Genomic DNA, 84,291 nt, shown 5'->3' with positions numbered 1-84,291 from the left:
GCTGGTGGTGCAGTACGGTGTGGCGGGCACGCTCACGCAGATGGCCTGGTTTTTCACCAAGGCGGCGTTGCTCACCTTTGGCGGCGCGTATGCGGTGCTGCCCTACGTCTACCAGGGTGCGGTGGAGCAACACCAGTGGTTGAGCGGCGCACAGATGATTGACGGTTTGGCGCTCGGCGAAACCACCCCCGGCCCGCTGATCATGGTGGTGGCCTTCGTGGGCTTTGTGGGCGGCTGGCTCAAGCAGGTGTTCGGCCCCGAGGCCTTGTTCGCGGCCGGTGCAGCGGCGGCCACGGTGGTCACCTTCTTCACCTTCTTGCCCTCGTTCCTGTTCATCCTGGCGGGTGGGCCGCTGGTGGAGTCGACCCACGGCAAGCTCAAGTTCACCGCACCGCTCACCGCCATCACGGCAGCGGTGGTGGGCGTGATCGTCAACCTTGCTTTGTTCTTTGCGTACCACGTGCTGTGGCCGCAAGGTTTTGGCGGGCGCTTCGATTGGGTGTCGGCGCTGATCGCGCTGGCGGCGGCGGTCGCGCTGTTCCGCTTCAAGGTCGGTGTGTTGCCCTTGCTCGCAGCCTGCGCGCTGGCAGGCCTAGCCGTCACCTTGCTGCGGCCGTTAATCGTTTGAGAGGTGTTTTGATGAACACGTTACCCCCTCCTATGGCGCTGGCCTTGTGTGCCAGCTTCGGTTCGGTTGAGGCCTGGCAGGCGTCCTTCGTGGCGCTGGCCCAGGCGCACGCGCAGGGCGGGCTTGAACTCGCCTTCAGCCCGCAAGACGGCTTGCTCGTCAATCGGTGGGTGGGCTCAGGTTCCGAGCCGCGCGGTGTGCCGATTCTTTCGCTGCGATTGCCTGCCGACGTGCACGCGTTCGTTGGCGCGATCGTGTGGCCCGAGCCCTACCAGCGCTACCAAGAGGCGGTGCATGCCGCGGGTGAAGCTTTTGGGGTGTCGCAGGGTGATGTCAGCGGCATGCGCTTGATCGACGTGCGCCGCGCGGGGGTGTTCGACACCTCACCCACGCTGCTGCCGGGGGCCGTGTGGCGCGACCCAGCCCGCGTGCGGGAGTGGGCCCACGAGCTGCTGGCCGATCGCGCCGTGTTGGTGTACTGCGTCTACGGCCATGAAGTGGGCCGCGCCACCGCGTTGCGCTTGAGGGCGCTGGGCGTAAACGCCCGGTTTCTCAACGGTGGCATCGACGGCTGGCAACGTGCGGGCCTGCCCACAGTGCACAAGCCAGTCTTGCCATGAAGTGGCCCTGGTTGATGCGCGTTTCATCAACCGCGGAGCCGAGTTTTTTCGGGACCCGCTGAATCGATGCTGGCGGTGCTTGCACCTCATTCGCGCGGCGGTTTGGGGGCCTCGGGTGGGGGCGGGAAAAGTTCGTCGAACAAATCGTCGGGCACGGTGTTCGGGTCGTCGTTGACCTCGACGCCGTTGAGCAAATCAAAAGACGACCTGAGCCAGCGGCCCGAGCTCACTTCGGGCAGGTCAATTTTCGAGGGCTCGACCACCTGGTGGGGATCAACCCACTCGCCCAGCGGCGCGTGATCCGAGATGCGCCAGACGAGGCGTTTCGGCGCTTTTGCGGGTGCCTTGTGCTGTGCCATTCGCATTCCTCCGAAACAACGGGACAGAAGGGAATCGCGCGTGTTGCGCAAGTGCCAAATCTAGTCGTTGCTTCGAGGAAGCACACCCCTATTTACCGAGTAGTGGAGTGTTGGGGAGGGTGAAGCGGCCCCATCCGCGTGTGCGAGCTCAGGCTGGGAAAAAGCGCACCATCACCAGCATGCCGGCCACGCTGAGGCTGAGGAGCAAAAAGCAGGAGACAAGCAGCTTGGCGAAGCCGCTGCTGCGCTCATGCTGGCGGCGACGGGAGACGGGCGTTTCGGCCAGGGCGCCATAACCCGAAAGCATCGAGTGCCCGGTGCTGCGGCCAAAGTCTGTGGGGCGCTCATCGGCGGGCTCGCTCGCCCAGTCGAAGATCTGCGTGCTTTTGAATTCTGGTTGGTGCCGGCTCATGTGTGAATTGTCACGGCGGCACACAACTTGTTTCAACCCCTGGACTCGGGGCCCAGCCCCGCTCGATCAGGGGGCGGATTGGCGAGGGGCTGGTCCCGCCGACAGGAATCGAACCTGTATTTGCCGCTTAGGAGGCGGCCGTTCTATCCATTGAACTACGGCGAGGGCCGCGGATTTTCTCACGAGCTTTTGGGCCCACCTGGTGGCAGGCCGCGCGCGAGCCTCCGCCCCGTCAGGCACCCAGCCCGCGCAGAACGTCGTAGCACGCACCCATGGTGTGGTAGTCGGTCTTGCCGGCCGGGCTCTTTTCGTCGGAGTAGGCGCGGTTGTCAGGGGTGCGGATGCGGTACCACGCGCCGTGCTTGTGGTCGATCATGTGGGCCCAGCTGTAGGCCCAGAGGCGCTGGTACCAAGTCCAGTAGGCCTCGTCACCCGTGCGCAGGGCCAGCAGCGCGGCGGCGGCCAGGCTCTCGGCTTGCACCCAGAAGTATTTGTCGGCATCGCACACCTGGCCATCGGGTGCGAAGCCGTAAACGAGGCCGCCGTTCGTGTTGTCCCAGCCATGCTGCATGGCGGTGTTGAAGAAGCGCTGCGCGGTCGGCAAGAGCCAGTCGGGGCGCTGACCCGGGAGCAGGTGGGCTTCGAGTTGCAGCAGCAGCTTGGCCCACTCGGTGAGGTGGCCGGTCTGGTAGCCCCAGGGGCGAAAGATGTTGGTCTTGTCGTGGCGGTTGTAGTCCCAGTCGACCGACCAGTCGGCGCGGTAGTGTTCCCACACCAGATCACCGAGATTCGAGTGCGCGAGCGCGGCCTGGCGTTGCGTGATGGCTTCGGCCAGCGTGAGCGCGCGCTGCAGGTACTGCGCTTCCTTCGTCGCATCGAAGGCGGCGAGCAGCGCCTCGCAGCTGTGCATGTTGGCGTTCTGGCCGCGGTAGGTGCCGAGCTGCCAATCGGGGCTGGCTTCATCGGCGTAGAGGCCATGCGCGGGTTGCCAGAAGCGCTGCTCCATCAGCGCGAAAGTGTTGGCGACGCCGGCGCACGCTTCTTCAATGCCGGCCATCAGCGCATGCGCGTGGGCGAGCAGCACGAAGGCGAGGCCGTAGCAGTGGTTGGTGTCGTCTTGCACGGTGGCGCGCTGGCCGTCCCAGCCGATCTGCCACGCATAGCCGCCTTGGGGCTGTGCGTGGGCCTGCTGCATGAAGCGCAGGCCGTGCCGTGCGCCTTCCAGGTACTTGGCCTCACCGAAGCGCCTGTAGGCCATCGCATGGTTGAAGACGAAGCGCGTGCTGCTGACGAGGTGGCGCGTGCTGCGGTCATAGACCGCGCCGTCGTCCTTGAAGAAATGGAAGAAGCCGCCGCTCGCATCGAGGCAGCGGCCGTCATAGAACGACAGCGTGTGGCGGATGTGGTCGAGCAGGAAAGCGGGGCTGCGGAAGTCGGGCATGTAAGAAAGGTCGGTGAGATTCAGAACCAGGGGCGCAGGCCCATTTGCATCTGGCCGAGTGCGGTCATCTCGATCAGGTGGGCGCGGCCCTCGAAGCTGAGCTCGTAGTCTTCGGGCGCGAAGTCGGGCGCGCTGCAGCCGGCCACGAAGGCGGCCGCCTGGCGCTCGGCGAAGCGGGCGTTCTTGTCGCACCAGGGCGCGCTGCCGATGTAGATCACGTTGCTGTGGCCGCTGCCGGTGTGTTGGTCTTCCACCGCGTGGATCACGTCGGAATGCCACCACACGGTGTCACCGGGTCCAACCTGTGGGATGGGCACCAGGCCGTCCAGCAACTCGGCATGCCATTGAGGTGATGCACCGAGCGCGCGGCCCGGTTGCGCGCCGCAAAGATCGCCTTCAGGCACGTCGGGTTGCAGTGCGCGCAGCAGCATCCACGGGGAGGTCTTGGCGATGGGCACCAGTTTCAGCGTGCCGTCGCCCGGGCCCTGGCGGGTGAGTGCCGTCCAGCCCTGGAAAGTGCGAAAGGCCGAGCACACCGCGGGTGAGGGGATCTCGCGTGTGGTGGTGCGGCCCTCGGCATCGAACGGGTCGAAAGCGAGTTCGTCGCCTTGAAAGACTTCGCGGTAGACATGGCGGAAGGTGGGCTCGCACCAGCGCTCCACCGAGCCGCCGTCGGAATGGGGCGACAAACCCAGCGTGGTGTCGCCCGGCTCGCGACGGCGGATGCGGTCGGCGTAGTTGAACTGGCGGTCGGGGTCGAAGTAGCGCGTGCCGTTTTTCTCATGGGTCCACAGCCGGTTCAGCCAGGCGCGCGTGGCCGCGAGGTTGGGGTGTTGCCGCGCCTGCACCTGCGGGCGCGACCAGTAAAGGCTGAAGATCTGCGGCTTGCTCGCGCCCAGGGCGCGGAAGTACTTGTCGAGCCCGGCCTTCTGGGGCATGCGCTCCAGGTAGCGCACGGCCTCGATGTACTTCCCGATCGCTTCGTTCCAAAGGTTGACTTGCTCCGCATCGAACACGCCGCGGATGACCGCGCAGCCGCGCCGCTTGATGCGCGCGACCTGGGCGGCCGACACCTTGCCAGTCACCACGTCGGCGTAGGGGATCTCGGGCACCGCACCGCCTTGCGCCTGCTCGGCGCGGATGTCGCTCACTTCGTCGTTCAGTGCTTCGCCGAGGCGTGCAAAGCGGTCTGCCAGGTCGGGCACTTCGGCCCTGAGCATGCGCTGTGAGCGTCGCACGGCGGCGGGCACGTCGTTCATCCAGGCTTCCATGGGTTGAACCTCCTTTGGGTGACGGTGGGGCCGTCAGGCGATTGTTTCGCGACGGCCGCTGTCGAGCCGCTGGCCGCTCTCGGCCGAGAACACATGCAGCGATGCCGGCGGCACGTGCACGCGCACCGCCGCACCGCGCTCCACATTGGGCAGCCCGCTCATGCGCACGGTGATCTCGGTGTGGCCCAGGTCGACCAATGCATACGTTTCCGGGCCGGTCGGTTCGACCAGCGAGATGCGGCCTGCGAGCTGGCCGTCGTCGCGGATTTCCAAATCTTCGGGCCGCACGCCGACGCTCACGTTGCCGGCAGGGCCCGGCGCCATCTCGCCGATCACCACACCATCGGGCAGCTTCAGCGCGCCCGAGGCCTCGCGCGTGGCCTCGAACATGTTGATCGAGGGCGAACCGATGAATTCGGCCACGAAGCGGTTGGCGGGCCGCGTGTAGATCTCAAGCGGCGTGGCCAGCTGTTGGATGCGGCCTTCGCTGAGCACCGCGATGCGCGTGCCCAACGTCATGGCCTCGACCTGGTCGTGCGTCACGTAGATGGTGGTCACGCCGGTGCGCAGGTGCAGGCGCTTGATCTCGGCGCGCATGTCGACCCGCAACTTGGCGTCGAGGTTGGACAGCGGCTCGTCAAACAGAAAGAGCTGCGGCTGGCGCGCGAGTGCCCGCCCGATCGCCACGCGCTGGCGCTGGCCGCCCGACAGCTGGCGCGGCTTGCGCTCCAGCAGGTGGCTGATCTGCAGCGTGGCCGCCACGCTTTGCACGGTCTTGTCGCGTTCGGCCTTGGGCACGCCGCGCATCTCCAGCGGGAAGGCGATGTTGGCCGCCACCGTCATGTTGGGATAGAGCGCATAGCTCTGAAACACCATCGAGATGTTGCGGTCGGCCGGGCCGGTATTGGTGATGTCTTTGCCGCCGAGCACGATGCTGCCGCCGCTCGGTTCTTCGAGCCCGGCGATCAGGTTCATCAGCGTGCTCTTGCCGCAGCCCGAGGGGCCGACCAGCACCAGAAACTCGCCGTCGGGCAGGTGGATGTCGATCTCGTGCAGCACGCGCACGGTGCCGAAGAGTTTGTGGATGCCACTCAGGGCCAGGTCTGCCATTTTTTAAGTCACCGATAGGTCATTGCAGAAGTTCGGCCGGCGCCGAGCCGCCTCAAGGCGGCCGAGCGCCCCCTCGGGGGGGCAGGAGCGAGGCGACGTGGGGGCAGACATGTCTAGCCTTTGACGGAGCCGGCCATCAGGCCACGCACGAAATACTTGCCAGAGAGCAGGTAGACGGCGAGCGTCGGCGCGCCGGCGATGAACGCGGCGGCGAAATGCACGTTGTATTCCTTCACGCCCGTGCTCGAATTCACCAAGTTGTTGAGCGCCACCGTGACGGGGAAGCTGCTGTAGTCGCTGAACGAGGCGCCGAAGAGAAAGTCGTTCCAGATGTTGGTGAACTGCCAGATCACTGACACGACGATGATCGGCCCGCTGTTGGGCAGCAGCAGGCGCCAGAAGAGTCGGAAGAAGCCTGCGCCATCCATGCGCGCCGAACGCACCAGCTCGGGCGGAAAGGCGGCGTAGTAGTTGCGGAAGAAGAGCGTGGTGAAGCCGATGCCGTAGACCACATGCACCAGCACCAGGCCCGGCACCGTGCCGGCCAGGTGCAGCAGGCCCAGCGTGCGCGCCATCGGAATCAGCACGATCTGGAACGGGATGAACACCGAGAACATCAGCAGTGCGAACACCAGGTGCGCACCGCGGAAGCGGAATTGCGTCAGCACGTAGCCGTTGAGCGCACCCATCGCGGTGGAGATGAACACGCCCGGCAGCGCCATCTGGAAGCTGTTGATGAAGTAGGGCTTGAGGCCGGTGGCCTGCACACCGATCTGCGCCAGGCTCCAGGCGTCGTGCCAGGGTTGCAGGGTGAAGGCCTGCGGCCAGGCCATCAGGTCGCCGGCCCGAATCTCGTCGAGGGGCTTGACCGAGTTGACGAGCATCACGTAGAGCGGCATCGCGAACACGAGCGCGAAGAACACCAGCGCCGCGTACAGCAGGGTGCGTGAGGCCGTGCCGGCGACAGTGCGCTCAGCCATGTGCGCCTGCGGGGCGCGTTTCGCGCAGCACGTAGGGCACCACCACGATGACGATGGCGATCAGCATCAGCACCGCGCTTGCGGCACCCACCGCCATCTCGTTGCGGGTGAAGGTGTATTGGTACATGAAGAGCGAGGGCAACCAGCTGGCCCGCCCGGGCCCACCGTTCGTGAGGGCGATCACCAGGTCGTAGGACTTGATGGCCATGTGGGCCAGGATCACGAAGGCTGAGATGAAGCTCGAACTCAGCTGCGGAAAGATCACGCGCTGGTAGATGCGCCAGGCGCGCGCGCCATCGAGGCGGGCGGCGTTGACGACCTCGCTGTCCACGCTGCGCAGGCCGGCGAGGAACAGCACCATCACGAAGCCAGTGGTCTGCCACACCGCAGCGATCACGACACAGTAGATGGCCAGGTCACTGTCTTTCACCCAGCCGAAGGCGAAGCTTTCCCAACCGATGGCGTGCATGGTGCGCTCAATGCCGATGCTCGGGTCCATCAGCCATTTCCAGGCGGTGCCGGTGACGATGAAGGACAAGGCCATGGGGTAAAGGAAGACCGAGCGGAACACGCCTTCGGCTCGGATCTTCTGGTCGATGAGCACTGCAAGCCCGAGGCCCAGCACGGCGCACAGCACGATGTAGAGCGTGGCGAAGATGCCGAGGTTTTTGACCGACAGGATCCAGTTGTTCAGGCCCATCAGGCGCACATAGGCCTCGGGGCCGGCGTAGCCCATCACCGGCACCATGGTGGAGGCGGTGAATGAGAGCCAGGCGGTGAACGCGATGTAGCCGTAGACGCACACGCCCATCAGCAGCATGCTGGGCGAGAGCACCACCTTGGCAATGAGAGGAGCTTTCATCCGTCAGGAAAGAGGCCAAAAAATACGCCATGCGGCGGTCTGGGGGAACCGCCACATGGCGCAGCAGAGGTCAACTCAGTTGCCGACGGCGGCCACCATCTCCTTCACCGCCGTCTTGCTGTCGATCTGGCCATTGAACTGGCGGGTGATCACGTCGTAGAAGGCGTTCTTGATGGCAGCTGGCACGGCGTGGCCGTGCGCCATGGAGCCGACCAGCGTGCCCTTGCTGTTGGCTTCGGCCAGGTCCTTGATGCCCTTCTTGCCGCAATCGTCGAAGGCGGTGTCGGGCACGTCGGTGCGCGCCGGCACCGAGCCCTTCACCACGTTGAACGCCGACTGGAACGACGGGTCCATCACGGCAGCAGCCATCTTCATCTGAGCAGCAGCCTTGTCCCCACCGACCTTGAACATCGCGAACTGATCGGAGTTGAAGCTGACCATGCCTTGCGTGCCAGGGAAGCGCATGCAGATGAAGTCGACGCCCGGCTTCTTCTTGGCCGCGATGAACTCGCCCTTGGCCCAATCGCCCATCATCTGGAAGCCGGCCTTGCCGGTAATGACCATCGCCGAGGCGAGGTTCCAGTCGCGGTTGGAGAAATCTTTGTCGACCAGCTTGCGCAGCTGGCCCATGCGGTCGAAGGCCTTGAGCATGGTGGGCGAGCCCAGCGCCGCCTTGTCTTTTTGTACCAAGGCCTTCTGGTAGAAGTCGATGCCGCCGGTGGCCAGCACCACGCTGTCGAACAGGGTGGCATCCTGCCAGGGCTGGCCGCCGTGGGCCAGGGCAATGAAGCCAGCCTTCTGCACCTTCTCGGCGGCGACCATGAACTCGTCGAAGTTGGTCGGCAGCTTGGTCACGCCGGCCTTGTCGAGCACCGACTTGTTGGCCCAGACCCAGTTGGTCGAGTGCACGTTGACGGGCGCGGCGATCCATTTGCCGTCGTACTTGGAGAAGGCCTGCAGGGCGGTCGGCACGGTCTTGTCCCAACCTTCCTTGGCGGCCACGGCGTTCAGGTCGGCCAGCACACCCTGCTTGGCCCAGTCTTGAATGTCGAAACCGAGCAGCTGCACCGCGGTGGGTGGGTTGCCGGCGGTCACGCGCGCGCGCACCGAGGTCATTGCGGCCTCGCCACCACCGCCGGCCACCGGCATGTCGTTCCATTTGACGCCTTGCTTTTCGAGGTTGCCCTTCAGCACATTCAGTGCAGCGGCTTCGCCGCCCGAGGTCCACCAATGCAAGACCTCGACGCTTTGCTGCGCCGCGGCCAGGCCGCTAAAGGCCAGCCCGCAGGCGGCGACGGTTACTTTCAGGCGCACCACGCGTGCGATTGAATCGGGGCTGTTCATTGTTTTGTCTCCTGGCGTTTTGTGGGCGTGACCATCGAACGCTCGGGTCACCAGTTAAGAATAAATTCAGCCCTTGATAATCTTTGACGGGAGATTCCCGCTCAAGAGTCAGCGCAGTCGGCGAAACAAAGTCGCTATTTAGCCCGCGGGGGTGGTGATGCCGCCGGAGCTCTCGCGCACCACCAACTCGACCGGCTGGACGATGTCTTGCGGCATGTCGTGGCCGTGCATGACCAGCTCGACACCGGTGCGGCCCAGCGCCTCCTTGTCCACCCGCAGCGTGGTGAGGCCGACCGAGCCGTAGCTGGCGGCGGGGATGTCGTCGAAGCCGACGAAGGCGATGTCTTCGGGCACGCGCAGGCCCGCCGCCTCGCAGACGCGGATCGCCATCAGCGCGGCCATGTCGTTGTAGGCCACCACCGCGTCGGGCCGCGGGCGCAGCTTGAGCAGCATGCGCATGGCGGCTTCCGCGCCGGCCTGGGTGTCCATGCCTGGTGGGGCGGTGACTTCGAGGTCGGGGTCGGCGAGCACGCCGGCCTCGAACAGCGCGCGCCTGTACCCACGTTCGCGCTCGCGAATGCTGAAGTGCGCCAGCGAGCCGGCGAGAAAGGCCACGCGCTGGTAGCCGCGCTCCAGCAGGTGGCGGGTGGCCAGGTAGCCGCCGTGCAGGTTGTCGGGGTTGACGCTGCGACAGCCGGGCATCCAGAAATCAACCAGCGCAAGCGGCAGGTCCATTCCGCGCAGAAGGTCGATCACCTCAGTCTCGAAGAAGCCGGCGGCCAGCAGCGCATCGGGCTCGTGCATGCGCAGCAGGTTGCGCACCGGGTCGGCCGGGCCGGCGCTGAGCACGGTGGGCACCACGCCGAAGGCGCGGCTGGCCTCTTCCACGCCCTGCATCACCTGCGAGAAGAAGGGGTTGAGGGAGAAGCTGCTGTGGTGGCGGTGCACCATGAAAACCAACCGGCGCGCCTTGGCCGAGCGCAGCCGTGCCGCGTCGTAGCCGAGTTGGCGGGCGACCTCGCGCACGTGGCGGCGCGTCTCGTCAGACAGGCCGCGCTGGTTTTTGAGCGCCCGCGACACGGTGCCGATGGACACGCCAGCCGCGTCGGCGATGTCGCGTACGGTGACCTCGCGGTGGCCGCTGCTCATGGCGCGGCCATCAGCGCAGGGGCGTGGGCGGTGGTGGAGACAGGCGGTATGACCAAGCGTGGCGCCGGACGGCATGGAGCCAACCGGGCCACGCGAGTGTAGGAAGTGAACCTTGTTTAGTAAACGATGAAATACCGGCCAGGGTATCCCTGGTATGGCCGTTCAGGCGGGCAGCTCGTTGCGGCGGGGTGGGTTGGCACCGCGGCGCGAGCAGGTGATAGACGCCGCGAATGACGCGAACTGCAGCGCTTCGTGCAGCTGGAGTGCTGACATCGCACCCAACGCTGGAATCGTCAGCAGGATGTGCTCTGCCAGCCAGGTGATCAGCGCTGCATGGAAGCTGTCGCCAGCGCCCACGGTGTCGACCACCGTCACGGGCACAGCAGGCACCTGCGCTGAGGCCGTGCCGCTCCAGGCCTGTGCGCCGTCGCCTCCGAGGGTGACGACCAACAGCTGCACACCCGCGGCCAGTGCCTGGTCGGCGAACTGCTGCACGCTCACGTCGGGCAGCAGCAGCGTCAGGTCTTCGAGGCTGATCTTGAGCAGGTGGGTGCGCGGCAACATCCAGCTCAGCATGGCACGCCAGCGCGCGAGGTCAGGCTCGACGTTGAGCCGAATGTTGGGGTCGAAACTGATGGGCGTGCGTGCATGCTCGCGTTCGACCAGGGCGCGCAGCGTCGAGGCAACGGGCTCCACCACGGTGGTGTACGAGCCGATGTGGATGCCGCTCAGCGTGGCGGGCAGGAGCGCGAGTGCATCGGCCCCCAGCTGACGGTCGGCCGCACCATGGCCATAAAACGAATATGCCGGCACGCCCAACGAGTCGGTGCCGATCAGGCTCAAGGTCGTGGGCGCATCCGTGCGCGAAGTGATCGCAGTGGCGACGCCTTCAGCACGCAACCCTTGCATCAGCCTCTCCCCGAGAAAGTCACGCGACACCGCCCCAAAAAACCCCACCGCCTGCCCCAGCCGCGCCAGCCCCACCGCAGCATTGAACGGCGAGCCGCCCACACGCGCATCAAGCGCCATGCCGGCAAGCGTGCCGCCCTCGGCAAACACGTCCATCAAAGCTTCACCGCAGACCACAAACATGCAGATTCTCCAATCGCACCATTTGGTAGCGAGCCGCGATTGTGGGCGAGCGAAGCAAGACCCGCATCAAGCAACGCCCGCGGAGCCGGCTTTGCCGGGCCGCCAGGCGGCGCCCCCTGGGGGCAGGAGCGCCAGCGACTGGGGGGCCAACATCACTCCCAGCGCCAAGTCCCGATCAAGTCGATGGACCGGTCGAGCCCCGACTGCAAACGCATCACAAAGCGCTGCGCAATGCGGTACGTCACCTGCAAGCTGCCGGTGCTGGTGTTGAGGTTCTGCTCGTAGGCCACGTACACGCGCTTGGAAAGCTGCTTGCCCACCGACACCACCGTCTCCTTGGTTTCGCCGGTTTCGCTCTGGCGCAGGCCCACGTCGTCGATGCCTATGGCCTTGGTGATCTGGCCCGGGCCACCGTCACCGTCGCCTGCGAGCAGTGCGAAGGCCGCGCGTTGGAGCAGTGCGGTGTCGGAGCGCCCCAGGCCATCGCTGGCGCGCCCCAGCAGCAGCCATGAGAGTTTCTCGTTGTCGGTCATGCTGGGCTCGGAGAACAAGCGCACGCGCAGCGCGGCCAGCGGGCCGGTGACTTGCACGCCCACGCGCACATCGAGGTTGGGGCGGGTGGCTTCGAAGTCCAGGCGCATGTCGCTGGGCAGGCCTGCGAAGACGATCACGCCCTTGTCGATGACGAGCTTCTGCCCATAGTTGTTGAAGGTGCCGTCGAGCGCATTGACGGTACCGTTGAGTGCCCACTTGCCGTTGGGCAACGTCACCTTCAGCTCACCGGCCAGGCGCGTGTCGATGCCCAGGCCGCGCATGCGCAGCTGCTGGCCCAGGTTCACGGTGAGGTTGAGCGACACCTTGTTGGTGGCCGGGGCACCCGAGCTGGGCGGCGCTTCGTCCTTGGCCGAGCGGCCGACCACCACCACGTCGCTGCTGAGGCTGGGCGAGCTCAGGCGCGTGAAGTCGACCAGGCCTTCGTCGACGGTAAAGGCGCCTTCGGCCTTCACGGTGTCGTTCTCCAGCAGCACCTGGCCTTTGCCGCTGGTGATGATGCGCAAGTCGACCCGGCCGAGGGCCTGGAACTTGTCGGCGTTGATGTCCAGCCGCGCGCGCCAGCCGTCGTCGAGCCGTGCCTCGCCTGCCAGGCTAATGCTGCCGGCGCCGCCGCGCGCGGTGAATGTGTTGATCTTGGCGGTGTTGCCGCGCAGCGAGACGTCGACCACGCCGTCGGTCAGGCTCACGCCTTCGAGCATGTTGCGCACGCTGAGGTCGCTGCCCTTGACCTCGCCGGTGTACTGGAACGCGTCGAAGCGCCCGCCCAGGGTTGCGCTGACATTGAGCTGGCCGCCCAGGCGCCAGCCGGCCGGCACCCACGGGCCCCAGGTGCCGACGTTGGCCACTTTCGCTTCGAGCACGCCCTGCACCGGCGCGTCGGCCGCGGGCCACGCCAGCTGCGGCGAGGTGCGCACCACCGCAGCACCGCCCAGCACGCCCAGCTGCTTGCCGGCCAGGCCGGCAGTGAAGCTCCACACGCCGTCTTGCGCGGTCATGCCTATGCGCAGGTCGGTGAGCCCCAGCGCCTCTGTACCGCCTTCTTCGGTGACCGTCAGGTCGCCGCGCGTGCGCTCAAGCACGATGTCCGCGCTGAACTTGTCGGTTTGCTTGAGGACGACCTTGCCGGTGATCTGCAGGTCACCACCCCAGCCGAAGTTGGGCTGCGCGCGGCGCAGCAGCGGCGCCACAGCCAAAGGCTCGAGCTCGGCTTGCATGTCGAGCTGCTGGGTGACGATGCCCTGGCCGGCCACCCACTCGATGCGGTTCCACTTCAGGCCTGCGCCCAGAATGTCGGCGCGGCCGGCGCTGAGGGCGACGCGTGGCGGGCTGCCCGATTGCCATTCGACTTCGACGTTTTTCGTGGTCAGCAAAGGCGCGGCACCGGCCTCGGTGGTGCGCAGCTCGAGCTGTTGCACCAGGCCTTTCCAGCTGAAAGGCAAGGGCTTGTCGGGGTTGCCGCTGAAGAGGCCGCCGCTTGCGCCGCCACGTGCCGAGAGCAGGGCCAAGGTGCGCGGCGGTGGCGGTGGCGGTGCGACGGCGGTGCTGTGCGCCGCGCCGCTGGCCGCGGTGGCCGGGGCGCTTGCGCTGGCTGCGGGTGCACTTGTGCGGCTAGCCGATGTACTTGTATTTGTACTCGCACTCGCACTCGCGCCTGCACTGGCGGCAACGGGCGCCGAGCGGCCCTGGAAGTCGTCGACCCAGGCCGGCGGTGCGGCCTTCAGCTCGGCACGCACACTCAGCTCGTGCGCGCGCGGCGTGCCCTTGAGTTGCAGGCTGCTGGGGCCGAGCTGCCGCTTGTCCCATGCGGCCTGTCCCACGTCGAGCTGCACATCGAGCGGCGCATCGAGCGCGGTGCCGGCCTGCCAGCGTAGCGCGGCCTGACCCACGCTCCATATGCCGGCGCGCGTGTTGGCCAGACGAGCCTTGCCTTGCGTGCTCATCGCGGGCCAGCGGCCGTTGACCTCGGCCTCGGCGTCGAGCGTGCCACCGAAGCCGTCAAGCAGAGATGCCGCCTGCTCCGGCGAGAGCAGCACGCGCAGCAGCGGTGCCAGCCTGGCCAGCGCGGGGGCGCGCACCTCGGCAGACCAGCGGTCGTTGGCGCCTTGTGGGTCGGGCACCAGTTGGCCATCAACCTTGACGCGGTTGCCGGCCATGTCGAGGTCGGCCTTCACCTGCAAGCTGTCTTTCGTGTTGGCGTGCTGCAGGCTCAGCTTGCCCGACAAGGCGGTGCCGCCGAGCACGGTGTTGTCGATCTTCATGCTCGCGTCGCCCAGCACGGCGGCCACACGCTCTGTCCAGTGGGCCGGCTTGGCTGCTGAGGACGTGGCCGTGGCGGGGTCAGGTGTCGACCACAGACTGTCGGGCAGGCTCAGCGCCGCCTTGCCCTCGAGGTTGATGCGATGTTGCCCCGCCTGCCAGCCGCCACCCGGGCCGACCGGAAACCAGGGCCGGGGGTCAAAGTCGACCAGCGACGCGTTGGCTTTGAGCTGCCACGCAGCACCCTCGTGATCGGCCTCGCCTTTCAGCGTGGCATGGGCCTCGCCGACCGAGGCGCGCAGCTCTTTGAGCTCGACGCGCTGCGCGTCGCCGCTCGCGTCTAGCTTCAGCTGCACCGGGCGATTGGGCTCGTTGAGCCGGCCCTTCAGGTCGGCCTGCGCATTGAATCGAGGCAGCGCGCGTTGGCCCGTGGCCGTGGCCGATGCGCGCTGCGCGGTCAGGGTCACGGGCCCGCTCAGGCTCATGGCGGCAAGCCGCGGGTCGAGCAGGCTGGGCTGCAGCTGCGTCAGCTCGGCGCGCAGCTCGGCGTCCCCCGCCTTCCAGTGGCCGCGCCCCTGCAACTGACCGGCGTCGCGCATGCCGTCGGACAGCACCGCGCTGAAATCGGCCAGCTCCAGCTGGTCGAGGTGATCGGTGTGCGCGCGCAGGTCGATGGTCAGGCTGCGCACGGGCAGCTGGTGCATGTCCCAGCGGCCGGGCTTGCTGTTTTGCAGCTTGGCCACCGCAGCTAGGCCCTTGTTGGCTGACGGTGTGATGCGCGCTTCGCCGCTGAGCGAGGTGGCCGGCGCGTGGGCCAGCAGGGCCGAGAGGTCAAGGTTTTGGGTGGTGGCATCGAGCTTGGGCAGGGCCCAGGCTTCGGCGGGGGCCACCTGTGCGGTGGCGTCTAGCGACTGGCCTTGCGCGCGCACCTTTGCCTGCACATCAAACTTGGCCAGCGGCCCTTTGGCGACGAGCTCGGCGCGCCAATCGGGCTGCAGCGTCTTGGCCCACGAGGGCAGCGCGGGCGCGGCATTGGGCGCGCCGGGGTTGCTTTGCACGGCTTGCAAGGCGGCATCTAGCGTCATCGGCCCATCAGCGCCCAGGCTGGCCCGGCCGGTGATGTGCAGCGGGTCTAGGCGCAGGCTCAGCTGCTCTACGCTGTGCAGGCGTCCCTGCTGGTCGCCCAGGGCCAGCTTGCGGGCCTGCACGTCGAGCAGCGGCTTGTCTTCGAGGCCGGGCACGATCAGCTCGGCCACGCTCAGCTCGTCTATGCGCAGCTCGAGCGGCAGGCGCAGCCGTGCGGGCAGCTTGAAGGGCTTGCCGTCGCCAGTACCCGCGACGGTGACGGTCACGCGTGCGGCGCTCAGCTGGTCGGCATGCAACGCCACCCAGGTGTCGGGGTAGGGCGTGTAGTGGGCCGACAGCTTGCGCCAGCGGGGCTGGTCGATCACGATGCGCGTGCCGCCAGCGGTGACGATGACCTGCTTGGCCTTCAGGTCGCCCATCAGCACGCCTTCGGGCTCGATCACCTGCACGCCGATGCCGGCGCTGGACAGACGGGCCAGCACCCACAAGGTGCCGGCCGGTGTGCCGGTGGCCCAGAACAGGCCGCTCACCAGCGCGCCACCTAGCATGATGAAGAGCACCAGCACGCCCAGGCCGAGCAGCGCGCGGCCGAAGCGGCGGCGGCTTCTCTTGGCCTTGGCGGCTTGCACGGCCGGCGTGGCCTTGGGGTTGGGGGCCTTGTCGTCGTGCATCAGAAGGCAATGCCCACGCTGAAGTGCAAGCGCGCCTTGTGCACATCGCGCCCGTAGGCCCAGTCGATGCGCAGCGGGCCGATCGGGCTGCGCCAGCGCACGCCGACGCCATAGCCATAAGAGGGCTTGAACTCGCTCCACTGGTCGGCAGCGGTGCCCGCGTCGACGAAGGTGGCCCACCAGATTGAAGGCTGGCTTTCGCTGATGGGGTGTGCCACTTCGAGGCTGGCGGTGACGAGCTTGCGGCCGCTGGTCAGTACGCTGACGGTCTCGCCGTTGCTGTTCACTGCGGTGGTGTGTGGGCCGAGTTGGCGGTAGCTGTAGCCGCGCACCGAGTCATCGCCGCCCGCGCGGAAAAGCAAGGTGTCGGGGATGCCCACGTTTCCATTGGCAAACACCTGGCCATATTCGCCGCGCGCCTGCCAGTACCAGTTGGAGCGCGGCAACCGCCAGTACAGGGTGTTTCGGGTGTACAGGCGGGTGAAGGGGCCGTTTTCCTTGTCGCTGGACAGGGAGTAGCCGCCAGCGGCCTGGATCACCGAAGTGAGGCCGCGCGTGGGCAGGATCATGCTGTCGAGGTCGCGCCAGATCCAGTTGTAGTTGGCCGACAGGGCGCGGTTGGTGTGGTCGCCGGTGCCGTTGCGTACGCGGGCGCTCAGGTACTCGCCGTAGATCAGGCGCTCGATGCGCTCGGTGACGAGCGATCGGCCCAGCCGTGTGTGCCAGGCGGTGGTGACGTCATCGGTGGTCTTGAGCCACGACGAGCCGCCCGCCAGCAGCGGCCGGTACTGGCCTTTGCCAGGGTCGCCCAGCAGGTCGCCCTCCCAGGAGCGCAGATAGCGGCCGATCTCGAGCTTGTTGTGGGCCTGCAGGTTGAAGCCGAAGGGGCGGCGGTGGCGGTGCTCCAACGTGAAGCGCTCGCGCGTGTTGTCGCTGTAGCCCACACCGGCCACGGCCTGCTGCTTGAGCTGCTCCTTCACCTTGACGGTGACCGGCGTGGCCTTGGCCGTGGCCGGGTCGGGGTCGATCTCGACGGAGATGCTGTCGAACAGGTTGAGCTTGCCCACGCGCTCTTGAAAGTCGAGCAGGCGCTTTTCGCTGTAGGGCGTGCCGGGGCCGAAGTCGGCCACGTTGCGGATGGCGTCTTCGCTGTAGCGCTCTACGCCTTCGATGCGCAGCTCGCCCAGAACGAAGAGCGGGCCGCTGTCATAGGTGAGCGTCACCGCCACTTCATTGGCGCGCGCGTCGACCCTGGCTTCGGTCTCGCCCCAATTGGCCGTGGGGTAGCCCTCGGCGCGCAGCTGGGCCATGGTGGTGTTCTTGGCGCTGCTCCAAGCCGACTGGCTGAAGAGGTCGTCGCCCTTCAGGTCCCATAGGCGGCGCAGCTTGGCGATGAGCTCCTTGGCATCGGCGTCGCCGGCTTCGGCGCGGTCTTGCAGCTCGCCGCTGGCGCTGAGTTCCCAGCGCGTGATCTTGGCGTGCGGACCGGGTGTGACGCGCAGCGTGATCAGCGGGGTTTCGTCGGCCGGGTCGGCGCGCGACACCGTGACTTGCGCGTTGAAGTAGCCCTCGGTTTCCAGCAGCTGGCGCGCCTGGGCGGGTGACGCGTTGGTCAGACGTATCAGCTCCGCGTTGGTGATGCCCTCGGTTTGCGGGGCAGTCTGGAAGCGCGCGAGGTCGAGGTAGGTCTGCAGCATCTTGCGCAGTTTGTCGGGCGCCTGGATCTCGAAGCGGTACGACACCGCGCCTTCGTTGGGAGACGAGGCCGCACCGGCCGGCGCCACCGCGGCGGCGGGCGCGTCGGTGAAAGGCGGAGGCTGCTCTGGCTTGAAAGCCGCGCAGCCCGTCAGCGCAAGCAGCGTGGCGGGCAGCAACATGACCGACACCAGGCCCGACGCGCGCCGGGCCGCGCGTGCCGATGCGTTCATTTGCTCAGCAGGCGCATGGCCCCTTCGAGGCCTTGGAGGGTGAGCGGGAACATTCTCTGGTTCATCAGCTGCGCAACGATGGAGATGCTCTGGCGGTAGCTCCACACGCCCTGCGGCTCGGGGTTGATCCACGCGAACTTGGGGAAGGCGTTGGTGAGGCGCTGCAGCCATTCGGCACCGGCCTCTTCGTTGTTGTATTCGACGCTGCCCCCGGGCTGCAGGATTTCGTAGGGGCTCATCGTGGCATCGCCTACGAAGATGAGCTTGTAGTCTTTGTTGTACTTGCGCAGGATGTCCCAGGTGGGGAACTTCTCGCTGTAGCGGCGGCGGTTGTTCTTCCACATGAAGTCGTACACGCAGTTGTGGAAGTAATAGAACTCCAGGTGCTTGAACTCGGCCTTGGCGGCGCTGAAGATTTCTTCCACCCGGTGGATGTGCTCGTCCATCGTGCCGCCCACGTCCATCAGCAGCAGCACTTTCACCTTGTTATGGCGCTCGGGCACCATCTTGATGTCGAGGTAACCGGCGTTGGCCGCGGTACAGCGGATGGTGTCGTCGAGATCCAGCTCTTCTTCCGAGCCTTCTCGCGCAAAGCGGCGCAGGCGGCGCAGCGCCACCTTGATGTTGCGCGTGCCCAGCTCGAGGTTGTCGTCGTAGTCTTTGAACTGGCGCTGATCCCAGACCTTCACCGCGCTCTTGTTGCGGCTCTTGTCTTGCCCAATGCGTATGCCTTGCGGGTTGTAGCCGTAGGCCCCGAAGGGCGAAGTGCCGCCAGTGCCGATCATCTTGCTGCCGCCTTCGTGGCGCTCTTTCTGTTCCTCGAAACGTTTTTTAAGCGTTTGCATGAGTTCGTCCCAACCCATCTTTTCGATCGCGGCCTTGTCTTCGGCGCTGAGCTCAAGCTCCATCTTCTTGCGCAGCCAGTCAAGCGGGATGTCTTGGGTGAAGTCGGTGAGCAGCTCCACGCCCTTGAAGTAGGCGGCGAAGGCGCGGTCGAACTTGTCGAAGTTGGCTTCGTCTTTCACCAGGGCGGTGCGAGCGAGGTAATAGAACTTGTCGACCGTGGGCCCAGTCTCGTCGTCGATCACGCCCTCTTTGAGGGCTTCGAGCAAGGTCAGGTATTCCTTGACCGAGACTTTGAGCTTGGCCGCGCGCAAGGTGTAGAAAAAATCGATCAGCATGGCTGGATTTTGAGGCATGGCGTGCGGATGTGCGCAAACCCACCTTACAGACTGGAAAAACCCAATGCTATAAGGATCGTCGCCAATCCCGTGTCGCCGTTGCGCACTGCATGCCCACTCTTTCAGCCACCGAAACCGCCTTCCTCATGGTCGCCTGTCAACAGGCGGTGCTTGCATTGGGCTGGCTGGTCGGTGCGGCGGCTCTGCGTCTGGACCGGCGCTCGGTCTTCCAATGGGCGGGTTACGCGCTGCTGACCGGCGCCTCCATCGTGTGTTTTGTCGTGGCGGTGCAGCAGCGCAGCGAGGCGCTGCGGGTACTGGGCAACGCCTGCGCCGTCTTCGGCGTGATGCTGATGCAGCGTGGTGTGCGGCAGTTCGTCGGCTATCCCACCCACCCCTGGGCCTATGCCTTGCTGGTGGTTGTGGTGGCGGGGGTGTCTTGGCTGGGCATGTCCGGGCAGGGCGCCACGCTGCGGGTCGTGGCCACCTCAGGACTGCTGGGCCTGTTGTGCATCGCAACAGCCTGGGATGTATTTCGCTACGCGCGGCACAAGCTGGAGCTGCGTTGGGGCTTCTGGCTCGCAGTGCCGCTGTTGCTGGGCGCGCTGGTGTTCCTGGAGCGTGCCACTCGCGCACTGCTGGCGCCCCACACCCTGGTGCCCGAGGTCACTGCCGACAGCCCGCTCAACATCGGGGCGGCGGTGGTGTTCCTCGTCACCGCGCTGATGTTTCACCTGGCGCTTGTGGCGCTCGTCGGCGCCCGGCTGATGACCGAGCTGCGACGCATGTCGCGCCATGACAGCCTCACCGAGCTGCTGAACCGCCGAGCCATGGACGAGCTGCTGCGCGAGGAGGCGCGCCGCGCCATTCGCTCCAATCGGCCGTATTCGGTGCTGATGGTCGATGCCGACTACTTCAAAACCATCAACGACCGCTTCGGCCATGCGGCCGGCGACGAGGCCTTGCGCCATCTCGCGCAGATACTGCGATCACAGATGCGCGACGTGGATCGCGTGGGCCGTTTCGGCGGCGAAGAATTCATCATCCTGCTGCCCGGCACCTCGGCCACCGAGGCCTTGCATGCCGCCGAGCGGCTGCGTGACGCCCTGTTGCGCCGGCCGTGGGCCTGGCAGGGCGAGACCCTGAGGCTCACCGTGAGCACTGGCGTGGCCGCTTGGCGAGGCCCGCATGACGAGATCGACATGCTGCTCAAGCGTGCCGATGCGGCGCTGTACCGGGCCAAGGCGCTGGGGCGAGACCGCTTTGAGTCCGATCAGTAGGCGAGGCCGAGAAATAGGTCACCAAATCGGGCCTTGATCGTCATGACAGCGGGAGCATGTGCTCGCATCATGCACATCAGCATGAACCCGAAAATGACACGCACGTGTGGGTTGTTGGCCGTTGTGGCCTTGGGTGGCCTGCTGGCCGCGCCCGCCTGGGCCTTGCCTGAATGCCCTGTGCAGGCTTTCGGCGATGTGTCTGCCGAGCAGCGCGCCACCGCGATGGGCGGCGGCTGCGAGTACGAATCTGCCCGCTGGACGGTTGAGACCCCCCGTGCCCGCCCGGTTGACCCAGGCCCCAGCCTGGTAAAGGCGCAATTCAGCTCCCTGACGTCGCTGCGCTTTTCATCGCTCGTGGGCTCGCTCAAGTTCGACTGGGCCGGCATGCGCCCGGGCGATGCCGATGGGGGCTTGCGCACCGAGCGTACGGCGCTGGCTTTGGGTGCCTTGCTGCGGCTGGTCGACAGCTTTTCGTTGCAAACCAACTTGGGCCTGGAACACACCACTGCCCCGCGCACCCGCGCCACCATCGCCAGCGTGTGGCAGCCCACGAAAGCGGGCGTGCTGTTTGCAGAATGGGCCGGCTCTGACAGCGGCACTGAGGCGCGCCGCGTCGGAGGGCGCTGGTGGCTGGTGCCCCACAAGCTGGCCATAGACCTGGGCGCGCGCCACCTGCCCGACGGGCTGGGCTGGGTCGACCAGCGGATTGGGCTGGCGCTCGACCTCGCGCTTTAGGGTTTCTTTGCGCGGCCCGCGCCGGGGTCGTGTCGCTTCAGCCAGCTGAAGAACTCGCCATACCAGAGCCTGGAGTTGCGCGGCTTCAAGATCCAGTGGTTCTCGTCGGGGAACCACACCAGCCGCGAATCGACACCACGCGCCTTGAGCGTGTTGTAGTAGGCCAGGCCTTGCTGGTCGGGCACGCGGTAGTCGAGCGCGCCGTGCACCACCAGCGTGGGCGTCTTCATGTGCTTGGCGAAGGTATGGGGGCTTTGCGATTGGATCTTGGGCAGGTCGTCCCAGTACCAGCCGCCCAGGTCCTTGGCATGCCAGGTGAAGGCGTCGTCGCTGAACATGGCCGTCCAGTCGAAGCAACCGGCGTGGCACACATAGGCCTGGTAACGGCCGGGCTTCACGTGGCCGTTCATCCACGCGACCATGTAGCCGCCGTAGCTGCCGCCGGTGGCGAACACGCGCTTCTTGTCGACCCACGGCTTCTTGAGCAACCAGTCGGTGGCGGCCTCGATGTCTTGCAGCTCGAGCTCGCCCCAGCGGTGGGTGATGCTGTCGAGGAAGTCGTAGCCGAAGCCACTCGACCCGTGGTAATTCACGCAAGCCACCACATAGCCCTGTGCCGCGAACACATGGTTGTTCCAGCGGTAGTGGAAAGTGTCACCCGAGGCCGCGTGCGGTCCGCCGTGAATGCTGTGCAGCACCGGGTACTTCTTCTTGGGGTCGAAGCCGGGCGGGTAGATGAGCCACACCTGCACCGGCTCGCCTTGCGCGCCGGTGACGTGGATTGACTCGTGCTTGCCCAGGCGGAAGGCCTTCAACGTGTCGTCGTTGAACGATTCGAGCCGCAGCGACGGCGCGCCTGCCGGGTGGGCATGCACGCGCACCGGGTGGCCCATGGCATCGGCGGCGGTCACGATCACGTCGCCGGCCACATCGAACTGCTGCACCCAGCCGCCCATCACGGTTTCACGCGGCGTGCCGTCTTTCAGATCGTAGCGGTAGAGATGGCGCTGCGCCTGGTCTTCGGCTGCGAAGTAGAGCGCGCCCCCGTCGGCCGCCCAGCGCAGTGGCGTGTTGACGTCGTGGTCCCATTTGGCGCTGACCACCTTGTGGCGCCCGCCGCGCTGCAGCAGCGCGAGCTGATGGTGATGGGTGTGGCGCTTGCCTTGGTGGGCGCTGACGAAAGCGAGGTGTTTGCCATCGGGGCTGTAGCGCGGGCCTTCGCAGTTCCAGGCCTTGTCGTGCACCAGCATCTCGACCTTGCCGGTGCGCACGGTGATTTCAGCGAGGGCTTTGCAGTGGTCGATCTGCTTGGTGGTGTTGGGGTCGTGCGTGAAGGCGATGTGGCGGCCGTCGGGTGAGATGTCGAAGGCCTCGCTGTCGGGCTCGCAGCGCGTGAGCTCCAGGTCGCTGCCTTCGAACAAGTCGCGTATGCGGCCACTGGCCACGTCGAGCACGTGTAGGTGGGGCACACAGCCCATGGGCAGGTTGTGGTCCCAGTAGCGGTACTGCGTCTCGCTGGTGACGTAGCCGGTTTCCTTGCGGTTCTTGAACTCGGTGTGGCGCTTGTTCTGCGCGGCCGTTCCCTTCAGCTCGGGTGACACCCAGGCGATGAAGGCGATGCGCTTGCCGTCGGGGAACCACTTGAACGCTTCGATGCCGGGGGCGAACGAGGTGATGCGCTGGGCCTCACCGCCGTCGGGGGCGATGACGTAGAGCTGTGGTGTGTCGTCTTTCTTGCCTTCTTGCTCGCGCCGCGCGATGAAGGCGATGCGCTCGCCGGTCGGCGACCAGGCGGGCTGACCGTCTTTCTCGCCGCTGCTGGTGAGCCGCCGGGGCTCGCCGCCAAAGGTGGAAAGCAGCCACAGGTTGGTGTGGCCCTTGTTCTCGTCCATTGAGTAGTGACTGACGGAGCACACCGCTTGGGCGCCGTCGGGTGACAGGGCCAGGCCGCCGATGCGATCGAACGACCAGATGTCGTCGACGGTGAGTGTCTTGTGTTGTGTCATGAAAGGTCGGAGTGAAAAAAAGCCGCTCAGTGCGGCTTTTGAAGTTGGTACACCAGCTGGGCTTTCACCTCGGGCCATTCGCCCAGGGCCAGGCTGTACATCACGGTATCGCGTACGGTCCCGTCGCGGCGCAAGGCGTGGTGGCGCAGCACGCCGTCTCGCCTGGCCCCCAATCGCTCGATGGCGCGCTGGCTGGCGAAGTTGAAGTTGTCAGTGCGCCAGCCCACGAGCTGGGCGCCCAGGGTCTCGAATGCGTGCGTCATCAGCATCAGCTTGGCCGTGGTGTTGACGTGGCTGCGCTGCACGCTCTTGGCGTACCAGGTATAGCCAATCTCCAGGCGCTCCACGGCGGGAACGATGTCGTGGTAGCTGCTGCTTCCCAGCACCCGGCTACTGGCTTGGTCGATCACCGCAAAGGCCAGGCGGTTGCCCTGCTCGTATTGCTTCAGCGCGGTGGCGATGTACGCCTCGGTGTCTTGCGGCTCGGGCACCGAGGTGATGCGCAGCTTCCACAACTCGCCATCGGCGGCAGCGGCAAGCAAGCCGCGCAGGTGCGCGAGCGTCAGAGGTTCGAGGCGCAGGCGCTCGCTTTCGAGCGTGACGGGCGCGACCGCTTGCATCAACGGTTGTGTTTTTGCATGAACACGAGCTTCTCGAACAGCGACACGTCTTGCTCATTCTTCAGCAGTGCGCCCACCAGCGGTGGCACGGTGACCTTGTCGTCTTTGCTTTGCAGCACGTCGAGCGGAATGTCTTCGCCCACCAGCAGCTTGAGCCAGTCGAGCAGCTCCGAGGTGCTCGGCTTCTTCTTCAAGCCGGGCAGGTTGCGCACGTCGTAGAAGTTTTTCAGCGCCGCGGCCAACAGCTCTTTGCGCAGCTTGGGGAAGTGCACGTCGACGATCTTTTGCATCGTCGTGGCATCAGGGAACTTGATGTAGTGGAAGAAGCAGCGGCGCAAGAAGGCGTCGGGCAGCTCTTTTTCGTTGTTGGAGGTGATGAACACCAGGGGGCGATGCACGGCCTTGATGAGCTCACGTGTCTCGTACACGTAGAACTCCATGCGGTCGATTTCGCGCAGCAGGTCGTTAGGGAACTCGATGTCGGCCTTGTCGATCTCGTCGATCAGCAGCACCACCGGCTTGTCGGCCGTGAAGGCCTGCCACAGCACGCCCTTGAGGATGTAGTTGTGTATGTTCTTGACCCGCTCGCCGCCGTCGATGTCGGACAGCTGGCTGTCGCGCAGCCGGCTCACCGCGTCGTATTCGTAGAGGCCTTGTTGCGCCTTGGTGGTGCTCTTGATGTGCCACTGCATCAGCGGCATGCCCAGCGCCAGCGCCACTTCCTCGGCCAGCATGGTCTTGCCAGTGCCGGGCTCGCCCTTGATGAGCAGGGGGCGCTTCAGTGTGGCCGCTGCATTCACCGCCAGCATCAGGTCATCGGTGGCAACGTAGTTCTCGGAACCTTGGAATTTCATGGGGCTGGGGGGTGTAGAGGGTGTCGGGCCAGTATATAAGGGCGACCTCCCCAGGCGCTGTCCGCCAGATGACACCGCCAAGCCCGACGCGTTGGGCCGCCTCGCCTTCCCTATAATCCGCGGTTACTTTGAAGACCCGCCCTCGCAGCCCCATGAAAAAACTGCTCTCCACGATCGTCGCCCTTGCTGCCCTCGCCAGCGCCACCTTCAGCGCCCAGGCGCAAGACGTCAAGGCCAGCGCGCAAGCCGGTGAAAAGAAGGCCGCCATGTGCATCGGCTGCCACGGCATTGTTGGCTACCAGGCCAGCTTTCCCGAAATTCACAAGGTGCCGATGATCTCGGGCCAGGGTGGCAAGTACATCGTCTCGGCGCTCAACGCCTACAAGAAGGGCGAGCGCAAGCACCCGACGATGAAAGCGATTGCCGCTTCGTTGACCGACCAAGACATGGCCGATCTCGCCGCGTTCTACGAGCAACTGGGCAAAACCGCCCCGGTGCCCGCCGACACCAAGGCCCTGCCGCAGCCCAGCGAGCCAGTGGCCAAGCTGCTGGAGCAAGGCAAGTGCAACTCCTGTCACGGACTCAACTTCAGCACCCCGATCGACGGCACTTACCCCAAGCTGGCCGGCCAGCATGCCGACTACCTGTATGTGGCACTCAAGGCTTACCAGACCACCGACAACCCGCAGGTGGGCCGCTCCAACGCCATCATGATGGGCATGGCTCAGCCCTTCACGCACGCCCAGTTGAAGCTGCTGGCGCAGTACCTTTCGTCGCTGCCGACCGACTTGCACACCGTGCCTCAGTCGCGGTTCCGCTGACCCGCAAGACTTAGTTCACACAAAACGCCGCTCATTCCGAGCGGCGTTTTTGTTTGGGGCGGCGTGAATCAAGTTCACCCGTGGGGTGTCGATAGCTATACAGCGGCTTCTCGACCTTCCCCCACCATGCTGAAGAAGATCCAACTCCAACAGCTACGCCTGGGCATGCACCTGCATGCACTGGAAGGTTCGTGGCTCGACCACCCCTTCTGGAAGACCAAGTTCGTGTTGCAGGACGCGAGCGACCTTGAAAAGTTGCGAGCCAGTGGTGTTGAAGCCTGCTGGATCGACATCAGCAAAGGCCTGGACGTGGCCACTGCGCTGCTACCCGAGAAGGCAGCGCCCGCACCCGCTGCCAGCACCGTGGCGCCCGTTTCGGCGTCGCCGGCCATCCTCACGCAGCAAAGCGGCATGGTCACCGAAGTCAAGCGTGCGGCCATCCTGGTGGCCAAGTCGAAGCAAGCCGTGGTGGCGCTGTTCAATGAAGCCCGCCTGGGCAATGCGGTCGACGCGACCGAATGCCTGCCACTGGTGGAAGAGATCGCCAGCTCGGTGTGGCGCCACCCCAGCGCCATCGTCAGCCTGGCGCGCTTGAAGACGCACGACGACTACTCCTACATGCACTCGGTGGCGGTGTGTGCGCTGATGATTTCCCTCGCCCGCCAGCTGGGCATGGACGAGGCCCGCACCCGCGATGCGGGGGTGGCTGGCCTGTTGCACGACTTGGGCAAAGCCTTGATGCCCTCAGAGGTGCTCAACAAGCCCGGCAAGCTCACCGATGCCGAGTTCAAGATCATGCGTTGCCACCCCTTGCGCGGCCATGAGCTGTTGCGCGAGGGTGGCACGGCCTCGGAAGGTGCGCTCGACGTGTGCCTGCACCACCACGAGAAGATGGACGGCAGCGGCTACCCGCACGGCCTGCGCGGCGACCAGATCTCGCTGCTCGCCAAGATGGGCGCCGTGTGCGATGTGTATGACGCCATCACCTCCAACCGCCCCTACAAGAACGGCTGGGACCCGGCCGAATCGATCCGCAAGATGGCCGAGTGGCGCGGCGGGCATTTCGACGACGTCGTGTTCCAGGCCTTCGTGAAGAGCCTGGGCATCTACCCCATCGGCTCCCTGGTGCGCATGCAGTCGGGCCGGCTCGCCGTGGTGTGCGAGCAAAACCCTGAGTCGCTGGTGTCGCCCAAGGTGAAGGTGTTCTTCTCCACCCGTTCGCAGCTGCACGTTCCGCCTGAGCTGCTGGATCTGTCGAGCTCAAGTTGCAGCGACCGCATTGCGGCGCGTGAATCCAATGTTCAGTGGAAGTTCACCCACCTCGACGAGCTTTGGGCGGGCGCCGATGCATTGAAGCGCACTGGCGTCACGGCTTAGACGGTTGGCACCCAACCGTTCACCAGGTTCCAACAGCCCTGGCCACAGAGGGTTACGCCCGCGCCCATAAACTGCACGTCTTCTTTCGTTGACCGCAGGAGAGCGCATGAACCGCCGCAGCTTGTCCATCCTTTGCCTCACCGCCCTGGTGGCCACCCAGGCGCAGGCCCAGACCTTGCGTTGGGCCTCGCAGGGCGATGCGCAGACCATGGACCCTTATTCGCAGAACGAGTTGCTCACCAATGCGATGAACGGCCAGGTCTACGAGACCCTGGTCAGCCGCGGCAAGACCATGCTGCTGGAGCCCGCGCTGGCCACCGAGTGGCAGCAGCCGGCGCCTACGCAATGGCGTTTCAAGCTGCGGCCCAACGTGACGTTCCATGATGGCAGCCCCTTCAGCGCTGACGACGTGCTGTTCTCGATCCAACGCGCCAAGGAGGCCAGCTCCGACATCAACGTGTACGCCAATGCCGTGGGCACGCCGAGAAAGATCGACAAGCTCACGGTCGAGTTCAACCTGGCGAGCTTCAACCCGATCTTCTTGCAGCACCTGAGCCTGCTGCCCATCATGAGCAAGGCTTGGGCAGAAAAAAACAAGGCCACCAAGCCGATCGATTTCAAGAACAAGGAAGAGGGCTACGCCTCTTTCCACACCAACGGCACAGGCCCCTTCATGCTGGTCTCGCGCCAGCCCGACGTGAAGACCGTCTACAAGCGCAACCCCGCCTGGTGGGGCAAGTTTGAGGGCAATGTGCAAGAGGTGATCTACACGCCCATCAAGGCCGACGCCACCCGTGTGGCGGCACTGATCTCGGGCGAGCTTGACCTGGTGCTCGACCCGGCCCCGCAAGACCTGCCGCGCTTGCGCAACACGGCCAACGTCAAGGTGATCGACGGGCCGGAAAACCGCATCGTGTTCATCGGCATGGACCAGCTGCGCGATGAGCTGCTCTACAGCAGTGTGAAGGGCAAGAACCCTTTCAAGGACCAGCGCGTGCGCCGCGCGCTCTACCAGGCCATCGACATCGAGACCATCAAGACCAAACTGATGCGCGGCCAAGCGGCACCCACCGGCAGCATCACGCCTTCACCGCTGGGCGGCTATAACGACCCCGAGCTGGAAAAGCGCCTGCCCTACGACCTGGAAGGCGCGAAGAAGCTGATGGCCGAAGCTGGCTATCCACAGGGCTTCGAGGTGACACTCGATTGCCCCAACAACCGCTACATCAACGACGAAGAAATCTGCCAGACGCTGGCGGCCATGTGGGCGCGGCTGAACGTGAAGATCCGCGTCAACGCCATGCCGCGCTCGGCCTACTTCCCCAAGGTGCAGAAGTACGACACCTCGATGTACATGTTGGGCTGGGGCGGTGCGATCACCGACGCTGAAACGGTCTTCACGCCGGTGCTGCGCGGGCGCGGCGAAGGCGGCGTGGGCTCATGGAACTTTGGCGGTGCCAAAGACGCACAGTTCGAAGAGCTGGCCATCGCATCCAGCAAGGAAGCCGACCCGAAGAAACGCGAGCAGCTCATCAAGTCGGCCATCAAGCGGCACAACGAGCTGGTGCTGAACATTCCGCTGCACCGCCAGGTCATCCCCTGGGCGGTGCGTTCAAATGTTGATGCGGTGCACAGGCCTGACAACTGGCTGGAATGGCGCTGGGTAAATGTGAAATGACGACACCTGGTGAGGAGACGTGATGCCGAGTGCTGACACCCTTGAGAGATTCATCGCACGCGTGGAGCAAAACGCCCACGTCGAAGCCGTGGAAGAGTTCTACACCGCCGACTCTTCGATGCAAGAGAACTTCGGCTCGCCACGTGTCGGGCGCGAGAAACACGCCGACAACGAGCGCAAGGTGATGGCGCGAGCCAAGTCACTCACCTCGCAGTGTGTGCGGCCGGTGTTCATGAATGGCGACCATGTGGTCATCCGCTGGATCTTCAATTTCGTGTGGCAAGACGACAGCGTCACCCACATGGAAGAGCTGGCCTACCAGCGCTGGGACGGCGAGCGCATCGCCGAAGAGACCTTCTTCTACGACCCGGCGCAAAAGGTGGCTAAGAAGCCCGCCGAAGGGGCCTAAGGCAACGCTGAATAAGTCCTCGCGAACGGCGCATCCTCGCTTTGGGCGTCCTGCGGCGTTGCAAATGCTCGCGATACCTGCGGGTATCGCTGCGCTTTGCGCCTTGCAGTCCATCCCAAACCGAGGCGCGCCGCCTCGCGGGGACTTATTCAGCGTCGCCTTAAGCGATCTCGAACCCCGCGCTGAGCTGCGCGCGCAAATGCAGCACCAGGGCTCGCACGGCCTTGGGCGTGGTGGGGCTCCAAGGGTGCATGGCGTAGATGGCGTCGCCAAACACACCCACCGAGCGCCACGCGGGCAGCAGCACGCGCAAGCGCTTGGCACGCACGGCTTGCGCCGCGCTGAAATCGGGCAGCAAGGCAATGCCCAGGCCCGACAGCGCCGCCTCGCGCAGCACTTCGCTGTTGCCCGCTCGCAGCGGGCCTTGTACCGCCACGCTGATGCGCTCCGGCTCGCCCCGCGCGCTGCGCTCGAACTGCCACAGGGGCGGGCCCGCGCGCAGGTAGGGCAGGCAGGCGTGGCTCGCCAGCTCGCTGGGGTGGGTGGGTGTGCCGTGGCGCTTGAGGTAGGCGCTGCTGGCGACCAGCAGCGAGCGTGAGCCGCACAGCTTCCAGGCCACGTGGTTGTCGGGCGGCGCGCTGGTGTGGCGCACCGCGAGGTCGTAGCCTTCGTGCGTGAGCGTGGCCAGGCGGTCCGACAGGTCGAGCTCCACGCGCACTTCGGGGTTGGCGCGCACGAAGGCCTCGATCAACGGCGCGACGTGCTGACGGCCGAGCGCCACCGGCGCTGTCAGCCGCAGCAGCCCGCGCGGTTGCGTGGCCAGGTCGCGCGCCTCGCCCACGCTGCGCGCGATGTGGGCAAAGCTTTCGGCTGTTTGCTCCACCAGGCGCTGGCCCGCCTCGGTGAGCCGCACCGAGCGCGTCGTGCGCTGCACCAGTGTCTGCCCGACCGCGCGCTCGAGCTCGGTGATGCGCTGGCTCACCGCGGCCTTCGACACGCCCAGCCGCTGCGCCGCCTGCGTGAAGCTGCCCACCTGCGCGAGCAGCGTGAGGGCATGCACCTGTGGCCACAACAGGTCGATGCGCTGGTCTAGCGAGGGTGTCGGCATTGGGCTCAAGGTGTTGGTATCGATTGTTCAGTTTATCGAACAATGAAGTCACGCCGGCGCTGTTGGCAAGCAAGGCGTCGGCGCCTAGACTGAATCACAACAGCAGGAGACATCACCATGGGCGCACCCGCACCGTTTGCCACCACCCACGACGTGGGCCACTTCATCAACGGCGTGGCGGTCGAGAGCCGCAGCGGCCGCAGCCAGCCGGTGTTCAACCCGGCCACCGGTGCCGTGGCGCGCCAGGTGTCGCTGGCCAGCATCGACGAGGTAAACGAGGCGGTGGCCTCAGCGCTTGCCGCCTTCCCGGCCTGGGCCGACACCCCGCCCATACGCCGCGCCCGCGTGATGTTCAAGTTCCTCGCGCTGATGAACCAGCACCGCGACACGCTCGCCGCCATGATCACCGCCGAGCACGGCAAGGTGTTCACCGATGCGCAGGGCGAGGTGAGCCGCGGCATCGACATCATCGAGTTCGCCTGCGGCATCCCGCAGCTCTTGAAGGGCGACTACACCGAGCAGGTGTCCACCGGCATCGACAACTGGACCATGCGCCAGCCGCTGGGCGTGGTGGCTGGCGTCACGCCGTTCAACTTCCCGTGCATGGTGCCGTGCTGGATGTTCCCGGTGGCCATCGCCGCGGGCAACGCCTTCATCTTGAAGCCCAGCGAGCGGGACCCCTCGGCCGCAATCTTCATGGCCGAGCTGTTGACGCAGGCGGGCCTGCCCGATGGCATCTTCAACGTCGTGCAGGGCGACAAGCTCGCCGTCGACACCTTGCTCACCCACCCCGATGTGAAGGCCATCAGCTTCGTCGGCTCTACGCCGATCGCGCAGTACATCTACGAAACCGGTGCCCATCACGGCAAGCGCGTGCAGGCCCTGGGCGGCGCCAAGAACCACATGGTGGTGATGCCCGATGCCGATCTGGAGCAAACGGTCGACGCCTTGATCGGCGCCGGCTACGGCTCAGCCGGCGAGCGCTGCATGGCGATCAGCGTGGCGGTGGCGGTGGGCGACGTGGCCGACCAACTGGTGCCGGCACTCGCCGCGCGCGCCCGCACCCTCAAGATCAAGAACGGCATGGAGCTCGACGCCGAGATGGGCCCCATCGTCACCCGCCAAGCGCTGGACCGCATCAGCGGCTACATCGAGCATGGCGTGCAAGAGGGCGCGCAGCTGGTGGTCGACGGCCGAGGCCACCAGGTGGCGGGCTCTGAGGGTGGCTTCTGGATGGGCGGCACGCTGTTCGATCATGTCACCGCCGACATGAAGATCTACAAGGAAGAGATTTTCGGCCCGGTGCTCGCCGTGGTGCGCGTGCCCGACTTCGCGGCCGCGGTGAAGCTCATCAACGATCACGAGTTTGGCAACGGTGTGTCGTGCTTCACCAGCGACGGCAACGTGGCGCGCGAGTTTGCGCGGCGCATCCAGGTGGGCATGGTGGGCATCAACGTGCCCATTCCTGTGCCCATGGCATGGCACGGTTTCGGGGGTTGGAAGAAGAGCCTCTTCGGCGACATGCACGCCTATGGCGAAGAGGGCGTGCGCTTCTACACCAAGCAAAAGAGCGTGATGCAGCGCTGGCCGGCCAGCATTGCCAAGGGCGCCGAGTTCGTCATGCCAACGGCGAAGTGATGCTTCAACGTCGCGCGTAGCGTGTGGCCGTGTAGCGCTCTGACACGGCGCTGATCTTGTTGTCCATGTAGCCACTGGCGCGCAAGCGGGTGCGGATGGCGCTGTCGCCGAGTGCGGCAGCCTTGCCTTTCACATGCACCAGCCATATCGCCGGGCAGGGCATGTTGGCGTGCTTCGCCAGCGCGCGGTCAAGGTCCGCCTCGCTGAGCACCACAGCGACCAGCATGGCGGCGTCTTGTGCGCGCTTGGTCGTCGCGCCGGCCAGCGCCTCGGTGAGCGCCACGTCGCTTGCGTCGCCCAGCACGAGCGCGGGCGTCTTCTCACTGACACCGAGCTTGGCCGCCAGGGTTGGCGGAGGCGTGCTTATTTTCTTGAACCATTTCCGCGCCTCGTCGGTGCCGAGCACCAGCACCACGGGCTCGCCTTCGGTGGTGAAGCACAGGCTGCTGCCTTCAACCCGCAGCTCAGTCACGCCGGGCAGCGCGATCTGCCGCTTGAGGGTCGGCCCGCGCAGGATGATCAGTGTCGATTCGAGCAAGGCGCGCACCGTCTCGCTGCGAGCCCCCAGCGTGCAGCGGCCGCTGGCTTCGTGGCCCATCAGGGCCCCAGGCCCGCCAGCACGCGCGGGTGTTGCGCCCACGCCGGCATGTCCGCCATGTACCTGAGCGTGCGCTGCTCGGCCTCACCACGCGCGAGGCTCGCGTCCTCCCGCAGGGCCCACTGCACCATGCGCTCGAAGCGGGTGTCGAAGTCTTGCAGCCGGCCCTGCGCGTCCACGCAGTGGTGGCAATAGCTGCCGTTGGCGATCGGCATGCCGCAACTTTCACAGGTGTGTGTCATGGCGGGGAGGCTCCAGGTGAGAAGGCGTTGACCAGGGCTTGCAGCCCCATGACGAGGTGGGCGCGTTGCCCGGCATTCAGGCGCTCTGCAGCGGCGGCCAGGCGCGGGCGGTCGAGCACTTCTAGGGCGTCAGACAAGGCTTGTCGGCCGTTGGCGCTGAGCCAGATCAAGGCGCGCCGCGCATCCTCATCGTCGCGTTGGCGGGCCAGCAGGCCTTGGGCTTCAAGTGCAGCCACCTTGACGCTCAGCGTCGACAGCGCGCGGTCAAAGTGTCGGGCCATGTCCGACAGGCTCATCGGCCCGGTCTGCGCCAGGTGCAGCAGCAAGGCGGTGGTCTCTGGCGACAGCGGCTCGCGCCCGTCGTCGACCTGCCGCACCGCCAGGCGGTACAGCTCGCGGTAGAGCTGGCCGAACTCGTGGGCGAAGGCGTGCGGTTCCATGCGGTGGATTATCTGAAGACCAGGTTGCTTCGAACAGTCCGAAGCAATCGGCTGGCCAGCAATGCAGGGCACCGCCCTAGTCGAGCTGGATCACGGTGTCGTGCTCGCCGGGCACGCAGCCTTCGGCGATGGGCGTCCAGCCGCGGTGCACCACGATGTGCTGCGTGTTGTGGCAAAACTCCATGCGCGTGGCCCCGGGCACCGTGCTGCGAATGAACGACTCGATGGCGGCCGGCATGCTGATGCGGTAGTGCGCGTCGTGCAGGTCTGCGTCGGGGTGGTCGTCGCTGTGCAGCCAGGGCAACAGGTTGGCCACCCACATCAGGATGCGGTCGCCCACGTCGATGAGCGTGGGCAGGTAGCCACGCTCTTGCAGCCAGCGCTGTGCCTGTGCCCGGGAACCCTCCGCGCCGCCCCAGGCTGCGGCCAGCATTTCGGCCACCCATTGGTTGCAGTTTTGGTAGCGCTCGCCGAAAGCGTAAGCGTTGGCGCTGTAGGTTGCGCCCAGCAGAGACAGCGCCTGCCGGTTGTCACGCGCTGCGCGCTCCAGGCGATCGGCTTCGGGTGTGGGCAGGAATACCAGCGACACGTAGCCGATGGCCGGGTCTTCAGTGCCGAGCAGAAAGCCGGCCACACCTTGGTCGTAGATGCGCGGGCGCTGCTCATCGCAGGCGTAGTACAGCTGACGCACTGCCCACGGCGTGTCGGTGCTGTCTTTCAGGCTGAAGCCGGCGTGTGAGTAGCGCTGGCCGAATCGGCTCAGGTCCAGGCCCGAGCGCGACATCAGTGCCACACGCTGCCCGCTCATGTCGAGCTCGGTCTTGATGACGCCGCTCAGGCGAAAGAGCTTGTCTTTTTGCCCGGCGTTCAGCGCGAGCGGGCGGTCACAAAAGCGCGTGCTGCCGGCGTGGGCCCAAGGTGAAAGAAAGAGGCCCAGCAGCAGCGCAGCGCCGGCCAGGGCCTTTCTGCTCAAAGCACCACGGCGTTGGATTGGAGCTCGCGGTACCAAGCGTCGTGCAGCACCAGGAAGAAGGCCTTGCCGGTGTCGGCTTGCGCAAACTCCACGCCATAAGCGCGCTCGCGTGCAGCCACGGTCTGGCCCGCAGTGATGGTTGTCTGCTCGAGTGCTTTCGCCGGCAAGTAAAGGAAGAAAGCGTTGTCGGCGTTGGCCTCGGCCAGAGGCTGCAGCTTCATGCGCAGGGTGCCGGGGCGCTCGGCCATCTCTGCCACCTCGATGACCTTGTAGTCACCGGCCGCCACCTTGTCTTTCTTGGATGAGCTGTCGCTTGATTTCTCGAACGAGTCAGAGACGCTGCCGACCGACGCCGACGCGCCTTCAGACGCCGACGACGCTGCAGTAGAGGCGGCGTGCGCCGGCGCGGCGGCGACGCCGAGTGCGATGGCCAGGGTAGCGAGTCGGGTGTGGATGGGGTTCATCAAGGCTCCAGGCTGAGGCGGTGAGCCGCAGCATAGACCACCCGTCAGTCGCCCTTGAAACCAGTTGCTTTCACTGCAGCACCTGAGCCCGTCAGAGCCGCTCGGTCTCGCCCGTCTTCGGCTGCCACTTCATCAGCCGCTTTTCCAGGCGACCGACCAGCGAGTCGAGCAGCAGCGCAAACACCGTCAGCACCAAAATGCCGGCCATCACGGTGTTGATGTCAAAGGCACCCTCGGCCTGCAAGATCAAGTAACCCACGCCGCGCGATGAGCCCAGGTATTCACCCACCACTGCCCCCACGAAAGCCAGGCCCACGCTGGTGTGCAGCGAGCTGAAGACCCAGCTGGTGGCGCTCGGCAGGTACACGTGGCGCAGCAGCTGCCGCGGGCTTGCGCCCAGCATGCGCGCGTTGGCCAGCACCACCGGGCTCACCTCCTTCACGCCTTGGTAGACGTTGAAAAAGACGATGAAGAAAACGAGCGTCACGCCCAAGGCCACCTTGCTCGCCACGCCCAGCCCGAACCACACCGCAAAGATGGGCGCCAAGATCACGCGCGGCATCGAGTTCAGCGCCTTGATGTAGGGGTCGCAGATGGCTGCGGCCAGCGGGCTCAAGGCGAGCCACAAGCCGCAGGCCAAGCCCAGCGCGGTGCCGATGCCGAAGGCCAGCACGGTCTCGATCAGCGTGATGCCCAGGTGCTGGTAGATGTCGGCGTTGACCACGAACCAAGCCCAGATGCGCGCGAAGATCTTCAGCGGTTCGCCGAAGAAGAAGGCGGCCTGCCGGTCATCGTCAAAAAGAAACGGCGGCAACAGGCCGGGCGCGGTCAGTACATGCCACAACACAAACACCGCGATCAGCAGCGCCGCTTGCCAGGCGCGCAACGCCCACTTGCTCATGCTGCCAGCTGTTGCTGATAGCCTTTGAGCACCTCGTCGCGCAGCACCTGCCAGATGGCCTGGTGCAGCTCGATGAAGCGCGGCGTGGTGCGTACTTCGGCCACGTCGCGCGGGCGGTCCAGGTCGATGCGGAACTCGCCTATGGGGTGCGAGGCCGGGCCTGCGCTGAGCACGATCACACGGTCGCTCATGGCGATGGCTTCGTCGAGGTCGTGGGTGATGAAGAGCACGGCCTTTTTCTTGGCTGCCCACAAGGCCAGCACTTCGTTTTCCATCAGCTGGCGCGTCTGCACGTCGAGTGCCGAGAAGGGTTCGTCCATCAAGATGATGTCGGGGTCTAGCACCAGGGTTTGCGCGAGGCTCACGCGCTTGCGCATGCCGCCTGACAGCTGGTGCGGGTAGCGGTCGCCGAAGCCGCCCAGGCCTACGCGCTTGAGCCAGTCTTCGGCCTGCGCGCGCGCATCGGCCGCGCCTCGAAACTCCAGGCCTGCCATCACATTGCCGAGTGCGGTGCGCCAGGGCATCAGCGATTCAGACTGGAACATGTAGCCCGCGCGGCGGTTGGTGCCGGTGAGTGGCTCGCCGAACACTTGCACCTGACCCGTGCTCGGCGACAACAAGCCCGCCGCCATGTTGAGCAGCGTGCTCTTGCCGCAGCCGGTGGGGCCAACGACCGAGACGAACTCACCGGCGCCGACCGAGAGTGTTACGTCGCTGACTGCGGTGTAGCGCTGCGCCGCGTCGTCGCGCGAGACGAAGGTGCAGCTGACGGCGTCGAGGGAGAGTGCTGCCGGGCTGCTCATCTCAGACCTTGCGCAAACCACAGGCCGCTCAGGCTGAGGTATCGAAGCCCCGCGCGGCCCTTCGATACCTCAGGGTGAGCGGCCAGAGTGTGTTTCACCTCGGACGTCATCCCTTCGGGTACTTCGCGTTCGCCTTCTTCACAAACTCGTTCGTGTACACCGCACTCAGGTCGAACTTCACATCCTTGAGCGATTCGTCCACGCTCTGCAGCGCGCGCAAGGCCGTGGCCGGCCCTGCTTCGGGAATCAACCCGTCAACCGACAGCGCCCCCTTGCTGGACAGAAACGCGTCGATGTACACCGCGCGGTCGCCAAGCAGATAACTCTCGGGCACGGCCTTCACGATCTCGCCGGCGCCCGCAGCCTGTATCCATTTGTCGGCGCGCACCATCGCGTTGGCCAGCGCCTGCACGGTGCGCGGGTGCTTGTCGATGAAGGCCTGCGGTGCATACAGGCAACCCGCTGGCATGGGCCCGCCAAACACCTTGTCGGCCTCGGCCACGATGCGGGTGTCGCTGATGATCAACAGGTCGCCACTGCGCTGCAGCAAGGTGATCACCGGGTCAAGGTTGGAGAGCGCGTCGATCTGGCCCGAGCGCATGGCGGCCACCGCGCCGTTGCCCGCGCCCACGCCGATGATGGACACATCGGTAGGCTTGAGCCCGGCCTTGGCGAGCACGAAATTCGCCATCACGTTGGTGCTCGACCCGGGCGCGGTCACGCCGATCTTCTTGCCCTTCAGGTCGGCCACAGTCTTGTAGCCGGCCATGGTCTTCGGGTTGATGCCCAGCACCACCTGCGGCGCACGGCCCTGCAGCGCAAACGCGCGCAGCTTCTGCCCCTTGGCCTGCATGTTGAGCGTGTGCTCGAATGCGCCCGACACCACGTCGGCGCTGCCGCCGATCACCGCCTGCAGCGCGCGCGAGCCGCCGGCGAAGTCGACGATGGTCACGTCCAGCCCTTCGGCCTTGAAGTAGCCCAGGTGCTCGGCAATGGTGAGCGGCAGGTAATACAACAGGTTCTGCCCACCCACGGCGATGCTGAGCTGGGGCTTCTCCAGGCCTTGTGCGTAGCCGAGGCTGGGCAGGGCCATTGCGGCCAGGGTGAACGTGCGGCGGCGCATGGGTGTCTCCTGTGAATTTTCTGCGGGCACTTTATCAGCGCGGGTTCAGCCTTCGGGCCACCCCGCCACCGCTGAACCCGATACCGGCGGAAAGGCGTACGCTTGCGGCTTGTCGGCAGCAACCGGGATCCTCGCCGATGCCATGGAAACTTACGGCCGGAGCCTGACTTGACTCCAACGCGTGCCTCACCCCTGTCCAGCCGCCTGCGGCAGCAGCGGCGCCTGCTTTGCGGCTCAGTCCGCCGCTGCCGTGGCTGATGCCCAGGCGCCTCGCCTGCGCTGGCTGCCGGCGGCCGTGCTGGCGCTGAGCCTGGCGCTCACGGGCCTGCTCTGCGCAGGTTCGGTGCGCAACAACATGCACGAGGCGAGCGCCGAACTCGACCGCGAGGCCTCGGCCTTCGCCGCGGCCCTCGCCAGCCGCATTCAGTCGTACGTCGACACCCTGCCGGGCTTGCGCATGTTCGGCGTGGTGCAAAGGCCGCTCACTGACGCCGAGTTTCTGCAGTATGTGCAGGAGATCTCGTTGCAGAAGCGCTTTCCCGCCCTGGCGTTCACCTTCATGGCCGACCTGGTGCCCCATGGTCAGCGCTCCGCTTATGTTCAAGCCGTGGTGGGCGACCGCAGCAGCGACGCAGCCGGGCACCCGGGGTTCGAGATCAAGCCGCCGGGCGAGCGGCCGGCCTACATGGTGCTGCGCCACAGCTACCCGCTTCAACCGGTGTCCGTTGGCTACGACCTGTATGACCCTAGCCAAAAATACCGCCCCGCGGTCGAAGCCGCCGTAGTGGGCGGCGGCTACGTGGCGACGGGGCCGGTGCTGCAGTCGAGCGAGCGCTTCATCAAGGGCGAGCCCTTGCTCACCAGCGTGATCATCCGTGCCGGGTTCTATGCGAACGGGTATTTTCCGCCCACGCCGGAGGCGCGCGCGCAGGCCGCGCGAGGCGTGGTGGGCATCCTGCTGCGCACCAACGAACTGGTGCGCAGCGTGCTGCCAGAGAAGCTTGTTCACAGCCACCGCGTTGTCATCACCGACCCGCAGGCGCGCGGCCAGGCCGTGAACGACCTCCTGTTCGACAGCGTCTGGGCCGGACCGGCCAGTCCGCCCGAGGCGACGCGGTCCGACCCCTGGCGCACCCGAATCCAAGTCGCCGACCGAAGCTGGGACATTGAGGTGCGCAACCTCGGGCCGGCCTGGGTCGTTGGCTACAGCACTTGGTGGCTGCTTGCATTGGGGCTGGCACTGTCGGCGGCGCTGGCCGCGATGACGCGCATTCTGGTTCAGGCCAACATCGTGGCCGACAGCCGCATTCGCATCGCCACCGCCGCGCTAGAGGCCGAGAAAGAGAATCTGCGGGGCAGCGAGATGCGCTACCGCATGCTCTTCACCCACAGCCTGGACGGCGTCATGCGCACGGTGCCCGGCGGCGCGATCCTGGCGGCCAACGCCGCGGCCTGCGCGATGTATGGCCGCAGCGAGGCCGAACTGCAGGCGATTGCGCGCGACGAACTGTTCGACATGAGCGACCCGCGTCTCGTGCCCATGGAAGCGCAGCGCCTGGCCACCGGCAGCGCGCGGGGCACCATCCGCATGCGGCGCGCCGACGGCGGCACCTTCGAGGCTGATGTTGCCACGAGCCTCTATGTCGAGCCCGAATCGGGCGAGCGCATGGTCGCCAGCGTGATCGTGCGCGACATCACCGAGCGCCAGCAACTGGCTGAGCAGCATCAGCGGCTGGCCGCGATCCTGGATGCGACACCAGATTTCGTGGGTTCTACAGACCCCGAAGGCCGCAACAACTTCCTCAACCTGGCGGCGCGGCGCATGCTGGGGTACGGCCCGCACGATGATGTCTCGGCCCTCACCATCGCCGAATGCCACCCCGAATGGGCCGGCCGACTGATCCTCGAGCAGGGCGTACCGACGGCGATGCGTGAAGGCTTCTGGACCGGCCGCACCGCTGTGGCTGCCGCCGATGGGCGCGAGATCCCCATGCTGCAGGTCATCCTCTGCCACCGCAACGCACACGGTGATGTCACCCACCTCTCCACCATCGCGCACGACCTGACCGAACTGGAGCGGATCGAGGCGGAGCGGCGCGCGCTGGAGGTGAGCCTGGGCGAGGCGCAGAAGATGGAATCGATAGGCACGCTGGCCGGCGGCGTGGCGCACGACTTCAACAACGTGCTGGCCGCCATCCTGGGCAATGTGGCCATCGCGCGCCATGACATCGAACCCGATCATCCGGCGCAGCGAAGCCTGGCCCTGATCTACCAGACCGCGGCTCGCGCGCGCACGCTGGTGCAGCAGATCATGACCTTCAGCCGTCGCAGCCCGCAGACGCTGACTGTGCAGGCGCTGCGCCCGTTGGTGGAAGAGGCGGTAGCCATGCTGCGCGCTACGCTGCCAGCCAGCGTCAGGCTGGAGACAGTGCTTGCCGAGGAGCCCTTGTACGCACGCGTCGATGGCGCACAGGTGCAGCAGGTGGTGCTCAACCTGTGCACCAACGCCTGGCAGGCGTTGAATGGGCAGCCGGGCCATGTGCGCATCGGCCTGGACCGCGTCGACGGCGCCACGCCCTTGGCGCGCCTGCGAGTAGAGGACGACGGCGTCGGCATGACAGAGGCCACCCGCGCCCGCATCTTCGAGCCCTTCTTCACCACCAAGGCGGTAGGCCAGGGCACGGGGCTGGGGCTGGCGGTTGTGCACGGCATCGTCAACGCCAGCGGCGGCACCATCGAGGTTCAAAGCCGCCTGGGCGTAGACACGCGCTTCGATGTCCTGCTGCCACTGGCGCCGGCCGACGCGGTGGTCGCAGGCGGCGAGGAGGAGATTGCGGGCATCGCCAACGGCAATGGCGAGCAGGTGCTGTATGTGGACGACGACGAGGTCGTCGCGCTGACCTTGAGCGCGCTGTTGCAGCGCGCCGGCTACCGCGTCACGTGCGTGCACCGCGCGCAGCAAGCGCTGGACCTGGTGCGGGCGCAGCCTTGCCACTTCGAGCTCGTCGTCACCGACTACAACATGCCAGAGATGTCGGGCATTGCGCTAGCCGAGGCGCTGGCGCTGGTCGCACCCGGGCTGCCGGTGATCATCTCGTCGGGTTACGTCACCGAAGAGCTGAAGGCCCAGGCGCACTCAGTCGGTGTGCGCGCCGTGCTCTTCAAGCAATATGCCTTCGAGCGCTTGGGCGGTATCGTGCAGGCCGTCCTCAACGGCGGGCCTGAAGCGGCAGGGCCGCTGCACTGAGTTGCACCCTGCGCTGGCCGTGCCGCCGTCAAATGCCGAGCCGCCTTGCAACCGGGCTCAACTCCCGATAATCCTTCAACTCCACCACCGGAAAGGTCAGCCGATGATCGTCGTTCACCACCTCAATGAGTCCCGTTCACAGCGTGTGCTGTGGCTGCTGGAAGAACTGGGGCTGCCTTACGAAATCCGCCACTACGCGCGCGACGCCACCACCCGGCTGGCCCCACCCGAGTTGAAGGCCGTGCACCCGCTGGGCAAGTCGCCCGTGTTGGAAGACGCGGGCCTGAAGCTGATCGAGTCGGGCGCCATCGTCGACTACCTGATCCGCCGCCATGGCGGCGGCCAGCTACAGCCGGCCCTGAACAGCGCTGACTTCGAGGTCTACAACCAGTGGCTGCATTACGCCGAAGGCTCAGCCATGCTGCCGCTGCTGCTCAAGATGTACGTCGGACGGCTGGGCGAGGCGGGTGCGCCGCTGGCACCGCGCATCAGCAGCGAGTTGAAGAACCACCTGGGCTATGTCGATGCATACCTGCAAGGGCGTGAGTGGTTGGTCGGTGACACGCTCAGCGGCGCCGATATTCAAATGAGTTTTGTCGCCGAGGCGGCCCGCGGGCTGCGTGTGGACTACCCGCACATCGACGCCTGGCTGCGGCGCTTCCAGCAGCGGCCGGCGTATCGGCGCGCGCTGGAGCGTGGCGGGCCCTATTCGATGGCGGTCTGAAGCGGCGCTGCGCCACAGCACCGGCCCTTAGAATCAATCGCAATGAAAGCTCACCTTTGGCGCCCCGCTGGGGCGCTCGTTGTTTGGTGCTGCGCGCTGGCCTCTGCGGTGGCTGCGCCGCCGCAAGCAGCGCCGGTGGTGGCTCCCGCTCCTGTTGCCGCTGCAGCCTCAGCGCCTGTGTCGATGTCGGCACGCAAGGTCTACGAGCAGGCCCGTTCGCAGCTGGTGCAGATACGCACCGTGCTCAAGGGCCAGGCCAGCCAGAGCTCGGTCGGCTCAGGCTTTCTGGTGTCGGCGCAAGGCCACCTCATCACCAATTTTCATGTGGTGAGCGAAGCGGCGCTCAAGCCTGACCGCTACGACCTGGTGTCTGTCACCGCTGACGGCCGCGAAGCGCCGGTGCAGTTGCTCATGCTCGACGTGCTGCATGACCTGGCTTTGCTGAAGATGAGCGACGGCAAGCCGCCCGCAACCTACGACGCGCTCACCTTCAGGCCCGAGTCGCACAAGCTCGGTCAGGGCGAGCGCATGTACTCGCTGGGCAACCCGCTCGACGTGGGCTTTGCGGTGATCGAGGGCAACTACAACGGGCTGGTGGAGCGCAGTTTCTACCCGCAGATTTTCTTTGCTGGCTCGCTCAGCGCCGGCATGAGCGGTGGGCCCGCGCTCGATCAAGAGGGCCGCGTGATCGGCGTCAACGTGGCGCGCCGCGTCGATGGTGAGCAAGTGAGTTTTCTGGTGCCGGCCGCCTTTGCCGGCGCCTTGCTGGCGCGGGGCCGCGAGGCTGCGCCGCTCAGGGGCGAGGCCTGGCCCATCGTCACCGCGCAGCTGACGCTGCACCAGCAAGCGCTGACCGAGCGCTTCCTAGCGCAAGGCTGGAAGCCCGCCACCCACCCGCGCTACACCGTGCCGGTGCCGCCGGACCGCTTCATGCGCTGCTGGGGCAGCAGCGAGCAGTCGCGCACCGGTGGGCTCGATTTCGAGCGCTCCGATTGCGCCATGGACACCCGCATCTTCGTGGGCGACTTCAACACCGGCACGCTGGCCACGCGCCACGAGAGCTACGACGGCAGCAAGCTCGGCACGCTGCGCTTCGCGTCGCAGTACTCGGCGAGTTTTCGCAACGAGGGCTTCCAGCGCCTGGGCCCCCAGTACCAGACCAAGCCGCAGTGCCATGAAGACTATGTTGACCGCCAGGGCCTTGCGCTGCGCGCGGTGGTTTGCCTGCGCGCCTACAAGAAGCTGCTTCAGCTCTACGACGTGTCGGTGTTGGTGGCCACGCTCGACCAGCCGCAGGCCGGCGTGCAGGGCCGCTTCGATGCGCAGGGCGTGAGCTATGCCAATGCGATGCTGCTCACGCAGCACTATCTCGACGCGTATGGGTGGGTTAAAAAATGAGTGACACGCGGGCGGTGCTGGCCGTGATCGAGGTGCTAGACCGCGATGACAGCGTGCGCCACAGCGTGAGCGCGAACGAGTGGCCGCTGCGCGTGGGCCGCGCTCTCGACAACGACCTGGTGCTCGACGACCCGCACACCGCCGCCCACCATTTCAGCGTGGCAGCTGACGAGCAGGGCCAGGTGCAACTCACGGTGGGCGACAGCGTCAACGGCGTAGAGACCCTGGCGGGGCGATGCGGCCGGGGCCAGCAGGTGGCGGTGGGTGCGGCGCCCCTGTCGCTCGTCGCGGGCCGCACCCACCTGCGCCTGCGCCTGGCCAGCCATGTGCTGGCGCCCGAGCTGGTGTTGCAACCCACGCATTCGCTGGCGCACGGTCTGCCCACGCTGGCGGTGCTCGCGCTGGTGATGGTGCTGATCCTGGTCTTCAGCAGCTACCTCGAGAACGACCCCGACACCTTCGTCAAGGCGCTGGGCTCGCTCGCCATCTATGCCCTGGGCGTGGCGCTCGGCTGGAGCGGCGTGTGGACGTTGTTGTCCAAGGTGTTCACGCGCCAGGGCCATTTCGGCTGGCACCTGCGCGTGCTGCTGATGGCGGCGCTGGCCTGGCAGGTGTTGTCGACGGGCAGCGCGTTGTTGGCCTTCGCGTTCTCGCTGCCCTGGGTCACCGATTTCATGTTCGTGCCCGGCTACCTGATCCTGGGGGCGATGCTCTACTTTCACCTGCAGGCCGTTGAGCCGCACCACCCTCGCCGTACGCGCGCCTTCGCGCTGTCGGTGGTGCTCATGGGCATCGTGCTGAGCCTGTGGTTCAACGTGCAGGGCAGCGACCGCCTGGGCAGCGAGCTGTACATGAACCACCTCTTCCCGCCTGCGCTGCGCGTGAGCTCGCCAGTCGAGCTTGACCGCTTCATGCAGGACGCGGCGGCGCTGCAGCCCACGCTCGACGCAAAGGCCAAGAAAGATGCCAATGAGTGAGCCCACCGAAGCCACCGCAACCACCCCGTCACGCAGCGTCTTGGTCACCGGAGCCAGCCGTGGCATAGGGGCTGCCACGGCCTTGTTGTGCGCACGCCAGGGCTGGGCGGTGGCCGTCAACTACGCGCGCGACGCGGGAGCGGCCCAGGCGGTGGTGAAAGCCATCGAAGCCGGTGGCGGCAAGGCCCTGGCGCTGCAGGCCGATGTGGCCGATGAAGCCCAGGTGCTCGCCATGTTCAAGCGCCTCGATGCCGAGCTGCCACCCTTGGGCGGGCTGGTCAACAACGCTGGCGTGATCGACGTTGCGGCGCGGGTCGACGAGATGAGCGTGGCGCGCCTGCAGCGCATGTTCGGCGTTAACCTTGTCGGCAGCTTTGTCTGCGCGCGCGAGGCGGTGCTTCGCATGTCCACGCGCCATGGTGGCACGGGCGGTGCCATCGTCAACCTGTCGTCGGCGGCGGCGCGCTTGGGTGGCCCCAACAGCTACGTCGACTACGCCGCGGCCAAGGGTGCCATCGACACCTTCACGCTGGGCCTGGCCAAAGAAGTGGCTGCCGAAGGCGTGCGCGTCAACGCCGTGCGCCCCGGCATCATCGACACCGACATCCACGCCTCAGGCGGCCTGCCCGGGCGTGCGCAGCAGTCGGCCAGCATCATCCCGATGCAGCGGCCTGGCACCGCCGATGAGGTGGCGCAGGCGATTGCCTGGCTGCTGTCAAGCGACGCCAGCTACACCACTGGCAGCATTCTCGACGTGACCGGCGGGCGCTGAGCGCAGCGCCCGCCGGCGTTCTTCTGAGGCGCGTCTTCAAGGCGTGACGAAGCTCTTCAGCCAGTTCTGGTTGGCCTCCATTTGCCATGCGGCCGAGCCGGTCTTGAAGCCTGCGTCCACACCGGAAGGCGAGGTGCACCCGCCCACCAGCATGTAGCAGTGGTCGGCTTGGCCATCGCTGACCTCAGCGGCCTTCACGATGTACCAGCCACTGCCGTTGGTGCGGAAGCACGACAACGCGCTGCTGCCGCACGACAGGCCGGTGATGGCCTGGTTGGCGGTGCGCACATTCGCGGCAGTGGGGCCGACGAAGGTGTCGACTTCGCCGTTGACGATGCGGATCTTGTCAGCGGCCTGCGTGTGCGTGCCGTTGTTCATGCACGAGGTCAGGTCATAGATCGAGTACTTGTTGCCCGTGCCCTGGCCATACGAGGCCTTGATGCGGGTGTCGAAGTTGCCCGACAGCACCGACACGACCGAGCCCTGACTCAGCCCGCCGGTGACCACGCCCTTGGAGCAGTCGGCTTTGGCGCGTGCGCACAGTGTGGCGATGGCGCTGGTGGACTTGGCGCCGTTGAAGATGCACTTGGCCTTGGTGCTGATGGCCGAGCACGAGCCGAAGCTGCCGCTCGAATATTCGACCACTGCAGCCACGAACCCCTTGGCGGCCATGGCTTTCACCTGGGTGGTCGACAGTTCGCTGTTGTAGCTTTCACCGGTGCCCACGGTGTGGATGTAGAGCGGGTACTTGCCCGCGGCAGAGGGCTCGAAGCCCTGGATGTTGTAGGTGGAAGAGCAAAGGCTCGACGTACCACCCTTGTAGGTGCTGGTGAAGGCGGTTTGCGCCAGTGCAGCGACGCTCGCGGTGGTGGCGAGCACGGCGATGCCGGCACGCAGCAGGTGCTTTTTCAGGGTGTTGTTCATGGCTTGTCTCTCTCGTCGTTGTAGGTAAACAGGGGTCACCGAACCGGTTCTTCAACCGGCACGCCGACGGCTGGCCAGGTGGCCATACGTCTCGGTGGAGTGCGTGGGTTTGGGCTGGAGCTAGAGCCCGCTGTGCGGGCGGGCGGCGACCAGTTCGTCGGGCCGGAAGTGTTGGTCGAGCAACTGTTCGAGCCGCCGCCGCTTGTCTTCGACGTCCATCTCGGTTGCGAGCAGCTGATTGCGCTGGCGCACGAAGCTCGGGTGGCGCAGCTCCCAGGCCTGCTTGTGCACTTCGAGCTTTTCGTTTTCGAGTTCGAGCACGGAGCGCTCGCCTTCAACGTCGACGAACTGACGGCGCATGAAGGCCACCTCGGAGTCGTTTTCGCCGTGCGCGCGCATCTCGGCGGCGTGCTTTTCTTGCGCAAACGAAAATTCGGCGCCGCCGAATTCTTGCACTGCCACTTCAGGGAGCAGGCCCATGCGCAAGGCCAAGATGCGCTGCGCCTGTTGGGCTTCGCTCAGGCTCAAGTCGGCCAGGATGCGCGCCACCTCAGAGGCGTAAAGCCCACGTGATTCCTGTACGCCGAAGAGCTCCTGCACCGACACCGAATCGAAATGGCGACGGCGCAGCGCCATGGTCTTGTCGAGCAGCTCGCGCGAGCTGAGCGGGCTTTGCGCCTTGAGCTGCTGCAGCATGTCGCGCTCGGCATGGCGGAAGCTTGCGTAGCTGCGGATCAAACTCCAGGCGCGCTCGGCCGCCAGTGGGGGCAGCGCGGTGCGCAGGCGCGCTTCGAGCGGGGCGAGGGCCGTTGCGTCAAGAGCCAGTGTCGGGCCGGCCGAGGCCAGCCAGCTGTCCATCACGGCCAATGTCTTGGCACTCACGGCTAGCCGGCCTAGCGCGTCGACGGTGAAGGGGCGGGCTACGTTGGGCGGGTGTTGCGGCGCAGCGAGAGAGGCGCTGGCCGTTGGCGTGGCGGTGTCGTCATCGTCGTCGGTCGACGGCCTGTCTGCCAAGCGCGAGGTGGCGGCATCGCTCAGCACAGAGAGAGAGCTGCTCGGGCGATCACCCTCTTGCGGGCGCGCGAGGTAAGACACGCCGGCCGCCAGCGCCGTGGCGCTGGCCACGGCCATCCAGAACGGGGTGGAAAAAGCAGCCATTGCGAGAGGCCCGTCTGTCCTTGTGCGCCTCAAGGCGCGGTCTTCACCGAAGCCAGGCGGGCTTCGAGTGTGACAGCGTCGATGGGTGAGCCCACGCGTGGCTGCATCAGCTTGCGCACTGCAGCTTCTGGGGCGGTTTCAGCCTGCGCGGCCAGCGAGCAGGTGAGCAGGGCGGCGGCCCAGATCGAATGGCGAATGAACGGCGTCACGAGAGGTCTCCAGTGCGTAGGCACGATTCGGTGTGGCCGAACCGTGCCCGTGCTTCTGCGAAGGGCTGTTACGGCGTGGCGAAACCGGCGAGCCAGTTCAGGTTGGTCTTGAGCGACCAGGCGGCCGAGCCGTTGCGCCAGGTGTTGTCTAGCGAGTTTTCGCTGCCCGAGCAATCGCCGGAAGCGCGTTGGTAGCAGTGGTCGGCCGAGCCGTCACCGACTTCGCTGTTCTTGATCATGATCCAGCCGCTGCCGTTGGTGGCCAGGCACGAGTAGGCGCTGGAGCCGCAGCTTTTGCCGGTGACCGATTGCGAGGACGAGCGCACGGAAGTGGCGTTGCCACCGCCGAAGGTGTCGACCTCACCATTGGCGATGCGAATGTTGCTGGACGACAAGGTGTGGTTGCCGTCATTCATGCACGTGTTCAGGTTGTAGATCGAGTACCCGTTGTGGGCACCCATGCCGTAGGCGGCGCGCACGCGCGAGTCGTAGTTCTTGGCGTTGATGGCGATGACCGAGCCTTGGCTGAAACCGGCAGTCACGATGCCTTTGGAGCAGTCGGCGGTAGCGCGCGCGCACAGCTTGGCGACGGCGCTGCTGCTGGTGCTGCCCTTGTAGATCGACTGGGCCTTGGACAAGATTTGCGAACAAGTGCCGAAGGAGCCGCTGCTGTATTGCACGGCGGCTGCGACAAAGCCCTTGGCGGCCATCTCGGCGACGGCCGCCTTGGCCTGGGCGTTGTTCCAGGTTTCGGTGGTGCCCACGGTGTAGATGAACACTGGGTGCTTGGCGCCATCGCTGGGCTCGGTGCCTTCGATGCTGTAGCTGCTGAAGCCGGCGGTGTAGCTGGCCGTGAAGTTGCCGGCCCAGGCGGTGCTGGCAAACAAAGTGGCCACCATGAGGGCGGCGCGCTGGATCAAACGACGTTGCATGAAGATGTCTCCGTTGTGGTTTCAGTGTGTGTGACAGCACTGATTTCCCCGGTGGGTTTTGTGGCTGGCAGCGGGCTGCGTTCTTTCCGAACGTCTGCGCCGCCAACCCCGAGGAGCACGCAATATTGCACATGTGTGCGATTTGTTATTGCGCGTTTTCCCTGGGCGGAGCGTGTGTTGTGTGATTCGGAGGCACGAAGACGAGGGTAAACAAGTACTTCTCGGCTTAAATGCAAGCTGAACAGCGCTGCTTACTGGCGTGTCATCGTGACAATTAACACGCGTGTGCGAACGACGCGCACGCCCTCCCGCGGGCAGCCCTCTGGGTCAGCGCCGCTCGGTCACCATCGGCACGAGCTTGAGTGCCTCGCGCACGCGTGACGCCGCCTCTTGCGCTTCGCCGCGGGTGGGGTAGGGCCCCGCTTGCAGACGGAAGAGTTGTGGCTCACTGAAGATGGCCAGCAGTGGGGCGAGCCACGCGAGATCGTCCGACACCCTGCGCTGGAACTGCTCGGCCCCCTCGCGCTGGCGGAAGGCGCCCAGCTGCACCCAGAAGCCGGGTGACGCGTTGGGCGTTGCGGCGGGTGTGGCGACGGATGCGGGCACTTCATCTTGGGCCGACACCTCGATCAGCGGCGCCGTCGTTTCCGCCGGCTCGGCCTGGCCGTCGCTGCGCCAGGTGCCGCTGCGTATCTGCTCGTGCGTGATGCGTTCAATCTCGACCGGCGCCACGCCGTTGAGCACGCCCAGCTTGAGCGCGGCGGTGTAGCTCAGGTCGATGATGCGGCCGGCGTGAAAGGGCCCGCGGTCGTTTATCCGCACGATGATCTCGCGGCCATTGGCCGGGTTGCGCACCCGCGCATAGCTGGGCAGCGGCAGGGTCTTGTGCGCGGCCGTCATCGCATACATGTTGTAGATCTCGCCGCTGGCCGTGGGTTTGCCTTGGAACTTCTTGCCATACCACGAGGCCAGGCCTTTCTCGCTGAAAGGCTTGTCGCCTTTGATCGGCGTGTAGCTGCGCCCGTTCAGCGAATACGACTTGTTGGGGCCGCCCTCGCGCAGCGGCTCAACCTGCGGTTGCGCGTTGGGCACCCTGTCGAGGTCGGGTGGGGGCTTGGCCTCGGAGCCGTCGTGGCCGGGCGTGGAGCCGCAGGCGGCGAGTGCCGCCACGAGCAGCGCAAGAGCGAGGCGGGTGAACGGGCGATGCAGGGCGCGATTCATGGAAACCCGATCTTCGCCGCAAGCCGGTCGGGCCATCACGTCGAGCACAGCGTCAGAACTCTTCGGTGTCTACGCCGGCCTGTGCCATCGCGTCATAGCGCGCGCCGACCACGTTGCCGCGGTTGATGAGGGCTTCCAGCCTTTGCATCGCTGGCGCATCGAGCTTCGTGTCTGCTGCGCCCAAGTCGTCTTGCAGGTGCGCGATGCTGCGGGTGCCGGGAATGGGAATGATGTGCTCGCCCTTCGCCAGCAGCCAGGCCAGCGCGAGCTGCGAGAGCGTGCAACCGACATCGGCCGCGAGCGCCGACATGCCGTCGAGCAGCTTGAGGTTGGCGGCGTAGGCGTCGGGCTGGAAGCGCGGCATGCCGCGCCGCAGGTCGCGTGGGTCGAGTGCCGCCACGTCCCGCACGGTGCCGGTGAGAAAGCCACGCGCCAGCGGGCTGAAGGCGACGAAGGCGGTGCCCAGCTCGCGGCAGGCGTCGAGCACGGCGATCTCGGGGTTGCGCGTCCACAGCGAGTACTCGGTTTGCAAGGCGGTGATGGGGTGTACCGCGTGCGCCTTGCGCAAGGTGGCAGCCGAAACCTCTGACAGGCCAATGGTCTGCACTTTGCCCTGGCGCACCAGGTCGCTCATGGCGCCCACGCTGTCTTCGATGGGCACGCGCTGGTCCCAGCGGTGCAGGTAGTAAAGGTCAATCACCTCGGTGCGCAGGCGCTTCAGGCTCAGCTCGCAGCTGGCCTTGATCGACGCGGGCCGGCCATCGAGCACGCGCTTGCCTTCGGCATTGCCATGCAAGCCGCCTTTGGTGGCGAGCGTGAACTTGCGGCGGTGAGGGCTCAGCACCTGGCCGACCAGCTCTTCATTCAAGCCGAAGCCGTAGAGCGCGGCGGTGTCAAAGAGGGTGACACCGCTGTCCAGTGCGTTCATCAACAGCGCCTCGGCGGCCTCGCGCGCGGGTGCCGCGCCGTAGGCATGGCTGAGGTTCATGCAGCCCAGGCCTAGGGCGGAAACTTGGAAGGGGCCGAGGGTGCGTTGCTTCATGGTGCGTGCGATCTTCCGTCATTGCCGCGAAAGCGGGAATGACGACCGCGCGGTTCAGCGAAGCTGCTGCTCCAACCGATGCAGCACCCGATAGCAAGGCAGCACACTGGCCACGCTGGCATTCGGCTCACGCCTTTCGCGTATGGCCGCAAAAAACTCTCGGTCTTGCAGCTCAATGCCGTTCATCGACACAGCCACACGGCTCACGTCGAGCTTCTCTTCCTTGCCGTTGAACAAATCGTCGTAGCGCGCGATGTAGGTGGCGCTGTCGCCGATGTAGCGGAAGAAGGTGCCCAGCGGCCCATCGTTGTTGAAGCTCAGGCTCAGCGTGCAGATTGCGCCGGTGCTGCTCTTGAGCTGAATGCTCATGTCCATCGCAATGCCCAGCGTCGGGTGGAGGGGGCCTTGCACTGCATTGGCCTGCACGATCTCGCCGCCCGTCTGGTACGCAAAGAGGTCAACCGTGTGGGCCGCGTGGTGCCACAGCAGGTGGTCGGTCCAGGAGCGCGCCTGGCCCAGCGCATTCATGTTACTGCGACGAAAGAAATAGGTTTGCACATCCATCTGCTGGACACTGAATTCCTTGGCGACGATCTTCTGGTGCACCAGCTGGTGGCTGGGGTTGAAGCGACGCGTGTGGCCGCACATGGCCACGAGCCCGCTCTGCTTCTGCAGTGCCACCACGGCCTCGGCGCCAGCCAAGCTGTCGGCCATGGGAATCTCCACCTGCACATGCTTGCCGGCCTTCATGCAGGCGAGGGCCTGGGCAGCGTGCATCTGCGTTGGCGTGCACAGAATCACCGCGTCGAGTTCTTTCAACGCCAGGCTGTCGGCCAAGTCGGTGGTCACGTGTTGGATGCCGTAGTTGTCGGCCACCTCTTGCGTCTTCGCCAGATCGCGGCTGATGAGCGAGACCACCTCCACGCCATCGATCAGCTTGATGGCATCGAGGTGCTTGATGCCGAAGGCGCCGGCCCCTGCGAGGGCAACCTTGATCGTCATGCCTGGTTCTCCAGAATCAGGTGGCCCACGGCCGTGTTTGATGCGGGCACGTGATAGAAGCGATGCAGCACTTTCGGTGGCTTCGCACTCATTGCGCCACGCGCAATCAGCCACATCACCAGCTCTATGCCTTCGGAGCCGGCTTCACGCACGTAATCAATGTGCGGCACCTTCGCCAGGCCTTCTGGGTCGGCGATCAGCCGGTCTAGAAAGGCGTTGTCGAACGCCTTGTTGATGAGCCCGGCCCGCGGCCCCTGCAATTGGTGGCTCATGCCGCCGGTGCCCCAGATCTGCACCTTGAGCGGTGCGTCGTAGCTTGCGATCGCGCGGGCAATGGCCTTGCCCAGGTTGTAGCAGCGCTGGCCCGAGGGCACCGGGTACTGCACCACGTTGACCGCAAACGGGATCACCGGGCATGGCCACGCCTCTCTTGCAGGATCTCGTTGGCCGCACATCAGCGACAGTGGCACCGTGAGCCCGTGGTCGACCTCCATCTTGTTGACGATGGTGAGGTCGAAGTCGTCTTGGATCACCGAGTGCGCGATGTGCGCCGCCAGCTCGGGGTGGCCGATCACCGTGGGCACCGGGCGAGGCCCCCAGCCTTCGTCAGCCGGCTGGTACGCGGCCGCGCAGCCGATGGCAAAGGTGGGAATCATGTCGAGGCTGAAGGCCGTGGCGTGGTCGTTGTAGACCAAAAAAATCACGTCGGGCGTGTTGTCCTTCATCCACTGCTTTGAAAATTCGTAGCCCTTGAACAGCGGCTGCCAGTAAGGCTCGGCGGTCTTGCCCTGGTCGAGCGCCGCGCCTATGGCGGGCACGTGCGAGGTGTAGACAGATGCAGTGATCTGGGCCATGTCAGGTGCGCCCCCACTTCGGGTCTCGCCCACCGCCAATCATCATGTTGCGGTATGCCTCTTCGGTCATGCCGGTCATGCTGCCGGCCATTTGCTGGAAGCTCTTGCCGTCGGTGGCGCCTATCTTGGCCAGGAAGTAGATGTTGCCGCCCAGCGCGATCATGTGGTTCATGTCGCGTGACAGCACGCTTTGCTTCTGCTCTTCGCTCATGGGCCACTCGTCGAGGTAGGCGCGCTCGCCAGCCTTGAAGCGCTCGCGGTTGGCGGCTTTCATCAACGACATGCAGAACTGGTTGAGATGGTAGCCACGGCGCGACTGCTCGGCGTCGAAGACCGTCGTGCCGGGCACGTCGAGATAGGGTTTGTCAATTGACATGCTCAGCTCCAGTAAAGGCGCATCGGGTTGTCGACCAGCAGCTTGTGCCGCAGCTCGGCAGTGACCGCGATGTGGGGAATGAAATCGACCAGCAGGCCATCGTCGGGCATGTGGTTCTTGAGATTCGGGTGCGGCCAGTCGGTGCCCCACAGCACGCGGTCGGGGAAGGTCTCGACGATGCGGCGCGCAAACGGGATCACGTCGCGATAGGCGCTTCTCTCGCCATTCAACGCCGAGGGGCCGGTCACGGAAAGCCGCTCGGGGCAGCTCACCTTGCTCCACACCTTGGGGTGCTCGCGCATGAACTTCACGAACAGCTCGAACTCAGGGCCCTCAAGGGGCTTGCTCACATCGGGCCGGCCCATGTGGTCGACCACGATGGTGTTCGGCAGGGCGGTGAAGAAGTCCCACAGCTCGGGCAGATCGACGGCCTCGAAATAGATCACCACATGCCAACCCAGGGGCGCGATGCGTGAGGCAATTTCCAGCAGCTCGTCTTTGGGCGTGAAGTCGACCAGGCGCTTGACGAAGTTGAAGCGCACGCCGCGCACGCCCGCTTGGTGCATGGCTTTCAGCTCGCCGTCGGTCACGTTGCGCTTCACGGTGGCGATGCCGCGCGCCATGCCGTTCGAGTGCAAGAGCGCATCGACCATTGCGCGGTTGTCGGCGCCATGGCAGGTGGCTTGCACCACCACGTTGCGCGCGAAGCCCAGGTGGTCGCGCAGCGCGAAGAGCTGCTCCCGCGAGGCGTCGCAGGGCGTGTACTTGCGCTCGGGGGCATAGGGGAACTCATGACCGGGGCCGAACACATGGCAGTGCGCATCGACGCTGCCCGGTGGCAATTTGAACTGCGGCGTGGAAGGGCCGGCGTACCAGTCCAGCCAGCCGGGTGTCTTCTCGAATTGCATGCGTGCCTTGTGTCTAAACAGCGTTCAGTCGATGGGCGTGAACTGCGCCAGGATGCGGTCGGCCTCGGTGCGCCAGTCGGCGCTGCGGGCGAACTCGGGCGTGTCTTTGGGGCCGAACAGGCCCGCGTCGGCGAGGTCGGCCACCCAGGCCTGGCGCTCGGCGGTGCCGCGGGCCGACCACGGCTCAAGGCCTGCTTCGCGCACGGTCTGCGCCACCTCGTGCAACTCTTCGCTGCGGCGGTGGCCGTGCTCGATCACGCGCTGGAAGAAGTAGGCGGCCTGCTTCTCCCAGTCGATGCCGGGGAATGTTGCTTTCAGCGAGGCGAGCACCGCGTCTTCCACGCCGTAGGCGCGGGCGGTGGTGAGGCTCTCGATCACCATCGCCTCCATCCCTTTGATCATCACGCTGCGGCACATCTTGGTGGCCGAGGCCACGCCCAGCTTGTCGCTGGCCACCTTGCTGTCGAAGCCCAGCGCGTTGAGCAGGGGCATCAAGCCTGCGGCATCGGGCCCGCCCAGCAGCAGCGGCACCTTGATGCGGTAGGGCGGGATGGACGCCATCACCGCACCTTCGACGTAGCGGCCCCCGTTGCGACCGACGATGTCAGCCGCGCGCAGCTTGGCACCCGGCGAGGCCGAGTTGAGGTCGAGGAAGTAGGCGCTGGGCCGTATCGAGGGTGCGCAGGCCTGCGCCACCGGCACCGCCTGGCTCGCGGTCACAGCGCTGATGATGAAATCGGCTTCGGCGGCCAGGTCGGCGTGAGTGTCGAAGAGCGCGACGCCATGTTCGGCCGCGTGCTGGCACAGTGGTGCGCCGGCCGCGGTCGAGAGCTTGAGGTCGTGAGCGCTGACCGTCACGCCTCGCTTTCGCAGGTCTTCAGCCAGCGTGCGCCCCGCCTCGCCGTAACCGACGAGGCCGATGTGCCATTGGGTGGGGTTGGTGTTCATGGAATGTCTCCTGCCCCTGTGGCCCTGAGCCCGAACGGAGGGGGTGGGTTGTCGTCAATCGATGTACCTGAGCCCCGCCTTCTCCAGCGGCTCGCGCATCTTGTACATGTCCAGCCCCAGCACGCCCGAGGCCAGCTTGGCGCGTTTCTCGCCCTCGAAGGCCTCGCGCGCGGCAGCGGCCTCCAGCGTCTTGGCGGCAAGGGCGCGCGGCACGCACACCACGCCGTCGTCGTCGGCCACGATCACGTCGCCGGGCGTCACCAGCATGCCAGCGCACACCACCGGTATGTTGACCGAGCCCAGCGTGGCCTTGATCGTGCCTTTGCTGCTGATGGCCTTGCTCCACACCGGGAAGCCCATTTCGCCCAGCGTCTTCACGTCGCGCACGCCGGCGTCGATGATGAGTGCGCGCGCGCCGCGGGCCATGAAGCTGGTGGCCAGCAGGTCGCCGAAATAGCCGTCGCTGCACTCGGCCGTGACGGCTGCCACCACGATGTCGCCGGGGCGAATTTGCTCGGCCGCCACATGCATCATCCAGTTGTCGCCTGGCTGCAGCAGCACCGTGATGGCCGTGCCCGACACCTGCGTGCCGGCATGGATGGGCCGCATGTAGGGCTTGAGCAAACCCACGCGGCCCATGGCTTCGTGGATGGTGGCGCTGCCGAGCGCGGCCATCTTGTCGGCCACGGCCGCGTCGGCGCGCTGGATGTTGCGGTAACAAACGCCCAGTTCGTACATCTCACAGCCCCTTCTTTTTGAGTGCCGCATCGAGGCGCGGAAACACGTGGCGCGCATTCGCTTCATAGACCTTGTGCTTGTCGTCTGCGCTCAAGATGGTCGAGGCCTCGATGTAGCGCTTGGTGTCGTCGTAGCAGTGGCCTGTCTCGGGGTCAATGCCGCGCACGGCGCCTATCATTTCGCTTGCGAACAAGATGTTGTCGACCGGGATCACTTTCGTCAGCAGGTCGATGCCCGGCTGGTGGTACACGCAGGTGTCGAAGTAGATGTTGTTCAACAGGTGATCCTTCAGCAGCGGCTTCTTCAGCTCTTGCGCCAGGCCACGAAAGCGACCCCAGTGGTAAGGCACCGCGCCCCCGCCGTGTGGGATCAAAAACTTGAGCGTGGGGAAGTCTTTGAACAGGTCGCTCGTCAGGCACTGCATGAAGGCGGTGGTGTCGGCGTTGAGGTAGTGCGCGCCGGTGGTGTGAAAGCAGGCGTTGCAGCTGGTGCTCACGTGGATCATGGCCGGAATCTCATGCTCCACCATCTTCTCGTAGATCGGGTACCACGCGCGGTCTGAGAGTGGCGGCGACGTCCAGTGCCCACCCGACGGGTCGGGGTTGAGGTTGATGCCCACGCTGCCGTACGCCTTGACGCATTTTTCCAGCTCGGGAATGCAGGTGGCGGGGTCCACGCCGGGCGACTGCGGCAGCATGGCCGCGGGAATGAAGTGGTCGGGGAAGAGCTGGCTCACGCGGTAGCAAAGCTCGTTGCAAATGGCCGCCCAGGTCGACGACACGTTGAAATCGCCAATGTGATGCGCCATGAAGCTCGCGCGCGGCGAAAAGAGGGTGAGGTCGCTGCCGCGCTCCTGCATCTTCTTCAGCTGGTTGGTGATGATGGATTCGCGCAGCTCGTCGTCGCTGATCTTCAGCTCGCTCACCTTCGGCATCAGGCCTGAGTCTTTGATGCCGGCGATCTGGCGAGTGCGCCAGTCTTCCAGGGCCTTGGGCGCGGTGGTGTAGTGGCCGTGGACGTCGATGATCAGGCTCATGTCTCGCTGCTTTCTTGGAAGCCGCTCAGGCTGAGCGCGTGGCGGCGTGCAAACGATTCTTGCGCAGCGGTGCTCATGCAGCAACGAGATAGCCCACATAGCAGCTATGCCCATCTGGCATATTCAAGCCCATGGACCTCAAACAACTTGAGTACTTCGTACACGTGGCGGAGCTGGGCAGCTTCACTCGCGCCGCCAGCTTCCTGTCGATCGCCCAGCCGGCGCTCAGCCGGCGGGTGCGCTCGCTTGAAGTCGAGCTGCGCCACTCGCTGTTTGAGCGCAACGGCCGCGGCGTCACCTTGACCGAGGCGGGCACACGTCTGTTGGCCCACGGCCGCGGCATCTTGCAGCAGGTGGAGCGCGCCCGGCTCGACCTGGAAGACCACCGTGGCGCTGCCACCGGCCGCCTGGCGATTGCGCTGCCGCCCAGTGTGAGCCGCACGCTCACCAGCCCGCTGGTGGCCGCTTTTCGTGCGCGCTTCCCGAAAGCCACCTTGAGCGTGGTCGAAGGCCTGTCGACCTATGTGCTGGAGTGGCTGACCATCGGCCGCGTCGACTGCGCTGTGGTCTACAACGTGGCGCCTTCGGCCGCCATCGACCTGGTGCCGGTGCTCGACGAGCAGCTCTACCTGGTGTCGGCGCGAGCCGAGCAGCGCAAGCTCATCGGCCCGGCCGTCACCTTGGCCGAAGTGGCCGAGCATGAGTTGGTGATCCCCAGCCTGCCGCATTCCATCCGCATGCTGCTCGAAACGGCGCTTGCCAACGAAGGGCGCAAGGCGCGCGTGGCGCTCGAAGTGGAAAGCGTGCCCGCCATTCTTGACCTGGTGCAGCAGGGGGTGGCGCATGCGGTGCTCGCGCTCAACGCCATCCAGTCCAGCGGCAACGCCGATGCCTTTTTTGTGCGCCCCATCCGCAAGCCCAAGATGACGACCACGCTGTGGATCGCCACCTCGTCGCAGCGCCATCGCGGGCCGCTGATCGACCAATCCACCGAGCTGGTGCGTGAGCTTTTGCTCAAGCTTTGGGCCTGACTGCAGGCTTCTCCCGGTACATCACCAAGCCCATTGACCTGGGCAAGCTGAGTGCGGCCATCGACAGCCCATTGGCGGCGAGCGGCGAGCTCGCGAACCCCGAGGCGTGACTTACTCACTCAAGCCACCCAGGTGAGCGGTCGATAACACAGCGATGACACAGCTTTTCGGTCAACGCGTGGGTGATTTTTTTCTGGGAGCAGACAAGCGCCAGCGTGTGCGCGCCACCCAGGTGCTGCTCGCGCTGTTGCTCGATGTGATCCTGGCGGCCGTGGCTTCGTTTGGGGTTTGGGCCGGGGTGCTGGCGTTGTCGCACGTGGTGTTGTGGGTCGTGCTCACACTGGCCGGTGTGCTGTGTTTCTACGTCGCGGTGCGCAGCGGCTTCAACCTGCGCTTCAAGGACGACCCGGCGCTGACCTTCCAGCAAGGCGTGTTCAGCGTGCTCAGCACGGTGGGTGCCTATGTGATGTGCGGCCCGGTGCGCGGCGCCAGCCTGCTGGCGCTGGCGGTGACGCTGATCTTCGGCATGTTTGCGCTCAAACCCAGCCAGGTGCGCCTGCTGAGCCTGATCGCGGTGCTATTGCTGGGCCTCACCATGGCCTACTGCAACGCGCGCTGGCCTGCGCGTTTTCCGGTGGCCGAAGAAATCTTGCACTTCATGATGGTGGCCGCGGTGTTCCCCTCGATCGCCGTGCTGGCCGGGCAGCTGAGCACCATGCGCCACAAGATGCGCCAGCACCGCGACCAGCTTGCACTGGCCTTGGAAAATAACCGTCAGCTCGCCATCCGCGACGAGCTCACAGGCCTGTACAACCGACGCCACCTGCTCGAAGTGATGAAGCTCGAATCGCAGCGTGCCGAGCGCAGCGGCCTGCCGCTGTGCTTCGCGCTCATCGACATCGACCACTTCAAGCGCATTAACGACAACCACGGCCACTCCGACGGCGACGAGGTGCTGCGCGCCTTTGCCCAGAGCGCCCTGCGGGCCTTGCGCGAGACCGACACGCTGGGTCGCTGGGGTGGCGAAGAGTTCTTGCTGATGCTGCCCGACACACCGGTGGCCGATGCCGAGGGCGTGATCGAGCGCGTGCGCCAGCAGCTGGCCCAGGTGCGGTTTGATGCGATCGACCCGCGGCTGAGCGTCACCTTCTCGGCCGGCATCGCCGCCCACGCGGTGAGTGAAGCCGTCATGACCACCGTCGAGCATGCCGACCAGGCGATGTACGCCGCCAAGCAGGCCGGGCGCAACTGCAGCGTGGTGGCAGGGGCGGGAGCGGAGGCTGAAAGCCATGCGATGATGCCGGCGTGATGCTGCTGCCATGCCCCCGCACCCCCACCGCCCAGGCCTGCGCCCGGGCGGTTTGCGTTGTGCCGGCGGGCTCGTGCCTCACGGCCTTTCCCGAGGCTGCTTCCATTCGAATTCGCCAGGGCCGCTGAGCTGCGGCTGAGGCCGGTGCTCTGCGGTCCCACCGCCTTGCCCTGCACTGCGCGCCCCGCGCAGCCCTCGCACCGAATGGAGAAGCTTTCATGTCCACGCTCGAACGCGCGACACTCGCGCCGGCGGCCTACCCCCGCCTCTTTGAAATCGAACACACCGCCGCTCGCCTCGCCGGCCACATACTGCAGACACCCGTATGGCGCTGGCAGACCGGTGTTGTCACCGAAGCCTTGAGCCCGCAGACCGAGGTCTGGCTCAAGCTGGAGCTGTTCCAGCGCACCGGCAGCTTCAAGCTGCGCGGCGCACTCAACAGCGTGAATGCGCTCGACACGGCCGCCCGGCAGCGCGGCGTGGTGGCGGCCAGCGCCGGCAACCATGCGGTGTCGGTGGCATTTGCCGCGCGGGCCGCTGGCGTGCACGCCAAGCTCGCCATGCCGCGCCACGCAAGCCCTGTGCGCCTGGCCGCCTGCCGCGCCGAAGGCGCCGAGCTGCTGCTCACCGACACCGTGCACCAGGCGTTTGCGCTGGCGCAGCAACTGGTGGCCGACGAGGGCCGCAGCATGATTCACCCCTTCGACGGGCCGCGCACCGCCGAAGGCACTGCGACCATTGGCCTGGAGCTGATGCGCCAGGTGCGCGGGCTTGACGCAGTGGTGGTGCCGGTGGGCGGCGGCGGACTGTGCGGCGGCATTGCGGCGGCGGTGAAGCAGATCAACCCGCGTTGCCAGGTCTTTGGCGTTGAGCCCTTTGGCGCCGATGCCATGTACCGCAGCTTCCAGGCCGGCCACCCGGTGCAGCTGGAGCGCGTAGACACCGTGGCCGACAGCCTCGGCGCGCCCTATGCGCTCGACTACAGCTATGGCTTGTGCAAGCGTTTCGTCGACGAGATCGTGCGGGTGGACGACGACGCGTTGGTCATGGGCATGCACCACCTGTTTCGCGACATGAAGCTGGTGGCCGAGCCCGCGGCGGCCGCCGCCACGGCGGCCTTGCTCGGGCCCCTGCGCGAGCGGCTCGACGGCAAGCGCGTGGCCTTGATCGTGTGCGGCTCCAACATCGATGCCGCCCGCTTTGGCGAGCTGCTGGCGCGCATCACCTGAGGCGAACTTCTGACGCGCCGCACGGGCCTGGTGGCCCGCCGCGAGCGCACTTCAACCCCACTAGTCGGTGCCGAGGGGCTGGTCGGCGCGCGCTGCCAGCCGGCGCCGTATCGCCGAGGGCGGTTCGCCAAACCAGCGCTTGCACGATCGCGTGAGCGCAGACTGCTCGGACAAGCCGAGCCGAGCCGCCACCTCGGACAAGCTAAGCCGCCGGTTGTCCAGAAGCCGCAGTGCCGCCTCCCGCGCGACGGACTCGCGGATGGCCTCGAAGGTCTCGCCCTCTTCGGCCAGATGGCGCTGCAGCGTGCGCGGGTGCATGGCCAACAACGCTGCGACCCTCTCCAACGCGGATTGCGGCGTGCCCAGCGCCCCCTGCAGCGCGAGGCGCACGCGCGGCAGCACACTGTTGTGCGTGCCCGCAAAGTTCAGGTCGAGGTAGCTCGTCGCCAGGCCGCGCAGCGTGGCGTTGGCCTGCGGCAGTGCGGCGTCGAGCACCGCTCGCGAGACGATCAGCGAGGCGGTGGGTTGGGCGAAGTACACCGGTGCGCCGAAGAAGCGCTGATAGACCGAGGGCGGTGCGAGCGGTTCGTGTGGCAGGTGAACCGCTTCGAGCCGATAGTGCGCACCACCGAGCAGGCTCAGGATGCGATGGCCACCGCCGAGCATCAGGTCAAACGACTGGCGCGCGGGCGGCAGGCCCGGGGTCGACATGGCGTAGCGCAACTCGGCCAGACCGGCCTCGAACACCGGTTGGAACGACATGCCCTGGTTGTGCACGAACAAGTAGCGCGACGCGACCTGCAGCGCCGCACCGACGGTCGGCGAGTTCTGGATCGCGACCGCCACCGGCCCGAGGATGCTGATGTCTTGCTCTTGCGCCAGACGCAGCCCGAAGTCGGGTGTGCGCAGCGCGAGCGCCGCGCTCTCCAGCAGCCGCACCAGCTTGGGCACCGGCAACAGGGCGTCTTCGTTGTCGAGCACCGCGGGCACGCGCTGGCGCCGCAGCAAGGCCGCCGGGTCGCCGCCCAGCGCGCGCACCAACTCGTGAAAACCTCTGAGGCCTGCGGCCCGAACCATCTCCGTCATGTCGTCAAGTGTCAAAAGATCGTCGTCCAGCGTCAAGCTGGAACACCCTAGGCTCAGCGAGCATTCGCGCTGCCATCCAACTGGGCCGCGAGCAGTGAACGCTGAACACTTCGACATCCTCATCGTGGGCGCTGGCCTGTCGGGCATCGGTGCCGGCCATGCCGTGCAGACGCATTGCAAGAACAAGCGCTACGCCATCTTGGAAGCGCGCGAAGCGATAGGCGGCACCTGGGATCTGTTTCGCTATCCGGGGGTGCGCTCGGACACCGACATGTACACGCTCGGCTACTCGTTCCGACCGTGGACCGAGCCGGTCGCCATGGGCGAGGGCGCGTCGATTCTTGAGTACGTGCGTGACACTGCGCGCGAGTTCGGCATCGACCGCAACATTCGCTTTCGCCAACGCGTGCGCAGCGCGTCGTGGTCGAGCGCCGAGGCCCTCTGGACGGTAGAGGTGGAGGTCGAAGGCCACGTCGGCGCCGTCACCTACACCTGCGGCTTTCTGTACCTCTGCGGCGGCTACTACGACTACGACGAAGCGTTTGCGCCGCACTTCGAAGGGCGGGAGAGCTTTCGCGGCCAAATCGTGCACCCGCAGTTCTGGCCCAAGCATCTCGACTACAGCGGCAAGAAGGTGGTGGTCATCGGCAGCGGGGCGACGGCGGTGACGGTCGTGCCGGCGATGACCGACAAGGCCGCGCACGTCACGATGCTGCAGCGCTCACCGAGCTACATCGCCTCGCTGCCGAGCGCCGACGGCATCGCCAACGCGCTGCATCGCGTTTTACCGGCCCGCACCGCGCACTGGCTGGCGCGCGTCAAGAGCGTCGCCTTGGCGGTGGCCTTCTTCAAGATCTGCCGGCGTTGGCCGCAGTTCGCACGCAAGCTGCTGCGCGGCGGTGTCGCCAAGGCGCTGCCGGCCGGCTATGACGTCGACACGCACTTCAGCCCGCGCTACGCGCCTTGGGACGAGCGCGTTTGCTTCGTGCGCGATGCCGACCTGTTCAACGCGGTCTCTGCCGGCAAGGCGTCGGTCGTCACCGACGTCATCGCAAGCTTCACGCCCGGGGGCCTGAAGCTCGCGTCGGGCCGCGAGATCGAGGCCGACATCGTCGTCACCGCCACCGGGCTCAAGCTCAAGGCCTGCGCTGGCCTGAGCCTGCGCGTCGACGGAACGCCGGTAGACCTGGGCGCGCGCTACACCTACCTCGGCCTGATGGTGAGCGGCGTGCCCAACCTTGCCTTCTGCGTCGGCTACTCCAACGCGTCGTGGACGCTGCGCGCCGACCTCGCTTCGCGCTACGTCACTCGCCTGCTCAACTACATGGGCCGCAAGGGCTACCACGCCTGCCGCCCGGTCTGCGACGAGGCCACGATGCAACCCGAGCCCATGATCGCGCTGCGCTCGGGTTATGTGCTGCGCTCGGTGAAAGACTTCCCGAAGCAAGGCGCCGGGGCCCCTTGGCGCATGCGGCAGAACTACTACGCCGATCTGCTGCGCATGCGCTTCGGCAGCATCGCCGATCGCGCGCTCGCCTTCTCCGCTGCAACGGCACGCACCAACACCACCAAGGACCGCACATGAAAGACTGCACATGAACATCCGTGAGACGAAAGACTTCAAGATAGGCGGCCCGCGGGCCACCTATGTCCTCATCATCTGCTCGCTGCTGAGCGCCATCAGCTACGCCGACTGGCAAGTGATGTCGGTCGTGTTGCAGCCGATGAAGGTCGAGCTTGGGCTGAGCGACTCGCAGATCGGCATCGCCAACACCGCCTACTTCCTTGGCATCATCTTGTGCACGCTGCCGATCGCGCACCTGATCGACGTCTGGAGCCGCAAGAAGATGATCGCGCTGATGGCGATCACCTGGAGCTTGTTCACGCTCGCCACGGGCTTCGTGGGCGGCTTCATGGCACTGCTCTTCACGCGACTGGGCGTGGGCATAGGCGAGGCCGGCTTCCAGCCTGGCGGCACGGCCCTCGTCGCCGCTTCCTATCCAGATGACAAGCGCGGCCAGAAGCTCGGCATCTTCAACGTCTTCATCACGATTGGCGTCATCGTCGGCGTCGTGCTCGGTGGTTATTTGTCGGCGAACCACGGCGGCTGGCGCACCCCCTTCATCGCCTTCGCGATCCCCGGGGTGATCCTGGGCGTGCTCGCCATCTTCATGCAGGACTACAGCCTGAAGCAGGCCGACGGCGGTGATGTCGTGCACGACTCCATGCTCTCGAACCTGAAGCAGCTGCTCAAGATTCGCACCTTGCGATGGCTCTATGTTGGGCTCGGCATGTATGCGGTGCTGCAGATTTCGGTCGGCACCTGGTTCCCCTCGTTGCTGATGCGCGCCTACGACATCAAGGAAGACAAGGCCGGCCTGGTGATGGGCGTGGTGACCATCATCGGCCTGGCCGGCCCGATTCTGGGTGGCGTGCTGGCTGACCGCTGGCACCACAAGTTTCCCGGCGGGCGCATGCGGCTCGCGTCGGTCAGCATCGCGATCGCATCGGCCTTCGTCTTTCTGATCCTGCTTGCCGCCTTTGATCTGCAGAACCGCTCGCTGATGTACTTCTGCGCCGCGATGATGCCCTTGCACAGCATCTTCGTCGGCATGGCGCTGCCCGCCGTCGCCGCGACGACCCAGGATGTGGTGCCCGCCAAGCTCAAGGGGCAGGCCTGGGGCGCCGCGATGGTGGCGCTGTTCTTGCTCGGCGGTGCCTGGGGGCCTCTGCTCGTGGGCGCAATTTCCGACCACTACGACGGCGGCTACATCGGGCTGGCGATCGGCTTGGCCGTCACCGCGCTGTTCGGCTTCGTCGCCTGCTGGCTGTGGTGGGTCACGGCGCGGCACGTCGAACACGACATGAGGGTGGCGCGAGGCTGAGCCGCTCATGAAAGCCGTCGTCTGCAGCAGCCAGCAGATGTCGGCTGTCTCTACGCTCCAGGGGCCAGGGTCTTGGCCATGCGCACCGCGTCTTCCACCCCCTGGTAGTAGCCGGTGCGCCGGTCGACTTCTTCGAAGCCATGGTGGCGGTAGAAGGCGCGCGCGCCGGCGTTGTCAGAGCGCGATTCGAGGCGCAGGGTGGCAATGCCCGCCACGCGGGCAGTGGCCTCCAGCCAGGCCAGCAGCGCGCTGCCCACGCCCTGGCGGCGGCAACGCGGTTGCGTGGCCAGCAGCAGCACATGCGCGTCGGCTTCGCCGTAGGCCATGATGGCAAAGCCGAGCATGTCGGTACCGCGGCGCGCCACCACCACGTTGGTGTCGGCGTCGGCCATGCTGTTCATCACGCGGTGCGGCGTCCAGCGCCAAGCCAGCCCTTGCTCAATGGTGCGGCGTGACAGCGCGGCGATGACCACGGCGTCGGCCGGAACGGCCAGGCTGATGTCGCTTTCGGTGATCATGGTGGCTGCATTCTGAACCCTAGCCGACCGCAGCGACAATGGTGGGTTCAACCTGTCCACCCCACCCCCGTGCGCTCCAAGTTCTTCCTGATCGCGCTGCTGCTTCAGCCCCCGTTTGCCCATGCGGCAAGCGACACCCTGGGCGAGGCGCGCCAGCGGGTCGAGCAGAGCCAGGCGCAGGTCAAGATCGACCCCGAGCGCAGCCGCACGCTGGCCGAGCAGGCGCTGCAACTGCTGGCCACCCACCCGAATGCCAACGAACGCGCCGACCTGCAGGTGCGCGCCCACTTGCTGCTGTGCGACTACCACTCGGAGCGCGACCGCGCGGCCGCCGAGCAGCACCTGGTGCAGGCCCGCGGGCTGGTCACTTCCCTGAAGCGGCGCGGCCTGGCGGCCGGGCTGATGGGCTGCGAAGGTGGCTTGTACGAAGGCGCGGGTGACAACGCCCACGCGCTGGCCCTCTACGAGCAAGAGATACAGATTGCCGAGCAGACGCAAGACGACGAGATGCTGGCCGATGGCCTCTTCAACCGCGGCCATCTGCGTGGCGTGCGCGGCGAGTTTGCCAGCGGCCTGACCGACCTCAGGCGTGCTCGCACGCTGTTCGAGCGCTTGCAACTGCCGCTGTACACGCTGACAGTCGAAAACACCATCGCCATTCTTTACAACCGCATGGGCGATCACGCACAGGCGCGCCACTATTACGAGGCGGCGCTCAAGGCGCAGACCGCGGCCGGTCTGTTGCGAGAGCAGGCGGTGACGCAATACAACCTTGGCCGTTCGCTCGAAAACCTGCGCGACTGGGACGCTGCCCAGCACGCTTTCGACAGCGTGCTCGCGCTCAGTCGAGACCTCGACTACACCCGTGGCATGGCCTACGCCCTGCGTGGCCTGGCCAGCGTGCAAAACGCGCGCAACGCGCCACAAACCGCGCTGACCCTGCTCGACCAGGCGGTGGCCCAGCAAAAGCGCGTGCCCGATGCGCGTTTGAGCGCGCAGATCCTGCTGCAGCGGGGCATTGCCTTGCGCCTGCTGCGCCGCCTGCCCGAAAGCGTGGTGGCTCTCAACGACGCGCTGAAAGTGTTCACAGCCGGCGACGCGCTCGCCGAGCAGGCTGCCACCCACGGCGCACTGTCCGAGACGATGGCGCTACAAGGCGACTGGCGCGGCGCCTTCGAGCAGCAGACGCGCTTCAAGGCCGCCACCGACGAGCTGCTCACGCGTCAGCTCGACCAGCGCTTTGCCACGCTGAAGGTGGAGTACGACAACGCCGCGCGCGACCGCGAGATGGCCCTGCTGCAGCAGGCGCAAAAGGCCACCGAGCATGCGCTGGCGCAAGAGCGCCTGGCCGGGCGGCTGCTCACGGTGGCCATAGGGCTGGCCGCGGTGCTGCTGGCGGGGCTGGGCGCGCTCGTCTGGCGCCACCGCCGCACCAGCGTGGCCATGCGTGGCCTGGCGATGACCGATGAGCTCACCGGCTTGCCCAACCGCCGCGCGGCGCTGGCCGAGATCGAGTCGCAGCTCGCGCGGAGCGCGCCGAACTGTGCACTGCTGCTGGGCGACATTGACCTCTTCAAGGCCATCAACGACAACCACGGCCACCTGATGGGCGACCAGGTCTTGCGTGCCGTGGCCGAGGCCGTGCGCGCCATTGGCCCCGGGTCGGCACGCAGTGCGGCCTGCCTGGCACGTTTTGGTGGTGAAGAATTTGTGGCGGTGCTGCCGGGCGTGTCTCTGGCCGACGCGGTAGCCGCGGCCGAAGCCTTTCGGGCGCAGGTGGCCGCGCTCGACGTGACCCGCTGGACACCGGGGCGCAGCGTGACCATCAGCCTGGGCGTGACCACCCTGGTTGCGGGCGACTCGCTCAGCACCTTGCTGCGCCGCGCCGACGAAGCGCTTTACGCCGCCAAGGCGGCAGGGCGCAATGCGGTGGTGGCGCGCGCGGCGCCAGTGCGCGATGCCACGCCGGCCCCTGCGGCGATCGTGCTGGCTGCTGAGGGCCCTTCAATCAACCGTGGCGCCTGAGTCCTTCACCACCTTGGCCCACTTGGTGATCTCGCTCTTCTGATACGCCGCCAGCTCGGCGGCGCTGCCGCCTTGCGGCTCGAGGCCGATCTCCAGCAGCCGCTTGCTGATCTCGGGTGACTTGAGGATGCGGCTGATCTCGGCCTGCAGCTTGTCGGCAATCGGCGCTGGCATGTTGGCCGGCCCGAACATTGCAAACCACGACACCGCCTCGAAGCCCGTCAGGCCCTGCTCGGCGAGCGTGGGGATCTCGGGTGCGGCCGCCGAGCGCTTGGCGGCGGTGATGCCCAGCGCGCGCAGCTTGCCGTCTTTCACGAGCGGCAAGCTGGAGGGCATGTTGTCGAACATCATGGTCACCCGCCCGCCGAGCAAATCGGGGATGGCACTGGCACGCCCCTTGTACGGGATGTGCGTCATGTCGATGCCGGTCATGGTCTTGAACAGCTCACCCGACACATGGATCGAGGTGCCGGCCCCCGACGACGCGAAGGTCATCTTGCCTTCCTTCTTGCCCAACGCAATGAACTCGGCCAGGCTCTTGGCCGGCACGTCGTTGTTGACCACCAGCATGTTGGGCGTGGTCGCCAGCAGGGTGATGGGGGTGAAGTCTTTCACCATGTCATAGGGCATCTTCTTGTACAGCGCGCCGTTGATCGAGTGCGTGCCCACCGTGCCCACCACGATCGTGTAGCCATCGGGCGGTGCCTTGGCCACTGAGTCGGCACCGGTGTTGCCACCCGCGCCCGGCTTGTTGTCGATGATCACCGACTGGCCCCACGCCGCCTGCAGCCGCTCACCGATCAGGCGCGCCAGGATGTCGGGCGCGCCGCCGGTGGTGAAGGTGACCACGATGTGGATGGGCTTGTTCGGGTAGGCCGATTGCGCCTGCGCCGTAGCGGCGCTCGCCAGGGCGAAGGCCGCGATGGCGCTGTGTTTGATCAAGTTCTTAAACATGTCGAATCTCCAGGTTGGATACGGGACGTATGAGGCAAGGTGACTCAGGTTGCGTTGACAAACCGCGACTCCGCGGCAAACCTGTCGTTCAAATGCGCTGCAGCCTCCAGACAAGCTCACCCCTCCCAAGGCCCTAGCCTGTCGATCAGCTTGGCGCGCCGTGCCAGCCACCAGCCATAGGGGTTCAACCAGTGGGTGTAGCGATCGAGTGCCGGCTGCTCGTGCTGCAGTGCCGTCAGCGCGCGCGCGGGCCAGTTGGGGTCTTCGAGCGCCTGGCGCGCAATCGCCACCAAGTCAGCCTGGCCGTCTTGCAGCGCACGCTCGGCCTGGTGGGCATCGACGATCAGGCCGACGGCCATGGTGGCGATGCCCGCACCTTCGCGTATGGCTTGCGAGTAAGGCAGCTGAAAGCCGTAGCCGCGCGGCACAGCCGTGGCGGTGGGCGAGGTGGTGACGCCACCCGACGAGCAATCGACAACGTCAATGCCGAGGCCTTTCAGCTCGCGGGCGAAGGCCACGCTGTCGTCTAGGCCCCAGCCGTTTTCCACCGCGTCGACCGACGACACGCGCACGAACACCGGCAGGTGCTGCGGCCACACGTCGCGAAACGAGGCCGCCACTTCCAGTGGCAGCCGCATGCGCCCGGCGCGGTCACCACCATACGCATCGCGGCGCTGGTTGGTGATGGGCGAGAGGAATGAGTGCAGCAGGTAGCCGTGCGCGCAGTGCAGCTCCAGCGCCTCGAAGCCGGCACGCAGCGCGCGCTCGGCTGCGGCGCGGAAGTCGCGCTTGAGGGTCGCGATGTCATCGAGGCTCATCTCGCGTGGCATCAGCCAGCCGGGCTCGACCGCCATGGCGGTGGGCGCGATCACGTCCCAAGGTTGCTCGCCGCGCGCGGTGTCGCCTGCGTCCATCGGCCCGTTGCCATCCCAAGGCCGCTGCATGCTGGCCTTGCGGCCCGCGTGCGCAAGCTGGAGGCCGGCGACAGTGCCATGTGCTTTCAACACGGTGGCAATGCGCGCGAGCGGGGCGATGTGATCGTCGCTCCACAGACCCAGATCACCGTGGCTGATGCGGCCTCGTGCTTGCACGGCGGTGGCCTCCACAAACACGAGGCCCGCACCGCCCAGTGCGAAGCGGCCCAGGTGCACGAGGTGGAAGTCGCTCGCCATGCCGTCGGTGGCCGAGTAGGTGCACATGGGCGCGATGACGATGCGGTTGGGCAGCGTGAGGCCGCGCAGGGCGAAAGCGTGGGAAAGAAGGGCGCTCAATCGGTGCTCGCTGGAGGTGGGTGGCTGCTAACCATTCTTGGGTGATCGGGTCACCGTGTCACTCAAGGACTTCCATGCCTTGCCCTGTCATGCAGGTGACACGAGTGCCTGTGATCCACCTCACGCAAGCGCTGTTTCTATTTGTACGACGCTGCGCAACCCCAGGTTTGGGCACGCTGTTTGGCCCGACGATAGCGTCTTGTCTGGCCCAACCCAATGACGAAAATTGAACATGCATCCTGAACCGCAAGCCCTGGCCGCCATGCTGCCCGGCAGCGCCGTGGATGCCTTGTATGAAGAGGCCGCGCTCGACCTCAAGACCATCGGCACCCTGCATTGGGAAGGGCGTGACGAGCTACACGCCTCGCCCGAAGCGCGCGCCCTGCTCGGCTGCGCGCCGGGCGCGGTGGTGACCGTCGCCCTGCTCAACGGCCTGGTGCGCCGCAGCCGCCACGACGAGCTGTTGGCCCGCTGGAACGAAGCGCTGGCCGTGCGCCGGCGCCGCGTCGACATGGAGCTGCCCTGCGTGATGCCCGGTGGCATCGAGCGCCACCTGCGTGCAGTCGCGATCAACCAGTACGACAAAGCAGGCAAGCTGCGCGAGGTGGTGGTGGCGCTGCAAGACGTGACGTTGCACCACCAGTTGTCGACTGCGCTCTCCGACGCCGAGGCCTGCCTGGCAGAAGCGCAGCAGATGGCCAACTTTGGCTCGTGGGAATGGGATTTCCGCCGCAGCAAGGCCATCTACTCGGCCGAAGCCTGGCGCATCGTCAACCCGGCGCATGGTTCGTTCTCGGAATGGGACCAGCTGCCCACGCTCGTGCCCGACGAGCAGCGCGCGGGCGTGCAAGAGATCTTCGACAACGCCATACGCAACCGCCTGCCCTCGCTGCGCTACGACTACCACGTGATCGGCGCCAACGGCCAGCGCCGCGAGCTGCACGGCCGCGCCAAGATCGTCTACGACCACCTGGGCCGCGCGAGCCGCCTGCTGGGCACCATTCAAGACGTGACCGAGCTGCGCGACTTCCGCAGGCAGGTGCACTCGCTGGCGTTTTTCGACCCGGTGACCGCGCTGCCCAACCGCAGCGGCCTCATCGACCGCGTGGAGCAGGCGCTGTCGCATGCCGGCGGTATGGCCGAGTTCGGCATGCTGATGCTCGGGCTCGACCAGTTCAAGAAGGTGAATGACTCTCTGGGCCACGCGGCCGGCGACGAGCTGCTCAAGCGTGTGGGCGTGCGCCTGTCGCAGTCGATGCGCGAGACCGACATCGTGGCCCGCCTGGGCAGCGATACCTTTGCCATCCTCGTGCCCGAGGTGCGCCAGGCCGATGCGTTGGCCCGCGTGGCGAGCAAGCTGCTGCAAGCGCTGGTGGCGCCGTTCAACCTCGACGGCACCGATGTGTTCGTCACCGCTTGCGCGGGTGCTGCGCTGTTCCCGAGTGACGGCCCGAGTGCCGAGGCGCTGCTGCAGCATGCCGATGCTGCGCTCTCGCATGCCAAGGCGGGCGGCCGCCACAACGTGCAGTTCTATTCGCCCCAGCTCACCGCCCAGGCTTCGCACCGGCTCACGCTGGAGAGCGAGCTGCGTCACGGCGTGGAGCGGCACGAGCTGCTGCTGCACTACCAGCCCAAGTTCGAGCTTGGCACGCAGCGCCTGGTGGGCGCCGAAGCGCTGATGCGCTGGTGCCAGCCGCAGCGCGGCATGGTGTCGCCGCTCAGCTTCATCCCGCTGGCCGAAGAGACGGGCCTCATCGTGCGCATGGGCACCTGGGCTCTGCACGAAGCCTGCGCGGCCGTGGCCTCATGGAACCGCGGGCGCTCAGAGCCACTCAAGATGGCGGTCAACCTATCGGCGCGCCAGTTTGGCGAAGGCAACCAGCTGGTCGACGTGGTGCAGGGCGCGCTCACTGCCACCGGGTGCAAGCCGCAGTGGCTGGAGCTAGAGATCACCGAGAGCCTGCTGCTCGACGGCAGCGATGGTGTGCGCCGGAGCCTGGAGACACTGGCTGCGATGGGCATCACGATTGCAATCGACGATTTCGGCACCGGCTACTCGGCGCTGGGCTACCTCACCCGCTTGCCGGTGCAAACGCTCAAGATCGACCGCAGCTTCGTCAACGAGCTGCCACACAACACACGCAGCGCCGAGCTGGTGAAAGCCATCATCTCGGTGGGCCGCAGCCTGCACATGGAGCTGGTGGCCGAAGGGGTGGAGACACCTGAGCAGGCCGCGTACCTGCACAGCGTGGGCTGCCATCTGGCGCAGGGCTATCTGTTCGGCAGGCCCGTCGAGATGGCCGCCTTCGACAAGCTGCTCGTCAGCTCGTAAAGGCAGCGCCAACGCGAAGCGAGGCGCCCCTCAAGCAACGCCCGCGGAACCGGCTTTGCCGGGCCGCCAGGCGGCGCCCCATGGGGGCAGGAGCAAAGCGACTGGGGGGCCTACCTTTCCGCCGCCGCCTTCATGTTGGCGAGACCCGTCTCGAAATCTTTCCCGACCATGGTGTCCATGCTCACGAACACGCCCATCAGCTTGCTGATGTAGGGCGCGGGCCCACGCATCACCCACACCACCTGGGTCGAGTGACCTTGTGGCGCGAGCGTGAAGTCGGCGATGTTGTGGGCCTCGAAGGGCTTCAAGAAGTCGAGCTTGATGCTGACCTTGTTCGAAGGCACTGACTCCATGATTTCCATGCGCCCTTCACCGACCTTGCTGTTGCCGGTCCAGCCATAGGCGGCGCCTTTGCCCGCTGCGGCGCCGCTGTGCGTGCGCTGCATGGCCGGGTCGAGCTTCTCCCACGGTGACCACGCGGCCCAGTTGTGGAAGTCGTTGATCAGCGGGAATATTTTTTCAGGCGGCGCCTTGATCGTGGTTGTGCGCTGCACGCTGAAGTCGTCGGGTCGGGTGGCCGCGAAAAGGAGCACAGCGGCGATCAGCACGACGATGGCGATGGCAATCTTCTTGAGCATGGGAACCCTCCGTTGGTGTAGATGAGATGCAAGCGAGCCCTCAGAGGCTGAGAGTCTTTTGATTCCCGTTCGCGCGAACGGGGGTTGGGGGCGCAACCTCTCTGGCGGGCGAGCCCTGTATGGCATCACTTTCCGCTTCGCCTGCGTGCAGGCCCGGCCGCATCAGGGCCGCCCCCAGCAAGGCCGCAACCACCGCAAAACAGGCGCCCACGACAAAGGCCAAGCCATAGCCTTCGCTCAGCGCCACCGGCGCCGCCTTGCCCGCGGCCAGCAGCCCCGCCGTGTGCGCAGAAGCCAGGCTGGCCAGCACGGCCAGGCCCAGCGCGCCGCCCATCACAAACGCGGTGTTGACGATGCCCGAGGCCAGGCCCGACTCGCTGGGCGCCACGTCGCTCATGGCGGCCAGCAGCATGGGGTTGAAGGCAATGCCCGCGCCCAGGCCGAGCAGCAGCATGCCGGGCAGCACATCGAGCGTGAAGCTGCCGTCAGTCGGCGCGCGCGCAAACAGCGCCAGCCCCAACGCAGCCAGCAGCAGTCCCGCGGCGAGTGGCTTGCGTATGCCGAATCGCATCACCAGCTTGGCCGACAAGCCCACCGAAAACGCGGCCATGATCAGGTTGGCCGGCAGAAAAGACAGGCCTACTTGCATCGGGGTGTAGTTCAGCACCAGCTGCAGGTAGAGCGCGGTGATGAAGAACCACGCAAACATGGCCGCCGACCACAGCACGCCCACCACGTTGGCCGTGGCCACGTTGCGCAGTCGAAAGAGCGCCAGCGGCATCAGCGGGTGGGCCACTTTCGCTTCGATGGCGACGAAGAGCGCGAGCAGCACGGCCGCTGTGGCCAGCAGGCCCAGCGTTTGTGCCGAGAGCCAGCCGGCTTCGTTGCCGTTGACCACCGCATACACCGCGAGCATCAGCGAGGCCGTGACCGTGAGCGCCCCGCCCACATCGAGCTTGCTGCCTTCGGCTTGGCCGCGGCCCCTTGGCAGCAAGGCCATGCACAGCGCATACACCACCACGCCTATGGGCAGGTTGACGAGAAAGATCCAGTGCCAGCTGAAGCGGCTGGTGAGCAGGCCGCCCAGCAACACGCCTATGCTGCCGCCGGCCGAGCACACGAAGCCGTAGACGCCCATGGCCTTGGCTCGGTCTTGCGGGGTGGTGAAGAGATTCATGATGAGCGAGAGCGACACCGCCGACACCACCGCACCGCCCATGCCTTGGACGGCGCGCGCCATGATGAGCAGCGTCTGCGAGTGCGCCAACCCGCAGGCGAGCGAGGCCATGGTGAAGAGCACGATGCCCAGCAAGAAAAGCCGCCGGTGCCCGTACAGGTCGCCGAGCCGCCCGCCTAGCAGCAAGAAGCCGCCGAAGGTCAGCATGTAGGCGTTGACCACCCAGACCAGCGAGGTTTCGCTGAAGCCCAGGTCGGCGCGGATGGAGGGCAGGGCGACGTTCACGATGGTCGTGTCGAGCACGATCATCAGCACGCCCAGGCACAGCACCATCAGGGCCAGCCAGCGTTTGCGGGTGTCCAGGCCGTGCGTCATGGCCGAGCCTGCCCGGCCAACACCCCAACGCAAAAAAGGAGCACGGCGCTTGCGGCCGTGCCCGAGCTCAGTCGTCTACGGTGGACAAGGCCTGCATTTGCGCGCAGATGTTGCTGCCCAGCGTGCTCAGGCGCAGCGCCCCGCCATGCCACTCGAGCCAGCCCAGGGCGACGTAGTTGTCGATGAAGGTTTCGTCGATCTCGCCGGCACGTCGGCGCATCAGCAGGTCGACCGTGGTCGGCAAGGCGTGGCGCAAGATCTCGTGGCGGTTCACCTTGTGGGCGCTGCGGGCCATGGGCGTCGACGAGGGTGTTGCAAGGGACATGGGGGCTCCGTCGGGTAGGGAGTAGGGGATGCCCGAGATGGTGGCGAAAGTCGCTCGCCAGGCGTGTAGGACGATGAGCAGTCATGCGGTAGTACGGCTGCGGATTTGTGCGGCGCACACAAAGCTGGCGACTCGCCACAGCCTTCATTCGGCGAGCACGGCTTCGACCTGGATGCGGATCTCCACGTCCATCTTGAAGCCCCAGTCGCGGCCGGCATCGATGCCGAAGTCGGCGCGGTTGATTGTGGTCACCGCATCGGCGCCGCACCAGTCGCGCTTGAGCATGGGGTGCGCCATGCACTTGAAGCTGTTGAGCGTGAGCGTGACCGGCTTGGTCACGCCGTGCAGCGTGAGCTCGCCCACCACGCGCGAGGGTGCGCCGTTGGCAAAGCCCGCGAGCTGGCCCTTGTAGCGGGCCTGCGGGTATTTGGCAGTGTCGAACAGGGTCTCTTTGAGCGCCTCGGTGTTCATCAGGGCCAGGCCGTAGTCGATGCTGGCCACGTCGATGGTCAGGTCGACGCTGCCGGTGCCGGCGGCCTTGTCGAGCAAGATCTGGCCTGCGCTCTTGTTGAACTTGCCGCGCCACTTTGACATGCCCATGTGGTCGGCCTCGAAGCTCGGGAAGGTGTGCGTTGGGTCGATGTTGTAGGTGGCAGGGGCGGCGCTTGCCGTGGTGGCGGTCAGCGCTGTGATGAAGGGCAGAAGCAGGTATTTCTTCATGGGGTTTCTTTCAGGCGGGTGAGGCAAAAGAGGCGTGAGGGTGGTTGTGGCTCAAGGCTTTTTCTCAGGCTTTTTCTCAGGCTTTTTCCCTTGGGCCTGAAGCTCGCGCAGATAGTCTTCCAGCCGGTCGAGCCGCAGCTCACAGAAGCGGCGATAGGGCTCCACCCAATCGGCCACTTCGCGCAGCGGCGAGGCTTCGAGGCGGCACGGCCGCCACTGCGCTTGCCGGCTTTGGGTGATCAGCCCGGCGCGCTGCAGCACCTTCAGGTGCTTGGTCACGGCCGGCGGCGTCATGTCGAAGGGGGCGGCCAGCTCTTTCACCGAGCTTTCGCCCGAGGCGAGGCGCGCCAGGATGGCGCGTCGCGTCGGGTCGGCGAGGGCGGCAAAGGTGGCGCTGAGGTGATCGGGGGTCATGGGGTGGGTGCCGATCAGTATTTAACTGATTGGTAATTTACGATGGCGCCGAGAAAACTGTCAAGCGGTGGCCGCTACGATGCGGCCCTGCGATGAACACTGCATACCCCCTTGATCTCGCGCTGCGCGCCGGCCTTGTCGCGCTGATGCTGTTTGCCGCGGCCCTGGTCTTGCGCGACCACGGGCGCTCGCTGACCGCGCGGCTGGCAGCAGCCCTTGCCATCGGGGTAGCGGCCTATGCGGTGCAGTCGGCATCGGGTTTCGCCGCGCCGCCGGCGTGGTGGCAAGCGCCGATTGCGGCGCTGTCGACCGGCAACGTGGTCGTGTTCTGGCTGTTTTCGCGTGCCCTGTTCGAAGAGGGTTTCCGTTGGCGCCCGGCCTATGGCGCGCTGTGGGCCGCAATGGCGCTGGCGGGCCTGCTGGGCTGCTACACCGTGCTGCCTATGGGCTGGGTCATCACGCTGGGCACGCTGGGCTTTGCGATCTTGGCGTTGCTGCAGTCGCTGTCGTCATGGCGGGCAGACCTGGTGGAAAAGCGGCGCCGTCTGCGCATCTTCATCGTGGGTGCCGGGGCGCTGTACACCGTGGCCAACATGGCGCCGCGCTTGCTGGCCGGGGGTGCTGTGGGTGCGAGGGCAGGTCTGGCCGAACTGCTGGCCTTGTCGGCCATCGCGGTGGTGGTGGCCTGGCATCTGGTGCGGGCGTCAGGGGCCTCCTTGTTTCAGCTGCCGCCACCCGCACCGCAGGGGCTGCTGGCCGAAGACAGCCACACGGCCGATCTGGTGCCCGACCCTTCACACGCCCCCTTGATCGCTGCGCTGCAACGGCTGATGACCACCGAGCGCGCTTATCGGCAAGAGGCGCTCACCATAGGCGCACTGGCCCGCCAGCTCGCTGTGCCGGAATACAAGCTGCGCCGTGCCATCAACCAGGGGCTGGGCTACCGCAACTTCAACGCCTTTCTCAACCGCTATCGGCTGGAAGAGGTGAAGGCCGCTTTGGCCGACCCGGCACAGGCGCCCGTGCCGGTGCTCACGCTGGCGCTCGACGCCGGCTTCCAATCCATCGGGCCCTTTAATCGGGCCTTCAAGGCCGAGACCGGCATCACGCCGACCGAGTTTCGGCGCACAAAAATCGCCTGAACAAGGCCAATTTCAAGAATCGGCCAGCCGTTTTCGACAGCGGCGAGACGGCGGCGCGGTGCTTGCGCATCCTGAGTGCTCCTTCAACGCTACAGGAGCTACACCGCATGAACCCCTCCCACGCCACGCGAGTGGCGGCGCTCGTTGCCGCTGCCACTTTGCTGAGCGCCTGCACCAGTTTCCCCCCGGGCCGCAGCATCCTGGTCGCCTCGGCCGGCGTCAGCCAGACGCTGTGCTCGGCCGTCTTCATCTCGGGCCGCGACGCCGACCAGACCTACCGCGAAGAAAAGCGGCCCGAAGGCGGCATGGGCTGGGTCGATTGGGCGCTGCACTACGAGGTCGACCCGGTGCGGCGAGAAGTGCGCACCACGGTGGGTGGCGGTTTTGCCAGCCGCTCGGTCTACCGCGAGGGCATGGGCTGCCTGCTCGACCATGGCGGCATCCCACCCGCCGCGTTGGCGCAGCCGCTGGGGCCGACGCTGCTGGGCGACATTGCATCTGGCCCGCAGCCGGTGCAGGCAGCCGACCCGCGCCTGCGCGCCGCGGTCGACGCCGCGTTTTCATCCGATTGGCAGCAGACCAAGGCGGTGCTGGTCGTGCACCACGGGCGGGTGGTGGCCGAGCGCTACGCCCCCGACATCGGGGTCGACACCGCCTGGCATGCGCACTCGGTGAGCAAGGCCGTCACGCATGCGCTGGTGGGCGTCCTCGCGCAGCAAGGCAAGCTCGACCCGGCGCCGCTAGACCCGCTCTTGCGCATGACCGAAGGCAAGGCCCTGTTCACGGGCTACAGCGGCTTCGACCCCGCCACCCGCATGTGGAGCGTCGAGCGCGACATGGCCGCCTACGCCGAATCGCTGCCTCAAGAGGTGCCGCCCTGCAGGCGCTGGAGCTACACCGATCCGGGCTACATGCGCATCTCGCGCGCCATACGCGACGCCGCCGGCGGCACGGCCGCCGACGTGCTGCGCGTGGCCAACGGTGCGCTCTTCGGCCCGCTGGGCATGAAGACGGTGACGATGGAGTTTGACGCCACCGGCACGCCTGTCGGTGCCAGCCACTTCTACGGCTCTGCGCGTGACTGGGCGCGCTTCGGCCTGCTCTACCTGAACGACGGCGTGGTGGGCGGCCGGCAGATCCTGCCGCCCGGCTGGGCGCAGCACGCCGCCACGCCCACGCTGGACACCGGCTACGGCGCCGGCTTCTGGCTCAACGTCAAGACCGCTCAGCCCACGCCGGTCGGCTTCCCCTGGGGCTTGCCCGGCGCCCCGGCCGATGCCTACTTCGGCTTCGGCTACCTCGGCCAGTTCGTGGTGATCGTGCCCAGCAGCGACTTGGTGCTGGTGCGCTTGGGCCTCACACACGAGCGCGGCGGCGGCCGCGTGCAGGCCGGCCGACTGGTCTCTGAGGTGGTGAAGGCGCTGGCGCCGCGCTGAGCCTGCTCAGAGCCCGGCCGAGCGATAAGGCGGCAGCGCCGATACCATCATCGGTCGATGGTGTGTGCATGACCACCTGCCCACGCTGGCCGAAGTGGCCAACGTGGCGGCCTTCCTCGCCAGCGACCAGGCGAGCGCCGTCACTGCCAGCATCGCCAACCTCAGCTGCGGCTCGGTGCTCGACTACTGACGACGTTCGGGACGTGGGGTGACGGGGTTGCGAACATAATTGCTTCGCCCCTGGTCAAACACCTCCCGCGATGCAACCGGCAGCAAACTTCGGCGCTTCTTTGACAGACGACGGCAGATACCGCCTGCTGGTCGAGGCCGTCACCGACTACGCCATCTACATGCTCGACGGGGGCGGGTATGTGAGCAGTTGGAACCCGGGCGCCCAACGCTTCAAGGGCTACACGGCGGACGAGATCATCGGCCAGCACTTCTCGCGCTTCTATACCGACGAAGACCGGCAGGCCGGCCTGCCCGTGCGGGCGCTGGCCACCGCGGCCCGTGAAGGCAAGTTCGAAGACGAAGGCTGGCGCTTGCGCAAAGACGGCACCCGCTTCTGGGCCCACGTGGTGATAGACCCCATACGCTTGCCCAAGGGCGAGGTGATTGGTTACGCCAAGATCACCCGCGACCTGACCGAGCGCCGTCTGGCCGAAGACTCGCTCAAGCGCAGCGAAGAGCAGTTTCGTTTGCTGGTGCAAGGCGTCACCGATTACGCCATCTACATGCTCGACACCGATGGCCGCGTGAGCAGCTGGAACGCAGGCGCCGAGCGCATCAAGGGCTACACCGAAGAAGAGGTCGTCGGCCTTCACTTCTCCCATTTCTATCGCCCCGAAGACCGTGCGCAGCAGCTGCCCGAGCTGGCACTTGAGGCCGCGACGCGCGAAGGGCGCTACGAGAGCGAAGGCTGGCGCGTGCGCAAAGACGGCAGCCAGTTCTGGGCCAACGTGGTGGTCGACGCCATTCACGACGAAACCGGCCGGCTCATTGGCTATGCCAAGGTGACGCGCGATGTGAGCGCCAAGCGCGAGACCCAGCGCGCGCTAGAGGTCGCCCGGGAGTCTCTCTTTCAGGCGCAAAAGCTCGACGCCATCGGCCAGCTCACAGGCGGTGTGGCACACGACTTCAACAACCTGCTCACCGTGATTGTGAGCAACCTCACCATCGTGCTCAGGCGCATGGACGACGAGCCCAAGCTCAAGAACCTGCTGGAAGGCGCCGTCAAGGCCGCGCACCGCGGTGCCTCGCTCACGCAGCGCATGCTCGCCTTCGCGCGCCGCCAAGACCTGAGCCCGGTGCCGGTGAATGTGGCCGACTCGGTGCGCGGCATGTCCGACCTGATGGCCCGCTCACTCGGCCCGAGCGTGGTCATCTCGTTTGCGTTTCCCGAGCAGCTTAAACCCGTGCTCGTCGACCCCAACCAGCTGGAGCTCGCACTCCTCAACCTGGTGGTCAATGCGCGCGATGCCATGCCCAAGGGCGGAGAGATCGTTGTGGCCGCAGAAGAAGTGTCCGCCAGCGGCGAGGCGGCAAACCTGGCGGCCCACACCTTCGTGCGCTTGCGCGTCACCGACGCCGGCGAGGGCATGGACGAGGCCACGCTGGCCCGTGCCACCGAGCCCTTCTTCACCACCAAGGGCGTGGGCAAAGGCACCGGGCTGGGCCTGTCGATGGTGCAGGGACTGGCCAAGCAGTCGGGTGGGCAGTTCCTGCTGAAGAGTGAGCCCGGGCGCGGCACCACCGCCGAATTGTGGCTGCCGGCGGCTGCGGCCGCGCCCGCGCCCGCCGAAGTGGTGACCAGCCTCGTTGCGGGCCAAGCCATCACCAGCCAGCCACTCGTGGTGCTGGCGGTGGACGACGACAACCTGGTGCTGGCCAGCACCATCGCCATGCTCGAAGACCTGGGCCACGCGGCGCGCGGCGCGAGCTCGGCGCCAGAGGCGCTCGACCTGCTGGCCACCATGGGCGACGTGCAGCTCTTGCTGACCGACCAGGCCATGCCGGGCATGACAGGGGCCGAGTTGATCCAGCAGGTGCGCACGCGCTGGCCGGCGCTGCCCATCGTGCTGTCGACCGGCTTCGCCGAGCTGAAAGAGCCACTGCCCTCGGTTGTGATGAAGCTGGCCAAGCCTTACGTTCAGGCCGAGCTGGAGCGGGCCATCGCCGAAGCGGTGAAGTACCTGGCGTGAGCCACGGGCTCAGCGTGCGACCCAGCCCCACACACCGGAAACACCTGGCCGACAAAGCAGCTTGCCGCGTCGCTGCACAGGTAGGCGGCAAACTCGGCGTCTTCCTGCGCCGTCACCAGGCGGCCCAAGGGCACCTCGCGCCTGAGCCGTTCCTGGAATCGCGGGTCGGCCTGCACCTCGGCGGGGAAGTAGGTGGGGTTTTCGACGAAGTTCTGCGCGATCGCGTTCACCTGCACGTTGTGCGGCGCCATCTCGACCCCCACTGCTTGCACGTAGGCGATCTGTGCGCCGCGCGCCGCGCTGTAGGTGGACGTGCGCTTCATGCCACGCAGCGCGGCCGCGCTGCCCATCACCAGCACCTTGCCCGCACGCCGCGCCACCATTTGTGGCAACACGGCGCGCACCAGCCGAGGCAGCGGGTGCACCAGCGCGGCAAACACGTCGCACCACTCGTCTTCGCTTACCTCGCTCACCACGGTGGACGGCGCGCGGATCGCCAGGTTGGCCACCAGCACGTCCACATGGCCGACCGCAGCCACCACCGCGGCTGGCTCGTGCGGGTCGAGCAGCGCGCTGCTGTCGGCGATCACCGTGGCGCCATGCCGCGCGAGCACCTCGCACAGCATCGGGCCCATGAAGTCTTGGGCGTGCGTGACCAGAATGCGCTTACCGCGCAGGGTGTCGAAAGACATGGTGGCTTTTCCTCAAGCTGGGCGCGGCTTGCACGCCGCGCGAAGAGCTTGCCACAGGTCCTGCAGTGCTGATGCCGTTGGGCCGCCCCACCCCCAACGGCTTGGAGAGGTGCTGCGGCCAAGTGGCTTTGATGATGCTTTGGCGCATGTTGTGCGGGCTTCTGAAAAGCCGGTATCTGCCCTTGCCCGCCAGATTTAGGGGTGTTCCCTGATAGGGTTCAAGCCCCCGAAATTGGCCGACTGCATCAAGAGCTTGGCGAGATTCGCCGATGTGGCCTGCACGAGGCATGTGCAATATTCACGTTTGCTGATTGCTGTTAATTTCGCCGTAAGTTACCGAATAGTATTTCGGTTACGAGATATTACGTGGTTGGCGTGGATGTATCTATTAACGCAGAGGGCTTCACGCCCTGATGGAGACTATCTTGAGAAAAAACTGGATGACAACCGTTGCCTACGGGTTGGGCTTGGCATTTTCAATGCTCGCGGGTGTGGCTTACGCCCAAGCCATCGGGCCCGACCCCACCGAGGCCAGCGTTTCGGCGGATGGCCCGTTTGCTGTGAGCACCCAAACGATTGCGAGTGGTGGTGGTTTTGCGGGCGGCACAGTCTATTCACCTAACACCGCGGGCCAGTACGCGCTGGTCGCTCTGTGCCCGGGCTTTACCAACACCCAATCGGCAGTTGCCCCACTGGGTCGCCGACTGGCGACGCATGGGTTTGTGGTGGTCACGATGAACACCAACTCGACCTTCGATTTTCCGGCGAGTCGCGCGACGCAAATCATTGCAGCCTTGAACCGAGTGGCAGCGCTCACGACGGGCCCCGTGGTTGGCAAGGTGGATTCGTCGCGTCGCGTCGCCAGTGGCTATTCGATGGGCGGTGGGGGCGCGTTGATCGCGGCGAAAAACAACCCGACGTTGAAAGCCGCTGTTGGCTTTGCGCCGTGGTCCTCAGACAAAAACTTTGCGACCAACAGGGTGCCCTCCGCCATGATCGGCGGCTCTTCGGACACTGTTGCGCCCCCGGCCCAGCACGCGACCGCGTTCTATAACAGCATGCCCAACACCACCAAGAAGCTGCTGGCCATTATTTCCGGTGCATCGCACGGCGCCCCGACCGCCAACCCCGCCTATCAGCCCGGCAGCAAGTACCAGATTGCGTGGATCAAGCGCTTTGCCGACAACGATTCGCGCTACAGCCAGTTCCTGGTGACCGACCGCAGGCTCTCGACCTTCACTTCAAACGGCCCGTTTTGAGTTGAAAGTAGCTGATGGATTGACCGGCCAGCTGGTCGGTTGATCGACAGACCCCATGGCGGTGACTCAGGTTGCCGCCATTTTGTGTTCTAACGCCGCGGCGCAGTGCGTCTTCGTGGCGATACAAACCGCCAAGGTGGACTTTGAAAATAAGCAAGTGGTCGATGTGGGCAGGGCTGGCCGCGATTGCCCTGACGGTTGTTGTTCTGCGCGACGGGGCCGATCGAGCCCCCGTCGAATTGCTGCAGAGTGCGCCACCACAGCGCGCGCAAATCACGCCCATCGCACCGCCCGCGTCGAGCCCGTTGAAACTCGAACCGCAGAACACACCCGTGGCAACTGAGCCCAGTAACCGGTCGCGGGAAGTGATGGCGGGTCAGGAGCCGGGCGAGAAAATGGCGTTTGAGATCGATGCCAAGGGCCACATCGTCGCTGATGAAGACGCCCGCTTAAACATGGAAAAACTCTTTGCGCTCAACGCCCCGGGCGATCGGGTGAAAAAGCAGCGCGAGCTGGAGGAAAGCTTGCCACCCGCCGCGGGGCGAGAGCTCAGCGCGCTTCTGGCCCGCTACGACACCTACCAGGAGACGCAACTTCAAACCTTTCCGCCCGGTCAGGAGATGGCCTCCCCCGCCCAAGGGCTCGTGCAACTTGACGGTTTGCATGAGCTGCGAGTTCAGGCCTTTGGGGCAGTGGTAGCGGCCAGTCTGTTTGGCGCCGAAGAAAAGAAGCAGCGTGACATGTTGCTGCAAATGGCTTTGGACCAAGACAAGAACCCGAAGCTGGACGAAAAACCAGGGAAATGAGGGCAGGAGCTTCCTGGCATGGGTGGTTTTACCGAAAGGGGTTAACCCGCTGGATATATCCACCAAGATTGGCCGAATGGCCCCTTGCCATATTCGCGAGCTTGCTGAGTTTTGAATTTCAAAACGCGCCGCCAGATAGTATTTCGCTGAAGCGGCCCTCGATCTCTGGCGAGCCTCGGCTTGTGCGCCTATGGCGATGTGATGCGAGCGGCCAAGTCGCGCGCAGGTGCTCGGCCAATCAGGCTCCACCGGAGCAAATGCCGACCCGCACGGGAGCCGGCGCACTGGACTCTCGATGGACTCAATTGACATCGGGGCGAACTCACCTGACGGTGATTTCTGATCAGGGGAAATCTTTCGAACATTGGCCGACTGCATCAACAGCGAGGCTCAGTTCTTAGATGCCTGGGGCGCAAATTCCGCGCGCCATTCACGCTCGCGGCCCGCACCAAGGTAGCCAGTTTTGCGCGGTGATCAAGAGTCGCCGGCGGCGTTTTTTTTTGAGGCCTGCCCCAGTTGACTGGGTGGTGCGCCCGGCTGGGATCGAACCAGCAACCCCTGCCTTCGGAGGGCAGTACTCTATCCATTGAGCTACGGACGCACAGGGCGGCGATTCTATCAGCGCGCCCTCGCTCAACAGCCCTGCTGCGGGGCACCCGTTTATAATCCCGCGGTTTTGCGCCAACCATACGGTTCAGCCGCCGAGGATTTCATGAGCGACCCCCATCACAGCAATTCCGAACACGACGACGGCCCCCATGAAGGGCCCGTCAAGACCGTCAAGCAACTCATTGCGGCGGTGATCTTTGCCTTCGTCATTCCCATTGCCGTCATCGTGCTGTTGGTCAGCCATGTGGGCTCCAACCCGCAGCCGGCCGCCGGCAGCGACGGCATGTCGCCCGCATCCACGGCGCAGCGCATCAGGCCCGTCGCCAGCGTGGAAGTGAAAGACGCGACCGATGTGGCCTCGATGAAGAGCGGCGAGCAGGTGTTTGCGGCCCAGTGCACGGCCTGCCACACCGCAGGCGTCGCAGGCGCACCCAAGCTGGGCGATGCCGCAGCTTGGGGCCCGCGCATCGGCCAGGGCTACGAAACCCTGCTGACGCATGCCCTCAAGGGCAAGGGCGCCATGGGCCCGCAAGGCGGCGGCGATTTCAGCGACTTCGAGATCGGCCGTGCCGTGGTCTTCATGGCCAACAAGGGTGGCGCCAAGCTCGAAGAGCCCAAGGCACCCGCAGCGGCGGCGTCTGCTGCCAACTAAGGCGCTTCGCCCCGCCGGGAAAGCCGACCTGAGGGTCGGCTTTTTTCATGGTCGCGTGTGCCTGCATCTGAAATGAAGCTTGCTGCGCAACCAAGATCACCGGCAAGCAAATCGATCATGGCGCCCGGCGACGCGCGCGCCAGCCGGTGGCGTCGGCCGACGACGTTTTTGTTCTAGGGCATGTGAGCGTGCGCCTGCGGCCCGGCCTGGGCCTGTGGGCTCAGGCAGTGGCCGTAGTGCTGCGGCAGCTCGGCGTGCATCGTCTCGGCCACCACCCAGTGGCCTTGCTCGATGGCGTCGGCAGCCGTTTCCATGTCGAGCGTGTGCACGATGCCCAGGCCGATGTCGGTGGCAATGAAGAGCCGCCCCAGCTCGTCGACCAGGGCCGATTCGAAGCGGGCCTCGCGGCCGGTGTGGGAGCGCAGGCCTGGGGCCTGCCCCGGCACGGCCTCAAGGCGCCAGACCCAGGGCGCGGCTTCGAGCTCGACGTAGACGCGTTGCGGGCCGTTCTGGAAGTACCAGCAGCCCTGCGCATCGTGGTCGTAGTTGCGGTCTATGAACTCGCGCAGCTTCTCGTGGTTGATGCGGCTGCCCTTCACTTTCGGGAAGGGGCCGGCGGCCTGCACGCGGTCGTCGCGCATGTACCAGTCACCACGCGCGTCTAGCGCCAGCCAACCGTAGCAGGCCGGAACGTTGGGCCATTTCTTCAGCGCGGCCTTGACGATGTCATCCATCAGCGTTCTCCTTTGTCGAGCGTGTGGAGCGCCACATCCCCTGGTGGGATCGCTCAGCCTGCCTGATGAGCGAAGGGCTGTCACGTGTGTGCACCCATCCAGCCCATGACTTGCTCGGGCAGGGTCAGTACGTGGCCTGGCCAGCGCCCACGCGCAAAGCCGACGTGGCCGCCATGCTCGGGCTGCCAGAGTGTCACGAAGGCGCCCACCTCGTGCTGGCGCGGCAGGCTGGCTGCAGGCACGAAAGGGTCATTGCGCGCGTTGAGCACCAGCGCCGGGATGCGAATGGCGTGCAGGTGAGGCTTGGCCGAGCCGCGCGTCCAGTAGTCGTCGGTGCTGCGAAAGCCGTGCAGCGGCGCGGTGAAGATGTTGTCGAAGTCGTAGAGGTCGCGCGCGGCCTGCAGCTTGCGGCCGTCGAAGAGGCCCGGGTGCTGGGCCAACTTGCGCAAGGCTTTGGGCACCATGCTGCGCAGGAACATGCGGGTGTAGACCTGCCGGTTGAAGCCGCTGCCGATGGCGTGGCCGCCGGCGGCCAGGTCTATGGGCGAGCTGATGGCGCAGACCGCGCGCACTGTCTGCGAAGCGCTCTCGCCGGCTTCTTCGGCCCAGCGCAGCAGCGCATTGCCGCCGAGCGAGACACCGACCGCTGCGATCGGGCCGCCGTGTCGAGTGCGCATGCGTCGCAGCACCCAGCCGATCTCTTCGTAATCACCCGAGTGGTAGGCGCGAGGCGCGAGGTTCAGTTCGCCCGAGCAGCCGCGGAAGTGCGGCACCGCGAAGCGCCATCCCAGTTCGCGGGCACGATGTGCGAAGGCCTGCGCATAGTGGCTGGCGGACGACCCTTCCAGCCCGTGGAACAACACGAGCAGCGGCCGAGCCGAATCCTCGCCCTGCCAATCGACGTCGATGAAGTCGGCGTCGGGCGTGGCCCAGCGCTCGCGCCGCCAGAGCGGCTGCGGCACGGCTTTGGTCGGCGCAGGGCGCGCCAGC

General features: G+C 66.1%; 78 protein-coding genes and 2 tRNA genes. 28 read left to right on the top strand and 52 right to left on the bottom strand.

Going from position 1 to position 84,291, the window contains the following annotated elements:
* Positions 1–628, top strand: a 628-nt coding sequence (locus AC30QB_RS00510; RefSeq protein WP_489544225.1) for a chromate transporter, incomplete at its 5' end; no start/stop codon positions are given.
* Between the two features lie 11 nt (positions 629–639).
* Positions 640–1,248 carry a rhodanese-like domain-containing protein gene (locus AC30QB_RS00505; protein WP_489544224.1) on the top strand — a complete coding sequence of 203 codons (609 nt, stop codon included), beginning with the start codon at positions 640–642 and terminating at the stop codon, positions 1,246–1,248.
* Between the two features lie 86 nt (positions 1,249–1,334).
* On the opposite strand, the gene AC30QB_RS00500 is transcribed toward AC30QB_RS00505, so the two are convergent.
* The 14 genes from AC30QB_RS00500 to AC30QB_RS00435 form a co-directional block, all read right to left on the bottom strand.
* A complete protein-coding gene (locus tag AC30QB_RS00500) occupies positions 1,335–1,607 on the bottom strand; it encodes a hypothetical protein (protein WP_489544223.1) in 273 nt (90 codons plus the stop codon).
* Between the two features lie 148 nt (positions 1,608–1,755).
* A complete protein-coding gene (locus AC30QB_RS00495; protein WP_489544222.1) occupies positions 1,756–2,019 on the bottom strand; it encodes a hypothetical protein in 264 nt (87 codons plus the stop codon).
* 90 nt (positions 2,020–2,109) lie between these two features.
* Positions 2,110–2,184 (bottom strand) — tRNA-Arg (locus AC30QB_RS00490).
* A gap of 67 nt (positions 2,185–2,251) precedes the next feature.
* Entirely contained in the window at positions 2,252–3,460 is a 1,209-nt protein-coding gene (locus AC30QB_RS00485; protein WP_489544221.1) for an AGE family epimerase/isomerase, read from the bottom strand.
* Positions 3,461–3,480: 20 nt separating this feature from the next.
* On the bottom strand, positions 3,481–4,731 hold the full coding sequence (locus AC30QB_RS00480; RefSeq protein WP_489544220.1) for a YbiU family protein: 1,251 nt from the start codon (positions 4,729–4,731) through the stop codon (positions 3,481–3,483).
* A 33-nt stretch (positions 4,732–4,764) separates the two neighbouring features.
* Positions 4,765–5,841 (bottom strand): ABC transporter ATP-binding protein, encoded by a 1,077-nt coding sequence (locus AC30QB_RS00475; protein ID WP_489544219.1) that lies wholly within the window; start codon positions 5,839–5,841, stop codon positions 4,765–4,767.
* A gap of 113 nt (positions 5,842–5,954) precedes the next feature.
* Positions 5,955–6,821: a carbohydrate ABC transporter permease gene (locus AC30QB_RS00470; RefSeq protein WP_489544218.1), complete on the bottom strand. Its 867-nt coding sequence runs from the start codon at positions 6,819–6,821 to the stop codon at positions 5,955–5,957.
* On the bottom strand, positions 6,814–7,683 hold the full coding sequence (locus tag AC30QB_RS00465) for a carbohydrate ABC transporter permease (protein ID WP_489544217.1): 870 nt from the start codon (positions 7,681–7,683) through the stop codon (positions 6,814–6,816). The genes AC30QB_RS00470 and AC30QB_RS00465 overlap by 8 nt, the downstream gene beginning before the upstream one ends.
* Before the next feature lie 75 nt (positions 7,684–7,758).
* Positions 7,759–9,027, bottom strand: a complete 1,269-nt coding sequence (locus AC30QB_RS00460; RefSeq protein ID WP_489544216.1) for an ABC transporter substrate-binding protein — start codon at positions 9,025–9,027, stop codon at positions 7,759–7,761.
* A gap of 138 nt (positions 9,028–9,165) precedes the next feature.
* Positions 9,166–10,176 (bottom strand): LacI family DNA-binding transcriptional regulator, encoded by a 1,011-nt coding sequence (locus AC30QB_RS00455; protein ID WP_489544215.1) that lies wholly within the window; start codon positions 10,174–10,176, stop codon positions 9,166–9,168.
* Between the two features lie 162 nt (positions 10,177–10,338).
* A complete protein-coding gene (locus tag AC30QB_RS00450) occupies positions 10,339–11,268 on the bottom strand; it encodes a carbohydrate kinase family protein (protein WP_489544214.1) in 930 nt (309 codons plus the stop codon).
* Between the two features lie 152 nt (positions 11,269–11,420).
* Positions 11,421–15,836, bottom strand: coding sequence for a translocation/assembly module TamB domain-containing protein (locus AC30QB_RS00445; protein ID WP_489544213.1), 4,416 nt, complete (start codon positions 15,834–15,836; stop codon positions 11,421–11,423).
* The gene (locus tag AC30QB_RS00440) at positions 15,836–17,764 is read right to left on the bottom strand and encodes an autotransporter assembly complex protein TamA (RefSeq protein WP_489544212.1); all 1,929 of its coding nucleotides are present in this window, start codon (positions 17,762–17,764) and stop codon (positions 15,836–15,838) included. The genes AC30QB_RS00445 and AC30QB_RS00440 overlap by 1 nt, the downstream gene beginning before the upstream one ends.
* Positions 17,761–18,945, bottom strand: coding sequence for a vWA domain-containing protein (locus AC30QB_RS00435; protein WP_489544211.1), 1,185 nt, complete (start codon positions 18,943–18,945; stop codon positions 17,761–17,763). Before AC30QB_RS00435 ends, AC30QB_RS00440 begins: the two co-directional genes overlap by 4 nt.
* A 110-nt stretch (positions 18,946–19,055) precedes the next feature.
* On the opposite strand from AC30QB_RS00435, the gene AC30QB_RS00430 reads away from it, so the two are divergent.
* Both AC30QB_RS00430 and AC30QB_RS00425 read left to right on the top strand, forming a co-directional pair.
* A complete protein-coding gene (locus AC30QB_RS00430) occupies positions 19,056–20,225 on the top strand; it encodes a GGDEF domain-containing protein (RefSeq protein WP_489544210.1) in 1,170 nt (389 codons plus the stop codon).
* 93 nt (positions 20,226–20,318) lie between these two features.
* Positions 20,319–20,960, top strand: coding sequence for a hypothetical protein (locus tag AC30QB_RS00425; RefSeq protein ID WP_489544209.1), 642 nt, complete (start codon positions 20,319–20,321; stop codon positions 20,958–20,960).
* Here the strand turns inward: AC30QB_RS00425 and AC30QB_RS00420 are convergent.
* The 3 genes from AC30QB_RS00420 to AC30QB_RS00410 are packed head-to-tail and all read right to left on the bottom strand — an operon-like array spanning position 20,957 to position 24,440.
* Positions 20,957–22,966 (bottom strand): S9 family peptidase, encoded by a 2,010-nt coding sequence (locus AC30QB_RS00420; protein ID WP_489544208.1) that lies wholly within the window; start codon positions 22,964–22,966, stop codon positions 20,957–20,959. The two genes, AC30QB_RS00425 and AC30QB_RS00420, sit on opposite strands and share 4 nt — an antisense overlap.
* Before the next feature lie 26 nt (positions 22,967–22,992).
* A complete protein-coding gene (locus AC30QB_RS00415) occupies positions 22,993–23,586 on the bottom strand; it encodes a GNAT family N-acetyltransferase (protein ID WP_489544207.1) in 594 nt (197 codons plus the stop codon).
* Positions 23,586–24,440: an AAA family ATPase gene (locus AC30QB_RS00410; RefSeq protein ID WP_489544206.1), complete on the bottom strand. Its 855-nt coding sequence runs from the start codon at positions 24,438–24,440 to the stop codon at positions 23,586–23,588. Before AC30QB_RS00410 ends, AC30QB_RS00415 begins: the two co-directional genes overlap by 1 nt.
* A gap of 152 nt (positions 24,441–24,592) precedes the next feature.
* Here AC30QB_RS00410 and AC30QB_RS00405 point away from each other — a divergent pair, with 152 nt between their 5' ends.
* The 4 genes from AC30QB_RS00405 to AC30QB_RS00390 all read left to right on the top strand — a co-directional run bounded on the left by AC30QB_RS00405 (position 24,593) and on the right by AC30QB_RS00390 (position 28,725).
* Positions 24,593–25,261, top strand: a complete 669-nt coding sequence (locus AC30QB_RS00405) for a c-type cytochrome (RefSeq protein WP_489544205.1) — start codon at positions 24,593–24,595, stop codon at positions 25,259–25,261.
* Between the two features lie 126 nt (positions 25,262–25,387).
* Positions 25,388–26,638 (top strand): cyclic di-GMP phosphodiesterase, encoded by a 1,251-nt coding sequence (locus AC30QB_RS00400; RefSeq protein ID WP_489544204.1) that lies wholly within the window; start codon positions 25,388–25,390, stop codon positions 26,636–26,638.
* A 106-nt stretch (positions 26,639–26,744) separates the two neighbouring features.
* Entirely contained in the window at positions 26,745–28,316 is a 1,572-nt protein-coding gene (locus AC30QB_RS00395; RefSeq protein WP_489544203.1) for an ABC transporter substrate-binding protein, read from the top strand.
* Positions 28,317–28,338: 22 nt separating this feature from the next.
* Positions 28,339–28,725, top strand: coding sequence for a nuclear transport factor 2-like protein (locus tag AC30QB_RS00390; protein WP_489544202.1), 387 nt, complete (start codon positions 28,339–28,341; stop codon positions 28,723–28,725).
* A gap of 160 nt (positions 28,726–28,885) precedes the next feature.
* Here the strand turns inward: AC30QB_RS00390 and AC30QB_RS00385 are convergent, their stop codons facing one another.
* On the bottom strand, positions 28,886–29,833 hold the full coding sequence (locus AC30QB_RS00385; protein WP_489544201.1) for a LysR family transcriptional regulator: 948 nt from the start codon (positions 29,831–29,833) through the stop codon (positions 28,886–28,888).
* A gap of 117 nt (positions 29,834–29,950) precedes the next feature.
* On the opposite strand from AC30QB_RS00385, the gene AC30QB_RS00380 reads away from it, so the two are divergent.
* Entirely contained in the window at positions 29,951–31,471 is a 1,521-nt protein-coding gene (locus AC30QB_RS00380; RefSeq protein ID WP_489544200.1) for a CoA-acylating methylmalonate-semialdehyde dehydrogenase, read from the top strand.
* A gap of 4 nt (positions 31,472–31,475) precedes the next feature.
* Here the strand turns inward: AC30QB_RS00380 and AC30QB_RS00375 are convergent, their stop codons facing one another.
* The 8 genes from AC30QB_RS00375 to AC30QB_RS00340 all read right to left on the bottom strand — a co-directional run bounded on the left by AC30QB_RS00375 (position 31,476) and on the right by AC30QB_RS00340 (position 37,015).
* Positions 31,476–32,069 carry a hypothetical protein gene (locus AC30QB_RS00375; protein ID WP_489544199.1) on the bottom strand — a complete coding sequence of 198 codons (594 nt, stop codon included), beginning with the start codon at positions 32,067–32,069 and terminating at the stop codon, positions 31,476–31,478.
* A complete protein-coding gene (locus AC30QB_RS00370) occupies positions 32,069–32,311 on the bottom strand; it encodes a zinc ribbon domain-containing protein (RefSeq protein WP_489544198.1) in 243 nt (80 codons plus the stop codon). Before AC30QB_RS00370 ends, AC30QB_RS00375 begins: the two co-directional genes overlap by 1 nt.
* On the bottom strand, positions 32,308–32,751 hold the full coding sequence (locus AC30QB_RS00365) for a MarR family winged helix-turn-helix transcriptional regulator (RefSeq protein ID WP_489544197.1): 444 nt from the start codon (positions 32,749–32,751) through the stop codon (positions 32,308–32,310). The genes AC30QB_RS00370 and AC30QB_RS00365 overlap by 4 nt, the downstream gene beginning before the upstream one ends.
* 76 nt (positions 32,752–32,827) lie before the next feature.
* Positions 32,828–33,724, bottom strand: coding sequence for a DUF2145 domain-containing protein (locus AC30QB_RS00360; protein WP_489544196.1), 897 nt, complete (start codon positions 33,722–33,724; stop codon positions 32,828–32,830).
* A complete protein-coding gene (locus AC30QB_RS00355) occupies positions 33,721–34,188 on the bottom strand; it encodes a hypothetical protein (RefSeq protein ID WP_489544195.1) in 468 nt (155 codons plus the stop codon). The genes AC30QB_RS00360 and AC30QB_RS00355 overlap by 4 nt, the downstream gene beginning before the upstream one ends.
* 91 nt (positions 34,189–34,279) lie before the next feature.
* Complete coding sequence (locus AC30QB_RS00350; protein ID WP_489544194.1) at positions 34,280–35,089, bottom strand: ABC transporter permease; 810 nt, start codon at positions 35,087–35,089, stop codon at positions 34,280–34,282.
* A complete protein-coding gene (locus AC30QB_RS00345) occupies positions 35,086–35,892 on the bottom strand; it encodes an ABC transporter ATP-binding protein (protein ID WP_489544193.1) in 807 nt (268 codons plus the stop codon). Before AC30QB_RS00345 ends, AC30QB_RS00350 begins: the two co-directional genes overlap by 4 nt.
* A gap of 106 nt (positions 35,893–35,998) precedes the next feature.
* A complete protein-coding gene (locus AC30QB_RS00340; protein WP_489544192.1) occupies positions 35,999–37,015 on the bottom strand; it encodes an ABC transporter substrate-binding protein in 1,017 nt (338 codons plus the stop codon).
* 250 nt (positions 37,016–37,265) lie between these two features.
* Here AC30QB_RS00340 and AC30QB_RS00335 point away from each other — a divergent pair, with 250 nt between their 5' ends.
* From AC30QB_RS00335 to AC30QB_RS00315, 5 genes are all read left to right on the top strand, one after another.
* A complete protein-coding gene (locus AC30QB_RS00335) occupies positions 37,266–40,262 on the top strand; it encodes a PAS domain S-box protein (protein ID WP_489544191.1) in 2,997 nt (998 codons plus the stop codon).
* A 103-nt stretch (positions 40,263–40,365) separates the two neighbouring features.
* Positions 40,366–40,986: a glutathione S-transferase family protein gene (locus AC30QB_RS00330; RefSeq protein ID WP_489544190.1), complete on the top strand. Its 621-nt coding sequence runs from the start codon at positions 40,366–40,368 to the stop codon at positions 40,984–40,986.
* A 42-nt stretch (positions 40,987–41,028) separates the two neighbouring features.
* Complete coding sequence (locus AC30QB_RS00325; RefSeq protein WP_489544189.1) at positions 41,029–42,384, top strand: S1 family peptidase; 1,356 nt, start codon at positions 41,029–41,031, stop codon at positions 42,382–42,384.
* Positions 42,381–43,361 (top strand): FHA domain-containing protein, encoded by a 981-nt coding sequence (locus AC30QB_RS00320; protein WP_489544188.1) that lies wholly within the window; start codon positions 42,381–42,383, stop codon positions 43,359–43,361. The genes AC30QB_RS00325 and AC30QB_RS00320 overlap by 4 nt, the downstream gene beginning before the upstream one ends.
* Positions 43,354–44,133, top strand: a complete 780-nt coding sequence (locus AC30QB_RS00315; RefSeq protein ID WP_489544187.1) for an SDR family oxidoreductase — start codon at positions 43,354–43,356, stop codon at positions 44,131–44,133. Before AC30QB_RS00320 ends, AC30QB_RS00315 begins: the two co-directional genes overlap by 8 nt.
* 36 nt (positions 44,134–44,169) lie before the next feature.
* Here AC30QB_RS00315 and AC30QB_RS00310 read toward each other — a convergent pair whose 3' ends face one another.
* The 13 genes from AC30QB_RS00310 to AC30QB_RS00250 all read right to left on the bottom strand — a co-directional run bounded on the left by AC30QB_RS00310 (position 44,170) and on the right by AC30QB_RS00250 (position 55,475).
* Complete coding sequence (locus tag AC30QB_RS00310) at positions 44,170–45,057, bottom strand: hypothetical protein (RefSeq protein WP_489544186.1); 888 nt, start codon at positions 45,055–45,057, stop codon at positions 44,170–44,172.
* A 120-nt stretch (positions 45,058–45,177) separates the two neighbouring features.
* Positions 45,178–46,215, bottom strand: a complete 1,038-nt coding sequence (locus tag AC30QB_RS00305) for a lipase secretion chaperone (RefSeq protein WP_489544185.1) — start codon at positions 46,213–46,215, stop codon at positions 45,178–45,180.
* Between the two features lie 29 nt (positions 46,216–46,244).
* Complete coding sequence (locus AC30QB_RS00300) at positions 46,245–46,424, bottom strand: hypothetical protein (RefSeq protein WP_489544184.1); 180 nt, start codon at positions 46,422–46,424, stop codon at positions 46,245–46,247.
* Between the two features lie 68 nt (positions 46,425–46,492).
* Positions 46,493–47,356, bottom strand: coding sequence for a hypothetical protein (locus AC30QB_RS00295; protein WP_489544183.1), 864 nt, complete (start codon positions 47,354–47,356; stop codon positions 46,493–46,495).
* Positions 47,357–47,683: 327 nt separating this feature from the next.
* Entirely contained in the window at positions 47,684–48,577 is an 894-nt protein-coding gene (locus AC30QB_RS00290) for a septal ring lytic transglycosylase RlpA family protein (RefSeq protein ID WP_489544182.1), read from the bottom strand.
* A 52-nt stretch (positions 48,578–48,629) separates the two neighbouring features.
* Positions 48,630–49,619: an aldo/keto reductase gene (locus tag AC30QB_RS00285; protein ID WP_489544181.1), complete on the bottom strand. Its 990-nt coding sequence runs from the start codon at positions 49,617–49,619 to the stop codon at positions 48,630–48,632.
* A 54-nt stretch (positions 49,620–49,673) separates the two neighbouring features.
* Positions 49,674–50,621, bottom strand: a complete 948-nt coding sequence (locus tag AC30QB_RS00280) for a Gfo/Idh/MocA family oxidoreductase (protein WP_489544180.1) — start codon at positions 50,619–50,621, stop codon at positions 49,674–49,676.
* Positions 50,618–51,475 (bottom strand): class III extradiol dioxygenase subunit beta, encoded by an 858-nt coding sequence (locus AC30QB_RS00275; RefSeq protein ID WP_489544179.1) that lies wholly within the window; start codon positions 51,473–51,475, stop codon positions 50,618–50,620. The genes AC30QB_RS00280 and AC30QB_RS00275 overlap by 4 nt, the downstream gene beginning before the upstream one ends.
* Position 51,476: 1 nt before the next feature.
* Positions 51,477–51,851 carry a protocatechuate 4,5-dioxygenase subunit alpha gene (gene ligA / locus AC30QB_RS00270; protein ID WP_489544178.1) on the bottom strand — a complete coding sequence of 125 codons (375 nt, stop codon included), beginning with the start codon at positions 51,849–51,851 and terminating at the stop codon, positions 51,477–51,479.
* A 2-nt stretch (positions 51,852–51,853) separates the two neighbouring features.
* On the bottom strand, positions 51,854–52,759 hold the full coding sequence (locus AC30QB_RS00265) for an amidohydrolase family protein (RefSeq protein WP_489544177.1): 906 nt from the start codon (positions 52,757–52,759) through the stop codon (positions 51,854–51,856).
* A gap of 24 nt (positions 52,760–52,783) precedes the next feature.
* The gene (locus AC30QB_RS00260; protein WP_489544176.1) at positions 52,784–53,707 is read right to left on the bottom strand and encodes a DUF1932 domain-containing protein; all 924 of its coding nucleotides are present in this window, start codon (positions 53,705–53,707) and stop codon (positions 52,784–52,786) included.
* A gap of 54 nt (positions 53,708–53,761) precedes the next feature.
* Positions 53,762–54,445: a 4-carboxy-4-hydroxy-2-oxoadipate aldolase/oxaloacetate decarboxylase gene (ligK, locus tag AC30QB_RS00255; RefSeq protein WP_489544175.1), complete on the bottom strand. Its 684-nt coding sequence runs from the start codon at positions 54,443–54,445 to the stop codon at positions 53,762–53,764.
* A gap of 1 nt (position 54,446) precedes the next feature.
* On the bottom strand, positions 54,447–55,475 hold the full coding sequence (locus AC30QB_RS00250) for an amidohydrolase family protein (RefSeq protein ID WP_489544226.1): 1,029 nt from the start codon (positions 55,473–55,475) through the stop codon (positions 54,447–54,449).
* A gap of 137 nt (positions 55,476–55,612) precedes the next feature.
* Between AC30QB_RS00250 and AC30QB_RS00245 the strand changes: the two genes are divergently transcribed.
* The 3 genes from AC30QB_RS00245 to AC30QB_RS00235 all read left to right on the top strand — a co-directional run bounded on the left by AC30QB_RS00245 (position 55,613) and on the right by AC30QB_RS00235 (position 59,050).
* Positions 55,613–56,512 carry a LysR substrate-binding domain-containing protein gene (locus AC30QB_RS00245; RefSeq protein WP_489544174.1) on the top strand — a complete coding sequence of 300 codons (900 nt, stop codon included), beginning with the start codon at positions 55,613–55,615 and terminating at the stop codon, positions 56,510–56,512.
* Positions 56,513–56,666: 154 nt separating this feature from the next.
* Positions 56,667–57,821, top strand: a complete 1,155-nt coding sequence (locus AC30QB_RS00240) for a GGDEF domain-containing protein (protein ID WP_489544173.1) — start codon at positions 56,667–56,669, stop codon at positions 57,819–57,821.
* Positions 57,822–58,039: 218 nt separating this feature from the next.
* The gene (locus AC30QB_RS00235; RefSeq protein WP_489544172.1) at positions 58,040–59,050 is read left to right on the top strand and encodes a threonine ammonia-lyase; all 1,011 of its coding nucleotides are present in this window, start codon (positions 58,040–58,042) and stop codon (positions 59,048–59,050) included.
* Between the two features lie 60 nt (positions 59,051–59,110).
* Here the strand turns inward: AC30QB_RS00235 and AC30QB_RS00230 are convergent, their stop codons facing one another.
* Positions 59,111–60,136 (bottom strand): AraC family transcriptional regulator, encoded by a 1,026-nt coding sequence (locus AC30QB_RS00230; protein WP_489544171.1) that lies wholly within the window; start codon positions 60,134–60,136, stop codon positions 59,111–59,113.
* A 94-nt stretch (positions 60,137–60,230) separates the two neighbouring features.
* On the opposite strand from AC30QB_RS00230, the gene AC30QB_RS00225 reads away from it, so the two are divergent.
* Positions 60,231–61,721: a flavin-containing monooxygenase gene (locus tag AC30QB_RS00225; RefSeq protein ID WP_489544170.1), complete on the top strand. Its 1,491-nt coding sequence runs from the start codon at positions 60,231–60,233 to the stop codon at positions 61,719–61,721.
* A 10-nt stretch (positions 61,722–61,731) separates the two neighbouring features.
* Complete coding sequence (locus AC30QB_RS00220) at positions 61,732–63,021, top strand: MFS transporter (RefSeq protein ID WP_489544169.1); 1,290 nt, start codon at positions 61,732–61,734, stop codon at positions 63,019–63,021.
* Between the two features lie 50 nt (positions 63,022–63,071).
* On the opposite strand, the gene AC30QB_RS00215 is transcribed toward AC30QB_RS00220, so the two are convergent.
* Entirely contained in the window at positions 63,072–63,539 is a 468-nt protein-coding gene (locus tag AC30QB_RS00215) for a GNAT family N-acetyltransferase (protein WP_489544168.1), read from the bottom strand.
* A gap of 69 nt (positions 63,540–63,608) precedes the next feature.
* On the opposite strand from AC30QB_RS00215, the gene AC30QB_RS00210 reads away from it, so the two are divergent.
* Positions 63,609–65,564 (top strand): GGDEF domain-containing protein, encoded by a 1,956-nt coding sequence (locus tag AC30QB_RS00210; protein ID WP_489544167.1) that lies wholly within the window; start codon positions 63,609–63,611, stop codon positions 65,562–65,564.
* Here AC30QB_RS00210 and AC30QB_RS00205 read toward each other — a convergent pair.
* A complete protein-coding gene (locus AC30QB_RS00205) occupies positions 65,544–66,518 on the bottom strand; it encodes a Bug family tripartite tricarboxylate transporter substrate binding protein (RefSeq protein WP_489544166.1) in 975 nt (324 codons plus the stop codon). The genes AC30QB_RS00210 and AC30QB_RS00205 overlap by 21 nt on opposite strands.
* Before the next feature lie 116 nt (positions 66,519–66,634).
* Positions 66,635–67,789, bottom strand: a complete 1,155-nt coding sequence (locus tag AC30QB_RS00200) for an NADH:flavin oxidoreductase/NADH oxidase (RefSeq protein ID WP_489544165.1) — start codon at positions 67,787–67,789, stop codon at positions 66,635–66,637.
* A 232-nt stretch (positions 67,790–68,021) separates the two neighbouring features.
* Here AC30QB_RS00200 and AC30QB_RS00195 point away from each other — a divergent pair, with 232 nt between their 5' ends.
* The gene (locus tag AC30QB_RS00195) at positions 68,022–70,121 is read left to right on the top strand and encodes a putative bifunctional diguanylate cyclase/phosphodiesterase (protein WP_489544164.1); all 2,100 of its coding nucleotides are present in this window, start codon (positions 68,022–68,024) and stop codon (positions 70,119–70,121) included.
* Positions 70,122–70,231: 110 nt separating this feature from the next.
* Here the strand turns inward: AC30QB_RS00195 and AC30QB_RS00190 are convergent, their stop codons facing one another.
* The 5 genes from AC30QB_RS00190 to AC30QB_RS00170 form a co-directional block, all read right to left on the bottom strand.
* Positions 70,232–70,759, bottom strand: coding sequence for an SRPBCC family protein (locus tag AC30QB_RS00190; RefSeq protein WP_489544163.1), 528 nt, complete (start codon positions 70,757–70,759; stop codon positions 70,232–70,234).
* A gap of 40 nt (positions 70,760–70,799) precedes the next feature.
* Positions 70,800–72,311 (bottom strand): DHA2 family efflux MFS transporter permease subunit, encoded by a 1,512-nt coding sequence (locus AC30QB_RS00185; RefSeq protein ID WP_489544162.1) that lies wholly within the window; start codon positions 72,309–72,311, stop codon positions 70,800–70,802.
* Positions 72,312–72,378: 67 nt separating this feature from the next.
* On the bottom strand, positions 72,379–72,636 hold the full coding sequence (locus AC30QB_RS00180; protein WP_489544161.1) for a hypothetical protein: 258 nt from the start codon (positions 72,634–72,636) through the stop codon (positions 72,379–72,381).
* Between the two features lie 144 nt (positions 72,637–72,780).
* The gene (locus tag AC30QB_RS00175) at positions 72,781–73,356 is read right to left on the bottom strand and encodes a YceI family protein (RefSeq protein ID WP_489544160.1); all 576 of its coding nucleotides are present in this window, start codon (positions 73,354–73,356) and stop codon (positions 72,781–72,783) included.
* A gap of 51 nt (positions 73,357–73,407) precedes the next feature.
* Positions 73,408–73,770, bottom strand: a complete 363-nt coding sequence (locus tag AC30QB_RS00170; protein WP_489544159.1) for an ArsR/SmtB family transcription factor — start codon at positions 73,768–73,770, stop codon at positions 73,408–73,410.
* Between the two features lie 92 nt (positions 73,771–73,862).
* Here AC30QB_RS00170 and AC30QB_RS00165 point away from each other — a divergent pair, with 92 nt between their 5' ends.
* The 4 genes from AC30QB_RS00165 to AC30QB_RS00150 all read left to right on the top strand — a co-directional run bounded on the left by AC30QB_RS00165 (position 73,863) and on the right by AC30QB_RS00150 (position 78,549).
* The gene (locus tag AC30QB_RS00165) at positions 73,863–74,912 is read left to right on the top strand and encodes an AraC family transcriptional regulator (RefSeq protein WP_489544158.1); all 1,050 of its coding nucleotides are present in this window, start codon (positions 73,863–73,865) and stop codon (positions 74,910–74,912) included.
* Positions 74,913–75,019: 107 nt separating this feature from the next.
* The gene (locus tag AC30QB_RS00160) at positions 75,020–76,348 is read left to right on the top strand and encodes a serine hydrolase domain-containing protein (RefSeq protein WP_489544157.1); all 1,329 of its coding nucleotides are present in this window, start codon (positions 75,020–75,022) and stop codon (positions 76,346–76,348) included.
* A 64-nt stretch (positions 76,349–76,412) separates the two neighbouring features.
* A complete protein-coding gene (locus tag AC30QB_RS00155; RefSeq protein WP_489544156.1) occupies positions 76,413–76,538 on the top strand; it encodes a hypothetical protein in 126 nt (41 codons plus the stop codon).
* Between the two features lie 70 nt (positions 76,539–76,608).
* Positions 76,609–78,549: a hybrid sensor histidine kinase/response regulator gene (locus AC30QB_RS00150; RefSeq protein ID WP_489544155.1), complete on the top strand. Its 1,941-nt coding sequence runs from the start codon at positions 76,609–76,611 to the stop codon at positions 78,547–78,549.
* On the opposite strand, the gene AC30QB_RS00145 is transcribed toward AC30QB_RS00150, so the two are convergent.
* Entirely contained in the window at positions 78,498–79,241 is a 744-nt protein-coding gene (locus AC30QB_RS00145) for an SDR family oxidoreductase (RefSeq protein ID WP_489544154.1), read from the bottom strand. The two genes, AC30QB_RS00150 and AC30QB_RS00145, sit on opposite strands and share 52 nt — an antisense overlap.
* 440 nt (positions 79,242–79,681) lie before the next feature.
* Between AC30QB_RS00145 and AC30QB_RS00140 the strand changes: the two genes are divergently transcribed.
* Both AC30QB_RS00140 and AC30QB_RS00135 read left to right on the top strand, forming a co-directional pair.
* The gene (locus AC30QB_RS00140) at positions 79,682–80,500 is read left to right on the top strand and encodes a poly(ethylene terephthalate) hydrolase family protein (protein WP_489544153.1); all 819 of its coding nucleotides are present in this window, start codon (positions 79,682–79,684) and stop codon (positions 80,498–80,500) included.
* Between the two features lie 164 nt (positions 80,501–80,664).
* Positions 80,665–81,306, top strand: a complete 642-nt coding sequence (locus AC30QB_RS00135; protein ID WP_489544152.1) for a lipase secretion chaperone — start codon at positions 80,665–80,667, stop codon at positions 81,304–81,306.
* A gap of 525 nt (positions 81,307–81,831) precedes the next feature.
* On the opposite strand, the gene AC30QB_RS00130 is transcribed toward AC30QB_RS00135, so the two are convergent.
* A tRNA-Arg gene (locus AC30QB_RS00130) sits at positions 81,832–81,907 on the bottom strand.
* A gap of 111 nt (positions 81,908–82,018) precedes the next feature.
* Between AC30QB_RS00130 and AC30QB_RS00125 the strand changes: the two genes are divergently transcribed.
* The gene (locus AC30QB_RS00125) at positions 82,019–82,567 is read left to right on the top strand and encodes a c-type cytochrome (RefSeq protein ID WP_489544151.1); all 549 of its coding nucleotides are present in this window, start codon (positions 82,019–82,021) and stop codon (positions 82,565–82,567) included.
* A 173-nt stretch (positions 82,568–82,740) separates the two neighbouring features.
* Here AC30QB_RS00125 and AC30QB_RS00120 read toward each other — a convergent pair whose 3' ends face one another.
* On the bottom strand, positions 82,741–83,301 hold the full coding sequence (locus tag AC30QB_RS00120; protein ID WP_489544150.1) for a DUF2946 family protein: 561 nt from the start codon (positions 83,299–83,301) through the stop codon (positions 82,741–82,743).
* An 80-nt stretch (positions 83,302–83,381) separates the two neighbouring features.
* Positions 83,382–84,290, bottom strand: a complete 909-nt coding sequence (locus AC30QB_RS00115; protein WP_489544149.1) for a YheT family hydrolase — start codon at positions 84,288–84,290, stop codon at positions 83,382–83,384.
* Position 84,291: the final 1 nt, after the last annotated feature.

Source organism: Rhizobacter sp. (assembly GCF_046595475.1).
Classification (GTDB): Bacteria; Pseudomonadota; Gammaproteobacteria; order Burkholderiales; family Burkholderiaceae_C; genus Rhizobacter.
Note: the sequence above shows the minus strand (reverse complement) of the source record. Positions and strands in the feature narration are given on the sequence as shown.

Bases quoted from the DNA above. Each gene is read 5' to 3' on its own strand.
- AC30QB_RS00505 (WP_489544224.1), top strand. From the start codon at position 640: ATGAACACGTTACCCCCTCCTATGGCGCTGGCCTTGTGTGCCAGCTTC.
- AC30QB_RS00500 (WP_489544223.1), bottom strand. From the start codon at position 1,607: ATGGCACAGCACAAGGCACCCGCAAAAGCGCCGAAACGCCTCGTCTGG.
- AC30QB_RS00495 (WP_489544222.1), bottom strand. From the start codon at position 2,019: ATGAGCCGGCACCAACCAGAATTCAAAAGCACGCAGATCTTCGACTGG.
- AC30QB_RS00485 (WP_489544221.1), bottom strand. From the start codon at position 3,460: ATGCCCGACTTCCGCAGCCCCGCTTTCCTGCTCGACCACATCCGCCAC.
- AC30QB_RS00480 (WP_489544220.1), bottom strand. From the start codon at position 4,731: ATGGAAGCCTGGATGAACGACGTGCCCGCCGCCGTGCGACGCTCACAG.
- AC30QB_RS00475 (WP_489544219.1), bottom strand. From the start codon at position 5,841: ATGGCAGACCTGGCCCTGAGTGGCATCCACAAACTCTTCGGCACCGTG.
- AC30QB_RS00470 (WP_489544218.1), bottom strand. From the start codon at position 6,821: ATGGCTGAGCGCACTGTCGCCGGCACGGCCTCACGCACCCTGCTGTAC.
- AC30QB_RS00465 (WP_489544217.1), bottom strand. From the start codon at position 7,683: ATGAAAGCTCCTCTCATTGCCAAGGTGGTGCTCTCGCCCAGCATGCTG.
- AC30QB_RS00460 (WP_489544216.1), bottom strand. From the start codon at position 9,027: ATGAACAGCCCCGATTCAATCGCACGCGTGGTGCGCCTGAAAGTAACC.
- AC30QB_RS00455 (WP_489544215.1), bottom strand. From the start codon at position 10,176: ATGAGCAGCGGCCACCGCGAGGTCACCGTACGCGACATCGCCGACGCG.
- AC30QB_RS00450 (WP_489544214.1), bottom strand. From the start codon at position 11,268: ATGTTTGTGGTCTGCGGTGAAGCTTTGATGGACGTGTTTGCCGAGGGC.
- AC30QB_RS00445 (WP_489544213.1), bottom strand. From the start codon at position 15,836: ATGCACGACGACAAGGCCCCCAACCCCAAGGCCACGCCGGCCGTGCAA.
- AC30QB_RS00440 (WP_489544212.1), bottom strand. From the start codon at position 17,764: ATGAACGCATCGGCACGCGCGGCCCGGCGCGCGTCGGGCCTGGTGTCG.
- AC30QB_RS00435 (WP_489544211.1), bottom strand. From the start codon at position 18,945: ATGCTGATCGATTTTTTCTACACCTTGCGCGCGGCCAAGCTCAAAGTC.
- AC30QB_RS00430 (WP_489544210.1), top strand. From the start codon at position 19,056: ATGCCCACTCTTTCAGCCACCGAAACCGCCTTCCTCATGGTCGCCTGT.
- AC30QB_RS00425 (WP_489544209.1), top strand. From the start codon at position 20,319: ATGACACGCACGTGTGGGTTGTTGGCCGTTGTGGCCTTGGGTGGCCTG.
- AC30QB_RS00420 (WP_489544208.1), bottom strand. From the start codon at position 22,966: ATGACACAACACAAGACACTCACCGTCGACGACATCTGGTCGTTCGAT.
- AC30QB_RS00415 (WP_489544207.1), bottom strand. From the start codon at position 23,586: ATGCAAGCGGTCGCGCCCGTCACGCTCGAAAGCGAGCGCCTGCGCCTC.
- AC30QB_RS00410 (WP_489544206.1), bottom strand. From the start codon at position 24,440: ATGAAATTCCAAGGTTCCGAGAACTACGTTGCCACCGATGACCTGATG.
- AC30QB_RS00405 (WP_489544205.1), top strand. From the start codon at position 24,593: ATGAAAAAACTGCTCTCCACGATCGTCGCCCTTGCTGCCCTCGCCAGC.
- AC30QB_RS00400 (WP_489544204.1), top strand. From the start codon at position 25,388: ATGCTGAAGAAGATCCAACTCCAACAGCTACGCCTGGGCATGCACCTG.
- AC30QB_RS00395 (WP_489544203.1), top strand. From the start codon at position 26,745: ATGAACCGCCGCAGCTTGTCCATCCTTTGCCTCACCGCCCTGGTGGCC.
- AC30QB_RS00390 (WP_489544202.1), top strand. From the start codon at position 28,339: ATGCCGAGTGCTGACACCCTTGAGAGATTCATCGCACGCGTGGAGCAA.
- AC30QB_RS00385 (WP_489544201.1), bottom strand. From the start codon at position 29,833: ATGCCGACACCCTCGCTAGACCAGCGCATCGACCTGTTGTGGCCACAG.
- AC30QB_RS00380 (WP_489544200.1), top strand. From the start codon at position 29,951: ATGGGCGCACCCGCACCGTTTGCCACCACCCACGACGTGGGCCACTTC.
- AC30QB_RS00375 (WP_489544199.1), bottom strand. From the start codon at position 32,069: ATGGGCCACGAAGCCAGCGGCCGCTGCACGCTGGGGGCTCGCAGCGAG.
- AC30QB_RS00370 (WP_489544198.1), bottom strand. From the start codon at position 32,311: ATGACACACACCTGTGAAAGTTGCGGCATGCCGATCGCCAACGGCAGC.
- AC30QB_RS00365 (WP_489544197.1), bottom strand. From the start codon at position 32,751: ATGGAACCGCACGCCTTCGCCCACGAGTTCGGCCAGCTCTACCGCGAG.
- AC30QB_RS00355 (WP_489544195.1), bottom strand. From the start codon at position 34,188: ATGAACCCCATCCACACCCGACTCGCTACCCTGGCCATCGCACTCGGC.
- AC30QB_RS00350 (WP_489544194.1), bottom strand. From the start codon at position 35,089: ATGAGCAAGTGGGCGTTGCGCGCCTGGCAAGCGGCGCTGCTGATCGCG.
- AC30QB_RS00345 (WP_489544193.1), bottom strand. From the start codon at position 35,892: ATGAGCAGCCCGGCAGCACTCTCCCTCGACGCCGTCAGCTGCACCTTC.
- AC30QB_RS00340 (WP_489544192.1), bottom strand. From the start codon at position 37,015: ATGCGCCGCCGCACGTTCACCCTGGCCGCAATGGCCCTGCCCAGCCTC.
- AC30QB_RS00330 (WP_489544190.1), top strand. From the start codon at position 40,366: ATGATCGTCGTTCACCACCTCAATGAGTCCCGTTCACAGCGTGTGCTG.
- AC30QB_RS00325 (WP_489544189.1), top strand. From the start codon at position 41,029: ATGAAAGCTCACCTTTGGCGCCCCGCTGGGGCGCTCGTTGTTTGGTGC.
- AC30QB_RS00320 (WP_489544188.1), top strand. From the start codon at position 42,381: ATGAGTGACACGCGGGCGGTGCTGGCCGTGATCGAGGTGCTAGACCGC.
- AC30QB_RS00315 (WP_489544187.1), top strand. From the start codon at position 43,354: ATGAGTGAGCCCACCGAAGCCACCGCAACCACCCCGTCACGCAGCGTC.
- AC30QB_RS00310 (WP_489544186.1), bottom strand. From the start codon at position 45,057: ATGAACAACACCCTGAAAAAGCACCTGCTGCGTGCCGGCATCGCCGTG.
- AC30QB_RS00305 (WP_489544185.1), bottom strand. From the start codon at position 46,215: ATGGCTGCTTTTTCCACCCCGTTCTGGATGGCCGTGGCCAGCGCCACG.
- AC30QB_RS00295 (WP_489544183.1), bottom strand. From the start codon at position 47,356: ATGCAACGTCGTTTGATCCAGCGCGCCGCCCTCATGGTGGCCACTTTG.
- AC30QB_RS00290 (WP_489544182.1), bottom strand. From the start codon at position 48,577: ATGAATCGCGCCCTGCATCGCCCGTTCACCCGCCTCGCTCTTGCGCTG.
- AC30QB_RS00285 (WP_489544181.1), bottom strand. From the start codon at position 49,619: ATGAAGCAACGCACCCTCGGCCCCTTCCAAGTTTCCGCCCTAGGCCTG.
- AC30QB_RS00280 (WP_489544180.1), bottom strand. From the start codon at position 50,621: ATGACGATCAAGGTTGCCCTCGCAGGGGCCGGCGCCTTCGGCATCAAG.
- AC30QB_RS00275 (WP_489544179.1), bottom strand. From the start codon at position 51,475: ATGGCCCAGATCACTGCATCTGTCTACACCTCGCACGTGCCCGCCATA.
- ligA (WP_489544178.1), bottom strand. From the start codon at position 51,851: ATGTCAATTGACAAACCCTATCTCGACGTGCCCGGCACGACGGTCTTC.
- AC30QB_RS00265 (WP_489544177.1), bottom strand. From the start codon at position 52,759: ATGCAATTCGAGAAGACACCCGGCTGGCTGGACTGGTACGCCGGCCCT.
- AC30QB_RS00260 (WP_489544176.1), bottom strand. From the start codon at position 53,707: ATGAACACCAACCCCACCCAATGGCACATCGGCCTCGTCGGTTACGGC.
- ligK (WP_489544175.1), bottom strand. From the start codon at position 54,445: ATGTACGAACTGGGCGTTTGTTACCGCAACATCCAGCGCGCCGACGCG.
- AC30QB_RS00245 (WP_489544174.1), top strand. From the start codon at position 55,613: ATGGACCTCAAACAACTTGAGTACTTCGTACACGTGGCGGAGCTGGGC.
- AC30QB_RS00240 (WP_489544173.1), top strand. From the start codon at position 56,667: ATGACACAGCTTTTCGGTCAACGCGTGGGTGATTTTTTTCTGGGAGCA.
- AC30QB_RS00235 (WP_489544172.1), top strand. From the start codon at position 58,040: ATGTCCACGCTCGAACGCGCGACACTCGCGCCGGCGGCCTACCCCCGC.
- AC30QB_RS00230 (WP_489544171.1), bottom strand. From the start codon at position 60,136: ATGACGGAGATGGTTCGGGCCGCAGGCCTCAGAGGTTTTCACGAGTTG.
- AC30QB_RS00220 (WP_489544169.1), top strand. From the start codon at position 61,732: ATGAACATCCGTGAGACGAAAGACTTCAAGATAGGCGGCCCGCGGGCC.
- AC30QB_RS00215 (WP_489544168.1), bottom strand. From the start codon at position 63,539: ATGATCACCGAAAGCGACATCAGCCTGGCCGTTCCGGCCGACGCCGTG.
- AC30QB_RS00205 (WP_489544166.1), bottom strand. From the start codon at position 66,518: ATGTTTAAGAACTTGATCAAACACAGCGCCATCGCGGCCTTCGCCCTG.
- AC30QB_RS00195 (WP_489544164.1), top strand. From the start codon at position 68,022: ATGCATCCTGAACCGCAAGCCCTGGCCGCCATGCTGCCCGGCAGCGCC.
- AC30QB_RS00190 (WP_489544163.1), bottom strand. From the start codon at position 70,759: ATGCTCAAGAAGATTGCCATCGCCATCGTCGTGCTGATCGCCGCTGTG.
- AC30QB_RS00185 (WP_489544162.1), bottom strand. From the start codon at position 72,311: ATGACGCACGGCCTGGACACCCGCAAACGCTGGCTGGCCCTGATGGTG.
- AC30QB_RS00180 (WP_489544161.1), bottom strand. From the start codon at position 72,636: ATGTCCCTTGCAACACCCTCGTCGACGCCCATGGCCCGCAGCGCCCAC.
- AC30QB_RS00175 (WP_489544160.1), bottom strand. From the start codon at position 73,356: ATGAAGAAATACCTGCTTCTGCCCTTCATCACAGCGCTGACCGCCACC.
- AC30QB_RS00170 (WP_489544159.1), bottom strand. From the start codon at position 73,770: ATGACCCCCGATCACCTCAGCGCCACCTTTGCCGCCCTCGCCGACCCG.
- AC30QB_RS00165 (WP_489544158.1), top strand. From the start codon at position 73,863: ATGAACACTGCATACCCCCTTGATCTCGCGCTGCGCGCCGGCCTTGTC.
- AC30QB_RS00160 (WP_489544157.1), top strand. From the start codon at position 75,020: ATGAACCCCTCCCACGCCACGCGAGTGGCGGCGCTCGTTGCCGCTGCC.
- AC30QB_RS00150 (WP_489544155.1), top strand. From the start codon at position 76,609: ATGCAACCGGCAGCAAACTTCGGCGCTTCTTTGACAGACGACGGCAGA.
- AC30QB_RS00145 (WP_489544154.1), bottom strand. From the start codon at position 79,241: ATGTCTTTCGACACCCTGCGCGGTAAGCGCATTCTGGTCACGCACGCC.
- AC30QB_RS00140 (WP_489544153.1), top strand. From the start codon at position 79,682: ATGACAACCGTTGCCTACGGGTTGGGCTTGGCATTTTCAATGCTCGCG.
- AC30QB_RS00135 (WP_489544152.1), top strand. From the start codon at position 80,665: ATGTGGGCAGGGCTGGCCGCGATTGCCCTGACGGTTGTTGTTCTGCGC.
- AC30QB_RS00125 (WP_489544151.1), top strand. From the start codon at position 82,019: ATGAGCGACCCCCATCACAGCAATTCCGAACACGACGACGGCCCCCAT.
- AC30QB_RS00120 (WP_489544150.1), bottom strand. From the start codon at position 83,301: ATGGATGACATCGTCAAGGCCGCGCTGAAGAAATGGCCCAACGTTCCG.